The sequence below is a fragment of the Streptomyces sp. NBC_01198 genome (assembly GCF_036010485.1).
Taxonomy (GTDB): domain Bacteria; phylum Actinomycetota; class Actinomycetes; order Streptomycetales; family Streptomycetaceae; genus Actinacidiphila.
This window is the reverse complement of the sequence record NZ_CP108568.1, coordinates 2245344-2360686: the sequence shown is the minus strand read 5'-3', so window position 1 is coordinate 2360686 and position 115343 is coordinate 2245344. Positions and strand designations below refer to the sequence as shown.

At 72.5% G+C, this 115343-nt stretch carries 96 protein-coding genes, 3 tRNA genes and 2 riboswitches (2 of these 101 cut by a window edge); of the genes, 69 read left to right on the top strand and 30 right to left on the bottom strand.

Annotated elements, in window-relative coordinates; genetic code table 11:
* From OG702_RS10470 to gcvT, 4 genes are all read right to left on the bottom strand, one after another.
* A protein-coding gene (locus tag OG702_RS10470) for an L-serine ammonia-lyase (RefSeq protein ID WP_327288582.1) crosses the window boundary here: on the bottom strand, positions 1-1354 show its 5' portion. It extends 14 nt beyond the left edge of the window; only the first 1354 of its 1368 coding nucleotides appear in the window; the start codon lies at positions 1352-1354; its stop codon lies beyond the left edge, outside the window.
* Between the two features lie 99 nt (positions 1355-1453).
* The gene (gene glyA, locus OG702_RS10465; RefSeq protein ID WP_327288580.1) at positions 1454-2719 is read right to left on the bottom strand and encodes a serine hydroxymethyltransferase; all 1266 of its coding nucleotides are present in this window, start codon (positions 2717-2719) and stop codon (positions 1454-1456) included.
* Between the two features lie 35 nt (positions 2720-2754).
* Entirely contained in the window at positions 2755-3135 is a 381-nt protein-coding gene (gene gcvH / locus OG702_RS10460) for a glycine cleavage system protein GcvH (RefSeq protein WP_327288579.1), read from the bottom strand.
* An 89-nt stretch (positions 3136-3224) separates the two neighbouring features.
* The gene (gene gcvT / locus OG702_RS10455) at positions 3225-4379 is read right to left on the bottom strand and encodes a glycine cleavage system aminomethyltransferase GcvT (protein WP_327288578.1); all 1155 of its coding nucleotides are present in this window, start codon (positions 4377-4379) and stop codon (positions 3225-3227) included.
* 60 nt (positions 4380-4439) lie between these two features.
* Positions 4440-4555, bottom strand: a riboswitch (glycine riboswitch).
* Positions 4556-4658: riboswitch (glycine riboswitch) on the bottom strand. It abuts the riboswitch before it with no gap.
* 131 nt (positions 4659-4789) lie between these two features.
* On the opposite strand from gcvT, the gene OG702_RS10450 reads away from it, so the two are divergent.
* Together OG702_RS10450 and OG702_RS10445 are read left to right on the top strand one after the other, a co-directional pair.
* Positions 4790-5539, top strand: coding sequence for an enhanced serine sensitivity protein SseB (locus OG702_RS10450; RefSeq protein ID WP_327288577.1), 750 nt, complete (start codon positions 4790-4792; stop codon positions 5537-5539).
* 124 nt (positions 5540-5663) lie between these two features.
* A complete protein-coding gene (locus OG702_RS10445) occupies positions 5664-6476 on the top strand; it encodes an enhanced serine sensitivity protein SseB C-terminal domain-containing protein (RefSeq protein ID WP_442814368.1) in 813 nt (270 codons plus the stop codon).
* Between the two features lie 31 nt (positions 6477-6507).
* Here the strand turns inward: OG702_RS10445 and OG702_RS10440 are convergent, their stop codons facing one another.
* The 3 genes from OG702_RS10440 to OG702_RS10430 form a co-directional block, all read right to left on the bottom strand.
* A complete protein-coding gene (locus OG702_RS10440; protein WP_327288576.1) occupies positions 6508-8019 on the bottom strand; it encodes a DUF885 family protein in 1512 nt (503 codons plus the stop codon).
* 64 nt (positions 8020-8083) lie between these two features.
* Positions 8084-9250 carry a cysteine desulfurase family protein gene (locus OG702_RS10435; protein WP_327288575.1) on the bottom strand — a complete coding sequence of 389 codons (1167 nt, stop codon included), beginning with the start codon at positions 9248-9250 and terminating at the stop codon, positions 8084-8086.
* Between the two features lie 618 nt (positions 9251-9868).
* Complete coding sequence (locus OG702_RS10430; protein ID WP_327288574.1) at positions 9869-10729, bottom strand: thioesterase family protein; 861 nt, start codon at positions 10727-10729, stop codon at positions 9869-9871.
* 157 nt (positions 10730-10886) lie between these two features.
* On the opposite strand from OG702_RS10430, the gene mnmA reads away from it, so the two are divergent.
* From mnmA to OG702_RS10365, 13 genes are all read left to right on the top strand, one after another.
* Positions 10887-12044: a tRNA 2-thiouridine(34) synthase MnmA gene (gene mnmA, locus OG702_RS10425; RefSeq protein ID WP_327288573.1), complete on the top strand. Its 1158-nt coding sequence runs from the start codon at positions 10887-10889 to the stop codon at positions 12042-12044.
* The gene (locus OG702_RS10420; RefSeq protein WP_327288572.1) at positions 12041-12571 is read left to right on the top strand and encodes a TIGR00730 family Rossman fold protein; all 531 of its coding nucleotides are present in this window, start codon (positions 12041-12043) and stop codon (positions 12569-12571) included. Before mnmA ends, OG702_RS10420 begins: the two co-directional genes overlap by 4 nt.
* The gene (locus tag OG702_RS10415; protein ID WP_327288571.1) at positions 12568-13266 is read left to right on the top strand and encodes an SDR family oxidoreductase; all 699 of its coding nucleotides are present in this window, start codon (positions 12568-12570) and stop codon (positions 13264-13266) included. Before OG702_RS10420 ends, OG702_RS10415 begins: the two co-directional genes overlap by 4 nt.
* Positions 13267-13338: 72 nt before the next feature.
* Complete coding sequence (locus tag OG702_RS10410; protein ID WP_327288570.1) at positions 13339-14343, top strand: methionine synthase; 1005 nt, start codon at positions 13339-13341, stop codon at positions 14341-14343.
* Between the two features lie 17 nt (positions 14344-14360).
* A complete protein-coding gene (ligA, locus tag OG702_RS10405) occupies positions 14361-16598 on the top strand; it encodes an NAD-dependent DNA ligase LigA (RefSeq protein WP_327288569.1) in 2238 nt (745 codons plus the stop codon).
* Between the two features lie 219 nt (positions 16599-16817).
* The gene (locus tag OG702_RS10400; protein WP_327288568.1) at positions 16818-19049 is read left to right on the top strand and encodes a putative bifunctional diguanylate cyclase/phosphodiesterase; all 2232 of its coding nucleotides are present in this window, start codon (positions 16818-16820) and stop codon (positions 19047-19049) included.
* Between the two features lie 449 nt (positions 19050-19498).
* Positions 19499-19795, top strand: coding sequence for an Asp-tRNA(Asn)/Glu-tRNA(Gln) amidotransferase subunit GatC (gene gatC, locus OG702_RS10395; RefSeq protein ID WP_205043478.1), 297 nt, complete (start codon positions 19499-19501; stop codon positions 19793-19795).
* Between the two features lie 5 nt (positions 19796-19800).
* Positions 19801-21294, top strand: a complete 1494-nt coding sequence (gatA, locus tag OG702_RS10390) for an Asp-tRNA(Asn)/Glu-tRNA(Gln) amidotransferase subunit GatA (RefSeq protein WP_327288567.1) — start codon at positions 19801-19803, stop codon at positions 21292-21294.
* A complete protein-coding gene (locus OG702_RS10385; protein WP_327288566.1) occupies positions 21291-21542 on the top strand; it encodes a hypothetical protein in 252 nt (83 codons plus the stop codon). Before gatA ends, OG702_RS10385 begins: the two co-directional genes overlap by 4 nt.
* A gap of 22 nt (positions 21543-21564) precedes the next feature.
* Positions 21565-23073 carry an Asp-tRNA(Asn)/Glu-tRNA(Gln) amidotransferase subunit GatB gene (gatB, locus tag OG702_RS10380; RefSeq protein ID WP_327288565.1) on the top strand — a complete coding sequence of 503 codons (1509 nt, stop codon included), beginning with the start codon at positions 21565-21567 and terminating at the stop codon, positions 23071-23073.
* 170 nt (positions 23074-23243) lie between these two features.
* Positions 23244-25511 (top strand): MMPL family transporter, encoded by a 2268-nt coding sequence (locus tag OG702_RS10375; RefSeq protein WP_327288563.1) that lies wholly within the window; start codon positions 23244-23246, stop codon positions 25509-25511.
* A 241-nt stretch (positions 25512-25752) separates the two neighbouring features.
* Positions 25753-25968, top strand: a complete 216-nt coding sequence (locus OG702_RS10370; protein WP_327288562.1) for a hypothetical protein — start codon at positions 25753-25755, stop codon at positions 25966-25968.
* A 92-nt stretch (positions 25969-26060) separates the two neighbouring features.
* The gene (locus OG702_RS10365; RefSeq protein WP_442814366.1) at positions 26061-29105 is read left to right on the top strand and encodes a helix-turn-helix transcriptional regulator; all 3045 of its coding nucleotides are present in this window, start codon (positions 26061-26063) and stop codon (positions 29103-29105) included.
* A gap of 170 nt (positions 29106-29275) precedes the next feature.
* On the opposite strand, the gene OG702_RS10360 is transcribed toward OG702_RS10365, so the two are convergent.
* Both OG702_RS10360 and OG702_RS10355 read right to left on the bottom strand, forming a co-directional pair.
* Positions 29276-30481 carry a PQQ-dependent sugar dehydrogenase gene (locus tag OG702_RS10360; protein ID WP_327288560.1) on the bottom strand — a complete coding sequence of 402 codons (1206 nt, stop codon included), beginning with the start codon at positions 30479-30481 and terminating at the stop codon, positions 29276-29278.
* A gap of 128 nt (positions 30482-30609) precedes the next feature.
* Entirely contained in the window at positions 30610-31602 is a 993-nt protein-coding gene (locus OG702_RS10355; RefSeq protein ID WP_327293169.1) for an aldo/keto reductase, read from the bottom strand.
* A 56-nt stretch (positions 31603-31658) separates the two neighbouring features.
* Here OG702_RS10355 and OG702_RS10350 point away from each other — a divergent pair, with 56 nt between their 5' ends.
* The 6 genes from OG702_RS10350 to serA all read left to right on the top strand — a co-directional run bounded on the left by OG702_RS10350 (position 31659) and on the right by serA (position 41765).
* Positions 31659-32618 carry a 2-hydroxyacid dehydrogenase gene (locus OG702_RS10350; protein WP_327293168.1) on the top strand — a complete coding sequence of 320 codons (960 nt, stop codon included), beginning with the start codon at positions 31659-31661 and terminating at the stop codon, positions 32616-32618.
* A 349-nt stretch (positions 32619-32967) separates the two neighbouring features.
* A complete protein-coding gene (locus OG702_RS10345; RefSeq protein ID WP_327288559.1) occupies positions 32968-35817 on the top strand; it encodes a putative bifunctional diguanylate cyclase/phosphodiesterase in 2850 nt (949 codons plus the stop codon).
* 229 nt (positions 35818-36046) lie between these two features.
* Complete coding sequence (locus tag OG702_RS10340) at positions 36047-37918, top strand: acetolactate synthase large subunit (protein WP_327288558.1); 1872 nt, start codon at positions 36047-36049, stop codon at positions 37916-37918.
* 36 nt (positions 37919-37954) lie between these two features.
* On the top strand, positions 37955-38482 hold the full coding sequence (gene ilvN / locus OG702_RS10335) for an acetolactate synthase small subunit (RefSeq protein ID WP_327288557.1): 528 nt from the start codon (positions 37955-37957) through the stop codon (positions 38480-38482).
* Positions 38483-38619: 137 nt separating this feature from the next.
* Complete coding sequence (ilvC, locus tag OG702_RS10330; protein ID WP_327288556.1) at positions 38620-39618, top strand: ketol-acid reductoisomerase; 999 nt, start codon at positions 38620-38622, stop codon at positions 39616-39618.
* A 554-nt stretch (positions 39619-40172) separates the two neighbouring features.
* The gene (serA, locus tag OG702_RS10325; protein ID WP_327288555.1) at positions 40173-41765 is read left to right on the top strand and encodes a phosphoglycerate dehydrogenase; all 1593 of its coding nucleotides are present in this window, start codon (positions 40173-40175) and stop codon (positions 41763-41765) included.
* A gap of 61 nt (positions 41766-41826) precedes the next feature.
* Here the strand turns inward: serA and OG702_RS10320 are convergent, their stop codons facing one another.
* Positions 41827-43011, bottom strand: coding sequence for a PucR family transcriptional regulator (locus tag OG702_RS10320; RefSeq protein WP_327288554.1), 1185 nt, complete (start codon positions 43009-43011; stop codon positions 41827-41829).
* 141 nt (positions 43012-43152) lie between these two features.
* Here OG702_RS10320 and OG702_RS10315 point away from each other — a divergent pair, with 141 nt between their 5' ends.
* From OG702_RS10315 to OG702_RS10290, 6 genes are all read left to right on the top strand, one after another.
* Positions 43153-44085 (top strand): proline dehydrogenase family protein, encoded by a 933-nt coding sequence (locus OG702_RS10315; RefSeq protein ID WP_327288553.1) that lies wholly within the window; start codon positions 43153-43155, stop codon positions 44083-44085.
* Positions 44086-44117: 32 nt separating this feature from the next.
* Complete coding sequence (pruA, locus tag OG702_RS10310; protein ID WP_327288552.1) at positions 44118-45749, top strand: L-glutamate gamma-semialdehyde dehydrogenase; 1632 nt, start codon at positions 44118-44120, stop codon at positions 45747-45749.
* A 519-nt stretch (positions 45750-46268) separates the two neighbouring features.
* On the top strand, positions 46269-47312 hold the full coding sequence (locus tag OG702_RS10305) for a 3-isopropylmalate dehydrogenase (RefSeq protein WP_327288551.1): 1044 nt from the start codon (positions 46269-46271) through the stop codon (positions 47310-47312).
* Positions 47313-47452: 140 nt separating this feature from the next.
* The gene (locus tag OG702_RS10300) at positions 47453-48538 is read left to right on the top strand and encodes a branched-chain amino acid aminotransferase (protein WP_327288550.1); all 1086 of its coding nucleotides are present in this window, start codon (positions 47453-47455) and stop codon (positions 48536-48538) included.
* 345 nt (positions 48539-48883) lie between these two features.
* Positions 48884-50482 carry a citramalate synthase gene (gene cimA / locus OG702_RS10295; protein ID WP_327288549.1) on the top strand — a complete coding sequence of 533 codons (1599 nt, stop codon included), beginning with the start codon at positions 48884-48886 and terminating at the stop codon, positions 50480-50482.
* A gap of 167 nt (positions 50483-50649) precedes the next feature.
* Entirely contained in the window at positions 50650-51153 is a 504-nt protein-coding gene (locus OG702_RS10290; RefSeq protein ID WP_327293167.1) for a hypothetical protein, read from the top strand.
* Here the strand turns inward: OG702_RS10290 and OG702_RS10285 are convergent.
* The 3 genes from OG702_RS10285 to OG702_RS10275 all read right to left on the bottom strand — a co-directional run bounded on the left by OG702_RS10285 (position 51135) and on the right by OG702_RS10275 (position 53940).
* Positions 51135-53042: an ABC transporter ATP-binding protein gene (locus tag OG702_RS10285; protein WP_327288548.1), complete on the bottom strand. Its 1908-nt coding sequence runs from the start codon at positions 53040-53042 to the stop codon at positions 51135-51137. The genes OG702_RS10290 and OG702_RS10285 overlap by 19 nt on opposite strands.
* Positions 53035-53583, bottom strand: a complete 549-nt coding sequence (locus OG702_RS10280) for a TlpA family protein disulfide reductase (protein ID WP_327288547.1) — start codon at positions 53581-53583, stop codon at positions 53035-53037. Before OG702_RS10280 ends, OG702_RS10285 begins: the two co-directional genes overlap by 8 nt.
* Before the next feature lie 141 nt (positions 53584-53724).
* Positions 53725-53940 carry a hypothetical protein gene (locus OG702_RS10275; protein ID WP_327288546.1) on the bottom strand — a complete coding sequence of 72 codons (216 nt, stop codon included), beginning with the start codon at positions 53938-53940 and terminating at the stop codon, positions 53725-53727.
* 303 nt (positions 53941-54243) lie between these two features.
* On the opposite strand from OG702_RS10275, the gene OG702_RS10270 reads away from it, so the two are divergent.
* The 7 genes from OG702_RS10270 (at position 54244) to OG702_RS10240 (ending at position 62926) form a co-directional block, all read left to right on the top strand.
* Positions 54244-57066, top strand: coding sequence for an FtsX-like permease family protein (locus OG702_RS10270; protein ID WP_327288545.1), 2823 nt, complete (start codon positions 54244-54246; stop codon positions 57064-57066).
* A gap of 406 nt (positions 57067-57472) precedes the next feature.
* Positions 57473-58399 carry a hypothetical protein gene (locus OG702_RS10265; RefSeq protein WP_327288544.1) on the top strand — a complete coding sequence of 309 codons (927 nt, stop codon included), beginning with the start codon at positions 57473-57475 and terminating at the stop codon, positions 58397-58399.
* A 71-nt stretch (positions 58400-58470) separates the two neighbouring features.
* A complete protein-coding gene (locus OG702_RS10260) occupies positions 58471-58953 on the top strand; it encodes a GNAT family N-acetyltransferase (protein ID WP_327288543.1) in 483 nt (160 codons plus the stop codon).
* A gap of 64 nt (positions 58954-59017) precedes the next feature.
* A complete protein-coding gene (locus tag OG702_RS10255; protein WP_327288542.1) occupies positions 59018-60088 on the top strand; it encodes an HpcH/HpaI aldolase/citrate lyase family protein in 1071 nt (356 codons plus the stop codon).
* Positions 60085-60954, top strand: a complete 870-nt coding sequence (locus OG702_RS10250; RefSeq protein ID WP_327288541.1) for an HpcH/HpaI aldolase/citrate lyase family protein — start codon at positions 60085-60087, stop codon at positions 60952-60954. Before OG702_RS10255 ends, OG702_RS10250 begins: the two co-directional genes overlap by 4 nt.
* A 170-nt stretch (positions 60955-61124) precedes the next feature.
* Positions 61125-62708, top strand: a complete 1584-nt coding sequence (locus tag OG702_RS10245) for an acyl-CoA carboxylase subunit beta (protein ID WP_327288540.1) — start codon at positions 61125-61127, stop codon at positions 62706-62708.
* A 14-nt stretch (positions 62709-62722) separates the two neighbouring features.
* Complete coding sequence (locus tag OG702_RS10240; protein ID WP_327288539.1) at positions 62723-62926, top strand: acyl-CoA carboxylase subunit epsilon; 204 nt, start codon at positions 62723-62725, stop codon at positions 62924-62926.
* An 89-nt stretch (positions 62927-63015) separates the two neighbouring features.
* Here the strand turns inward: OG702_RS10240 and OG702_RS10235 are convergent, their stop codons facing one another.
* From OG702_RS10235 to OG702_RS10200, 8 genes are all read right to left on the bottom strand, one after another.
* A complete protein-coding gene (locus OG702_RS10235) occupies positions 63016-63594 on the bottom strand; it encodes a GTP-binding protein (protein ID WP_251485546.1) in 579 nt (192 codons plus the stop codon).
* Positions 63575-64219, bottom strand: coding sequence for a DUF742 domain-containing protein (locus OG702_RS10230; protein ID WP_442814365.1), 645 nt, complete (start codon positions 64217-64219; stop codon positions 63575-63577). Before OG702_RS10230 ends, OG702_RS10235 begins: the two co-directional genes overlap by 20 nt.
* Before the next feature lie 27 nt (positions 64220-64246).
* Entirely contained in the window at positions 64247-64660 is a 414-nt protein-coding gene (locus tag OG702_RS10225) for a roadblock/LC7 domain-containing protein (protein ID WP_033173109.1), read from the bottom strand.
* Positions 64661-64670: 10 nt separating this feature from the next.
* Positions 64671-67913, bottom strand: coding sequence for a sensor histidine kinase (locus OG702_RS10220; protein ID WP_327288537.1), 3243 nt, complete (start codon positions 67911-67913; stop codon positions 64671-64673).
* Positions 67914-68235: 322 nt separating this feature from the next.
* The gene (locus OG702_RS10215; RefSeq protein WP_327288536.1) at positions 68236-68841 is read right to left on the bottom strand and encodes a GTP-binding protein; all 606 of its coding nucleotides are present in this window, start codon (positions 68839-68841) and stop codon (positions 68236-68238) included.
* Positions 68822-69235, bottom strand: a complete 414-nt coding sequence (locus OG702_RS10210; protein ID WP_073503129.1) for a DUF742 domain-containing protein — start codon at positions 69233-69235, stop codon at positions 68822-68824. Before OG702_RS10210 ends, OG702_RS10215 begins: the two co-directional genes overlap by 20 nt.
* Before the next feature lie 85 nt (positions 69236-69320).
* Positions 69321-69734 (bottom strand): roadblock/LC7 domain-containing protein, encoded by a 414-nt coding sequence (locus OG702_RS10205; protein WP_205043647.1) that lies wholly within the window; start codon positions 69732-69734, stop codon positions 69321-69323.
* A 9-nt stretch (positions 69735-69743) separates the two neighbouring features.
* Positions 69744-73883 (bottom strand): nitrate- and nitrite sensing domain-containing protein, encoded by a 4140-nt coding sequence (locus OG702_RS10200; RefSeq protein ID WP_442814364.1) that lies wholly within the window; start codon positions 73881-73883, stop codon positions 69744-69746.
* A 586-nt stretch (positions 73884-74469) separates the two neighbouring features.
* Between OG702_RS10200 and OG702_RS10195 the strand changes: the two genes are divergently transcribed.
* The 7 genes from OG702_RS10195 to OG702_RS10165 all read left to right on the top strand — a co-directional run bounded on the left by OG702_RS10195 (position 74470) and on the right by OG702_RS10165 (position 78173).
* Positions 74470-74670, top strand: coding sequence for a hypothetical protein (locus OG702_RS10195; protein WP_327288534.1), 201 nt, complete (start codon positions 74470-74472; stop codon positions 74668-74670).
* Between the two features lie 75 nt (positions 74671-74745).
* Entirely contained in the window at positions 74746-75555 is an 810-nt protein-coding gene (locus OG702_RS10190; RefSeq protein WP_327288533.1) for a fumarylacetoacetate hydrolase family protein, read from the top strand.
* Positions 75548-77032, top strand: coding sequence for a glutamate--tRNA ligase (gltX, locus tag OG702_RS10185; RefSeq protein WP_327288532.1), 1485 nt, complete (start codon positions 75548-75550; stop codon positions 77030-77032). The genes OG702_RS10190 and gltX overlap by 8 nt, the downstream gene beginning before the upstream one ends.
* A gap of 39 nt (positions 77033-77071) precedes the next feature.
* The gene (locus OG702_RS10180; RefSeq protein WP_327288531.1) at positions 77072-77791 is read left to right on the top strand and encodes an HAD family hydrolase; all 720 of its coding nucleotides are present in this window, start codon (positions 77072-77074) and stop codon (positions 77789-77791) included.
* A gap of 82 nt (positions 77792-77873) precedes the next feature.
* Positions 77874-77945 (top strand) — tRNA-Gln (locus tag OG702_RS10175).
* A gap of 15 nt (positions 77946-77960) precedes the next feature.
* Positions 77961-78033, top strand: a tRNA-Glu gene (locus OG702_RS10170).
* Positions 78034-78100: 67 nt separating this feature from the next.
* Positions 78101-78173: transfer RNA gene (locus OG702_RS10165), tRNA-Glu, on the top strand.
* Between the two features lie 132 nt (positions 78174-78305).
* On the opposite strand, the gene ndgR is transcribed toward OG702_RS10165, so the two are convergent.
* Positions 78306-79022 (bottom strand): IclR family transcriptional regulator NdgR, encoded by a 717-nt coding sequence (gene ndgR / locus OG702_RS10160; RefSeq protein ID WP_327288530.1) that lies wholly within the window; start codon positions 79020-79022, stop codon positions 78306-78308.
* Positions 79023-79154: 132 nt separating this feature from the next.
* On the opposite strand from ndgR, the gene leuC reads away from it, so the two are divergent.
* From leuC to OG702_RS10140, 4 genes are all read left to right on the top strand, one after another.
* Positions 79155-80579 (top strand): 3-isopropylmalate dehydratase large subunit, encoded by a 1425-nt coding sequence (gene leuC / locus OG702_RS10155; protein ID WP_327288529.1) that lies wholly within the window; start codon positions 79155-79157, stop codon positions 80577-80579.
* 5 nt (positions 80580-80584) lie between these two features.
* Positions 80585-81178 carry a 3-isopropylmalate dehydratase small subunit gene (gene leuD, locus OG702_RS10150; RefSeq protein ID WP_327288528.1) on the top strand — a complete coding sequence of 198 codons (594 nt, stop codon included), beginning with the start codon at positions 80585-80587 and terminating at the stop codon, positions 81176-81178.
* Positions 81179-81377: 199 nt separating this feature from the next.
* Positions 81378-81602: a hypothetical protein gene (locus tag OG702_RS10145; protein ID WP_327288527.1), complete on the top strand. Its 225-nt coding sequence runs from the start codon at positions 81378-81380 to the stop codon at positions 81600-81602.
* Positions 81603-81734: 132 nt separating this feature from the next.
* Positions 81735-82337: an HU family DNA-binding protein gene (locus tag OG702_RS10140; RefSeq protein ID WP_327288526.1), complete on the top strand. Its 603-nt coding sequence runs from the start codon at positions 81735-81737 to the stop codon at positions 82335-82337.
* A gap of 173 nt (positions 82338-82510) precedes the next feature.
* Here OG702_RS10140 and OG702_RS10135 read toward each other — a convergent pair whose 3' ends face one another.
* Both OG702_RS10135 and cofC read right to left on the bottom strand, forming a co-directional pair.
* Positions 82511-82729 carry a hypothetical protein gene (locus tag OG702_RS10135; protein WP_327288525.1) on the bottom strand — a complete coding sequence of 73 codons (219 nt, stop codon included), beginning with the start codon at positions 82727-82729 and terminating at the stop codon, positions 82511-82513.
* Between the two features lie 83 nt (positions 82730-82812).
* Positions 82813-83439 (bottom strand): 2-phospho-L-lactate guanylyltransferase, encoded by a 627-nt coding sequence (cofC, locus tag OG702_RS10130; RefSeq protein WP_327293166.1) that lies wholly within the window; start codon positions 83437-83439, stop codon positions 82813-82815.
* Positions 83440-83567: 128 nt separating this feature from the next.
* Between cofC and OG702_RS10125 the strand changes: the two genes are divergently transcribed.
* The 3 genes from OG702_RS10125 to OG702_RS10115 are packed head-to-tail and all read left to right on the top strand — an operon-like array spanning position 83568 to position 86488.
* Positions 83568-84290, top strand: a complete 723-nt coding sequence (locus tag OG702_RS10125; protein ID WP_327288524.1) for a lysophospholipid acyltransferase family protein — start codon at positions 83568-83570, stop codon at positions 84288-84290.
* The gene (locus OG702_RS10120; protein WP_327288523.1) at positions 84287-85288 is read left to right on the top strand and encodes an NAD(P)H-dependent glycerol-3-phosphate dehydrogenase; all 1002 of its coding nucleotides are present in this window, start codon (positions 84287-84289) and stop codon (positions 85286-85288) included. Before OG702_RS10125 ends, OG702_RS10120 begins: the two co-directional genes overlap by 4 nt.
* Positions 85289-85300: 12 nt before the next feature.
* Positions 85301-86488 carry a D-alanine--D-alanine ligase family protein gene (locus tag OG702_RS10115; RefSeq protein ID WP_327288522.1) on the top strand — a complete coding sequence of 396 codons (1188 nt, stop codon included), beginning with the start codon at positions 85301-85303 and terminating at the stop codon, positions 86486-86488.
* Positions 86489-86534: 46 nt separating this feature from the next.
* On the opposite strand, the gene OG702_RS10110 is transcribed toward OG702_RS10115, so the two are convergent.
* Both OG702_RS10110 and OG702_RS10105 read right to left on the bottom strand, forming a co-directional pair.
* Positions 86535-87017 (bottom strand): DUF3515 domain-containing protein, encoded by a 483-nt coding sequence (locus OG702_RS10110; protein ID WP_327288521.1) that lies wholly within the window; start codon positions 87015-87017, stop codon positions 86535-86537.
* A gap of 19 nt (positions 87018-87036) precedes the next feature.
* The gene (locus tag OG702_RS10105) at positions 87037-87270 is read right to left on the bottom strand and encodes an Lrp/AsnC family transcriptional regulator (protein WP_033173093.1); all 234 of its coding nucleotides are present in this window, start codon (positions 87268-87270) and stop codon (positions 87037-87039) included.
* 158 nt (positions 87271-87428) lie between these two features.
* Between OG702_RS10105 and OG702_RS10100 the strand changes: the two genes are divergently transcribed.
* On the top strand, positions 87429-88394 hold the full coding sequence (locus OG702_RS10100) for a thiamine-phosphate kinase (protein ID WP_327288520.1): 966 nt from the start codon (positions 87429-87431) through the stop codon (positions 88392-88394).
* Positions 88391-89206 carry a bifunctional hydroxymethylpyrimidine kinase/phosphomethylpyrimidine kinase gene (thiD, locus tag OG702_RS10095; protein WP_327288519.1) on the top strand — a complete coding sequence of 272 codons (816 nt, stop codon included), beginning with the start codon at positions 88391-88393 and terminating at the stop codon, positions 89204-89206. Before OG702_RS10100 ends, thiD begins: the two co-directional genes overlap by 4 nt.
* A gap of 120 nt (positions 89207-89326) precedes the next feature.
* Here the strand turns inward: thiD and rpmB are convergent, their stop codons facing one another.
* Positions 89327-89512, bottom strand: coding sequence for a 50S ribosomal protein L28 (gene rpmB / locus OG702_RS10090; protein WP_033173090.1), 186 nt, complete (start codon positions 89510-89512; stop codon positions 89327-89329).
* A gap of 378 nt (positions 89513-89890) precedes the next feature.
* On the opposite strand from rpmB, the gene OG702_RS10085 reads away from it, so the two are divergent.
* From OG702_RS10085 to mutM, 9 genes are all read left to right on the top strand, one after another.
* The gene (locus OG702_RS10085) at positions 89891-91654 is read left to right on the top strand and encodes a DAK2 domain-containing protein (RefSeq protein ID WP_327288518.1); all 1764 of its coding nucleotides are present in this window, start codon (positions 89891-89893) and stop codon (positions 91652-91654) included.
* Positions 91655-91763: 109 nt separating this feature from the next.
* Positions 91764-93965, top strand: a complete 2202-nt coding sequence (gene recG, locus OG702_RS10080) for an ATP-dependent DNA helicase RecG (RefSeq protein ID WP_327288516.1) — start codon at positions 91764-91766, stop codon at positions 93963-93965.
* 69 nt (positions 93966-94034) lie between these two features.
* Positions 94035-94616: a 16S rRNA (guanine(966)-N(2))-methyltransferase RsmD gene (rsmD, locus tag OG702_RS10075; RefSeq protein ID WP_327288515.1), complete on the top strand. Its 582-nt coding sequence runs from the start codon at positions 94035-94037 to the stop codon at positions 94614-94616.
* Positions 94617-94699: 83 nt separating this feature from the next.
* A complete protein-coding gene (gene coaD, locus OG702_RS10070) occupies positions 94700-95179 on the top strand; it encodes a pantetheine-phosphate adenylyltransferase (RefSeq protein ID WP_327288514.1) in 480 nt (159 codons plus the stop codon).
* 10 nt (positions 95180-95189) lie between these two features.
* A complete protein-coding gene (locus tag OG702_RS10065; protein ID WP_327288513.1) occupies positions 95190-96365 on the top strand; it encodes an ATP synthase F0 subunit B in 1176 nt (391 codons plus the stop codon).
* 150 nt (positions 96366-96515) lie between these two features.
* Positions 96516-97139, top strand: a complete 624-nt coding sequence (locus tag OG702_RS10060; protein ID WP_327293165.1) for a YceD family protein — start codon at positions 96516-96518, stop codon at positions 97137-97139.
* Between the two features lie 2 nt (positions 97140-97141).
* The gene (gene rpmF / locus OG702_RS10055; RefSeq protein WP_073500419.1) at positions 97142-97315 is read left to right on the top strand and encodes a 50S ribosomal protein L32; all 174 of its coding nucleotides are present in this window, start codon (positions 97142-97144) and stop codon (positions 97313-97315) included.
* 19 nt (positions 97316-97334) lie between these two features.
* On the top strand, positions 97335-98084 hold the full coding sequence (rnc, locus tag OG702_RS10050) for a ribonuclease III (protein ID WP_327288512.1): 750 nt from the start codon (positions 97335-97337) through the stop codon (positions 98082-98084).
* A 281-nt stretch (positions 98085-98365) separates the two neighbouring features.
* Positions 98366-99232, top strand: coding sequence for a bifunctional DNA-formamidopyrimidine glycosylase/DNA-(apurinic or apyrimidinic site) lyase (gene mutM, locus OG702_RS10045; protein WP_327288511.1), 867 nt, complete (start codon positions 98366-98368; stop codon positions 99230-99232).
* Here the strand turns inward: mutM and OG702_RS10040 are convergent.
* Together OG702_RS10040 and OG702_RS10035 are read right to left on the bottom strand one after the other, a co-directional pair.
* Entirely contained in the window at positions 99205-99594 is a 390-nt protein-coding gene (locus tag OG702_RS10040) for a winged helix-turn-helix transcriptional regulator (RefSeq protein WP_327288510.1), read from the bottom strand. The two genes, mutM and OG702_RS10040, sit on opposite strands and share 28 nt — an antisense overlap.
* Positions 99595-99655: 61 nt before the next feature.
* Positions 99656-100525: a CAP domain-containing protein gene (locus OG702_RS10035; protein ID WP_327288509.1), complete on the bottom strand. Its 870-nt coding sequence runs from the start codon at positions 100523-100525 to the stop codon at positions 99656-99658.
* A gap of 137 nt (positions 100526-100662) precedes the next feature.
* Between OG702_RS10035 and OG702_RS10030 the strand changes: the two genes are divergently transcribed.
* The 5 genes from OG702_RS10030 (at position 100663) to ftsY (ending at position 108116) form a co-directional block, all read left to right on the top strand.
* Positions 100663-100944 (top strand): acylphosphatase, encoded by a 282-nt coding sequence (locus tag OG702_RS10030; protein WP_327288508.1) that lies wholly within the window; start codon positions 100663-100665, stop codon positions 100942-100944.
* A gap of 367 nt (positions 100945-101311) precedes the next feature.
* Positions 101312-101512 carry a hypothetical protein gene (locus OG702_RS10025; RefSeq protein ID WP_073500413.1) on the top strand — a complete coding sequence of 67 codons (201 nt, stop codon included), beginning with the start codon at positions 101312-101314 and terminating at the stop codon, positions 101510-101512.
* Between the two features lie 219 nt (positions 101513-101731).
* Positions 101732-105325: a chromosome segregation protein SMC gene (gene smc / locus OG702_RS10020; RefSeq protein WP_327288507.1), complete on the top strand. Its 3594-nt coding sequence runs from the start codon at positions 101732-101734 to the stop codon at positions 105323-105325.
* Between the two features lie 94 nt (positions 105326-105419).
* Complete coding sequence (locus OG702_RS10015) at positions 105420-106835, top strand: sugar porter family MFS transporter (protein ID WP_327288506.1); 1416 nt, start codon at positions 105420-105422, stop codon at positions 106833-106835.
* 69 nt (positions 106836-106904) lie between these two features.
* Positions 106905-108116: a signal recognition particle-docking protein FtsY gene (gene ftsY / locus OG702_RS10010; RefSeq protein WP_327288505.1), complete on the top strand. Its 1212-nt coding sequence runs from the start codon at positions 106905-106907 to the stop codon at positions 108114-108116.
* Between the two features lie 127 nt (positions 108117-108243).
* Here the strand turns inward: ftsY and OG702_RS10005 are convergent, their stop codons facing one another.
* Positions 108244-108966, bottom strand: coding sequence for a bifunctional DNA primase/polymerase (locus OG702_RS10005; protein WP_327288504.1), 723 nt, complete (start codon positions 108964-108966; stop codon positions 108244-108246).
* Between the two features lie 345 nt (positions 108967-109311).
* Between OG702_RS10005 and nsdA the strand changes: the two genes are divergently transcribed.
* The 5 genes from nsdA to ffh form a co-directional block, all read left to right on the top strand.
* Complete coding sequence (nsdA, locus tag OG702_RS10000) at positions 109312-110772, top strand: transcriptional repressor NsdA (RefSeq protein ID WP_442814360.1); 1461 nt, start codon at positions 109312-109314, stop codon at positions 110770-110772.
* 236 nt (positions 110773-111008) lie between these two features.
* Positions 111009-112340, top strand: coding sequence for an ammonium transporter (locus OG702_RS09995; protein WP_327288502.1), 1332 nt, complete (start codon positions 111009-111011; stop codon positions 112338-112340).
* Positions 112337-112675: a P-II family nitrogen regulator gene (locus OG702_RS09990; RefSeq protein ID WP_259441229.1), complete on the top strand. Its 339-nt coding sequence runs from the start codon at positions 112337-112339 to the stop codon at positions 112673-112675. Before OG702_RS09995 ends, OG702_RS09990 begins: the two co-directional genes overlap by 4 nt.
* 26 nt (positions 112676-112701) lie before the next feature.
* Positions 112702-115131, top strand: a complete 2430-nt coding sequence (locus tag OG702_RS09985; RefSeq protein ID WP_327288501.1) for a [protein-PII] uridylyltransferase — start codon at positions 112702-112704, stop codon at positions 115129-115131.
* 119 nt (positions 115132-115250) lie between these two features.
* Positions 115251-115343 carry the 5' end (the start) of a signal recognition particle protein gene (gene ffh / locus OG702_RS09980; RefSeq protein ID WP_327288500.1) on the top strand. 1473 nt of this gene lie beyond the right edge of the window, so the window shows 93 of its 1566 coding nt (coding positions 1-93); it begins with the start codon at positions 115251-115253; the stop codon falls past the right edge of the window.

Below are 115343 nucleotides of genomic sequence, written 5' to 3'. Positions count from 1 at the left end.
CGTTCACCGCGAGGCCGCCGCGGGCGGTTTCCTTGTATTTGACCTTCATGTCGGCGCCGGTCTCCTTCATGGTCTTGATGACCTTGTCCAGGGACACGTGGTGGCGGCCGTCGCCGCGCATCGCCATCCGGGCGGCGGTGACCGCCTTCACCGCGGCCATGCCGTTGCGCTCGATGCAGGGGATCTGGACCAGGCCGCCGACCGGGTCGCAGGTCAGGCCGAGGTTGTGCTCCATGCCGATCTCCGCGGCGTTCTCGACCTGTTCCGGGGTGCCGCCGAGGATCTCGGCGAGGCCGCCGGCGGCCATCGAGCAGGCGGAGCCGACCTCGCCCTGGCAGCCGACCTCGGCACCGGAGATCGAGGCGTTCTCCTTGAAGAGCATGCCGATCGCGCCGGCCGCGAGGAGGAAGCGGACGACGCTGTCGTCGTCGGCGCCGGGCACGAACTCCCGGTAGTAGTGCAGGACGGCGGGGATGATGCCCGCCGCGCCGTTGGTGGGGGCGGTGACGACCCGGCCGCCGGCGGCGTTCTCCTCGTTCACCGCCATCGCGTAGAGGGTGATCCACTCCATCGCGCGTGCCGCCGCGTCGCCTTCCGCGCGCAGCTGGCGGGCTGTCGTGGCGGCCCTGCGGCGGACCTTGAGGCCGCCGGGCAGGATGCCCTCGCGGGAGATGCCGCGCTGCACGCACTCCTGCATCACCTGCCAGATCTCCAGCAGGCCCGTGCGGATCTCGTCCTCGGTGCGCCAGGCCTTCTCGTTCTCCAGCATCAGCGCGGAGATCGACAGGCCGGTCTCCCGGGACAGCCGCAGCAGTTCGTCGCCGGTGCGGAAGGGGTAGCGCAGCACCGTGTCGTCGAGCTTGATCCGGTCGGCGCCGACCGCGTCCTCGTCCACGACGAAGCCGCCGCCCACGCTGTAGTAGGTCTTCGCCAGCAGCACCTCGCCGGCCGCGTCGAGCGCCGACAGCGTCATGCCGTTGGCGTGGTAGGGCAGCGAGCGGCGGCGGTGCAGTACCAGGTCGGTGGCCGGGTCGAAGTCCACCTCGTGCGCGCCGAGCAGGGCCAGCCGCTTGTCGGCGTGGACGGCGGCGATCTCGGCGTCCACCGCCTCGATGTCCACGGTGCGCGGCGAGTGACCGGCCAGGCCGAGCAGCACCGCCTTCGGCGTGCCGTGGCCGTGGCCGGTGGCGCCCAGCGACCCGAACAGCTCGGCCCTGGCCGCCGCGGTGCGGGTGAGCAGGTCCTCGGTCTTCAACCGCTGCGCGAACATCCGGGCCGCCCGCATCGGACCCACGGTGTGGGAACTGGAGGGGCCTATGCCGATGGAGAAGAGGTCGAATACGGAGATTGCCATGCGTTCACTGCTTCCGGTTGACCGCGGACGCCGTTGTCCACGGGGTGGTGCGGGGGTGCTCCGCGGTGTGCGGCGGGGGACCGCACACCGCGGAGCGGTTCATGACGCGAGCGTCGGATACAGCGGGTGCCGGTCGGCGAGCGCGGTGACCCGCGCGCGGAGCGCGTCCGCGTCGAAGGCCGGCTGCAGCGCCGCCGCGATGATGTCGGCGACCTCCCGGAAGGCCTCCGCCCCGAAGCCCCTGGTGGCCAGCGCCGGGGTGCCGATGCGCAGTCCCGAGGTCACCATCGGCGGCCGCGGGTCGTCCGGGATCGCGTTGCGGTTCACGGTGATGCCGATGCCGTGCAGCCGGTCCTCCGCCTGCTGGCCGTCCAGCGCCGAGGCGCGCAGGTCGACCAGCACCAGGTGGACGTCGGTGCCGCCGGTCAGTACCGCGACACCGGCGGCGGCGAGGTCGTCCCGGGTGAGCCGTTCCGCCAGGATCTTCGCGCCTTCCAGGGTGCGGGCCTGCCGGTCCCGGAAGTCGTCGGTGGCTGCGGCCTTGAAGGCCACGGCCTTGCCGGCGATGACATGCTCCAGCGGGCCGCCCTGCTGGCCGGGGAAGACCGCGGTGTTGATCTTCTTGGCCAGGTCGGCGGTGGACAGGATGACCCCGCCGCGCGGGCCGCCGAGCGTCTTGTGCGTCGTGGTGGTGACCACATGCGCGTGCGGGACGGGCGAGGGGTGCAGCCCGGCCGCCACCAGCCCGGCGAAATGAGCCATGTCGACCATCAGATACGCGCCCACGCCGTCCGCGATCTCCCGGAACGCCGGGAAGTCGAGCTGCCGCGGATACGCCGACCAGCCGGCGATGATCAGCTTCGGCCGGTGCTCCTTGGCCAGCCGCTCGACCTCGGCCATGTCGACCAGGCCGGTGTCGGCGTCCACGTGGTAGGCGGCCACCTTGTAGAGCTTGCCGGAGAAGTTGATCTTCATGCCGTGGGTCAGGTGACCGCCGTGCGCCAGGTCCAGCCCGAGGATGGTGTCACCCGGCTTGAGCAGGGCGAACATCGCGGCCGCGTTGGCCTGCGCGCCCGAGTGCGGCTGCACGTTGGCGGCCTCGGCGCCGAAGAGCGCCTTCACCCGGTCGATGGCCAGCTGCTCGATGACGTCGACGTGCTCGCAGCCGCCGTAGTAACGGCGCCCGGGGTAACCCTCGGCGTACTTGTTGGTCAGCACCGAGCCCTGGGCCTCCAGGACGGCGACCGGGGCGAAATTCTCCGACGCGATCATCTCCAGCGTGGACTGCTGGCGGCGCAGCTCGGCATCGACCTCGGCGGCGACCTCGGGGTCGAAGTCGTGCAGGGACTGATTCAGGAGCGACATGGGATCTTTCTGGTGTGGCGGGGCGGGGTGAGGGCTCAGACCGCGATGAAGGCGTCGTACTCGGCCGCGGTCAGCAGGTCCGCGTCCTCGCCGGAGACCCGCACCTTGAACAGCCAGCCGCCCTCGAACGGTCCGGAGTTCACCAGCGACGGGTCGTCCACGACGTCCTGGTTGACCTCGGTGACCTCGCCGGACACCGGGGAGTACAGCTCGCTGACGGACTTGGTGGACTCCAGCTCGCCGCAGCTCTCGCCCGCCGCGACCGTCGCGCCGACCTCGGGGAGCTGGACGTAGACCACGTCACCGAGCGCGTCGGCGGCGTGCGAGGTGATGCCGACGGTCGAGACGCCGTCCTCGGAGGCGGTGAGCCACTCGTGCTCCTTGCTGTAACGCAGCTGCTCAGGATTGATGCTCATGACGGAATTCTCCCGGATGCGAAGAGGTGATGGCGGGGTAGACGCGGCCGCCTGTGGACAACCCGGTGTCTGTGGAAAACCTCGGGGGCTCAGCGCTCGCGCTGGTAGAAGGGCAGGGCCACCACACGGTACGGCTCCCGGCTGCCCCGGATGTCGACCGCGACCCCCTCCGTGCCCGGCGCGGCGTGCGCGGTGTCCACGTAGGCCATGGCGATCGGCACGCCGAGGGTGGGCGAGGGCGCGCCCGAGGTGACCTCGCCGATCACCGCGCCGGACGCGTCGGTGACGGGGAAGCCGGCGCGCGGCACCCGGCGGCCCTCGGCGACCAGCCCGACCAGCTTGCGCGGCGGGACGTCCGCGGCCCTGGCCGCGGCAGCCGTCAGCGCCTCCCGGCCGACGAAGTCACCGGGCTTGTCGAACTTGACCACCCGCCCGAGCCCCGCGTCGAAGGGCGTGACCTTCGCGGTCAGCTCGTGGCCGTACAGCGGCATCCCGGCCTCCAGGCGCAGGGTGTCGCGGCAGGACAGCCCGCACGGTACGAGCCCGTCGCCGGCGCCCGCCGCCAGCAGTTCCTGCCACAGCTGCTCGGCGTCGGCCGGGTCCACGAACAGCTCGAAGCCGTCCTCGCCCGTGTAGCCCGTCCTGGCGATCAGCGCGGAGACCCCCGCGACGGTCCCCGGCAGCCCCGCGTAGTAGCGCAGCCCGTCGAGGTCGGCGTCCGTGAGCGCCTTGAGGATGCCGGGCGCCGCCGGGCCCTGGACGGCCAGCAGGGCGTACGCGTCCCGGTCGTCGGTCACCTGCGCGTCGAAGTCCACCGCACGCAGGGAGACGGTGTCGAGCACCGTCTGCGCGTTGGAGGCGTTCGCGACGATCAGATAGTGCTCCTCGGCCAGCCGGTAGACGATCAGGTCGTCCAGGATGCCGCCGTCCGGTGCGCAGATCATCGTGTAGCGGGCCTTGCCGACCGCGAGCGCCGACAGATGGCCGACCAGCGCGTGGTCCAGCGCCTGCCCGGCCTGCGGACCGGTCACGCTGATCTCGCCCATGTGCGACAGGTCGAAGAGCCCGGCCCTGGTGCGTACGGCCTGGTGCTCGTCGCGCTCGCTGCCGTAGCGCAGCGGCATGTCCCAGCCGGCGAAGTCGGTCATGGTCGCACCCAGGGCGCGGTGCACCGCGTCCAGGGCGGTACGGCGGGGCGACGCGGCGGGCGGTGCGCTTAGCGGCTGGTTCGACGTTTCGCTCATCGAAAGGGCTCCCAAAGGCGGCGGACGGGGACACGTACGGCGGCCGGGGCACTGACCCCGGCCTCCCCATCTGTCATCGGAACCTGAGAGGTTCACCGTGACCCCTGGGGGCCGCGGTTTGCACCTTGGGTGGGGCGGGGGCCGGTGACGGCGGCCCGCCCGCTTTTCAGATCTGCCTCGCCCGCGCGGTATCTGTGCCTGAGAGATTCAAGGGAGGACTTGCTCCTTCGGCGCCCCGCCCCCTCACCGAGGGGGCCGGAACTCTCCCGCGCGGCCTCCAACGGCCGGTATGCAGTTTGTCGAGTTGCCCCGCCATCATTGCATGCCGGGGCGTCCAGGACGCTCAGCCGCTACTGTTTCCCGGCAGGACACGGCCGCCGGCAGTGGCACAAGCGCGGACAAGGGTGGACATGGAGAATCCGGCACCGTACATATGGCCGGCGAACGAGCTGGAGGAAGTGCTCTCGGCGAGCCTCGGCAATCCCTCGGCGACCCCCCGGCTGCTGGAGGTCCTCGGCCGCTCCCATGTCTGGGTACCGCTGCCCAACGGCGGCCCGCCCGGCCCCGAAGGCCTCGACCTGCCCACCGTCGACCTGGGCGGCGCGCCCTATGTGCCGGTCTTCAGCTCCGAGCAGCAGTTCCGGCAGGCCGCCGACGGCATGTCCTGCACGGTGGCGCCGGTACGCGAGTTCGCCCGCGGGCTGCCCCCGCTGGTCGGCATCGCCGTCAACCCCGGCGGCGCCGTCGGGGTGCCGCTACCGCCCGCCGCCGTCGCTGAGCTGTGCCGCACGGAGCGGACCGGCGCGTACGGAGAGCAGGTCCCCAGCGGCGCCCGGGTGCGGCTCTGGGAGCCCGCCCCCGACGAGGAGCCCGTCGACTTCCTGGCCGTCGCCGCCGCCGAATACGCCGTCACCCCGGTGGTGCTCAGCGCCCGCCGCGCCATGGCCTCGGTGGAGGAGGAGCCGCCCGCGCTCTTCGTCGGCGTGGAACTCGACCGCTGGCAGGACCAGGACCGGGCCGCCGCCATGGACGCGCTCGGCCGCGCCCTGGGCGCTGCCCCGCTGCCCTGGCCGGTCCACCTGATCCTGCTCGACATCGCCCAGGACCCGGTCGGGGACTGGATGCTGGAGGTCGTGCGGCCGTTCTACAGCCGGGACTGACACCGCGCCGCGGCCCAACTCGCCCACCGGGCGGGACGCTTGCGTATACCCGGCGTATAGGTGCCATTTAACCGGCGCCGGTTGAGTCGGTCAGCATTCCACCGGGAACAGTCGACCTGGTTTGATGGCGGGACACCGAACGACGGGAAAGGGGCGGTCCGACGTGATCGCGGGCGCGCAAGGCGGCGCGGCGGCCGGCCATGTGGAGCAGATGCTGCTCCAGGTGGCGCCCGGCCGCTTCGACGCATACGAGAACCTGCTCGGGTCGCTCGCCGACGGCCAGGTATGGATGCTGCTCTGGCAGGGCGCACCCGGAGCGCCCGACGCCCAGTACGCGTCCATGGAGGTCGGCGGGCAGCGCTACGCGCCGTGCTGCACCTCGCCCAGGGAACTGGCCGCCAGCGGCTGGAACCGCGACCACGAGATCGTCTCGGGGCGGGACATCGCGCTGACCCTCTTCCCCGACCACTGCGGGCTCTGGCTCAACCCGCACGCGAACGGCGGCGGCGTCGGCATCCCCTGGCCCGACCTGCGCCGGGTCGCCGGCGGCCTGGACCTGCTGCCCGCCGGCCCGCTGCAGATCGGCGAACCCTCGCTGCAGATCCCGCAGTTCTACGCCCTGCTCGCCAAGGCCGCGCACCGCACGCAGGCGGTGCGCGCGCTGCGCCAGGCGTGGGTCCAGCCGGCCCTGGGCGAGCCCTACCTGGCGATCGGCGTCGAGGTCTACGACTCCTCGCCGCAGGCCGTCGAGTCGGTCCGGCTGATGATGCAGCAGGCGGTGGCCGGTGTGCCCGAGGGGCTCCCGGTCTCGACCGTCGCGATGGCCGACGCCTACGACCCGGTCGCGATGTGGCTGCGGGCCAACGCTCAGCCGTTCTTCGACCGCGAGGCCTTCTCCGGGCCTGCCGGTTGGGGCCCGCCGCCGCGCACCTACTGACGCTCGGGGCCGCCGGGCGGTGCGGGGCCGCTCAGGCGGCGACGGCGGCGTCCAGCAGGCCGAGGGGCGGGGCGCCCAGCGCCAGCAGGCGGGCGTGGAAGTCCGGGACCGTGAAGGACGGGTCGCGCTCCGCGCGGGCACGGGTCCGCTGGATCTCCAGCTTGCCCCATGTGTAGCGGCCGTAGCCGGCGTCGAAAGTGCCGCGCCTGGCCTCGGACGCCGCCCCGGCCGGGGCCAGGTGGGCGTGCCGCATGAAGAGCCTGGCGGCCTCGGCGACATCCATTGCGCCGGTGTGCATCCCGATCGCGCAGGTCAGCCGGGTCACCCTGACCAGCGCCTCGAGGGCGACGCCGATGGCGAACCGCGGGTCGCGGGCACGGAAGCCCTCGTCCATGCAGACCTCCTCCACGTAGTGCGCCCACCCCTCGCAGAAGGACAGGCTGTGCAGGACCCGTCGCACCGGGCTGGTCGCGTGCCGCAGGGCGCGCCCGTGGGCGAAGTGGCCGGGGGCGACCTCGTGCACGGTGATCGATGGCAGGCTCGTCCGGCTGAAGACCGTCAGCCACTCCTCCCGCTCCTGCGCGGGCCAGTCCGGCTCCGGCGGGGTCACGTGGTACCAGGACGGCGACTCCGGCTCTCCTGGCCCCGCCCAGGTCATCATCGCCATCGCCCAGCGGCGGGACGGCGGAGCCGGCCCGACCAGGCACTCGCCGTCCAGATACGGCGCCAGCCTGCGCTGGCGGGTGAAGGCGATGACCTCCTCGGTGAGCCGGGCCGCGGCCGGGATGACGTCGTCGGCGCCGGGGTGGTCGGCGAGCAGTTCGGGGATCAGCTCGTCGACCGACCGGTTCCGGTCCAGCGCCCGGCAGGAGTCGGCCAGCAGCTGGCCCAGCCGTACGCGTTCCTTGTCCGCGGCCTCGGACAGCGCCGTGAGGTCGACCCGCAGGCCCTCGGGCGCGCCCATCAGCGCGGCCAGGGCGGTGCCGCCGAGCCGCGGGTCGGGGTCGCCGTCCAGGGCCGCGCGCTCAAGATGGGCGATCAGCCGGCCGTGCGCGGCCAGCGCCGCGGCTTCGGTGGCGCCCTGGTCGGAGTCGAGCCCGGCGGCCAGCCCGTGAGCCGAGCCGAGCAGGGCGGTGGCGACCGGCGCGCTCACCCGGTCGAGTGAGGCCAGCGCCGCGTCCACCGCGTCGGGCCACTGCGCCAGATGTTCACGGCGGGCGGCGGCACGTACCTTACGGGAGGCGTACTCCCGGTCGTAACAGGCGAGTTCGAGATTCGACAGATGCGGGTACGGGTCGCGCCTGTGCAGTTCGAGGTCCCCGTACTGCACCCGCAGGGAGTCCTCGAAGACCGCCAGGTGCGCCTCGTCGTGCGGATCGTCGAGCGGCGCGGAGGCGTGCTTCGCGCTGTCGACCGCGCCCAGGGCGCGGCGTATCCCGTCGGGGGAGAGGTCCTGCACGCGCCCGTCGTACTCGTGCAGCCCGGCCATCTCGCGGACGGTGGGCATCATCAGGTCGCACACCGCGCGAAGCCGATCATCCATCCCCCGACCGTAGCGTCGAGTCCGCCGTCCGTCTGCCCGGGGCGGTAGCCGAGTCGCCGGGCGGTCAGGTCTGGCCCGCGGTCCTCGCCCGGGTGACGGCCGGGCCGATCGCCCTGATGACCTGCGCGACCTCATCGGCGGTCGTGGTGTGGCCGAGCGAGAACCGCAGCGTGGCCCGCGCGTCGGTGGCCGGCCGGCCCATCGCCAGCAGGACGTGGCTGGGCTGCGCCACACCTGCGGTACACGCAGAGCCGGTCGAGCAGGCGATGCCCTGGGCGTCCAGCAGCAGCAGGAGGGCGTCGCCCTCGCAGCCGGGGAAGGTGAAGTGCGCGTTGGCCGCGAGCCGGCCCTCGGGGCCCGGGTCGCCGTTCAGGACGACGTCCGGCACCGCGGCCCGTACGCCGCGCACCAGCTCGTCACGCAGCGCGCCGACCTGCGCGGTGTACGGCTCCCGCCTCTCCGCGGCGAGCGCGCCGGCCGTCGCGAAGGCCGCGATCGCGGGCACGTCGAGGGTGCCCGACCTGCTGCGCTCCTGGTCGCCGCCGTGCAGCAGCGGCACCGGGGTGTCGTCCCTGCGCAGCACCAGCGCGCCGATCCCGTACGGTCCGCCGACCTTGTGCGCGGTCACCGTCATCGCGTCCAGCCCGCTGGCCGCGAAGTCGACGGGGGTCTGCCCGAACGCCTGCACCGCGTCGGAGTGCATCGGCACGCCGAACTCGGCGCAGACCTCCGCCAGGGTGGCGACCGGAAGGATCGTGCCGACCTCGTTGTTGGCCCACATCACGGTGACCAGGGCCACGTCCTCGGGCCCGGCGGCCAGGGCGGCACGCAGCGTCTCCGGCTGCACCCTGCCGTACGCGTCCACCGGCAGCCACTCCACGACGGCGCCCTCGTGCTCGGCAAGCCAGTGGACGGCGTCCAGCACCGCGTGGTGCTCCACCGGGCTGGCCAGCACGCGGACCCTGCGCGGATCCGCCGCCCGGCGCGCCCAGAACAGCCCCTTGACGGCCAGGTTGTCCGACTCGGTGCCACCGCCGGTGAACACGATCTCGCTCGGGCGCGCGCCCAGCGCCGCCGCCAGGGCCTCCCGCGACTCCTCGACGGTCCGCCGGGCGCGGCGGCCCGCCGCATGCAGTGCGGACGCGTTCCCCGTCACCGTGAGGTGCGCGGTCATCGCCTCGACCGCCTCCGGGAGCATGGGCGTCGTGGCGGCGTGATCGAAGTAGGCCATGATCCCCCGATTCTACGTTCCACTGGGGTCACCTCTGTCCCCCAGCGCGACCCCCCGCACCCTCGGCCACTCGCCGCAAGCGACGCCCTATCGCCCGCGCCCCGCCAGGCGTTGGCCACGCAGTTCCCCACACCCCTGGGCGATTGCCCCCAACCAGGCCACGGCAAGTGAAGCTGTCCGAGGGCCGCGGGCAACTGCGCGCTCAGCCACGACGTGGCGAAGGTCAGCGGGCCACGGCAAGGGGCAGCCCCCCAGGGGCGCGGGGAACTGCGCGCGTAACCACGAAGGGTGGGAGAGCCAGCGGGCCACGGCAAGGGGCAGCCCCCAGGGGCGCGAGGAACTGCACGCGTAACCACGAAGGTGGGAGAGCCAGCGGGCCACCGCGAGGGGCAGCCCCCAGGGGCGCGAGGAACTGCGCGCGAAATCACGACGTGGCGAAGGTCAGCAGGCCACCGCGAGGGGCAGCCCCCAGGGGTGCGAGGAACTGCGCGCGCAACCACGAAGGTGGGAGAGTCAGCGGGCCACCGCGAGGGGCAGCCCCCAGGGGCGCGGGGATCTGCGCGCGCAACCATGACAGCGGGAAGGTCCCGGCACGCGGGACAGGGGGCACCCCTGGGGTCATGGCCGCGGGGCGCGAGCCAATTGGCGGGACTGGGCCACGAGCCGATCCGCCGAGTCCCAGACCTCCGCGTCCTCCTCCAGCAGACCGCCCGCCAGGTTCCGGGTCGTCAGGGTGACCCGCAGCGGCCCGGGGGCCGGCTGGCTGCGCACGTGAACGGTGAGCTCGACCGTCGGCACCCACCCGGTGAGCCCCAGGTCGAAGGCCGTGGGCGGCAGCGCGTCGACCGCGAGCAGCAGCGACACCGCGTCGTGGTCGCGCCCGTCGGCGAGGCCGAGCCAGCCGCGCATGTCGCCGGCACCGGACGGCGCGCCGACGGCCCAGCCCGCGGTGGCGGGGTCCAGCCGCAGGTCGAGCCGGTCGAGGATCGCGGTGGAGCCGGGGACGGGCCCGCCGTCCGGCGCCTCGGACGAGCTGACGCAGTCCTCGTAGGACGGCATCGCCGTCGGCGTCGCCGTGGTGCGGACGTCGTCCGGGAGGGCGGCGAGGTCGCTGTACGCGGCGATGACCCGGATCCGCTCCACCTCGCGCCCCTGCTCGTCGCGCTGGAAGAGCGAGGCCTGCCCGGTGGACATGGTGCGGCCGGCGCGTACGGTCTCGGTCCTGATCACCGCGGGACCCGGCTGCGAGGCGGTCAGATAGTGCGCCGTGACGCTGATCGGGTCGGGGTGCGGCAGGGCGTCACGCAGGGCGCGGGCGACGACGGCGAGCAGGTAGCCGCCGTTGACCGCCCGGATGATCGTCCAGCCCGCGGACAGCTCACTGTCGTACGTGCCGGGCTCGTCCGTCCTGGCCACCACCGCCGTGTCGCGGTCGAACTCGCTGTCCCCGATGGCCGCGCGGGCCGCTGCATATGCCATGAGTCGATGTTACCCATCGGTAGTCGCCGGTTGTCCAGCCCTCCCGGGCTCGATTCAGAACAACGCTGAGCGCCCGCTCGTCTCTTCCGCCCGCCCCGCTCGTCCCCCCTGTGGATAACCTGGCGGCCCGCTGACCCCGGGCCGTTACCCTGGACAGGTGAACGACTTCCCCCATCCCCCCGAGCGCGGGCGGCTGCGCGTGCTCGCCGCCATGAGTGGCGGCGTCGACTCCGCGGTGGCCGCCGCCCGCGCCGCGGAGGCCGGGCACGACGTGACCGGGGTCCACCTGGCGCTGTCGGCGAATCCGCAGAGCTTCAGGACGGGCGCCCGCGGCTGCTGCACGGTGGAGGACTCCCGGGACGCCCGGCGCGCGGCCGACGTCATCGGCATCCCCTTCTACGTGTGGGACCTGGCCGAGCGCTTCCGCGAGGACGTGGTCGCCGACTTCGTCGCCGAGTACGCGGCGGGCCGCACCCCGAATCCGTGCCTGCGGTGCAACGAGAAGATCAAGTTCGCGGCCCTGCTCGACAAGGCCCTGGCGCTGGGCTTCGACGCGGTGTGCACCGGGCACTACGCGACGGTCGTCACTCGCGAGGACGGCTCCCGCGAGCTGCACCGGGCCAGCGACGCGGCGAAGGACCAGTCCTACGTCCTCGGCGTGCTCGACGAGCGGCAGTTGGCGCACGCGATGTTCCCGCTCGGCGACACCCTCACCACCAAGGACGAGATCCGCGCCGAGGCCGCCCGCCGCGGCCTTGCGGTGGCGAAGAAGCCCGACAGCCACGACATCTGCTTCATCGCCGACGGCGACACCCAGGGCTTCCTGGCCAAGCGCCTCGGCAGCGCCGAGGGCGCCATCGTGGACGAGAGCGGCGGCCAGGTCGGCACCCACGAGGGGGCGTTCGGCTTCACCATCGGGCAGCGCAAGGGCCTGCGGCTCGGCGTCCCCGCCGACGACGGCAAGCCCCGCTATGTGCTGGACATCTCACCGGTCGACAACACGGTCACCGTCGGCCCCGCGGAAGCGCTCGACGTCACCGCGCTCACCGCGATCCGCCCCCGCTGGTGCGGCGCCCCGCCGGCCGGCGCGGCGGCGTACACGGCGCAGCTGCGCGCACACGGCGAGGATGTGCCGGTGACCGCCGAGGTCGTCGGCGACGAGCTGCACGTACGCTTCACCGCCCCGGTGCGCGGCATCGCGCCCGGGCAGGCCGTGGTGCTCTACGACGGCACGCGCGTCGTCGGCTCCGCGACCATCGCCACCACCGACCGGGCCACCGCCCGCAGCCAGGAGAAGCCCCCGGTGACCGTATGAACATCGGCGTCTTCCTGTCCTCCGCCGACCTCGGCGAGCAGTACACCCAGCCGGCCCGCGAGTTCGGCAGGCTGATCGGCGAGGGCGGCCACACCCTGGTGTGGGGCGGCTCCGAGTCGGGCCTGATGAAGGTCGTCGCGGACAGCGTCCAGAAGGCCGGCGGGCGGCTGGTCGGCGTCTCGGTGGTCTTCCTCCGCGACTCGGCGCGCGCCGACGCCGACGAGATGGTCATCGCCCCCGACCTCGCCCAGCGCAAGGCCGAGCTGCTGCGGCGCTCCGACGCCGTCGTGGTGATGGTCGGCGGCGCCGGCACCCTGGACGAGGCCACCGAGATCCTGGAGCTCAAGAAGCACGGGCTGCACGCCAAACCGGTGGTCCTGCTGAACAGCGCGGGTTTCTACGACGGTCTGGAACTGCAACTGCGCAGGATGGACGCCGAGGGCTTCCTGCCGCTGCCGCTGTCCGAGCTGGTGTACTTCGCCACCGACGGCGCCGACGCCCTGGCATACATCCGGGAGCACCTGTGAGCAGTCCGCGCATCCACCTGGTCACCGGCGCCGGGTCCGGCATCGGCAGTGCCGTCGCGCAGCGCCTGCTGGAGCGCGGCGACGAGCTGTGGCTGCTGGCCAGGGACGCCGGGCGGGCCAAGGAGCTGGCGAAGCGTCACCCCGGCGCCCGTACGCTGGTCGGCGATCTGGCCGAACCGGCGCGGCTGTCCTGGGCGCTGGGCCACCAGGCGCCGCCCGACCGCCTGGACTCGCTGCTGCACATCGCCGGCGTGGTCGAACTGGGCGTGATCGGCGACCTCACCCCGAAGGTCTGGCAGGAGACGCTGGCGGTCAACCTGATGGGCCCGGCCGAGCTGACCCGGCTGCTGCTGCCGCAACTGCGGCTGTCCCGGGGCCATGTGGTCTTCGTCAACTCCACCTCGGGCCTGAGCGTCAGCGCCGACTGGGGCGCGTACGGCGCGAGCAAGTTCGGCCTGCGCGCGCTGGCCGACGCGCTGCGCGCCGAGGAGCACGCCGCCGGCGTCCGGGTCACCTCGGTCTACCCGAGCCGCACCGCGACCCCGATGCAGCAGAAGGTCCACCAGCAGGAGGGCAAGCCCTACGACCCGGCCCGCTGGATCCACCCGGACTCGGTGGCCACCACCGTCGTCACCGCGCTCGACCTCCCCCGGGACGCCGAGCTCACCGACCTGACCGTCCGCCCCGGCGGATAGCGGGCGACCAGGGGCGACCGGGGGATCCCGCGGCCACCGGAGCGGCCCGCGCGGAGGGCTTACCCTTCGGGCGTGAGCAACGATCTGCACCTCCCCGAGGCCACCGCCACCGGCGTGGGCTCCCTGCCGGGCGGCGACGCCCGGGAGGCGGCCCGCGTCGCGACCGAGGCGACCGCGGGCATGGCCTTCCTCCCCGAACTGCCCGCCCGCGGACCCGGCGCGGACATGATCGGCCGCAGCCTCGGGCTGCTGGCCGAGATGTACGCCCGGGTCGAACCCAGCGGCTGGCGGTTCGGCGACCGGCCGGGCCGCGACAGCAAGCGGGCCAGGTCGTGGCTGCGCGAGGACCTGGACGCCCTGGAGGAGTTCACCCAGGGCTACCAGGGTCTGCTGAAGGTCCAGGCGGTCGGCCCCTGGACCCTGGCGGCGTCGGTGGAGACCCGGCACGGCGAGGCCGCGCTGCGCGATCCCGGCGCCTGCCGCGACCTGGCCGCGTCGCTCACCGAAGGCCTCACCGACCACCTCGCCGACGTCCGCCGCCGGGTGCCGGGGGCGGACGTGGTGCTGCAACTGGACGAGCCGTCGCTGACGGCGGTGCTGCGCGGCCAGATCAGGACGGCCAGCGGCTACCGCACCTATCGCGCGGTCGACCGGGCCGTGATCGAGTCGGCGCTGCGCGAGCTGATCACGGCGGCGGGCGTGCCGGTCGTCGTGCACTCCTGCGCGCCGGACGTCCCCTTCCCGCTGCTGCGCCGGGCGGGCGCGGCCGGCATCTCCTTCGACCTGGACCTGCTCACCGAGAGTGACTGGGACGACTTCGGTGAGGCGGCGGAGGCGGGCACCGCTCTCTTCGCCGGTGTCGTGCCCGGCAGCGACGCCCCATTGTCAGACCCTGCCGGTAGCGTGAGGGGTGTTCGGGCGTTGTGGCGCAGGCTGGGGCTGGCACCGGGGGCGTTGGGGTCCTCCGTCGCCGTCACCCCGTCCTGCGGTCTGGCAGGGGCCTCACCGGCCTACGCCCGTGCTGCTCTCGTGCACTGTACGAAGGCGGCACGCTCGCTCGTCGACAACCCTGAGTAGTGAGGAAGGACGGGGTCGTGGAGGACACGGAGATTCCCGCGGAGGCACGCGAGGAGCACGCTCGCGTCGCCGAGCAGGTCGAGGAGCACCGCTTCCGTTACTACGTCAAGGACGCGCCGGTCGTCAGCGACGCCGAGTTCGACAAGCTGCTGCGCGGTCTTGAGGCCCTGGAGGAGCGGTATCCGGGCCTGCGCACCCCGGATTCGCCCACCCAGAAGGTGGCCGGTGCCTACGAGACGGAGTTCGTCTCCGTGCAGCACCGCGAGCGGCTGCTGTCACTGGACAACGCCTTCACCGACGAGGAGCTGACCACCTGGGCCGACCGGGTCGCGGCCGAACTGGGAGCGCCGGACAACGAGCGCAGCCCGTACCACTTCCTGTGCGAGCTCAAGGTCGACGGCCTGGCGGTCAACCTGACCTACGAGCGCGGCCGGCTCACCCGCGCGGCGACCCGCGGCGACGGCCGGACCGGCGAGGACATCACGCCCAACGTGCGGACGATCGCCGGCATCCCCGAGCGGCTGGCCGGCGACCGGGTGCCGCAGCTGGTGGAGATCCGCGGCGAGGTCTACTTCCCCGGCGAGAAGTTCGAGGAGCTGAACGCCCGGCTGGTCGAGCAGGGTGACAAGCCGTTCGCCAACCCGCGCAATGCGGCGGCCGGTTCGCTGCGCCAGAAGGACCCGCGGATCACCGCCTCCCGCCCGCTGCGGATGGTGGTGCACGGCCTCGGCGCCCGCGAGGGCTTCGACATCGACTGCCAGTCGCACGGCTACGAGCTGCTGCACGAATGGGGCCTGCCCACCGCCCGTTACAACAAGGTGGTCGACTCGCTCGCCGAGGTGCGGGAGTTCATCGCCTACTACGGCGAGCACCGGCACGACGTCGAGCACGAGATCGACGGGGTGGTCGTCAAGGTCGACGAGATCCGGCTGCAGGGCCGCCTGGGCTCGACCTCCCGTGCCCCGCGCTGGGCCATCGCCTGGAAGTACGCCCCGGAGGAGGTCAACACCAAGCTGGTGGAGATCCGGGTCGGCGTCGGTCGCACCGGCCGGGTCACGCCGTACGCGGTGGTGGAGCCGGTGACGGTGGCCGGGTCCGAGGTGGAGTTCGCGACGCTGCACAACCAGGAGGTCGTCAAGAAGAAGGGCGTCCTGATCGGCGACACCGTGGTGCTGCGCAAGGCCGGTGACGTCATCCCGGAGATCCTGGGCCCGGTGGTGGACCTGCGGGACGGCAGCGAGCGGGAGTTCGTGATGCCCGGCGAGTGCCCGGACTGCGGCACCGCCCTGCAGCCCATGAAGGAAGGGGACATCGATCTGCGGTGCCCCAACGCTCGCTACTGCCCCGCCCAGTTGCGGGAGCGGATCTTCTACCTCGCGGGCCGCCGCAGCCTGGACATCGAAGGGCTCGGCTACGTCGCGGCCACCGCGCTGACCCAGCCGCTGGAGCCGCACGAGCCGCCGGTGAAGAACGAGGGCGACCTGTTCGGCCTCACCATCGAGCAGCTGCTGCCGATCCGCTCGCACGTCCTGGACCAGGACACCGGCCTGCCCAAGCGGGACCCGGCGACCGGCGAGCCGAAGATCGTCACCTTCTTCGCCAACCAGAAGGGCGAGCCGAAGAAGAACGCGATGGCGATGCTGGAGAACATCGCGGCGGCGAAAGACCGCCCGCTGGCCAGGATCATCACCGGCCTGTCCATCCGCCATGTCGGTCCGGTCGCCGCCGCCGCGCTGGCCCGCGAGTTCCGCGACCTGGACCGGATCAAGGACGCCGCCGAGGAGGAGCTGGCCGCCGTCGACGGGGTGGGCGGCACCATCGCCGCCTCCGTCAAGCAGTGGTTCGCCGAGGACTGGCACCTGGAGATCATCCAGAAGTGGCGGGACGCCGGCGTCGTCTTCACCGAGGAGGGCTCGGACGAAGGGCCGAGGCCACTCGAAGGACTGACCGTGGTGGTGACCGGAACGCTGTCGACATATACCCGGGATGGCGCAAAAGAGGCGTTGGGCAGCCGAGGTGCGAAAGTCACCGGATCGGTGTCCAAGAAAACGGACTTCGTCGTGGTCGGCGACAACCCCGGCTCCAAGTTCGACAAAGCCGTACAGCTGAAAGTGCCTGTTCTGGACGAGGAGGGCTTCGCGGTACTGCTCGCGGACGGCCCGGAGGCCGCCCGGCTCAATACGGTGAATCCCGTGGAAACGGACACCTCCGCCGCGGCCCCGACAGACGCCGGGACGGACGGTGAATCCGGCTGAATGGCCCGAGGATGTCACCCGATCGGCCTATATCAGAATACGTCGATGTGCCTGGTCGCATTCGGGCAACCACGGTCGATCGGTGCCCGTGACGGCACAAGGCGGCCTAGTGTTGAGACGCGCGCCCGCCGGGGATGAACGTTCCGGCACATGCGGAACTCGTCCGCGGGCAGGGCGCGGTGGACCTGCTTGCCACACCGGGCTGTGAGAGGGACGGGCATGCGACCGACGGAGAGTGCCGAAGCGGCTGCGCCGCCGCGCAGCGCGCCCGCGGTCACGGTCGCGCCGCCCCCGGTCCTCGCCCCGTCGCTGTCCAGGTCCCTGGTGCGCAACGCGGCGCCGCCGGCCGCCGCCGTCTGCCTCGTGGTCGGCGTCCTCCGGGCGGTCGGCAAAGGCCACGCGCTGTTCCCCAACGGCAGCGCGGGCTGGGGCTTCGCGATCCTCACCGGCATCATCGTCGGCCACCTGGTGGCGATGGGCCGGGACCGCTGGTGGGGCGGCACCGGTTCCGGCGCCGCCCTCACGCTGGCCATGCTGCTCGTCCATGGCTGGGTGCCCGCCGTCCTGGTCAGCCTGGCCGTGGTGACGCTGGTCGGCGCCGCCCGCAGACACCGCTGGCGGCAGGCCGCCCTCTACGGCTCCATCGACATCCTCGGTATCGGCGCCGGCGCGCTGATGCTGGCCCTGTGCGGCGCCCACCCCACCGTCGAGCACCCGTGGGACCCCCACGGCTGGACGGTGACCGCCGTGCCGATCGTCGTCCTGGTCGCGCTGACCTACCTGGCGGCCACCCGCGCGCTGCTGTGGTGCGCCTTCGCACCCCGCACCGGCGGACTGCCCACCATCGCCCGGTCCGCGCTCATCCGGCAGGGCATGTTCGGCGGCGCGCTGCTCGGCATCTCCCCGCTGATCCTGGTCGTCGCCTGCGACAAGCCGGCGCTGCTGCCGCTGTTCTGCGTACCGCTGATCGCGCTGGACTCCACGCTGTGGATCGCGCACGCCCGCGCCGAGGAGCAGTTGCGCGACCCGCTCACCGGGCTGCCCAACCGCCAGTGGCTGCTGGAGCGGGCCTGGGGCGCGCTGGACGACGCCCAGGAGGACTACGAGCGGGCCGAGCCGGGCTTCGTGGCCGCGACCGGCGGCACCGGCAGCCATCCACCGGACGGCTGCGGGCGGGTCGGGCTGATCCTGATCGACCTGGACAAGTTCCGTTCCGTCAACGACACCCTCGGCCACCTGGCCGGTGACCGGCTGCTGCTCCAGGTCGCCGACCGGCTCCGGCTGGCCCTGCCGCGGGGCGCCGAGGTGGCCAGGCTCGGCGGCGACGAATTCGCCGTGCTGCTGCCCGGCTGCGACTCGGCGACCCGCGCCCAGCGGATCGCCAGGACGCTGGTCGCCGCGCTCGGCTCGCCGCTCAGCCTCGACGGGCTGTCCCTGGTGCTTGAGGCCAGCGCGGGCGTCGCCGTCTTCCCGGACCACGCGCTGGACGCCGAAGGGCTGCTGCGGCGGGCGGACGTGGCGATGTATCAGGCCAAGCGCGACCGCAGCGGCGTCGAGGTCTACGAGGCGACCAGGGACGGCAACACCCCCGACCGGCTCGGCCTGCTCGGCGACCTGCGCAGGGCGCTCGACGCCGGTGACGTCGAGCTGCACTACCAGCCGAAGGTCCGCTTCGACGGCCGGGTGGCCGGCCTTGAGGCCCTGGTCCGCTGGGAGCACCCGGAGCGGGGGCGGGTCAGCCCGGACGAGTTCATCACCATGGCGGAGACGTCCGGCCTGATGCCGCGCCTCACCGAATACGTGCTGGACACCGCGCTGGCCCAGGTCGCCCACTGGCGCCGGATGGGCCTCGACGTGCCCGTCGCCGTCAACGTCTCGCCGCGCGACGTCCACAGCCCCGGTTTCGCCGGTACGGTCGCCGCCCGGCTGGCCAGGCACCAGGTGCCGCCGGGGTCGCTGCAGCTGGAGATCACCGAGCACGTCCTGCTTGAGGACCCGCAGCGCGCCGCGGACACGCTCAACGGGTTGACCGGGCACGGCGTCAAGATGTCGCTGGACGACTTCGGGACCGGCTACTCCTCGCTGGTCCACCTGCGGCGGCTGCCGGTCAGCGAACTGAAGATCGACCGGTCCTTCGTGGCCAGGCTGGTGGTCGACACCGAGGACGCCGAGATCGTGCGCTGCACGATCGACCTCGCGCATTCGCTCGGGCTGATGGTCGTGGCCGAGGGCGTCGAGGACGACGAGACGTGGGAGCGGCTGCGGGACCTGCGGTGCGATGCGGTGCAGGGGTGGCTGGTCGCCGCCGCGATGCCGCCGGACGAGGCGACGAAGTGGCTGCTCGCCCGAGGCGAACGCGGCGCCCTGCCGGCCGCCGCGGCCCGCACCCTGCCCGCACTCCCGCCCGTGACGCCCCCGCCGGCGCCGGCGCGGACCATCGAACGGGCCTAGCCCCTCCGGGGCGGGTCGCCTGTACGCGGCCCAGCCCCCACCCACCGTTCCGTGGCGACAGGCCGCCACCCGGGGATCCCCCCGCGGCGGGGCCGACCCCCTAGGGGCGCGAGGAACTGCGCGCTCAGCCCCCACCCACCGTCGTGTGTCGACGACCGCCACCCCCCCCCAGGGGCGCGGGGAACTGCGCGATCAGCCCACCACCGGCCGGTGGTCCGTCGCCGACAGCAACTGCCCCTTCGGGCCGGTGACGGCCCGCGCCCCCGGTGGGGGCTGGTCGCGCCGTTCCCCGCGCCCCTATGGGGCACCCCCCTGCGTAAGGGGAGCCCGGCACCCCGTGCCCGGGGGAGGGCGGGGGCTGCTGAGAGGGAACGGTTTCGCGGTCCGGGGGCGGGGGCCCATAGGATTGGGGTCCATCGTCATCTCACCCCGCAGAGGATCGAAACCGCATGCCTGGCATCACGCGCGAGGAGGTCGCTCACCTCGGCCGGCTGGCACGTCTGGAACTGTCCGGTGACGAGCTGGACCACTTCGCCGGACAGCTCGACGACATCATCGGCGCGGTCGCCCGCGTCTCCGAGGTGGCCGGCGAGGACGTACCGCCGACCTCGCACCCGCTGCCGCTGACCAATGTGATGCGGCCGGACACCGTCCGCCCGTCGCTGACCCCGCAGCAGGCCCTCTCGGGCGCTCCCGCGCAGGAGCAGCAGCGCTTCAAGGTGCCGCAGATCCTGGGGGAGGACTGATCACGATGCCGGACATCATCAGGCTGACCGCCGCACAGACGGCGGAGAAGATCGCGTCGGGCGAGCTGACCGCGGTCGAGGTCACCGAGGCGCACCTGGCCAGGATCGAGGCCGTGGACGAGAAGGTGCACGCCTTCCTGCACATCGACCGGGAGGGCGCCCTGGCGCAGGCCCGCGCGGTGGACGCCAAGCGCGCGGCGGGCGAGCCGCTGGGCCCGCTGGCCGGGGTACCGCTGGCGATGAAGGACATCTTCACCACCGAGGGCGTGCCCACCACCGTCGGGTCGAAGATCCTGGAGGGCTGGCTGCCGCCGTACGACTCGACGGTGACCAAGCGGCTGAAGGCCGCCGACGTGGTGATCCTGGGCAAGACCAACATGGACGAGTTCGCCATGGGGTCGTCCACCGAGAACAGCGCGTACGGCCCGACGGGCAACCCGTGGGACCTGACGCGTATCCCGGGCGGTTCCGGCGGCGGCAGCGCCGCGGCGCTCGCGTCGTATCAGGCGCCGCTGGCGCTGGGCACCGACACCGGCGGTTCGATCCGGCAGCCGGCCGCGGTCACCGGCACGGTCGGGGTGAAGCCCACCTACGGCGGGGTGTCCCGCTACGGCATGGTGGCCTTCTCCTCCTCGCTCGACCAGGGCGGCCCGTGCGCCCGTACGGTGCTGGACGCGGCGCTGCTGCACGAGGCGATCGGCGGCCACGACCCGCTTGACTCCACCTCGATCGACGCGCCGGTGCCGCCGGTGGTCGAGGCGGCCCGCAGCGGTGACGTGCGCGGCATGCGGGTCGGCGTGGTCAAGGAGCTGGGCGGCGAGGGCTACCAGGCCGGCGTGGTGCAGCGCTTCAACGAGTCGGTCGAGGTGCTGCGCGAGCTGGGCGCGGAGGTCGTGGAGATCTCCTGCCCGTCGTTCGTGTACGCGCTGGCCGCGTACTACCTGATCGCGCCGTCGGAGTGCTCAAGCAACCTGGCCCGCTTCGACGCGATGCGCTACGGCATGCGGGTCGGCGACGACGGTACGAGGTCCGCCGAGGAGGTCACCGCGCTGACCCGCGAGGCCGGCTTCGGCGCCGAGGTCAAGCGCCGGATCATCCTGGGCACGTACGCGCTCAGCTCGGGCTACTACGACGCCTACTACGGCTCGGCCCAGAAGGTCCGCACTCTGATCACCCGCGATTTCGAAAAGGCCTTCGAGTCGGTCGACGTGCTGGTCTCGCCGACCACCCCGACCACCGCCTTCCCGCTCGGCGAGCGGGTCGACGACCCGCTGGCCATGTATCTGGTCGACCTGTGCACCATCCCGGTCAACCTGGCGGGCAACGCGGCGATGTCGCTGCCCTGCGGCCTCGCGCCGGAGGACGGTCTACCGGTGGGCCTGCAGATCATTGCCCCCGCGCTCAAGGACGACCGGCTCTACCGGGTCGGCGCCGCCGTCGAGGCCGCCTTCGTGAAGAAGTGGGGCCACCCGCTGCTTGAGGAGGCACCCCAGCTGTGAGCACCAAGGACAAGAACACCAAGGACACCAAGAGCTCGAAGAAGAAGGGCAAGGCCGGTACGTACCTGGCGATCGGCAGCACGCTCTTCGCCGCGTTCAGCAACGTCAAGAAGGTGCGTGCCGCACGCGGTGAGGAAGACACCCTCCTGTTGATCGACGGCCTGATCCGGGTGGCCGCGGTGGCCACCGGAGTGGCGCTGCTGGTCCGCGAGCTGCGCCAGCACGACAACGACGTCCTGACGGACTGACAGGACAGGAGGAAGAACAACTGTGACCGTCACGGATCTGCTGTCCTACGAGGACGCGCTCGCGTCCTACGACCCGGTGATGGGCCTTGAGGTCCATGTCGAGCTGGGCACGAGGACGAAGATGTTCTGCGGCTGCTCCACCGAGCTGGGCGCCGAGCCCAACTCGCAGACCTGCCCCACCTGTCTCGGCCTGCCCGGCTCGCTGCCGGTGGTCAACGAGATCGGCGTGGAGTCCGCGATCAAGATCGGCCTCGCGCTGAACTGCGAGATCGCGCAGTGGTGCCGCTTCGCGCGGAAGAACTACTTCTACCCGGACATGCCGAAGAACTTCCAGACCTCGCAGTACGACGAGCCGATCGCCTCCAACGGCTATCTGGACGTCCAGCTGGAGGACGGCGAGGTCTTCCGGGTGCAGATCGAGCGTGCCCACATGGAGGAGGACACCGGCAAGTCCACCCACGTCGGCGGCGCGACCGGCCGGATCCACGGCGCCTCGCACTCGCTGCTCGACTACAACCGGGCCGGCATCCCGCTGATCGAGATCGTCACCAAGCCGATCGAGGGCGCCGGCGAGCGGGCCCCCGAGGTCGCCAGGGCCTACGTCGCCGAGCTGCGCGAGCTGATCAAGGCGCTGGGGGTGTCCGAGGCCCGGATGGAGATGGGCCAGATGCGCTGCGACGTCAACCTGTCGCTGCGCCCGCCCGGCCGGGCGGCGTTCGGCACCCGCAGCGAGACCAAGAACGTCAACTCGCTGCGCAGCGTGGAGCGGGCGGCCAGGTTCGAGATCCAGCGGCACGCCGCGGTGCTCTCCTCCGGCGGCACCATCGTGCAGGAGACCCGGCACTTCCACGAGGAGGACGGCTCGACCACCTCAGGGCGTATCAAGGAGGAGGCGGAGGACTACCGCTACTTCCCCGAGCCCGACCTGGTGCCGGTCGCCCCGTCCCGCGACTGGGTCGAGGAGCTGCGCGCCGGGCTGCCCGAGCTGCCGCGGCTGCGCCGCAAGCGGCTGCAGGAGGACTGGGGCATCGCCGACCACGAGATGCAGTCGGTGCTCAACGCCGGGGCGCTCGACCTGATCCTGGCCACCATGGCGGAGGGCGCGGACGCCGCGTCGGCCCGCAAGTGGTGGATGGGCGAACTGGCCAGGCACGCCAACGAGACCGGCAGCGAGCTTGCCGCGGTGCCGATCACCCCGGCGCAGGTCGCCCGGGTCTCGGCGCTGGTCGCGGCCGGCGACCTGAACGACAAGCTGGCCCGGCAGGTCATCGAGGGCGTGCTGGCCGGTGAGGGCGACCCCGACCAGGTGGTCGACAAGCGCGGCCTGAAGGTCGTCTCCGACGACGGCGCCCTCGGCGCGGCAGTGGACGACGCCATCGCGTCGAACCCGGCGATCGCCGACAGGATCCGCGGCGGCAACCTGGCCGCGGCCGGTGCGCTGATCGGCGCGGTGATGAAGGCGACCCGCGGGCAGGCGGACGCCAAGCGGGTGCGCGAGCTGGTCCTGGAGAAGCTGGGCGTCCAGGGCTGAGGCCCGGGCCGACCAGCCGTCCGCTGTAGGGAAGTTGTGAGGACGGCACCCCGCCGGGGTGCCGTCCTTATCTGCTATTTACCCCCTTGTGAGGAAGGGCACGAAAGTCCCAAAGGATCAATTTCTCCTGGGATAGTGGGGCGAACGTCAAGCACAGGAGCAGCTGATCCATGGCCGCACTCGCACGGTGGTGTCTGCACCACCGCATCACCGCCGTGCTCCTGTGGATCGCCCTCCTGGCCGGCCTCACCGCCGCCGCGGGCGCCGTGGGCTCCGCCTACTCGCGGCACTACGAGGCCGGCGGCACCGAGTCCGGCCACGCCAGCGCCTTGCTGCGGGAGTCCTTCCCCGACCAGGCCGGCGACGACGAGACCATCGTCTGGCACACCGACCACGGCACCGTCCGCGCCGCGGCCGTCGAGCGCACCATGACCACGGTGCTCGACCAGGCCCGCCACCTGCCCGGTGTCGTCTCCGTCGACAGCCCGTACATTCCCGCCGGCGCGGTGCAGATCAGCGCCGACGGGCACACCGCGTACGCCACGGTCGGCTACGCCCAGGACGCCGACAGCATCTCCGTCGCGCAGGCCAGGGAGCTGGTGAGCACCGCCAAGGCGGCGCAGAGCGACGACCTCCAGGTGGAACTGGGCGGACAGGCCGTCGGCAGCACCGAGAGCGCCGGCGCCCACCTCAGCGAGGTCGTCGGCGTGGCGGTGGCCGCGGTCGTCCTGCTCGTCGCCTTCGGCTCCTTCGCCGCCATGCTGCTGCCCATCGCGACGGCACTGGTCGGCTGCGGGACGGCGTACATGGCGATCGTGCTGCTCGGCCACGCCATGACCGTCGCCGACTTCGCCCCCATGCTGGGGATGCTCATCGGGCTCGGCGTCGGCATCGACTACGCCCTCTTCATCGTCAGCCGCCACCGCAGAGGGCTCAAACGCGGCCTGAGCGTGACCGAGGCGGCGCAGGAGGCGCTGGCCACCACCGGACGGGCGGTGGTCTTCGCCGGGGGCACGGTCTGCGTGGCACTGCTGGGCATGCTGATCCTGCGACTGAGCTTCCTCAACGGCGTCGCGGTCGCCGCCGCGCTGACCGTCCTGCTCACGGTGGCCGCCTCCGTCACATTGCTGCCCGCGCTGCTCGGGCTCATCGGCCCGCGCGCGCTCAGCCGCCGCGAGCGCCGGGCGCTGGCCGAGCACGGCCCGCGGCCCGAGCCGACCGCCGGGCTCGCCGCCCGCTGGTCGGCCTTCGTCGAACGCCATCCCAAGGTGCTCGGGGTGCTGGCCGCGGTGGTGATGATCCTGCTGGCGCTGCCCACCTTCACCCTGCACCTGGGCACCTCCGACCAGGGCAACGGGCCCGCGAAGGCCACCACCCGGCAGGCCTACGACCTGCTCGCCGACGGTTTCGGGCCCGGCACCAACGGCCCGCTCACCCTGGTCGCAACCACCGACGGCGCCCAGTCACGGCTGGCGCTCGACCACCTGCCGGGGATCCTGCGGAACACCCCCGGCGTGGCCGCGGTCAGCCCGGTCGAGCTGTCCGACGGCGCCGGGGTGATCACCGTCGTCCCGGACAGCGCCCCGCAGTCCCGCGACACCTCCCGGCTGGTCGACCGGCTGCGCCACGAGGTGCTGCCCGCCGCGGAGAAGGGCGGCGCGCTGAAGGTCTACGTCGGCGGCCCCACCGCCAGCTACGACGACTTCGCCGCGGTCGTCATCGGCAAGCTGCCGCTCTTCGTCGGCAGCGTCGTCGGCCTCGGCTGCGTCCTGCTGCTGGTCGCCTTCCGCTCGATCGGCATCCCGCTCAAGGCCGCGGCCATGAACGTCGCGGCGGTGGCCTCGTCGTTCGGGGTGGTCACCACGATCTTCCAGTGGGGCTGGGGCAGCGAATGGCTCGGCCTGGGCCGGGCAGGCCCGATCGAGCCCTTCCTGCCGGTGATCATGGTCTCGGTGCTCTTCGGGCTGTCCATGGACTACCAGGTCTTCCTGGTCAGCCGGATGTACGAGGAATGGCGCGAGACGCACGACAACTGCCGGGCGGTACGGGTCGGCCTCGCCGAGACCAGCCGGGTGATCAGCTCGGCCGCGGTGATCATGATCGCGGTCTTCCTGGCCTTCGTGCTCAGCGGCGACCGGGTGATCGCGATGTTCGGCATCGGCCTGGCCGCCGCCGTCGCCCTGGACGCCTTCGTGCTGCGTACGCTGCTGGTGCCGGCGCTGATGCACGTCCTGGGCGACGCCAACTGGTGGCTCCCCGGCTGGCTCGACCGCCGCCTGCCCCGCATCAGCATCGAGGCCCCGGCCGCCCCCCGCCCGCTCCCGGCCCCGCCACCCACCCCGGCGGCCGTGGGGGGACCCACCTCCGCGGAGGGTGAACGGTCCTCAGGGGCACGGGGAACCGCGGGCGCGACCGTGACGCTGCGCGCGCGACCTTGACGCCGGGATGGCCGCAGCGCCCCAGCGCGCGGCCCGCACCTTAGGCGCGCGGGGAACGGCGCGACCAGCCACGACGCGCCGGGTCGGGCGGGGTGTCCGCGCCTGAGCACCCCGCCTAAGGCACCGTGTGCGTGCGCCTAAGCATCCGGCGGGGCGAAGTTCGGGCAGCTGCCCGATGTGGCGGGGCCACCTGGGAGACGAGGCTAAGGGCATCGCAAAAACCGCCACCAGGGAGACAACGATGTTCGGCTACGAACTCCAGCAGGCCCGCAGGGACGAACTCCAGCGCACGGCCGACGAATGGCGGCTGGCCCAGCAGGCCAAGGCAGCCCGCGCCGAGCAGCGCGCGGCCGCCCGCCGCTCCGCCGCCAGATCGGCGGTACGCACCGACGCGGAGGCCGCGGAAAGTCCCGCCCGCGGCAGGCGCCACTCGCTGCGCCCGCACAGTGCGGCATGACCGCGGAGGCGGTGGCGGCCCCGCCCGGGGCCGCCACCCCGCAGGGCGCCGGGCGCGGAGTAACCGGTGTCGCATCCGGGGCCCGGCGTGAAATGCTCACCAGCGTGCAGACCCAGTCGCTCAGCCCCGTGTTCATCGGCCGAGGCGCCGAGCTTGCACGGCTTGCCTCGGTGCTTGCCGACGCGGACGCGGGCGAGTCCCAGGCGGTGCTCATCGGCGGCGAGGCGGGCGTCGGCAAGACCCGGCTGACCGAGGAGTTCCTGGCCGCGGCCCGCGCGGCGGGCGCGGTGACCGCCGTCGGCGGCTGCGTGGAGATCGGTGCGGACGGCCTCCCCTTCGCACCGGTCTCCGCCGCGCTGCGCGACCTCTATCGCACCCTCGGCCCCGAGCTGATCGCCGCCGCGGCCGGCCAGCAGGCCGAACTGGCCCGGCTGCTGCCCGAGTTGGCCCGCACGGACGGCGCCCGCAAGGAGCCGCACGACGAGGACGGCCGGGTCCGGCTGTTCGAGCTGACCGCCCGGCTGCTGGAAAGGCTCGGCGCCGACCGTACGATCGTGGTGGTCGTCGAGGACCTGCACTGGGCCGACCGCTCCACCCGCGAGCTGCTCGCCTACCTCTTCCGCTCCCTCCAGCGCTGCCGCGTGCTGGTCGCGGCGACCTACCGGGCCGACGACATCCACCGCAGGCATCCGCTGCGGCCCTTTCTCGCCGAGACCGACCGGCTGCGCCGGGTGGAGCGGTTCGAGCTGTCGCGGTTCAGCCGCGCCGAGGTCCGCAGCCAGCTGTCCTCGATCATGGCCGACGAGCCGGACGACACGGTGGTCGACCAGGTCTTCGCACGCTCCGACGGCAACCCGTTCTTCGTCGAGGAGCTGGCCTGCAGCCTGCACCGCGGGTGCTCAACCGGCCTCAGCGACTCGCTGCGCGACCTGCTGCTCGTCCGGGTCGAGGCGCTGTCCGAGGACGCCCAGCGGGTGGCGAAGTTCGTCGCCGAGGGCGGCAGCACCGTCGAGTACCGCCTGCTGGCGGCCATCACGGGGCTGTCGGAGGACGACCTGCTCGCGGCGCTGCGTGTCGCGGTCGGCGCCAGCATCCTGCGGCCGACCGACAGCGGCGAGGGCTACCGCTTCCGGCACTCGCTGGTCCGCGAGGCGGTCGGCGACGATCTGCTGCCGGGCGAGCGCAGCCGTATCAACCGGCGTTACGCGCAGGCGGTCGAGGCCGACCCCTCGCTGGTCCCCGCGGATGAGCGGGCCGCCCGGCTGGCCAGCTACTGGTACGCCGCGCACGACCCGGCCCGGGCGCTGCCCGCCGTGCTGAGCGCCGCCGTCGAGGCCAGGCACCGGCATGCCCACGCCGAGCAGTACCGGCTGCTGGAACGCGCGGTGGAACTGTGGGACGACGCCCCCGAGGACATCCGCGCCGGGCTGCGGCCCGCCGACTACACCGAGGCGTATCCGCCCTGCGACTGCCCCGAGGGCACTCCGCTGGACTTCGTCGACCTGCTGGCCGAACTCACCGTCGCCGCCCGGCTCAGCGGCGAGCGGGAACGCGCCTACGCCATGGCCAAGCGGGCGCTGCGGCAGATGGAGCGCAGCGGCAGCCATGACCCGCTGCGTGCCGCGTGGTTCTGGACGCAGCGCTCCAAGGTCATGGAGGTGCTGGGCCGCGGTGACGGCTGGGAGGAACTGGCCAGGGCCCGCGAGCTGGTCCGCGGCCTGCCGCCGTCCGCCACCCACGCCGAGGTCCTGGCGATGATCGCCGGCTGGATCATGGTCCACAAATCCGGTGCGGAGGGCATCGCCATCGCCGGGCAGGCGGTGGAGCTCGCCAGGACCGCGCAGGCGCGCGACACCGAACTGCACGCCCGCGTCACCCTGGGCCTGCTCCAGGCGGACAGCGGCGACCTCGACGGCGGCATCGCCGGGGTCGAGGAAGTACGGCGGCTGGTCAGCGACCAGCGCGCGCCGCTGATCGTCTCGCGCACCTACGGCAACCTGTCCTCGGTCCTGGAGGGCGCGGGCCGCTCCGAGGAGGCGGTACGGGTCAGCCGCGAGGGCCTGGACCTGGTCGGCGACCAGGTGGCCAACGCCACCCGGGCGTGGCTGCTCGCCAACGAGGGCGAGTCGCTGCTCATGCTCGGCCGCTACGAGGAGGCCGCGACCGAACTGGCCGCCGCCCGCCGGGCGGTGGAGGGGCCGCTGCTGTGCGCGGGCGTGGAGATGTACCAGGGCTTCCTGGCACTCGCCCTCGGCGACACCGAAGCCGCGGTCCAACTCCACGCCTCAGCCGCGGCCGGCTTCCGCCACGACACCCAGCCGCAGCACCAGATCCCCCTCCTCGGGCTGGGCCTGCGCGTCTCCGTCGCCCAGGGCCGCTACGACGAGGCCCGGCGCATCCTGCTGGCCGGGATCGACGCCGGATTCCCCAACGGCACCGCGCGCTACGCCTGGCCGCTGGTCGCCTGGGGCGCCGCCGCGGAAGCCGACGGGCCATGGCCGGTCACCGGCGATCCCGCCCGCGGCCAGGTGCTCGACCGGATCAGGACCGCCGCCCGTGAACTGGCCCGCCCCACACGGCTCTACGAGGCCTACGCGCTGCTCGTCGAGGCCGAGCTGGCCAGGGCGGCCGGCCGGCACGAACCCGAGCTGTGGGCCGCCGCTGAGGCGTCCTTCGCCAAGGAGGAGCGGCCCGTGGAGCTCGCCACCGCGCGCTACCGGCACGCCGAGGCGCTGCTCGCCCGCGGCCCCGACACCCGCGAGCAGGCGGGCTGCCTGCTCGTCCAGGCCCACGACGTGGTGGCGGCGGCCGGTGCGAAGCCGCTCGCCGCGGAGATCGCGGCGCTGGCCCAGCGCGCCCGGCTGCCGCTCGACGCGCCCCTCGGCCCGGCCGCGGCCGCGGGCCCCGCCGACCCGGTCGACCCGGCCGACTCCCTCGGCCTCACCGCCCGCGAACGCGACGTGCTGCGCCTGGTCGCGGACGGCCGCACGAACCGCCAGATCGCGCAGGAGCTTTTCATCTCACCGAAGACGGCGAGCGTCCACGTCTCCAACATCCTGGCCAAGCTCACCGTCTCCACCCGCGGCGAAGCCGCCGCGCTGGCCCACCGCCTCCACCTCTTCACCACCGCCCCCTGAACCCCCGCACCCCTGGAGCGCGGGGGGCCCCAGGGGTGCGGGAACGACCAGGACGGCGCTGCGGCTGACCGGCCGGCGCAAGGGTGCGGGCAGCGGCGCGCCCGGTCACGACGGTGCGGCAGGCGAACCGCCACCGCAGGCGGCACCCCCGTCGGCGCGCCCAGGAGGCGCTAACTCACGCTGATCCGGAGGATCTTGTCGTCCCCCGGCTTCGGCGTCCCGCGGCCGTCCGTGTTGCTGGTGGTCAGCAGGATCGTGTGGTCGTCGACCGCCACCACTGTGCGGAGCCGCCCGTAGGTCCTGGTGAAGAACGCCTGCGGCGGCGCCGCCGCTCTGGTGCCGTCGAGCGGGATGCGCCAGAGGCGCTCGCCCTTGAGGGAGGCCATCCAGATGGAACCCGCCGCGTAGGCGATACCGCTGGGGGAGGCGTCGTCGGTGTGCCACTGGACGACCGGGTCGACGTAACCGGCCCGGTGCGCGATGCCCTCCACCACCGGCCAGCCGTAGTTCTTGCCCGGCTCGATGAGATTCAGCTCGTCCCAGGTGTCCTGCCCGAACTCCGAGGCCCACAGCCGGCCCTGCGCGTCCCAGGCCAGGCCCTGCACGTTGCGGTGGCCGGGGGAGTAGACCAGGGAGCCGGAAACGGGGTTGTCCTTCGGCACCTGCCCGTCCGGCGTCATACGCAGGATCTTGCCGCCGAGCGAGGACATGTCCTGGGCGAGCCCGCGCTGGGCGGTCTCGCCGGTCCCGGCGTAGAGCATGCCGTCGGGGCCGAAGGCGATCCGCCCGCCGTTGTGGATCGAGCCGGTCGGGATGCCCCGCAGGATCGTGTCCGGCGCCCCCAGTTGGTCACCGGAGGCGCGGGTCGGGTCGAAGACCATCCGGGCGATGCGGTTGTCGGACGCGGTGCTGAAGTACGCGTAGAGCAGGTGGTCGGTGCCGAAGTCCGGTGACAGGGCGAGACCGAGCAGGCCCGCCTCGCCGCCCTGGCTGTGGGCCACGCCGGGGATCGTGCCGATCACGGTGGACGTCTTCCTGGCCGGGTCGACCCGGATGATCTTCCCGGTGTCGCGCGAGGCGACCAGCAGCGTGCCGTCGGCGAGCCGCACCAGGCCCCAGGGCGCGGCGAGCTTGGTGGCGAGGGTGCCGGTGACCTTCGCGGTGCCCTTGGCCGGGGCCGCGGAGGGGGTCGGCGTGGCGGAGGTGGTCGAGGCCGGGGGCGCCGCCGGGGCGCCCGAGGTGTGCGAGGGCTTGGTGAACGGGGGCGCCCCCGTCGACGAGCCGCTGCTGCATCCCGCGACCAGCGCGGCGGCGACGGCGGTCGCGGCCGCGCCTCCCAGTACGCGACGGGCTGTGCCCGGCCCTCCTGTGCTCACCGTCAGACCTCGCAACGTCGACGCCAGTCCTCTTCCCGCCCCAGCACATCACACCCTCGCCCGGCGGCGCAGCCGAGCGGACCCGGTCGTCCCGGCCGCCCGTACCGTCGGCGGCCCCGGGAGCAGGGCTAGTCCCAGGAGCCGCGGGCCGGGGGGAGCGAGGCGATCTCGGTGAGGTCGTGCGCGGTCAGGGCCAGGTTGGCCGCCCCGGCGTTCTCGGCGGGCCGTTGCGCCGAGCGGGTGCCGGGGATCGGGATGACGCCAGGGCCCTGGGCCAGCGCCCAGGCGAGGGCGACCTGCGCCGGGGTCGCACCATGGCGGCGGGCCACTCGCCGCAGCCCCGCCACGATCGGCTGGTTCGCCGCCATCATGTCCGCGGTGAAGCGCGGATGCCTGGCCCGCAGGTCGTCCGGCTCGAAGCCCTCGCCGGGTATGAGCGTCCCGGCGAGGAAGCCGTTGCCCAGCGGCATGGCGGCCAGGAAGCCGACGCCGTGCGCGGTGCACCACGGCAGCAGGTCGTCCAGCGCTTCCGCGGCCCACACCGACAGCTCGGCCTGGACGGAGCTGACCGGGAAGACCTGCTGGGCGCGCACCAGCTGGCGCAGCGTCTCGTCGTGCAGCGCGGCACCGGCGCGGCGGTGGCCGCGGGCGCCGACCGCGCACAGGCCGAGCGCGCGGACCTTGCCCGCGGTGACGAGTCCGGCCATCGCGCCCCAGGTCTCCTCGACGGGGACCTCGGGGTCGACGCGGTGCAGCTGGTAGAGGTCGATCGTGTCGGTCTGCAGCCGCCGCAGCGACGCGTCGCAGGCCCGTCTGACGTATGCCGGGCGGCCGTTGGCCACGATGTGCTGCTCGCCGGCCAGCAGCCCGCACTTGGTGGCGACGAAAGCCTCCCGCCGCCGCTCCTTCAGCACCCGCCCGAGCAGCAGCTCGTTGGTGAACGGGCCGTACATGTCCGCGGTGTCCAGCAGCGTGCTGCCGTGGTCGAGGGCGCTGTGCACGGCCCGCAGCGACTCCTCGCCGTCCTGCCGGGACGTGGCGTACGCCCAGCTCATCGGCATGCAGCCGAGGCCGACCGCCCCCACCGACAGTGCTGCCGCGCCGACCGCCCTGCGCTCCACCGTGCCGCCCTCCCTGAGACGCAACACTGTGCCATAGCCTCCTGACCATGACCGACATGACCCAGGACCCCGCAGCGGGCGGCCGCCCGCAGGTGTGGCTGTCCGTACCGCGCGAGGGGATCGACGGACTGCCCGACGCGTTCGACTACGTGTACTGGGACGGCACCGGAGACTTCCCCGCCGATCCCGCGGCTGCCGCCTTCTACGTCGTGCCCTATATGAAGGGGCCGTCCGCCGGCGCACTCCCGCTGCCGCACATGACCGGTGTGCGGGTCATCCAGACGCTGAGCGCCGGGGTGGACCACATCGCACCGCACCTCCACCACTGCGCGCCCGGCGTGCGCCTGTGCAACGCCCGCGGGGTGCACGAGGCGAGCACCGCCGAGCTCACCGTCGGGCTCATCCTCGCCTCGCTGCGCGGCATTCCGCGCTTCGTGCGCGGCCAGGACGCCGAGAGGTGGTACTCCGGTTTCTACCCGGCGCTGGCCGACCGCCGGGTGCTGATCGTCGGCTACGGCTCGATAGGAGCCGCCGTCGAGGACCGGCTGGCGGCCTTCGAGTGCGAGGTGGACCGGGTGGCGCGCACCGCGCGGGACACCCCGCGCGGGCCGGTGCACGCGCTGGCGGACCTGCCGTCGCTGCTGCCGGCCGCCGACGTCGTGGTGCTCACCACCCCGCTGACCGAGCAGACCAGGGGCCTGGCGGGACCGGCCTTCCTGGCCACGATGAAGGACGGCGCCCTGCTGGTGAACGTCGCACGCGGCGCCGTGGTGGACACCAAGGCGCTGCTGGTGGAGGCCGAGTCGGGACGGCTGACCGCGGCACTGGATGTCACCGACCCCGAACCGCTGCCCGCCGGGCACCCGTTGTGGCATGCGCCCGGCGTGCTCATCAGCCCGCACGTGGGGGGCAGTACCTCCGCATTTCTGCCGCGGGCAAAGCGTTTGATCCGGTCCCAGCTGGTCAGGTTCGCACATGGTGAGGAGTTGGCCAACGTCGTCCAGGTGACCGGTTGACCGCGGCGGCCGGCCGCCGCCCGGAGCTGACTGGCCACCGACAGGCACCGGGTGACTCCGTGCGGTGTCCGGCGACCCCCATACGGTTACGCTCAGTAGAGGGCACCTATCCCTGAGTGACGGATCTGGTGTATCGTCCCGAATCGGGGGCGCGCCGCGATGCCGAAGACGACGGCTGCGGCGAGTGAACGACGAGCGAACAAGGGGGGCGACGGGCGATGCACGGACCGAGGCGATTTCCTGGCAGGCGCACCCAGCGCACCGCACGACCCGACCGGTCGGCGACCGGGCGGCGGCAGCGTGCCGCGCAGCGGCCGCACCGGCCGGTCCCGCCGCACAGGACAGCGCGGTGACCTCCACGGGGGCGGTGCTCGGCGGGCCGCGGTCGCGCGAGGGCGCCTCGGGCCTGCTGCCGCAGCTGGTGCTCGCGCTGCTGTGCGGCGGCTACACCACGGGCGCGGTGCTGGGCTGGGGCGCGGCCGATGTCGCGGACTTCATGGGGGACTTCGGCCTGTCGCTGGCCGCGGCGGCCGCCGCGGTCTCGATGCTGCTCTACGCGCGCAGGGCCGCCGCGGGCCACCGGGCCGCCTGGCTGCTCTTCGCGGCGTCCTCCACGATGGTCGCGCTCGGCAACGGCGTCTGGGGCTGGTACGAAGTCGTGCTGCACCGCCCGGTGCCGCAGACCTCGCCCGCCGACTTCTGCTTCCTGCTCTTCGCGCCGCCGGCCGTGATCGGCCTGCTGGTGCTGGCCAAGAGACCGGTGACCAAGGCGGGCTGGGTCTGTCTCGGCCTGGACACCTGGCTGATCGGCGGATCGCTGCTGACCTTGTCGTGGAGCCTGGCGCTGGCCCGCACCGCCCGCTTCGACGGCCCGAGCACCGCCAGGGTCGCGCTGTCGCTGGCCTATCCGCTGCTGGACATCGTGCTGGTCAGCATGGTGCTCGCGCTGCACTTCCGCCGCTCGCCGGCCAACCGCTCGGCGGTCAACACCGCGCTGGCCGCACTGGCGTTGACCGTGCTGTGCGACGCGCTGTTCACCTCGCCGCTGCTGCGCGAGCACTACCGCTCCGGCCAGATCCTCGACGCCGGCTGGTTCGCCGGGAGCATGCTGATGGCGTACGCCCCCTGGGTCGGCCGCCGCGAGCAGCCACTGCTGCGGCCCGGCACCACCACCCGCAGGGTCACCGGGTCGCTGTCCGCGCTGGCGCCGTATCTGGCCGCCGCGGTCTGCACCCTGGGCATCCTCTACGACGTGACCACCGGCGAGAAGTGCGACAAGGTCGTCCTGCTCACCGGCAGCACCGTGGTGCTCGCGCTGGTCATCCGGCAGGGCATCATGCTGCTCGACAACATCGCCCTGACCCAGGAACTGACCCAGAAGGAGAACCACTTCCGCTCCCTGGTGCAGGGGTCGAGCGACGTCATCATGATCGCCGCCCCCACCGGGGTGCTGCGGTACGTCAGCCCCGCCTCCGTCGGCGTCTACGGACGCGACCCGGAGGAGCTGATCGGCACCGAACTGTCCGCGCACATCCACCCCGAGGACCTCGGCCGGGTCGTGCACGAGGTGCGCCGCTTCCTCGCGGCGCCGCCCGGCGAGGAGCCGGCCACCAGGATCGAGTGCCGCATCAGGTCGGGGCGGCGCGGCGGCCCGCACGGCCAGGACGGCTGGCTCAACGTGGAGTCCAGCGTCAACCGCTACCAGGGCGGGCTGATCTTCAACAGCCGCGACGTGACGGAAAGGGTCCGCCTGCAGGCCCAGTTGCAGCACAACGCCTCGCACGACCCGCTCACCGACCTGCCCAACCGGCTGCTCTTCCTCGACCGGGTCGACCGGGCACTGGGCGGCCGCCGGGCCGGCGACGGGCGGGCGGCGGTGCTCTACGTCGACCTCGACGGCTTCAAGGCGGTCAACGACTCCATCGGCCACCAGGCGGGCGACCATCTGCTCACCCAGGCCGCCCGCCGGCTGCAGGACGCCCTGCGGGCCGGCGACACCGCGGCCAGGCTCGGCGGCGACGAGTTCGCCGTCCTGGTCTGCGGGGCCCTGGAGCACCAGATCAGGGAGATCGCCGAGAGGCTGCGGGCCGCGCTGTGCGAGCCGTACCGCGTCGACGGCGGCGAGGTGCGGGTCGGGGCCAGTATCGGCATCGCCTTCGCCGAGCCCGGCAGCACGGCGGGCGAGCTGATGCGCAACGCGGACCTGGCGATGTATCGCGCCAAGCAGGCCGGCAAGGGCCGGGTCGAGCTGTACGCCCCGCAGTTGCAGGCCGACGTCGTCCGGCGGACGGAACTGGCCACCCGGCTGCGCCGGGCCCTGCACGACGGCGAGTTCACCCTGCTGCACCAGCCGGTGGTCGAGCTGGCCGGCGGCAGGATCGCCGGCGTCGAGGCGCAGGCCCGCTGGCGGTCCGCGCAGGGCATCCTCTTCACCCCGGCCGAGTTCCTGCGCGCGGCCGAGGACATCGACCGCACCTCGGAGCTCGGCAGCTGGCAGCTGGAGCAGGCGGTCGCGCAGGCGGCGCTGCGCTACGGGGCGGGGCACCCGGTGCCGGTCACCGTGAAGCTCTCGGTGCAGCGGCTGCTGCACCGCGACCTGCCGGCCGGCGCGGTGGAGGGCCTGCTGGAGCGGCACGACCTGCCGCCCGGCGGCCTGGTGGTCGAGCTGACCGGCAGCGACCCGCGGATCTCGCTGGACGAGCTGGAGCGCCGGCTGACCGAGCTGCGCCGGGCCGGGGTGCGGATCTCGCTCGGCGGTTTCGGCTCCGGGCACGCGGCCCTCAGCGCCCTGCGCAGCCTGCCGGTGGACGCTGTCAAGCTTGACAGGGGCTTCGTGGAGGGCGTGGTCGAGTCCGCCCGGCTGCGCAAGGTCACCAGCGGGCTGCTGGGGATCGCCGCCGACCTCGGGGTGCGGACGGTCGCCGACGGGGTGGACCGGCCCGAGCAGGTGCAGGCGCTGCGCGAGATGGGCTGCGGCCAGGGCCAGGGCATGGCCTTCTCCGGGCTGCTGGACGAGCACCGGCTGCGCGGCTCGCTGACCCGCGGCGGGTACCCCGTACCAGGGGATCCCGGCCGCTTCGGGAAGCCGGACGGCGGCCGGTCCGTCCCGCAGGAGACAGCCTGTGAGCAGGTCGGACCGCGGACCGTGCCGCTGCCGTCCCGTCGCTCACATACTGAGACGCGTGTCCCACCCGCTTGACACCCGAAGGGGACCCGGAGGAAGGTCGACGCCATGCGCACCCGAATTCTCGTACTTGGAAAGCGCGTCGGCTGACCGAGGCCGCTCCACCGCCTCGCACACGCACCGGCGCGCTCCCCTCGCTTGCCTCACGGCACGAGGGGTTTTTTGTTGCCCGGCACCTGTCCGGCACCGCCCGGCAACCGGGCGAAATCCTCACCACCCTCATCTTCGAGAGAAGAGAACGCAGATGACCGAGCAGGCCACCGGGTCCCACCATCCGCAACCGCGGACCCGCAACGCCCTCCCCGCCGCCACCGCCGAGCGCATGACGGGCGCGCAGGCGCTCATCCGCTCGCTGGAGGCCGTGGGCGCCGACACCGTGTTCGGCATCCCGGGCGGTGCGATCCTGCCGGCGTACGACCCGCTGATGGACTCGTCCAAGGTCCGGCACGTGCTGGTCAGGCACGAACAGGGTGCGGGGCACGCGGCCACCGGTTACGCGCAGGCCACCGGACGGGTCGGGGTGTGCATGGCGACCTCGGGGCCCGGCGCGACCAACCTGGTCACCCCGATCGCCGACGCCCACATGGACTCGGTGCCGATCGTCGCCATCACCGGCCAGGTGGCGTCGAAGTCCATCGGCACCGACGCCTTCCAGGAGGCGGACATCTGCGGCATCACCATGCCGATCACCAAGCACAACTTCCTGGTCAGGGAGGCCGCCGACATCCCGCGCACCATCGCGGAGGCCTTCCACATCGCGGCCACCGGCCGGCCGGGACCGGTGCTGGTCGACATCGCCAAGGACGCGCTGCAGAACCAGATGACCTTCTCCTGGCCGCCGCAGCAGGACCTGCCCGGCTACCGCCCGGTGACCAAGCCGCACGCCAAGCAGATCCGCGAGGCCGCCCGGCTGATCAACGAGGCCCGCCGCCCGGTGCTCTACGTCGGCGGCGGCGTCGTCAAGGCCCGCGCCACCGCGGAGCTGCGGATCCTCGCCGAGCTGACCGGCGCCCCGGTGACCACGACGCTGATGGCGCTCGGCGCCTTCCCCGACAGCCACCCGCAGCACGTCGGCATGCCCGGCATGCACGGCGACGTCTCCGCGGTCACCGCGCTGCAGAAGTCCGACCTGATCATCGCGCTCGGCGCCCGTTTCGACGACCGGGTCACCGGCCGGCTGGACACCTTCGCGCCGAACGCCAAGGTCGTGCACGCCGACATCGACCCGGCCGAGATCTCCAAGAACCGCGTCGCGGACGTGCCGATCGTCGGCGACGCCCGCGAGGTGCTCGCCGACCTGATCGTCGCGGTCCAGGCCGACCACGACGCCGGCCGCAAGGGCGACTACTCGGAGTGGTGGAACCACCTGAACTTCTGGCGGAACACCTACCCGCTCGGCTACGACGTCCCCGAGGACGGCAGCCTGTCCCCGCAGCAGGTCATCGAGCGGATCGGCCGGCTCGCCCCGGACGGCACGCTGTTCGCCGCGGGCGTCGGCCAGCACCAGATGTGGGCGGCGCAGTTCATCAAGTACGAGCGGCCCGGCACCTGGTTCAACTCCGGCGGCGCCGGCACCATGGGCTACGCGGTGCCCGCCGCGATGGGCGCCAAGGCCGGTGTGCCGGACGCCACCGTCTGGGCGATCGACGGCGACGGCTGCTTCCAGATGACCAACCAGGAACTGGTCACCTGCGCGCTGAACAACATCCCGATCAAGGTCGCCATCATCAACAACGGCGCCCTGGGCATGGTCCGCCAGTGGCAGAACCTCTTCTACGGCGAGCGGTTCTCCAACACCGTGCTGCACTCGGGCGCCGAGCACCGCCCCGGCTCCACCCGGGGCGTCGGCTCGATCCAGAACCGCGGCACCCGCGTCCCGGACTTCGTGAAGCTGTCCGAGGCCATGGGCTGCGTCGGCCTGCGCTGCGAGTCCGCCGACGAGCTGGACAAGGTCATCGCCGAGGCCAACGGCATCAACGACCGGCCGGTCGTCGTGGACTTCATCGTCCACGAGGACGCGATGGTCTGGCCGATGGTCGCGGCAGGCACCTCCAACGACGAGATCATGGCCGCCCGGGACGTCCGCCCCGACTTCAGCGACGACCTGGACGACTGACGGACGCCGGAAGAGCGAGAGAAGGAAACACCGAACATGTCCAAGCACACGCTCTCCGTCCTGGTGGAGAACAAGCCCGGCGTCCTGGCCAGGATCACCGCACTGTTCTCCCGCCGTGGCTTCAACATCGACTCGCTCGCGGTGGGCACCACCGAGCACGCGGAGATCTCCCGGATCACCATCGTGGTCAACGTCATCGACGAACTGCCTCTCGAACAGGTGACCAAGCAGCTCAACAAGCTCGTCAACGTGCTGAAGATCGTCGAACTCGACCCGGTGGCGGCCGTCGCGCGTGAACTCGTCCTGGTGAAGGTGCGCGCCGACAACGAGTCGCGCTCGCAGATCGTGGAGATCGTCCAGCTCTTCCGGGCCAAGACGGTGGACGTCTCCCCGGAGGCCGTCACCATCGAGGCCACCGGCGCGGCCGACAAGCTGGAGGCCATGCTCAAGATGCTGGAGCCGTTCGGCATCAAGGAGCTGGTCCAGTCCGGCACCATCGCCATCGGCCGCGGTGCCCGTTCCATCACCGACCGCTCGCTGCGCGCGCTGGACCGCTCGGCGTAGCGCCGGCCGCTCCGCGCGCCACCCGGGGCGGCGCACTACCACCCCGCTCGCCCGATCCGTATGGCGAGACCCCGAATCCCGTATCCGCCCACCCGTCGTACGGTGGGCCGCACAACCCGATCCAAGGAGAACCCGAAGTGGCCGAGCTGTTCTACGACGACGACGCCGACCTGTCCATCATCCAGGGCCGCAAGGTCGCGGTCATCGGTTACGGCAGCCAGGGCCACGCCCACGCGCTGTCGCTGCGCGACTCGGGCGTGGACGTGCGGGTCGGCCTGCACGAGGGCTCCAAGTCCAAGACGGTGGCCGAGGAGCAGGGCCTGCGGGTACTGCCAGTCGCCGAGGCCGCCGCCGAGGCCGACGTCATCATGATCCTGGTCCCCGACCCGATCCAGGCCCGCGTCTACGAGGAGTCCGTCAAGGACAACCTCAAGGACGGCGACGCCATCTTCTTCGGCCACGGCCTGAACATCCGCTTCGGCTTCATCAAGCCGCCGGCCGGTGTCGACGTCTGCATGGTCGCCCCCAAGGGCCCGGGCCACCTGGTCCGCCGCCAGTACGAGGAGGGCCGCGGCGTGCCGTGCATCGCGGCCGTCGAGCAGGACGCCACCGGCAAGGGCTTCGCACTGGCGCTGTCCTACGCCAAGGGCATCGGCGGCACCCGCGCCGGCGTCATCAAGACCACCTTCACCGAGGAGACCGAGACCGACCTCTTCGGCGAGCAGGCGGTCCTCTGCGGCGGTACGTCCGCGCTGGTGAAGGCCGGCTTCGAGACCCTGGTCGAGGCGGGCTACCAGCCGGAGATCGCGTACTTCGAGTGCCTGCACGAGCTCAAGCTCATCGTGGACCTGATGTACGAGGGCGGCCTGGAGAAGATGCGCTGGTCGGTCTCCGAGACCGCCGAGTGGGGCGACTACGTCTCCGGCCCGCGGATCATCAACGACAACACCAAGGCCGAGATGAAGAAGATCCTCGGCGAGATCCAGGACGGCACCTTCGCCAACGCCTGGATCGCGGAGTACAACGCGGGCCTGCCGAAGTACAACGAGTACAAGAAGGCCGACGAGAACCACCTGCTGGAGACCACGGGCCGCAAGCTCCGCAAGCTGATGAGCTGGGTCGACGAGGAGGCGTAAGCCCCCGCGGACCCGCGCCGCCCCTTGCGGGTCGCGTCGCTTCGTGCACGGCTTCCTACCGGGGCCTGACCGGCATCTGGTACGCAGTTTGTACGAAGCGACGCAACCCCTCCGGGTGATCCTTCCATTTCGGCGAAGGCGCGGAATCCCCCCGTCGATACACTTCCTCAACAAGCGCGTTCAGGCTCACAGCGTCGTGCGTCTCCCACGCGGCATGCCACCCTCGACGGGCGGTCTTCCTGTTCACCCGCTTCGCGGACGGCCTCGTTCCTCGGCCGGCCACTGCGCGGGCTCAGGCGTCAGCCCGTCGCCCCCGACGGGCGGTCTTCCTGTTCACCCGCTTCGCGGACGGCCTCGTTCCTCGGCCGGCCACTGCGCGGGCTCAGGCGTCAGGCCGTCGCCCCCGACGGGCGGTCTTCCTGTTCACCCGCTTCGCGGACGGCCTCGTTCCTCGGCCGGCCACTGCGCGGGCTCAGGCGTCAGGCCGCCATTCCCGCCTCCCCTGGAGCGGTCGAACGGGACCCGGCCGCCCATGAAGGACAAGTGAGGACCACGTGAGCCAGAAGCCTGTCGTACTCATCGCAGAAGAGCTGTCGCCCGCCACGGTGGACGCGCTCGGGCCGGACTTCGAGATCCGGCACTGCAACGGTGCGGACCGAGCCGAACTGCTGTCCGCGATCACCGATGTCGACGCCATTCTGATCCGCAGCGCCACCAAGGTCGACGCCGAGGCAGTGGCCGCCGCCCGGAAACTGCGGGTCGTGGCCCGCGCCGGTGTCGGCCTGGACAACGTCGACGTCGCCGCCGCCACCAAGGCAGGCGTGATGGTCGTCAACGCGCCGACCTCCAACATCGTCACCGCGGCCGAGCTGGCCTGCGGTCTGCTGATCGCCACCGCCCGCAACATCGCGCCGGCCAACTCCGCGCTGAAGAACGGCGAGTGGAAGCGCAACAAGTACACCGGCGTCGAGCTGAGCGAGAAGACCCTCGGCGTGGTGGGCCTGGGCCGGATCGGCATCCTGGTGGCCCAGCGGATGTCCGCCTTCGGGATGAACATCGTGGCCTACGACCCCTACGTGCAGCCCGCGCGGGCCGCCCAGATGGGCGTCAAGCTGCTGACGCTGGACGAGCTGCTCGAACAGTCCGACTTCATCACCGTGCACCTGCCCAAGACCCCCGAGACGCTGGGCCTGATCGGCGACGAGGCACTGCACAAGGTCAAGCCCTCGGTGCGGATCGTCAACGCCGCGCGCGGCGGGATCGTGGACGAGGAGGCGCTGGCCTCGGCGCTCAAGGAGGGCCGGGTGGGCGGCGCGGGCCTGGACGTCTACGCCAAGGAGCCCTGCACCGACTCGCCGCTCTTCCAGTTCGACAACGTGGTGGCGACCCCGCACCTGGGCGCGTCCACCGACGAGGCGCAGGAGAAGGCCGGTATCGCGGTCGCCAGGTCGGTCCGCCTGGCGCTGGCCGGCGAGCTCGTCCCGGACGCGGTCAACGTCCAGGGCGGTGTCATCGCCGAGGACGTCAAGCCCGCGCTGCCGCTGGCCGAGAAGCTCGGCCGGATCTTCACCGCGCTGGCCGGCGAGGTGGCCGCCCGCCTCGACGTCGAGGTCTGCGGCGAGGTCACCCAGCACGACGTGAAGATCCTCGAACTGAGCGCGCTCAAGGGCGTCTTCGAGGACATCGTGGACGAGACGGTGTCGTACGTGAACGCGCCGCTGTTCGCCCAGGAGCGCGGTGTCGAGGTCCGGCTGACCACCAGCTCGGAGTCGCCCAACCACCGCAACGTGGTGACCGTGCGCGGCACCCTCGCCGACGGCACCGAGGTCTCGGTCTCGGGCACGCTGGCCGGGCCCAAGCACATCCAGAAGGTCGTCGCCGTCGGCGAGGAGGACGTCGACCTGGTGCTGGCCGACCACATGGCCTTCCTGCGCTACACCGACCGCCCCGGCGTCGTCGGCACGATCGGCCGGATCCTCGGCGAGGTCGACGTCAACATCGCCGGCATGCAGGTCGCCCGGGCCGCCGCGGGCGGTGACGCGCTGGTCGCGCTCACCGTGGACTCCAGCATCCCGGCGGGCGTGCTCACCGACATCGCCGACGAGATCGGCGCCACCTCGGCCCGCGCGGTCGACCTGACCGACTGACCCGGTCCGACGACGCGCGCACCGGCGCCGCCCCCCGCGAGGGGGGCGGCGCCGGTCGCCGTCAGAGCCTGGCCGCCTTGAGCGCCATGTGGAGCAGCAGCCGGGACTCGCCGTCCGCCAGGTCGAGGCCGGTCAGCTGCTCGATCCTGGACAGCCGGTAGTAGAGCGTCTGCCGGTGGATGGCCAGCGCGGTGGCGGTGCGCCCCGCCTGGCCCGCGTGGTCCAGGAAGACCTCCGCGGTGTGCGCCAGCTCCTCGTGGGCGGCGGTGAGCAGCGGGGCGACCGCCGGGTCGGGCGGTACGCCGGCGGGCAGTGCGGTCAGCAGCCGGTAGGGGCCGAGGTTGGACCACTTCGCGATCGGGCCCAGCATCGGCTGGGCGTGGGCGGCCCTGGCCGCCGAGGTCGCCTCCCGCCAGGCTCCGGGCAGCTCGGCCAGCGTGCCGCGGGACGCGCTGAGCCCGGCGACCGTGCCCTCGGCGCCGACCGCGTCCAGCAGCCGGGCCGCCGCGGTGCGGGCCGGGGCCAGCACCTGGCGGGACCGCAGCCGTACCAGCAGCGCGACCACCTCGCCGCGGCGCCGCTCGGGCACGCGGGCCAGCGCGGCGGCGGACGGGATGGTGCGCAGGCCCGGCAGCGGTCCCGCCGCCGCGTGCTCCGGCGCGCGGACGCACACCAGCGCGTGCGGCTCGTCGGCGTCCCGGTCCAGACCCAGCCGCAACACGTCCTCGGCGCTGTCCCGGTCGGTCCTGGTGGTCGCGGTGAGCAGGGCCCGCAGCGCCCGGCCGGTCTCGGCGCCGGCCCGGGACATCGCCGCCAGCTGCTCGCCGATCCTGGCGGCGACCGCCATGGCCGCGGACAGTTGCGCGGCGGAGTGCTCGGCCTCGTCCAGCAGCCATACGTAGCCGTAGACGAACCCGGCGTGCCGCACCGGCAGGCACAGCCGGCCGCGCACCACGCCCGCGTCGGGCGCGGCGGGGATACGGACCGGGCCGGTGGCGCGGGCGATGCCGAAGCGCTCGAACCAGGCGCGCACCTCGGCGGTGGACTGCCGGGTCAGGATGGAGCGGGTACGGACCGGGTCCATGGCCGCGTCGTCGTCGCTGTCGTGCACCCCGAAGGCGATCAGCCGGAAGTCCCGGTCCTCCAGCGTCGCAGGGGCGCCCAGCAGGGCCGACACCTCGTCGACCAGGTCCTGGAAGTCTCCGTAGTCCCCGTACTCAGCACGCACCCGGCCATTGTCCCTCATACATCTGTATGAGGGACGACGGGTCGATGCGTGACAGGTGTCGATGGTCCAGCGGGTAGGCGACACCTACATTCGCGGTGTCGGAGCTGTGCGCCGGCCCCGATCCGAGAGATCCGCTGTGCCCGCCCTGGAGGACGCCCCGTGTTCGGTCCCGTGTTGCTCGCCGCCTCGCGCAGCGACCGTATGCGCCGTGTCGTCGCCGGCGCGCCCGTCACCCGTCCGGTGGTCGACCGCTTCGTCGCCGGCGACGCGCTGCACCCGGCGCTGGACACCGTCCGCGCGCTCACCGCGAGCGGCCTGGACGTCACCTTGGACCACCTCGGCGAGGACGTCACCGACCGGGCCACCGCCCGGGCGACCAGGGACGCGTATCTGCGGCTGCTGGAGACACTGGGCGACGAACTGCTCGGCACCCGAGCCGAGGTCTCCGTCAAGCTGTCGGCCTTCGGCCAGGCGCTCCCCGACGGCGGCCACGACATAGCGCTGGCCAACGTGACCGAGGTGGCGGAGCTGGCCTCCGGCATCGGCACCACGGTGACCCTCGACATGGAGGACCACACCACCGTCGACTCCACGCTCGCGGTGCTCGCCGCCCTGCGCAAGGAGCACCCGCAGACCGGCGCGGTCCTGCAGTCGTACCTCTTCCGCACCGAGGACGACGCCCGCGCGCTGGCCGTGGCCGGCTCCCGGGTCCGGCTGGTCAAGGGCGCCTACAACGAGCCGGCCGGGGTCGCCTTCCAGAACAGGCGGGACGTGGACAAGGCCTACGTCCGCGCCCTGCGCACCCTCTTCGCCGGCGACGGCTACCCGATGGTCGGTTCGCACGACCCGCGGATCATCGCCATCGCCCAGGAGCTGGCCGCCCGCAACCACCGCCCGGCCGGCAGCTACGAGTTCCAGATGCTCTACGGCATCCGCACCGCCGAGCAGCGGCGGCTCGCGGACGAGGGCGAGCGCATGCGGATCTACGTCCCCTACGGCGCCGACTGGTACGGCTATTTCATGCGGCGCCTCGCGGAGCGCCCGGCCAACCTCGCCTTCTTCCTGCGCTCCTTCGTACCCGCGGGCCGCTGACGCCCCCGACTCTCAACCAGGAGACACGCCCCATGGACGCCGTGACCCAGGTCCCCGCTCCGGTCAACGAGCCGGTGCACACGTACGCCCCCGGCAGCCCCGAGCGCGCCAGGCTCGAAGCCAAGCTCAAGGAGCTGGCCGGCACCCCCGCCGACCTGCCGATGTTCATCGGCGGCGAGGAGCGGATGGGCGGCGGCGAGCGCTTCGACGTCGTGCAGCCGCACAACCACGGCGCCGCGCTCGGCACGTACGCCAACGCCACCGCGAAGGACGCCAGGGACGCCGTCGACGCGGCGCTGGCCGCCGCCCCCGCCTGGCGCGCGACGTCCTTCGACGACCGCGCCGCGATCATCCTGCGCGCCGCGGAACTGCTCGCGGGCCCCTGGCGCGAGACGCTGGTCGCCTCGACCATGCTCGGCCAGTCCAAGACTGTGCAGCAGGCCGAGATCGACAGCCCCTGCGAGCTGGTCGACTTCTGGCGTTTCAACGTCCACTTCGCCCGGCAGATCCTCGCCGAGCAGCCGGTCGCCAACGCCCCCGGCGTGTGGAACCGGCTCGACCACCGCCCGCTCGAAGGCTTCGTCTACGCGATCACGCCCTTCAACTTCACCGCCATCGCGGGCAACCTGCCGACCGCGCCCGCCCTGATGGGCAACGTGGTGGTGTGGAAGCCGTCGCCGACCCAGACGCACTCCGCCGTGCTGCTGATGCGGCTGCTGCGCGAGGCCGGGCTGCCCGACGGCGTGATCAACCTGGTCACCGGCGACGGCATCGCCGTCTCCGAGGTCGCGCTGCCGCACCGGGAGCTGGCCGGCATCCACTTCACCGGCTCCACCAGGACCTTCCAGCACCTGTGGCGCACGGTCGGCGAGAACATCGAGGGCTACCGCTCCTACCCGCGGATCGTCGGCGAGACCGGCGGCAAGGACTTCGTCGTCGCCCACCCCTCGGCCGACCCGGCGGTGCTGAAGACGGCGCTGACCCGCGGCTCCTTCGAGTACCAGGGCCAGAAGTGCTCGGCCTCCTCGCGCGCCTACATCCCGCGCTCGATCTGGGAGAACGGCTTCAAGGAGGAGTTCGCCGCCGAGGTCGACGGCATCACCATGGGCGATGTCACCGACCTGTCCAACTTCCTCGGCGCCCTGATCGACGAGCGGGCCTTCGCCAAGAACAAGGCGGCCATCGACCGCGCCAAGGCCGACCCGAGCGTCGAGGTCGTCGCGGGCGGCACGTACGACGACTCGGTCGGCTGGTTCGTCCGCCCGACCGTGCTGGTCTCCACCGACCCGGACAACGAGATCTTCCGGGAGGAGTACTTCGGCCCGGTGCTCGGCATCCACGTCTACGAGGACGCCGACTTCGAGGCGATGCTCACCCAGATGGAGTCGGTCGCGGACTACGCGCTGACCGGTTCCGTCATCGCGCGGGACCGGGTGGCCGCGGCCCAGGTGATGGAGCGGCTGCGGGACGCCGCGGGCAACTTCTACATCAACGACAAGTCCACCGGCGCGGTCGTCGGCCAGCAGCCCTTCGGCGGCGGCCGGGCCTCCGGCACCAACGACAAGGCCGGCGCCGCGCAGAACCTGCTGCGCTGGACCTCCACCCGGTCGATCAAGGAGACCCTGGTGCCGCCCACCGACTACCGCTACCCGCACCAGGGCTGAACCGGCGGGCCCCGCTGACCTGGGGCGACCCGGCAGGACCTGAGGAGATCACCCGTTCATGGCCGGCAGCGGCCGCGAACGGGTGATCGTCTGTCTCAGATAGTAGGAAGTCCGAGTAACTGTGGAGACAGGACGGGCGGACTGTCCTAGCTTTGTAGGGAGCCGAACGTCTCGCCTCATCCGGCGAGCGGCGGACGCGCGTCCTGAGCAGTTGCCGAGCGGGTCACCCCCGCCGCCAGGACCCCCGCCCCGTTCTGCGGCAGCACCCTCTCCGCCCGCTCCCGCGGCTTCCGCCTGCCTTTCCCCAGGAGTTGATCCCCATGGCCGACACCGCCCGCATGGACGACACCGCCCGCCAGAACGCGCAGCGAGCCCTGCAGCGCAGCCTCGACCGCCGCGACAACGGCGGCAGCACCGGCCACGAGGCCCACTGACCCCACAGCCCCGTCCCCCGGGACGTCGTGTCCGGCATGCGGACATGCGATGTCACCCGCTGGGATGGGGAGTACGGTGCCGGACATGTCTCGAAGCCTCAGCCTCGCAGTGATCCCCGGTGACGGAATCGGCCAGGAAGTCGTCGCGGAAGGGCTCAAGGTCCTCTCCGCCGTGCTCCCGCCGGACGTCAAGCTGGAGACCCGGGAGTTCGACTTCGGCGCCAAGCGCTACCACGCCACCGGGCAGACCCTCACCGACGAGGACCTGGACCGGCTCAAGGAGCACGACGCGATCCTGCTGGGCGCCATCGGCGACCCCTCGGTGCCGTCCGGCGTGCTGGAGCGCGGCTTCCTGCTCAAGCTCCGGTTCGCCTTCGACCACCATGTGAACCTGCGTCCCAGCAAGCTCTACCCCGGCGTCGGCACCCCGCTCGCGGGCAGCCCGGAGATCGACTTCGTCGTGGTCCGCGAGGGCACGGAAGGCCCCTACACCGGCAACGGCGGCTCCATCAGGACCGGCACCCCGCAGGAGGTCGCCACCGAGGTGAGCCTCAACACCGCGTTCGGCATCGAGCGGGTGGTGCGCGACGCGTACGCCCGCGCGCAGGCCAGGCCGCGCAGGAAGCTCACCCTGGTGCACAAGAACAACGTCCTGGTGCACGCCGGCCACCTGTGGACCCGGGTCTTCGAAGCGGTCGGCCGGGAGTTCCCCGAGGTCACCACGGACTACCTGCACGTGGACGCGGCGACCATCTTCCTGGTCACTCAGCCCGAGCGCTTCGACGTGATCGTCACCGACAACCTCTTCGGCGACATCATCACCGACCTCGCCGCTGCCGTCTCCGGCGGTATCGGCGTCGCGGCCAGCGGCAACATCAACCCCGGCCGCGAATTCCCCTCGATGTTCGAGCCGGTCCACGGCTCCGCCCCGGACATCGCCGGCCAGTCCAAGGCCGACCCGACCGCGACCGTGCTGTCGGTGGCACTGCTGCTGCGCCACCTGGGCTACCAGGCCGAGGCCGACCGGATCGACAGCGCCGTGCAGGCCGACCTGGCCGAGCGCGCGGACCAGGCCGTACGGTCCACCGTGGAGATCGGCGACGCGCTGGCCGCCCGGGTCTCCGGCTGACCGGAGACCACAGGTAGGTACCGGGCCCCGCCACTGCGATAATCACAGAGGCGGGGCCTTATGGCGGCGGAAAGCTTGGACGTCCTAGGAAGAGGGCACAAGCCCGCAGCGAGAGACGAGACACGGTGAAGGACACAGACATGACGACGCCCACGATCGAGCTGAAGCCGTCCGCGCACCCGCTGTCCGCCGCCGAGCGGGACGCGATCCTGGCCGCCCCGGGCTTCGGCCGGCACTTCACCGACCACATGGTGACCATCAAGTGGACCGAGGGTCGCGGCTGGCACGACGCCCAGCTCGTCCCGTACGCGCCGCTGTCCCTCGACCCGGCCAACATGACGCTGCACTACGCCCAGACGATCTTCGAGGGCCTGAAGGCCTACCGGCAGCCCGACGGCAGCGTCGCCTCCTTCCGCCCGAAGGCCAACGCCGAGCGCTTCCGGGCTTCCGCGCGGCGGCTGGCGATGCCCGAGGTGCCCGTCGAGACCTTCGTCGAGGCCTGCGACGTGCTGGTGCGCCAGGACAAGGACTGGGTGCCGAACGAGGGCGAGGCATCCCTCTACCTGCGGCCCTTCATGATCGCCACCGAGGTCGGCCTCGGGGTGCGCCCGGCCAACGAGTACCTCTTCCTGGTGATCGCCTCCCCGGCGGGCGCCTACTTCTCCGGCGGCGTCAAGCCCGTCTCGGTCTGGCTGTCCGAGGAGTACGTCCGCGCGGCGCCCGGCGGCACCGGCGCGGCGAAGACCGGCGGCAACTACGCCGCCTCTCTGGTCGCCCAGGCCCAGGCCATCGAGCACGGCTGCGACCAGGTCGTCTGGCTGGACGCGATCGAGCGCCGCTACATCGAGGAGATGGGCGGCATGAATCTGTACTTCGTGTACGGCGACCGGATCGTCACTCCCGAGCTGACCGGCTCCCTGCTGCCCGGCATCACCCGGGACTCGCTGCTGTCCATCGCCGCCGACCTCGGCTACCAGGTGGGCGAGGGCCGGATCACCGTCGAGGACTGGCGCCGCGGGCACGAGGACGGCACCCTCACCGAGGTCTTCGCCTGCGGCACCGCCGCGGTGATCACCCCGGTCGGCTCGGTGAAGTCCACCCGGGCCAGCTGGCCGGTGGCCGGTGCCCCCGGCGAGGTGACGATGCGGCTGCGTGCCGCCCTCCTCGACATCCAGACGGGCCACGCCCCCGACCCGCACGGCTGGATGCACCCGCTGGGTTCCTAGCGTCCGCACCGCACGGGATGAGGGGCCCGGGTCCGCCCGGATGATGAGACTGCTTACCTGGTGGGCCCACCCGTGTGCCAGACTGCCCCTGTGCACCTGTACGCCCGCATTATTGGCAGCAGGCACGCCGGTCCGCAGTGACGCACCCCTGACCCCAGTGGAACGTCACCGTGTCCCAGACCCGCGTGCAGACCTCTCGCATCCGCGAGAGGTTTTTTCGTTTCCCGGACCACCCGAGCCGGAGGCGGAACCGCACGAGGGATGATGGGGGCAAGTGGAGCTGGACCCTCCGGATGTCCGCGCATCCGGCGGCAACCCACTCACCCGACAGGAGTTACGACAGCCATGACCGCCGAACCGGACGACAGCTTCCATGTCTTCGACACCACGCTGCGCGACGGCGCCCAGCGTGAGGGGATCAACCTCACCGTCGCCGACAAGCTGACGATCGCCCGGCACCTGGACGACTTCGGGGTGGGATTCATCGAGGGCGGCTGGCCGGGAGCCAACCCCCGCGACACCGAGTTCTTCACCCGCGCCGCCATGGAGCTGGACCTCAAGCACGCCACGCTGGTGGCCTTCGGTGCGACCCGCAGGCCTGGTGCCAGAGCTGCCGAAGACCCGCAGGTCAAGGCGCTGCTCGATGCGGACGCGCCGGTGATCACACTGGTCGCCAAGTCGCACGACCGCCATGTCGAGCTGGCGCTGCGCACCACGCTGGAGGAGAACCTGGCGATGGTCCGCGACACCGTGTCGTACCTGGTCGCCCAGGGCCGCCGGGTGTTCGTGGACTGCGAGCACTTCTTCGACGGCTACCAGGCCAACGCCGCCTATGCCACCGAGGTGGTGCGGGCCGCGCACGAGGCGGGCGCCTCCGTGGTGGTGCTGTGCGACACCAACGGCGGGATGCTGCCCGCCCAGGTGCAGGCGGTGACCGGCCTGGTGCTGGCCGACACCGGGGCCAGGCTCGGCATCCACGCCCAGGACGACACCGGCTGCGCGGTCGCCAACACGCTGGCCGCGGTGGACGCCGGCGCGACCCATGTGCAGTGCACCGCCAACGGCTACGGCGAGCGCGTCGGCAACTCCAACCTCTTCCCGGTGGTCGCCGCGCTGGAGCTCAAGCACGGCCGCCGGGTGCTGCCGGAGGGCGCGCTGGGCGAGATGACCCGGATCTCGCACGCCATCGCCGAGGTCGTCAACCTGCCGCCCTCCACGCATCAGCCGTACGTGGGGGTTTCCGCCTTCGCGCACAAGGCGGGCCTGCACGCGTCGGCGATCAAGGTGGACCCCGACCTCTACCAGCACATCGACCCCGAACTGGTCGGCAACACCATGCGGATGCTCGTCTCCGACATGGCGGGCCGCGCCTCGATCGAGCTCAAGGGCCGGGAGCTGGGCATCGACCTCGGCGAGGACCGCGAGCTGGTCGGCCGGGTGGTGTCCCGGGTCAAGGAGCGCGAGCTCAAGGGGTACACCTACGAGGCCGCCGACGCGTCCTTCGCGCTGCTGCTGCGGGCCGAGATCAACGGCAGGCCGCAGCGCTTCTTCCGTACCGAGTCCTGGCGGGTCATCACCGAGGACCGCCCGGACGGCACGCACGCCAACGAGGCGACGGTGAAGATGTGGGCGAAGGGCGAGCGGATCGTCGCCACCGCCGAGGGCAACGGCCCGGTCAACGCGCTGGACCGGGCACTGCTCAGCGCGCTGGAGCGGATCTACCCGCAGCTGGCGGCGTTCGCCCTGGTCGACTACAAGGTCCGCATCCTGGAGGGCACCTCGGGCACCGACTCGACGACCCGGGTGCTGATCACCACCACCGACGGCGAGGCCGAATGGTCCACCGTCGGGGTCGCGGACAACGTGATCGCCGCGTCCTGGCAGGCACTTGACGACGCCTACGCCTACGGGCTGCTGCGGGCGGGCCTCGACCCGGTGGAGTGACCTGGGCGCGCACACCGGTCGCCCGGCGGGAACCCTCCCGCCGGGCGACCGGTGTGTCATGTTCATTGGCAAACTACTGGCGACGCGCGTAGACCTCGGGCACACTCCTCCTGCGCCACCTGCACCACGTCCACCCCAGCGGAATCAGCAGGAGGAAACGTATGCGCATGCGCGTCCGTACCGTGATGAGCACCCTCACCCTCGTCGGCACCGCGCTCTTCGCCCCCGGCGTCGGACTGGCCGCCTCCACCGACGCCTTCGCGGTCACCAAACTCACCCACGCCCAGGCCACCGCCATGTTCAGCGCGGCCGGCATCACCTGGTCGTCGTCCGGCGGCTGCTCCAACCGCAACGTGTCGACCTGCACGTCCTTCGACCAGCTCAACCAGGCCACCGCGCAGGGCGCGGTCACCCTCAAGCACGCCAGCGGCTGCGCCGTCAACATCACCGGCGGCACCGAGACCGGCCACGCCAGCGGCACGTACTCGCACTGGAACGGCTACAAGCTCGACTACGGCAAGAACACCTGCCTGACCAACTACGTGCACAACTCCTTCAGCTACATCGGCCTGCGCGGCGACGGGTACCCGCAGTGGCAGGCCGCGTCGGGCAACATCTACGCCGACGAGGGCACCCACTGGGACGCCCTGTACTACAGCTGCGGCTGCTGACCCGCTGTGACCGGCGGGGCCGCGCTCTTCCGCGGCCCCGCTCCCGTCGGCGCCGCGGTCCGGTAGCCGTCGGCCTGCAGCCGGAAGAGCCGGGCATAGGTGCCGTCAGCCGCGAGCAGCGCGTCGTGGTCACCCGATTCGGTGATCCTGCCGCCGTCCAGCACGACGATCCGGTCGGCGTCCCTGACCGTGCCGAGCCGGTGGCTGATCAGCAGGCTGGTCCGGCCCGACCGCAGCTCGCGCAGCCGGTGGTGGATCTCCGCCTCCGCCTCGGCGTCCAGCCCCGACGAGGGCTCGTCCAGGACCAGCACATCGGCGTCCGACCGCAGCAGCGCCCTGGCGAGCGCCACCCGCTGCCACTGGCCGCCCGACAGCGACACCCCGCCCAGCCGGCCCGCGGCCGGTACGCCCTTGGGGGTGCGGGAGTCCTGGAAGACCAGGCTGAGCATGGTGTCGTAACCGGCGGGCAGCGCTTCGAGTTCGCGGTGCACCCCGGCCCGGGTCGCGGCGCGTACCACCGCGCCCCGGTCGGTGCCCGCGCGGTCCAGCGCGCCCAGCGCGATGTTGTCGTAGGCGCTGAGGTCGTAGCACATGAAGTCCTGGAAGACCGCGCCGATCCTGGCCCGCAGCAGGTCCGGGTCGAGGGTGCGGATGTCCACGCCGTCCCAGGTGATGCGGCCGCGGGTCGGCTCGTACAGCCGGCACAGCAGCTTGACCAGGGTGGACTTGCCGGCGCCGTTCAGCCCCACCAGCGCGAGGGAGCGGCCGGCCTCGACGGTCAGGTCGATGTCCTGCAGCACCCAGTCGCCGGCGGGGGAGTAGCGGAACCACACGTGGTCGAAGCGGATGCCCTGCCGCAGGCCCGGCGGCGGCGCGGCCGAACCGGTCAGGTCGGCGGGCGCGTCCAGGATCGCGGTGTAGTGCGTGAAGACGGTGAAGACCTGTCCGGCCCCGGAGATCTGGCCGAGTATGCCGGCCAGCGCGCCCTGCAGCCCGGCCAGCGCGGCGACCAGCACCGCGAGATCGCCCGCGCTGCCGTGGCCGTGCGCGATCCGCAGCGCGACGCTGTACAGCGCGCCCGCCGCGATCGCGGTGGTGAGCAGGGACAGGGCGCCGTCGGTGAGCAGGGTGGCCCGGTCCACCCGCGACTCGCCGCGCTGCGCGGTACGCAGCTCGGTCAGCATCCGGCCGCGGAAGTAGCCGCCCAGGCCGTACAGCCGGATCTCCTTGGCGGCCCGCAGGTCCATCAGCAGCAGCGTGTAGAAGGTCTGGCGGCGCAGGTTCGGCGCGGTGTCCAGGGCCATGGCACCGCGCTTGCGGGCCAGGGTGAGCTGGGCGGCGAGCGCGGGGGCGGTGGACGCCAGCACCAGCACCGTCACCAGCGGGGACAGCGTCAGCAGGCTCGCGGTGAAGCCGCCGACGGTCAGCAGCGCCTGGACCACGCCGAGGGCGGCGTCGGTGAGCGCCGCCGGGCCGGTGCCGCTGACCTGCTGGGCCAGCCGCAGCCGGTCGTGGAAGCCCGGGTCCTCCAGCCGGGCCAGGCCGCGCTGCCGGCTCACCGCCGCGAACAGCCGCTCCTGGGCGGCCAGCGACACCCGGCGGCCGATCTCCCGCTCGACGAAGGAGGTGACCAGGCCGGTCAGCGCCATCGCGCCGCCGACCCCGGCGAGCAGCAGCGCGAGGGTGCCGACCCGGCCGGTGCGGTGGCCGGTGAGGTCGTCGATCAGGGCCGCGGTCAGCCAGGCGGTGGCGACCGGCGCGAGCCCGCTGACCAGCACGATCACCGCCCGCAGTGCCGCCAGCAGCGGTGCGGCCCGCACGTAGAGGGCGAAGGCCGCGGCCAGCGTCCGCACCCCGCGGACCGCCCCGGCGGCCCTGCCGCTAGCCACGCCCGGCCGCTGCCGGGGCGGGCGCCGGCGCCGGCGGGTACTGTCCCTTGCTCTCCACGGTGCCGTCGGCGGCGACCAGGAAGAAGGCGGGGGTGGCGGCGACCTCGAAGGCGCTCAGCACCTGGCCGGGCATGTCCTCGACCACCAGGTGGTCCACCGGGTCCAGCGCGGCGGCCAGCGGCCCGGCGTCGTCGCCCGGGCGCCGGTCGAGCACGGTGACCACGGTCAGCCCCTGCTCGCGCAACTCCGCGGCCCGCGCGGCGAAACCGGGCGCCTCGCGGCTGCAGGCGGTGCAGGAGGTGGCGAAGAAGGCGACCAGGGTGCGCCGGCCGGCCGCGCCGACCTCGACGTCGCGGCCGTCGGCCGTGCGTGCGGTCAGGGTGGGGGCGGGGGCGCCGATGGCCGGGCCGCCGGCGTCGTACGCCTGGGCGGGAGCGGCCAGCGCCTGCTCGCGCAGCCGGCGGACCAGGCCCGCCGTGACGGTCAGGTTGAAAAGGACGACCACGGCGAGGACACACACCGCGGCGGTGAGTACGACCACGAAGCTATCCGTTCGTGAATGGGCCGGCGGAATTCGGTATTCCGTCAGGACCAAGGGGAATTCGGCACTCCGAATGTGGGACGATCGCGGTGGCGCGTGGGGCGACTACGACTCGCCCCACGCACCGTTCGTACCGCCGGTTCAGCTGAGGCAGTAACCGTTCCAGCTGGTCGTGGTGTAGGTGTGGAAGTCGGCGAAGCAGCCCTTCGCACCGGTGCACGTGTTGTGCAGGTTGTAGTAGGTCACGTAGCTGAGGACCCCTTCGAGGGTCTTGGTGGTGCCGCAGGCGGCGGCCGGAGCCTCGGGGACGACGGCTCGCAGGACGCGGTCGCCGATGCGCTCGATGACACTCATCATGTGGGTCAGCCTTTCTTTGAGCTGCTCATTCCGTGCACGAACCTTGCAGTTCGTTGTCGGACATCGACTTGCGACGGCAAGACTTGTACACGATCGCGAAAGTGTCCAGGGGAAAGACGAAAATAATTGCGGAGGCCGATCCAGAGCCGTCTGTGAGGCCTTGCGACGCTATGCCGCCGGTACTACCTGGTGGCAAAACCCGAATGATTGACGGCAAGGTTTCGACTGTGTCAGCCTGCGATGGCGCGGGGGAGTGTCGGCTACCGCGCGGGACACCTCGGGGAAGTGGCCATGCTGGGATTCGTGCTCGCACAGCTTCGGTACCGCAAGGGCAGGGCGCTGGCGCTGGTGGGGGCGCTGCTGGTGGCGGTGACGTCCTTCTCGGTGCTCACCGGTGCCGCCCGCACCCAGCGGCTCTCCGTGGTCGGCACGGTCACCGCCAACGCCCGGGGCGGCTACGACATCCTGGTCCGCCCGGCCGGCGCGCGCTCGGCGCTCGAGGACCGCGACGGCCTGGTCGCCTCCACCGCGCTGGCCAACCTCAACGGCGGTATCACCACCGCCCAGTGGCAGCAGATCGCCAGGATCCCCGACGTGGACGTCGCCGCGCCCGTCGCCGTCGTCGGGTACGTCCTGACCAGGATGGACGCGCCGGTGGACCTGCCGGTGACGGCGGGCGGCGGGCGGCAGCTCTACCGGGCCACCATGACCCAGGTCTCGGAACGCGGACTGACCCGGATACCCGCGGGCGAGTCCTACACCTACGTCACCGACCGGCCGCTGCGCGGTGTCACCGACAGCGCGCACAGCGGCCAGGACCCCTACGAGGTGGACAGCGCGGGCGCCGCGCACCCGGTGTGCGTCGCCCCGACGGCCCGCACCGCTGCGACCGGCCCGCAGGTCGTGCTCAACTGCGGCACGACCAACCCCCAGGACACCTACAACAGCCCCGGCCCCGGCAACCCGCACGCCTCGGGCACCGCCGAGCCGGCCGCGACCACCACCACCGCATGGCCGGTGCCGCTGCTGATCGAAGCCGTCGACCCGGCGTCCGAAGCCCGGCTCGCCGGCCTCGACAAGGCGGTGACCTGGGGCAGTTACCTCGGCTCCGGCGGCGGGCCGACCACCGGCACCAGGGACTACGCCGACCTGACCGGCGACCCGAGCGTGACCGGCAAGGTCGGCGTCACCCAGATCCCGGTGCTGATGGCCGACCGGCCCGCGGCCGACGAGCAGTTGCAGGTCGCCGTCAGCCGGCTGCCGTCGTCGGCCGCCGACCGGGTCGCCGCGGGCACCGACAAGACCACCCTCGGGGCCGGCCTGCCCGGCACCCGGGGCACACCGGTGACCACGAAGACCGTCGACGTCCAGCAGGCCTACCGCACGCTGCTGGAGGGCCTGCGGTCCGGCGACGTCCGGGAGAGCTACCGCAGCGGCAACGGCGGCACCGTCTGGGTCGGCGCCTACGCCACCGCGCAGCCCGTGCGCTACGGCAGCGCCCGCGACGGCCTCACCGCGGAACCGCGGCAGCCCGACCCCAACCTGCGGCTGGACTACGAGCAGACCGACGGCTCCTACCCCCGCGACCTCGACGACACCGCCGTGCGCAAGGCCGTGGTGCACCCCGCCGGCGGCCCCTGGGACGGTATGGCGCACGACGTGCACCTGAAGATGGTGGGGGAGTTCGACAGCTCCAAGCTGTCGGTCAGCTCCGCCGGGCTCGGCGCGGTGCCGATGGAGACGTACTTCCCCGCGCAGGCCACCGGCGCGGATCCCGCGTCGGTACGGGCGCTCGGCGGCAGGTCGCTGCTGCCCAACGGCAACATCGCGGGCCTGCTGTCCGTACCGCCCTCCATCGTGACCAGCCTGTCCGGCCTCAAGGCCATGGACGACGCCCGCTACTTCACCAACACCGGGGCGGGCAAGGGCGTCAACGCCGCCGCGCCGATCAGCGTGGTCCGCGTCAGGCTCACCGGCGCGCTCGGCCTCGACCCGCTCTCCCGCGAGCGGGTCAGGCTCACCGCCCAGCGCATCCACGACCTGACCGGCCTCGACGTCGACATCACCAGCGGCTCCTCACCCACCCCGGTGGCGGTCGGCGACCCTGCCGGCACGCACGGCCGACCTGCGCTGACGCTGCACGAGATGTGGTCCAAGAAGGGGGTCGCCGCCACGGTGGTCGCGGCCGTCGACCGCAAGTCGCTCATCATGTTCGTGCTGGTCCTCGTCGTCTGCGCGCTGTTCGTCACCAGCGCCACCGGGGCCGCGGTCCGGGCCCGCCGCACCGAACTGGCCGTGCTGGCCTGTGTCGGCTGGCCGCCGCGCAAGCTCTTCGCGCTGGTGGTCGGCGAGGTGGCCGGGCTCGGCGCGGTCGCCGGGGTGCTGGGCGCGGGCCTGGCGATACCGCTCGGCCGGCTGTCCGGGCTGCACGTCGGCCCGGCCCGGGCGCTGCTCGCCGTCCCCGCCGCGCTGCTGCTCGCGGTGCTCGCCGCCGGCTGGCCCGCACTCCAGGCGTCCAGGTCCCACCCCGGCGCCGCGGTGCTCCCCGCGGTCACCGCGCCCCGCCGCCCGGTGCGCGGCGCCGGCATCACCCGGCTGGCACTGGCCAACCTGCGCCGCGTCCCCGGCCGCGCCCTGCTCGGCACGCTGGCGCTGGCCATCGGCGTCGCGGCGCTGGTCGGCCTGTCCGCGATCAGCACGGCCTTCGACGGTACGGTCACCGGCACGCTGCTGGGCGACGCCGTCTCCGTCCAGGTCCGCGGCTCCGACTACGCGGCCGCGGCCATCGCCGCGCTGCTCGGTGCGGCGACCGTCGCCGACGTCCTCTACCTCAACATCCGCGACCGCGCCGCGGAGTACGCCCTGCTCTACGCCACCGGCTGGCCCGACCGGGCGGTGACCCGGCTGGTCCTCACCGAGGCGGCCGCGATGGCCGTGGCCGGCTCCCTCCTCGGCGCCGCGGCCGGCCTCGCGGCATACGCCGCCTTCGCCGGCCACCTCACCCTGGCCGCGCTCCTGCCGACCGCGGCCACGGTGGCCGGCGCCCTCGCCACGACGCTCCTGAGCGCCACGCTCCCCACCCACGCCCTCCGCCGCCTCCCCCTGACCCGCCTCCTGGCCGAATAGCCGGCTGCCCCTTGCGCTGGCTGGTCGCCTTTCCCACGGCGCTGGCTGGTCGCACAGTTCCCCGCCCCCCTGGGGGGCTTCCCACTGCGCGGAGGGTGAGCGTTTTCCAGGGGCGCGGGGAACTGCGCGACAAGCCCCCGCGCACGGGAGGGTGCGAGCGCGACCGCAAGGGGCAGCCCTCAGGGGCGCGAGGAACTGCGCGCGCAACCCCCGCCGTGGGAAAGGCGACCGGCCACCGCAAGTGGCAGCCCCCCGGGCAGGGGACTGGGCGCGCAGTCCGCACGCAGCGGCGACCGGGGACAGCCTCCCGCAGGGCACCCGGGAGAGATGAGTACGGATGCTCAGGCGCCCCCCGCCCACCCCCGCATAGCCTCGGCGCAGCCGAGGTCGCAGGGGGTCCGGAATCATGATCGTTTCGGCGGTGATGCTGCTCGGCCGAGCAGCCGGTCTGCCTGCCGCGCGCCGCGCGAAGCGGCTCGCGGCGGGGGCGGCCGACCGCGGCTTCCCCGGCCGGCTGGCGGTGATCTCGGCGCGGCCTTGCTTCCCCGCTTCCGGCGGCGCCGAGATCCTCTTCCGGGTGCGGGACGACCCCGACGCGGTCGTCCGCCTGCGGGTGGACCGCGCGGCACCCTCGCAGGCGCGGTTGGCCGAGGCGGTCGAGGAGGGCCTGGCCGCGGCAAGGAGGTGGCGGGCGCTGGCCGCCGCCCTGCACGCGGGCGGCCACCAGGTGCACGCCCTGGGACGTATCGTCGCCGACCCGTGGATCGCGGCGGCGCCGACCAACGACACGGTGGCGGATCTGCTGGCCGGCCTGCGGGACTGCCTCGCCGCCGGGCCGGAAGCACCGCCGACCGCGGTCATGGTCGCCGACCCCGTGGTCGTCCGCTCGCTGCCACGCGAGCGCGACCCGTCGCTGCCGACCCTGCTGCGGCTCAACGCGAACCGCAGGCTGGCCGCGCTGAGCGGCCGGAGGCCCTACTACCGGGCCTCCTTCGACGCCGCGGGCGCCCCCGAACTGAGCCTCGTGCACCCCTTCACGGACTGGCCGCGGTACGAGGCCGCGGTCACGGCGAGCGCGGCCGGCTGGCTGGCGCGGACCGGTTCCGGCGCGGGCGTGGCCGCGGTGATGAGCCACACCCGGCTGGTGCCCGGCCGGGTGGACCGGCTGCGGGTCCATGTGGTCCTACATGACGGGCCCCGGCAGGGCCGGGCGGCGCTCGGCGACCACGTGCTGACCGCCACCACCGACCTCGACGGCGCCTTCGCCGGCGAGCCGACGGTCCTCCGCGACGTCCGCGACGGCACCGGCCCGCTGCGCCTGCCGCCGCTGTGAGCGCGAGGGAACCCACGGCGCTCCGGTAAAACCGCTGTCGCCGGGCGGGCCGCGAGGCCTAGGGTGCCGCGGTGACTTCCATCAGCGTCCGCCCGGCCGTGCGCGCGGACGCCGCCGCCGTGGCGCATGTCCACATCGCCTCCCGCGAGGCGACGATGCCCTACCTGCCGCCTCGGCGCCGTACCGACGCCGAGGTCGAGGCGTGGGTGCGTGACGTGGTCATGGCGGCCGCCGCGGTCTGGGTGGCCGTGGACGGCGACGGCCGGATCGTCGGATACGCGGCCGTCGCGGGCGACGAGCTGGACGCCCTCTACCTGCTGGCCGGCGTCCGCCGGCAGGGCGTCGGCAGCGCCCTGCTCGGCGCGGCGAAGGCGCACCGCCCCGGCGGTCTGACGCTCGCGGTCTTCCAGCGCAATACGGGAGCCAGGGCTTTCTACGCGCGCCACGGCTTCGAAGTGGTCGACACCGACGACGGATCCCGCAACATGGAGAACGAACCGGACCTGACGATGCGCTGGCAGCCGGTGACCAACAGCACACGTACTGGCGGGTAATCTCCGCGGCCCGGCGGTCATAGGGTGAGCGGCGAACCCTCGACCCGACCCACCGGGAGATCGCATGCGCTCGGCGAAGGACTTCTTCCGCCCGCTTGCCGTGGGGGCCCCCGAGCCCCTGCGCGAGGTGCCGTTCCGGCCCTCGCGAATGATCCACTTCTTCGATCCGGGCAACGAGAAGATGGCAGCCAAGATCCCCGCCCTGGCACCGCAGGTGGACGTGCTGCTTGGCAACCTGGAGGACGCGGTCGCCGCGGACCGCAAGGAGGCCGCCCGTGCGGGGCTGGTCGCCGTCGCCAGGTCCACCGACTTCGGCGGCACCCAGCTGTGGACCCGGATCAACAGCCTGGACTCGCCCTGGGCGCTGGACGACCTGGTCACCCTGGTGTCCGAGATCGGTGACCGGCTGGACGTCGTGATGGTGCCCAAGGTGGAGGGCGCGCACGACATCCACTATGTGGACCGGCTGCTGGCCCAGCTGGAGGCCAGGGCGGGCCTGACCCGGCCGATCCTGGTGCACGCGATCCTGGAGACCGCGGCCGGCGTGGCCGGCGTCGAGGAGATCGCCGCGGCCAGCCCCCGGATGCAGGGCATCTCCCTGGGCCCCGCCGACCTGGCCGCCAGCCGGCGGATGAAGACCACCAGGGTAGGCGGCGGCCACCCCGGCTACCTGGTCAGGCAGGATCCGCCGCAGACCCCCGGCGACACGCCCCGGCTGACGTACCAGCAGGACCTGTGGCACTACACGATCGCCCGGATGGTCGACGCCTGCGCGGCGCACGGGATCCTGCCGTACTACGGCCCCTTCGGCGACATCCAGGACGTCACCGCGTGCGAGGACCAGTTCCGCAACGCCTTCCTGCTCGGCTGCGTCGGCGCCTGGACGCTGCACCCGGTGCAGATCGCCATCGCCCGGCGGGTGTTCTCGCCCGCCCCGCAGGACGTGGCGTGGGCGCGGCAGGTGATCGAGGCGATGGGCGACGGCACCGGTGCGGTGATGATCGACGGCAAGATGCAGGACGACGCCACCTACAAGCAGTGCCAGGTGGTCGTCGGCCTCGCGGACGCCCTGGCCGCCCGCGACCCGGAACTGGCCGAGGCGTACGCCACGGCGGACAAGGCGGCCCGGCGATGACCGGCACCCCGCGCTCTCGCCGCTCCGTCCTCTACATGCCCGGCGCGAACGAGCGCGCCCTGGAGAAGGCCCGCACCCTCCCCACCGACGCCCTCATCCTCGACCTGGAGGACTCGGTCGCCCCCGACGCCAAGAAGGAGGCAAGGGACCGGGTCGCCGCGGCCGCCGCGAGCGGGGCGTACGGCCACCGCGAGGTGACCGTACGGGTCAACGCGCCCGGCACCTCCTGGCACGCCGACGACCTGCGGGCGGCCGCGGAGGCGGGACCGGACGCGGTCGTGGTGCCCAAGGTGGACGACCCCGGGACCGTCGCCGCGGTGGTGGCCGCGCTGGAGGCGGCCGGCGCACCGGACCGTACGGCCGTCTGGGCGATGATCGAGACGCCCGCCGCGATGTTCGACGCCCGGCGGATCGCGGCGGCCTCCGAACGGCTGACCGTGCTGGTCATGGGCACCAACGACCTGGCCAAGGAACTGCACGCCGAGCACGTCCCTGGCCGGGCTCCGCTGCTGACCGCACTGTCCATGGCGCTGCTCGCGGCCCGGGCCACCGGAAAGGTCATCTTGGACGGTGTCTACAACGACGTCCAGGATGTGTCCGGCTTCGAAGCGGAAACCCTCCAAGCGCGGCAGTTCGGCTTCGACGGCAAGACACTCATCCATCCCCGCCAACTGGAGCCCTGCAACCGCATCTTCGCCCCCGCCGCCGCGGAGGTCGAACGCGCCCGGCGGATCATCGAGGCCTTCGATCAGGCCACGTCACAGGGCCGCGGGGTGGTCACCGTGGACGGCCGGATGATCGAGAACCTGCACGTCGAGGAGGCCAGGCGAGTGCTGGCACTGGCGGCCGCCGTCGAGGGCCGCTGAGGGCGGCACGCGCCCGCCGCCCGGCGGCGGCAGATGAACGGCGGGGTGCCGTGGCCGTAAAGCGGAACCCCGCCGTTGTGCGTTTCTGTCGGGATCCGCCATGAAGCGGCGACGGACACTGTACGAAGTCGATGGCCCGTTTTCCGGTCCACGGCTCGTACTGTCGATGCATGACCACATCGCAAGAGGTGCCCGCCGAGGTGAACGACGCCCGCGGGCGGGTGGCCGAACTCCACGCCATCCGCGCGGAGGTCGTCCGCGGACCGAGCGAGAAGGCCACCGAGGCACAGCATGCCAAGGGCAAGCTCACCGCCCGGGAGCGGATCGACCTGCTGCTCGACGAGGGCACCTTCCGCGAGGTGGAGCCGCTGCGGCGGCACCGGGCGACCGGTTTCGGCCTGGAGGGCAAGCGGCCCTACACCGACGGTGTGATCACCGGCTGGGGCACCGTCCACGACCGCACGGTCTTCGTCTACGCCCATGACTTCCGGATCTTCGGCGGCGCGCTGGGCGAGGCGCACGCCACCAAGATCCACAAGATCATGGACATGGCCATCTCGGCCGGCGCCCCGCTGGTGTCGCTCAACGACGGCGCCGGCGCCCGGATCCAGGAGGGCGTCTCGGCGCTCGCCGGCTACGGCGGCATCTTCCAGCGCAACACCCGCGCCTCCGGCGTCATCCCGCAGATCAGCGTGATGCTCGGCCCGTGCGCGGGCGGCGCCGCCTACTCACCGGCGCTCACCGACTTCGTCTTCATGGTCCGCGAGACCTCGCAGATGTTCATCACGGGACCCGATGTGGTCCAGGCCGTCACCGGCGAGCAGATCACCCAGAACGGTCTGGGCGGCGCCGACGTCCACTCCTCGGTCTCCGGCGTCTCGCACTTCGCCTACGACGACGAGCAGACCTGCCTCGAAGAGGTCCGCTACCTGCTCTCGCTGCTGCCGCAGAACAACCGGGAGAACCCGCCCGCCGTCGAGTGCCACGACCCGGCCGACCGGCGCGGCGACATACTGCTCGACCTGGTGCCGGCCGACGGCAACCGCGGCTACGACATGCACAAGGTCATCGAGGAGGTCGTCGACGACGGCGAGTACCTGGAGATCCACGAGCGCTGGGCGACCAACATCATCTGCGCGCTGTCCCGGCTGGACGGCCAGGTCGTCGGCATCGTCGCCAACCAGCCCGCCTCGCTCGCCGGCGTGCTGGACATCGAGGCGTCGGAGAAGGCGGCCCGCTTCGTGCAGATGTGCGACGCCTTCAACATCCCGATCATCACCCTGTTGGACGTCCCCGGCTTCCTCCCGGGCGTCGCACAGGAGCACGGTGGAATCATCAGGCACGGTGCGAAACTGCTCTACGCCTACTGCAACGCCACCGTCCCGAGGATCTCGCTGATCCTGCGCAAGGCCTATGGCGGCGCGTACATCGTGATGGACAGCCAGTCCATCGGCGCCGACCTCACCTACGCGTGGCCGACCAACGAGATCGCGGTGATGGGCGCGGAAGGCGCGGCCAACGTCATCTTCCGTCGGCAGATCGCCGACGCGGACGACCCCGAGGCGATGCGTGCACGCATGGTCAAGGAGTACAAGGCCGAACTGATGCATCCCTACTACGCCGCGGAACGCGGCCTGGTGGACGACGTCATCGACCCGGCGGAGACCCGCGAGGTACTGATCAGCTCGCTGTCCATGCTCCGCACCAAGCACGCGGATCTACCGTCGCGTAAGCACGGCAACCCTCCCCAGTAGCCATGGAGACCACAGTGAGCACTCCCACCGATTCCCTCGTGCGGGTCGAGAAGGGCCACGCGGCCCCGGAGGAGCTGGCCGCGATCACCGCGATCCTGCTCGCCAGGGCCGCCGCCGGCGGCGACAGCGCCCCCGAGAGCCCGATCAGGTCCACCGCCAAGTGGCGGCGCCTGGAGCGCACCCCGGGCTTCCGCGCCCCGCACTCCTGGCAGGGCTGACCGACCCGCGGCCCCGGCCGCCGCACGTTCCACACGCTAAGGCCCCGCACCTGCCCGGTGCGGGGCCTTAGCGCGTGGCAGGGGGCCGGCTAGCGCAGCCGGGCCATCAGGGCGTGCTCCACCAGGGTGATCAGCGCGCTCTTCGCCTCGCCGCGGTGGCGGGCGTCGGTCACGATGATGGGTGCCTCGGGCCCGATCTGCAGGGCCTCGCGCACCTCCTCGGGGCCGTAGGGCTGGTGGCCGTCGAAGCCGTTGAGCGCGATCACGAACGGCAGGCCGCTGTTCTCGAAGTAGTCGACGGCCGGGAAGCAGTCGGCCAGCCGCCGGGTGTCGACCAGCACGATCGCACCGATCGCGCCGCGTACCAGGTCGTCCCACATGAACCAGAAGCGGTCCTGGCCGGGGGTGCCGAACAGGTAGAGGATCAGGTCCTGGTCCAGGGTGATCCGGCCGAAGTCCATGGCCACCGTGGTGGTGGTCTTGTCGGGCGCGTGCGTCAGGTCGTCGATGCCGGCCGACGCGGAGGTCATCACGGCTTCGGTACGCAGCGGGTTGATCTCCGACACGGCACCGACGAACGTGGTCTTGCCCACGCCGAATCCACCCGCCACCACGATTTTCGCGGAAGTAGTGGCGCGCGCCGGGCCGCTAGAGCTTCCGAAGTCCACTGAGAACCCTCTCAAGCAATGTCACATCTGGCTGTCCGCCCGCGGACTCGTCGCCGCCGGGCTGGTGAATCGTGACCAGGCCGGCCTCGGCCAGGTCCGCCACCAGGATCCGCACCACGCCGAGCGGGATGGTCAGCAGCGCGGAGATCTCCGCGATCGACTTGACCTCCCGGCACAGCAGGCAGATCCGCTGGTGCTCCGGCAGCTGCCCACGCAGCCGCTCGGGTTCCGCGGTGGTACTGACCAGCGCCTCGATGGCGAGCTGGTAGCGCGGCCTGGTTCGGCCGCCGGTCATGGCGTATGGGCGTACGAACCCGCTCGGTGTCTGGGAGCGCCGGCCGCGGTTCCCGCCGCCCTGCCCGCCGCCGGCCGCACCCTGGCCGCCGCCGCGCGGGGCCTGCTGGGGTGGGGCCTGCGGTGGCTGGTACGGCTGGATGCGCGGTTGCCTCGGCGGCCGGTACGGCTCGGGCTCCGGGGCCGGCGCCGACGGGTAGTACGGGTTCACAGGCGGTTGGTGCGGGCTGCCATACGGCTCTGCGCCGGGAGACGTGCTCACGAGTCCTCCTCCTGATACGGCTGCGACGCTCCGCCCGGACCTCTGGGAGAGGCCAGGGCGCGTCCGCACGCCCGTTCGCTGGTTGAGCTAGTTGAGCTAGTTGAGCAGGCTGCCCTGCAGTTCGGCCCTGAGGTCGGGGGTGAGTACGGTTCCTGCGCGGTCGACGAGCAGGGCCATTTCGTAGCCGACGAGGCCGATGTCGCACTCGGGGTGGGCGAGTACGGCCAGGGATGAGCCGTCGGAGACGGACATGATGAAGAGGAATCCGCGTTCCATCTCCACGACGGTCTGGTTGACGCTGCCGCCTTCGAAGATGCGGGAGGCTCCGGCGGTGAGCGAGGTCAGGCCGGAGGCGACAGCGGCGAGCTGGTCGGCGCGGTCGCGGGGGAATCCGTCGGACATCGCGAGCAGCAGGCCGTCGGCGGAGACCACCACGGTGTGGGACACCCCGGGGGTGTTGTCCACGAAGTTGGTGATCAACCAGTTCAGGTTCTGTGCCGCCTGGCTCATCGGACTCAACTTAGCGCTCCTGGTTCTGGGGGCCGCCGAAGGTGCTGTCGGGGGCCTGTCCGTTCGTGTCAGTTCCAGCAGTGCGCCCTTGCTGGACGCCACGGCGCAGGTTACTCAACCTGCCCCGGACGTCCTCGGGTGCGCGGGAGACCTGTGGGCCGCCCTGCGGGGTCTGCGTCGCGGTACCCGGGACCAGGTTGGCCTTGGGCACTCGCCGTGGCAGGCCGGACGGGGTGACCCCGCCTGCCTTCGGCTCGCGGACCGCCTCGGCCCGCTGCCAGTTCTCGTCGTTGTTCGACCGCCACCCGGACGTGTCCGGCTGCGGCTGGTTCTGAGGCTCGGGCGACTCCTGAGCAGCCTGTTCCTGAGGTGAATCCTGGGATGAATCGTGGGGCTTCCGGTCCCGGCGCGGCAGTCCGGAGTCCGTCAGTGAGGGGGAGCCTACGCTTTCGGACGGCTGCTCGGGGAGCCCGTTGAAGTCCCCGGAACCGAAGTTACGGTCGTAACCGGGGTCGTAGACCATCTCGGACTGATCGTCCTGGGGTCCGTAGGCCTGCGCGAAGAATCCGTTCTGCTCGTAGGGGACGCCCGCCGGCTGCTGCGCCGGATACCCCTGCTGCGCGTAGCCGCCCTGGAAGCCCTGCTCGTACGTCTGCTGCTGGTAACCGGCGTCGAAGCTCTGGTCGTACGAACCTGCGGGTTCGTAGCCGCTGTGGGGCTCGTAGGGGCCTTCCTGGGCCTGCTGCGGCTGACCGGCCGGGTCCATCGGATCCTGCTGCTGCGCGAACTGCCCCTGTGGGGGCTGGAGTTCGAACGGCGAGGGCTGCTGCTGGCCGTACTGCCCGGCTTCGTACGGGGACGGCGGCTGCGGCTCGTCGGCGCGGTCGGCGGACACCGCCGCCTCCAGCTGGGCCCGGCGGCCGCCGCGGCGCAGCGAACGGCCCACCGGGTCGAGCGCGGGGGCGCCCTCGGCGCCCAGCGCCGCGGGCTGCTCGTAGCGCGAGTCGTCGAAGCCGAGCTCCGCGGCGGTGCGCCGGCTCAGCTCCGCGGCCTCGAACGGCCCGTCGAGCGCGGGCTGGTCGGGCGCCTCGGGCACCATCCGCGACACGGTGAAGTCGCTCTCGCCGTCGCCCAGTTCCTCCTCGCCGCCACCGCCGTGGGTGATCGGCTCGGGCAGCATCACCAGCGAGGTGGTGCCGGCCTGCTCGCCGGAGGGCCGCAGCTGCACCCGGATGCCGTGCCGGTCGGCCAGCCGGCCGACCACGAACAGGCCCATCCGCTTGGCGACCTCCACGTCCACCGTGGGCGGCTCGGCCAGCTTGTGGTTGATGTCAGCGAAGTCCTCCGCGGTCAGCCCGATGCCCTTGTCGTGGATCTCGATCATCACCCGGCCGTCCGGCAGCCGGGTCGCGGTGACCCGCACCTTGGTCTGCGGCGAGGAGAAGGTGGTGGCGTTCTCCAGCAACTCGGCCAGCAGGTGCACCAGGTCGCTGACCGCGCTGCCGTGGATGTCGCTGTCCGGGATGCCGACCAGCTCGATGCGGTCGTAGGCCTCCACCTCGGAGGCCGCCGCCCGCAGCACGTCCACCAGCGGCACCGCCTGGTTCCACTGCCTGGCCGGCTCCTCGCCGGCCAGCACCAGCAGGTTCTCGCCGTTGCGGCGCATGCGGGTGGCGAGGTGGTCCATCTTGAACAGGCTGTCCAGCTGATCCGGGTCCGCCTCGTTGTTCTCCAGCTCGGTGATCAGCGTGAGCTGGCGCTGGATGAGGCCCTGGTTGCGCAGCGAGAGGTTGGTGAAGATCGCGTTGACGTTGCCCCGCAGCAGCGCCTGCTCGGCGGCCAGCCTGACCGCCTCGCGGTGCACCTGGTCGAAGGCCCTGGCGACCTCGCCGATCTCGTCCTGGGTGTTGATCGGGATGGGCGCCACCGAGGTGTCCACCCGGCCCGGGTCGGTGCGCGACAGCTGGTCGACCAGGCCGGGCAGCCGGTTCTCGGCGATGTCGAAGGCCGCCCCGCGCAGCCGCCGCATGCTGCGGCTCATGGTGCGGGCCATCATGCCGGCCACGATGAAGGCGATGATCAGCGCGAACACCACGATCGCGGAGTTCAGCAGCGCGTCGCGCTTGGCGTTGGAGGCGATCTTCGCCGCGTCGCCCGCCGCCTGGTCGGCGAGCCGCACCTCGACGGTGCGGTAGGCGTCGAAGGACAGCGTCGAGGCGGCGAAGTACGTCTCCGGGGTGATGCCCTCGGCCTGCAGCTGGGCGACGGTACGGCCCGGGGTGGCGATCTCGGTGACCATCTTGGGCAGGTCGGGCGGCACCACGAACTTCCGACCCTCGGCGACCGCCCGGTCCCGCGCGGCCGCGGTCTGGTCGCGGCCCTTCTGCAGGGCGGCGTTCTGGGCGTCCTTCAGGTGCTGGACGTCGGCCGCGGTGCCGCCGCCGTTGTACTCCTCGAGGGCGATGCCCTCCATGTAGTGGTACGAGCCGAGCGAGGTCTTCTGCAGCGCCAGCTCGGTCTTGGAGGGGCTGTCCTCCACCAGGATGTGCATGCCGATCGACCGGGTCAGCGACTCGGCGGCCTTCGACAGCGAGGCGGCGTAGAGCGTACGGCCGTAGGCGGTGATGTTGCTGGTGCCGTAACCCAGCTCGTTGGCCAGCTCCATCAGCGGGTGCTGGATCTTGACGTACCACTCCTCGGTCTGCACACCGGAGAGCTGGCGGGTGTAGGCGGCCTTGCGGAGGTTGGCCAACTCCGGTTCCACGCTGCGGAAGTTGGCCATCCGGCGTGCCAGGGCGGCGTCGTGCGGCATCTTCAGCGCGGCGTCGTCGAAGGCCTGGGCGGCGGTGTCGGTGGCGGCCCGTGAGCTGGTCACCGCCGGGTCGGTGCGCTTGCCCGCGAGCAGCGGAACCACCGTGAGGTCCCGCTCGTTGATCAGTGCGTTGCTGTAGGTCGCCGCGGCCCTCACCAGGTTGGCGGTGCGCACGGCGTCGTCGGCCTGGTTCCAGGTGTCCACCGAGCTCTTGACCCGGAAGCCGCCGAAGACCAGTGCGACGAGCACGGGTATCAGGAGGATCGCGTTCAGCCGGGTGGCCACCCGCCAGTTGCGCACGCTGAAACGGCCGCCCGGATCCGGCAGTGCCGCAGGCTCGGCCGTCCGGTCCGCGGGTATCCCCCCGGGACGCTGGGGCGGCGTGAAATTTCCCCGCGGGCCGTGCTGGGCACCCGCCTCGGCTCGCCTCGTGTTCCTCACTGGACCAACAACCTCTCGGCGACGGCGCAACGAAGGCCGTTCCTACGCTCGGGTTCTGCGAATTCCAGCACGCCTTGGGGGCACTGGCCAAACGTCGGGCACCAGCACGCGCTCACGTGTCCGGTGACAAGCGGAACGTACGAATGGTGCAAAGCTGGGCGTACGCGCCCAATGGTGTACGCGCTGCGGCACCGGCTGAGCGCGAGCGGTATTCACAGCCGGTGGAAACTCTGTCGAAATGTTATGAAGACGGGCCGGCCGTGTCCGACGACACGACCGGCCCCCATGGTCCTCAACGTTGGCGCGGTGCCAGCGGCACGACTTATTTGAGCCGTGCCAGCAGCGCATGCTCGACCAGCGTGATCAGCGCGCTCTTCGCCTCGCCGCGGTGGCGGGCGTCGGTGGTGATGATCGGTGCCTCAGGACCGATCTGCAGGGCCTCGCGCACCTCCTCGGGACGGTACGGCTGGTGGCCGTCGAAGCCGTTGAGCGCGATCACGAACGGCAGGCCGCTGTTCTCGAAGTAGTCGACGGCAGGGAAGCAGTCCGCCAGCCGCCGGGTGTCGACCAGCACCACGGCGCCGATCGCGCCGCGCACCAGGTCGTCCCACATGAACCAGAAGCGGTCCTGGCCCGGCGTACCGAACAGGTACAGGATCAGGTCGTCGTCGAGCGTGATCCGGCCGAAGTCCATGGCGACCGTGGTGGTGGTCTTGTCCTGGACGTGGCTGAGGTCGTCGATCCCGGCCGACGCCGAGGTCATCACCGCTTCGGTGCGCAGCGGGTTGATCTCGGAGACGGCACCGACAAAGGTGGTCTTGCCCACGCCGAACCCGCCCGCGACCACGATCTTCGCGGAGGTCGTCGAGCGCGCCGGCTGCGCACCGTACGCAGGCTGCGGCTGCGCCCTAGAGCTTCCGAAGTCCACTGAGCACCCTCTCAAGCAGTGTCACATCAGGCTGGCCGCCGGCCTCGCCGCTGCCCGGCTGGTGGATGGCGACCATGCCGGCCTCGGCGAGGTCGGCCACGAGAATCCGGGCCACACCCAGCGGGATGGCCAGCAGCGCCGAGATCTCGGCCACCGACTTGATCTCCCGGGTCAGGTGGCAGATCCGCTGGTGCTCGGGCAGCAGTCCCGCATACTGCGCCGGGTCGGCTGTCGTGCTGACCAGCGCCTCTATCGCAAGCTGATAGCGCGGCCTGGTCCGGCCACCGGTCATGGCGTACGGCCGCACCAGCGGCTGATCACCTTCCACTCCGTACGGCGCGTGGTGGGACGCGCCGTACGGGCCTTGGCCCGGCGAGGCGGGTGGCGGGGTCATGAGGGTCCTCCGTGTCCGGGCAGTGCGTGTCGCGGTGCGGAAAAACGGGAACGAGCGGGCGGATGGGATGGATGGACCGGGTGACTCAGTGCATCAGGCTGCCCTGCAGTTCGGCCCTGAGGTCGGGGGTGAGTACGGTTCCTGCGCGGTCGACGAGCAGGGCCATTTCGTAGCCGACGAGGCCGATGTCGCACTCGGGGTGGGCGAGTACGGCCAGGGATGAGCCGTCGGAGACGGACATGATGAAGAGGAATCCGCGTTCCATCTCCACGACGGTCTGGTTGACGCTGCCGCCTTCGAAGATGCGGGAGGCTCCGGCGGTGAGCGAGGTCAGGCCGGAGGCGACAGCGGCGAGCTGGTCGGCGCGGTCGCGGGGGAATCCGTCGGACATCGCGAGCAGCAGGCCGTCGGCGGAGACCACCACGGTGTGGGACACCCCGGGGGTGTTGTCCACGAAGTTGGTGATCAACCAGTTCAGGTTCTGTGCCGCCTGGCTCATCGCACTCAACTAACGCTCCTGATGATTCGTACCGAAACCGCGGCCATCGGTCGTGCCGCCGGCCTCCCGGCCCTGCTGAATACCCCGTCGGAGATTGGTCAGCCGCCCGCGCACGTCGTCGGGCGAACGGGAGACCTGCGGGCCGCCCTGCTGAGGCTGCGGCTGCGCCGCACCGCCGGCGACGAGATTCGCCCGCGGCACCCGGCGCGGCAGCCCGGAGGGGGTGACCCCGCCGGCCGACGGCTCGCGGACCGCCTCGGCCCGCTGGCGCAGCGCGTCGTTGGGCGAGGTCCGCCAGTTCGGCGTCTCGCGCGGCAACGGCTGCGCCGCAGGTGCCGGCGGTGCCCCGGCCGGAGCGGTGGGCGGCGCGGCGGCCGGCGCCGGCGCCGGCGCGGGCTGCGGCGCCTGCTGCTGCGGTGCGCTGGTGCCGGGCCGCTGCGGGCCTGCCGGGCTCGGGCGTTCGGTACGCGGGCGCTGCGGCGGTGCGGTGCGACCCACCGGGCGGGGCGACGCCGGGGCCTGGAGGCCGCGCGCGCTCTGCTCGACGTGGATCTGCTGCATCCGCTCCGCCTGGCCGGTGCGGAACCAGTCGGACTCGATCGCCGAGAAGATCGGCGTCGGCTCGTCGCCCCTGGTCTGGGCCGGCGGCAGCGCCATCGGCTCCGCGGGCTGCTGCGGCTGCGGCGGCTGCTGTCCGGGCCGCTGCTGGAACGGCCCGATCGGGCCCTGGCCGCCGGGGCCGCCCTGCATACCAGGCGGCGGTGCCATCGGGTGCTGCCCGGTGACGTCGCTGCGCTCCTGGCCGGGCATCTGCTGCCGGCCGGAGTTGTCGTACGGCTGCTGCGGTACGCCGCCGTCGCGGTAAGGCGGTCCGCCCTGCGGCCGGCCGCCCGCAGGCGGTCCGTACTGCCCGCTGCCGCCGCCGAAGGTGTCGTCGGACCGGATCGCGGGGAACTGCGCGGTCTCACCGGGACCGCCCTGCCCGGGCTGCTGCTGCACCGGGAACTGCCCGGTGTTGCCAGGGCCGCCCTGGACGGGGAACTGTCCGGTGCCGTCGTTGCGTTGCTGGCCGTGGCGGGGGAACTGTCCGGTGTCGCCGGGGCCGCCCTGGACGGGGAACTGTCCGGTGCCGTCGTTGCGTTGCTGGCCGTGGCGGGGGAACTGTCCGGTGTCGCCGGGGCCGCCCTGGACCGGGAACTGCCCCGTGCCGTCGTTCCGCTCCTGGCCGGGGCCGCCCTGGACGGGGAACTGTCCGGTGCCGTCGTTGCGTTGCTGGCCGTGGCGGGGGAACTGTCCGGTGTCGCCAGGACCGCCCTGGACCGGGAACTGCCCGGTGCCGTACGTCTCCTGCGGAGTGCGCGGCGGCCGGCCGAAGTCCTGGCCGTCGTTGCCGCGCTGGGCCGGGAACTGCCCGGTGCCGCCCTGCTGGAAGTCGTCGCGGGCCGCGGGGACCGGCGGGAACTGTGCCGTGTCGCCAGGACCGCCCTGCGGGCGCTGCTGCTGCTCGCCGCCCTGCCGCGGACCGGAACGGCCGCCGAAGACGTCGGAGCGGAAGCCGCTCGGCCCGGTGCCCTGCTGCTGCGGCGGCGGGAACTGCCCGCGGCCGCCCTGCTGTCCGCCGTACGGGGCGTCGGTGCCGCCCTGCCGGAAGTCGGCCCGGGCGCCGGTGTCCTGGCCCTGGCCTTGTCCCGGGCCCTGCCCCGGACCGCTGCCGTCGAAGGCGTCGAAGGCGGGAGCCGCCTCGACGTCCTCGTGGCCGCGCGGGGTGTCCTGCAGCCCGCGGTCGTCGGCGGGGAAGCCCTGCGAACCGTCCTGCGCCGCCCAGCGGGGCGTACCCGGCTGCTGCGGTGCGCCGCCGCCGGGCCGTCCGGCGCCGGGGGCCAGCGCCGGGCGCTGCGCGCCGCCGCCGACCTGCCCGCGCTGCGGGGGCCTGGTGACCTGCGGGGAGTTCGGCGTGTTGCCGAACGCGCCGGCCACACCGCCGCCGGCCGCGGCCGGGGGAGTGGCCCCGGGCCGCCCCCCGCCCATCGCGTTGCCCTTGGCGTTGGCGCCGCCCTGCGTCACGTCGACCGGCAGCATGACCAGTGCGGTCGTACCGCCGGAGTCGGAGGGGCGGAGCTGGATGCGGATGCCGTGTCGCAGGGACAGCCGGCCGACCACGAACAGGCCCATCCGGCGGGACACCGCGACATCGACGGTCGGCGGGTTGGCGAGCCGCTCGTTGATGTCGGCCAGGTCCTCGGGCGACAGGCCGATACCGGTGTCGTGGATCTCGATCAGCACCCGGCCGTCCGGCAGCGCGTGACCGGTGACCCGCACCTTGGTCTGCGGGGAGGAGAACGACGTGGCGTTCTCCAGCAGCTCGGCGAGCAGGTGGACGAGGTCGTTGACGATACGGCCGGTGACCTCGGCCGACGGCACCGAGGTCAGCTCGATGCGTTCGTACTGCTCCACCTCGGAGGCCGCGGCGCGCAGCACGTCGACCAGCGGGACCGGGCGGGTCCACCGGCGCCCCGGCTCCTCACCGGCGAGGACCAGCAGGTTCTCACCGTTGCGGCGCATACGGGTGGCGAGGTGGTCCAGCTTGAACAGCGAGGACAGCTGGTCCGGGTCGGCCTCGCGGGACTCCAGTTCGGAGATCAGCGACAGCTGGCGCTGGATGAGGCCCTGGCTGCGGCGGGAGAGGTTGGTGAACATCGCGTTGACGTTGCCTCGCAGCAGCGCCTGCTCGGCGGCCAGCCGGACCGCCTCGCTGTAGACCTCGTCGAAGGCGCGGGCCACCTGGCCGATCTCGTCGCGGCTGTTGATGCCGATCGACTCGACCGAGGTGTCGACGTCCTGCGGGTCGGTCTCGGACAGCTGCTTGACCAGCTCGGGCAGCCGCTTCTGGGCGACGTCCTGTGCGGTCTGCTGCAGCCGGCGCAGCGAGCGGATCATCGAGCGGGCCACGACGAACGCGCCGACGACGGCGATACCGAGTACCAGCAGGATGATCGCGCCGGAGATCAGCGCGTCCTCCTTGGCCGTGCTCTGCAGTTCCAGCGACTTCTGCCGCATCTCGTTCAGCAGCGACCGCTCGATGCGGTTCATCGCGTCGATCTTCGCCTTGGCGGCGTCGTCCCAGTCCAGGTAGGAGATGTGGATGTCCTGGATCTGGTCCTGGCTCTTGGCGATCCGCTCGCGCATCACGTCGTGCGCGGTGATCGTGTCGTTGCCGCCCTCGATCGGCGCGAGGAGCGCGGCGCTCTTGTCGCCGTAGAGGGTCGCGAACCGGGTGAGGTTGATGTCCTCGTTGTCCGCGGCCGAGTTGACCGTCTGGTAGTCGTTCGCGTCCAGCCGGCTGCCCTTGGCCAGCGCGGCGCTGATCACCGCGCGCTGGATCGACTCGTACTCCTTGGCGGACGAGAAGGCCGCCAGCGCACGGGTGTTGGTCACCATCTCGGAGTTCTGCGTGGCCTGCGCCATGTCGACCGACAGGCTCAGCAGCGACTGGATCAGGCCGTCGTAGGAGGAGACGGTCTGGGCGATCGAGGACTGGGAGGTGAAGGCACCGTCCCGCAGCTGGTTGAGCCCCGTCAGCTGGGTGTCGATCGCGATCAGGCTGGAACGCACGCCGCTGAAGAGCGAGTCGCCCGCGGTGATCTCGTCCTTGGCGTCGCGGTAGAGCTTCTCTTCGCGGTCGGTTGCCTGCCGGGACGCGGCCACCGCGTCGGTGGGGCTGCCCGCGGTGATCGGACCCGCCGAGCTGTCGCGTTCCTCGGCCAGGGCGTCTGCCAGGTCGGTCGCGTGCTCGGCGATGTCGGTCAGCGCGTTCAGCCGCTGCAGCTGGTGGATGTTCTGAATCGAGTTGTGGACGCGCAGGCCGCCGAGCGCACCCGCGGTGACCACCGGCAGCGCCAGCAGCGACACCAGACGCGTGCTGATGCGCCAGTTGCGCAGCATTATTCGGGAGCCTGGCTTGGTGTCCAGACCGGTGATCCGGCCCGCCTCGATACCGCTGGGCGTGCTTGTACGTCCGGTGGCCGCAGCTGTTCCCGGCGTGGCGCCTCCGGAGTCGCCCGCCGCCTGGGCAGGACCGTTGCCGGTCCCGCCGGGCTGCTGCTCCGGGTCGCCCGCCGTGCCGCTGTCCCTCTTGAAACGTCCCTGCACTAGCGTCGCAACCTCTGGACCAGGCGTCCCCCGCGATGAAGCGGACAGGACGGTGTCGAGTTCATGGGGGCCGGGACCGCCCCGGATTGCGAGGAGGCCGTTGAAGCCCTTCACCGCCGCTCGGTGGTCGTACGCGCCCCCTGCGCGCCGGCTCGATGTGATGCGGCGGTCCGGGGAATTCCAGCACAGTGCTGGATCTCCCAACAAGGCCCGTAGCCGACCTGTTGGATTCCGTGACTGACTGTTCAGCGGGACGCACGTTCTGTCGACCTACGATTCCCCGAAACCGGTGCATTCCGGACCTTGGGGTCAACGTTGCGCAGGTCGTGTGTGCTCACTGTGAACGACCTCTGGTGGGCGTTTCCTGGTGTTCGGGGCCCGATGTCCGAATCGGGTGCCGGGGTCGGCTGTCCGTAATGACGGAATTGCCACTCACTTGGTGAGCAAAATCACAACCCGTCAGATGTTGGGAGCACCCGGCGAGGGGAATGGCCGCGGCTAGCGTGGTGGTTTACACGAAGCGCACTTCTGTCAACCACGGGCCGCCCCCGCGCGGCCCACCGAGCACCCGAGGTCCCGACGGCCGATGAAGACCACCCTGATGTTCCGGCAGATGATCGCCAACCCCCGGCGTACCACTCTCGCCCATCTCAAGGACGCGACGGAACTCGGGGTCGCCCCGGCCGAGCCGGCCGCCGAGGCCGCCGCCCGTGAGCTGCCGCAGCACACCGCGAACCCCCGGCGCACGGTGCTCAACGAGCTGCCGAAGGCCCCCGTCACCCGCTGAGCTCCCGCCCGCAGCGGGCTGACCTGCGGCGACGCGGCGGCGGGCGGAGCGGTGCCGGACTACTAAGCTGAGCCCATGCGCATCGCCAGGTTCTCCATCGACGGGAATGTCGCCTTCGGCGCGGTCGAGGGCGACCCGACCGGCACCAGCGGCCCCAGCGGTTACGACGGGCTCGTCCTCGACATCATCAAGGGCGTCCCCTTCGCCGACTTCGAACTGTCCGGTACGAAGGTGCCGCTGGACAAGGTCCGCCTGCTGCCGCCGGTCCTGCCCAACAAGGTCGTCGCCATCGGCCGCAACTACGCCGCCCACGCGGCGGAACTGGGCAACGAGGTGCCGGCCGCGCCCTGGGCGTTCTTCAAGCCGTCCACCTCGGTGATCGGCCCCGGCGACAACATCGTCTACCCGACGTTCTCGCAGGAGGTCCACCACGAGGCGGAGCTGGCGGTCGTCATCAGCCGGCTGTGCCGGGAGGTGCCGCGCGAGCGGGTCAAGGACGTGATCCTCGGCTACACCTGCGCCAACGACGTCACCGCACGCGACACCCAGCGGACCGAGAAGCAGTGGGCCAGGGCCAAGGGCTTCGACTCCTCCTGCCCGCTCGGCCCCTGGATCGAGACCGGCATCGACCTGGCGGGCGCCGCCGACCTGGCGATCACCGCGACCGTCAACGGCGAACTGCGGCAGGCCGGCCGCACCGGACAGATGATCCACTCCATCGAGGACCTGATCGTCAACATCACCGAGGCGATGACCCTGCTGCCCGGCGACGTGATCCTCACCGGCACCCCGGCCGGGGTCGGCCCGCTGCACCCCGGCGACGAGGTCGCCGTCACCATCGAAGGCATCGGCACTCTCACCAACAAGGTGATCTCGCGTGGCTAGCGCACCCTCTACGGACGTACGCGTCCGCTTCTGCCCCTCGCCGACCGGCAACCCCCACGTGGGCCTGGTCCGCACCGCCCTGTTCAACTGGGCCTTCGCCCGCCACCACCAGGGCACCCTGGTGCTGCGGATCGAGGACACCGACGCGGCCCGCGACTCCGAGGAGTCCTACCTGCAGCTGCTGGACTCGCTGCGCTGGCTCGGCCTGGAATGGGACGAGGGCCCCGAGGTCGGCGGCCCGCACGCGCCCTACCGCCAGTCCCAGCGGATGGACGTCTACGCCGACGTGGCCCGCCGGCTGAAGGAGGCCGGGCACGCCTACGACTGCTACTGCACCGCCGAGGAGCTGGAGGCCCGCCGCGAGGCGGCACGCGCCGCCGGCCGCCCCTCCGGCTACGACGGCCACTGCCGCGACCTCACCGCCGAGCAGACCGCCGCCTACCTGGCCGAGGGCCGCAGCGCGATCGTGCGGTTCCGCATGCCGGACAAGGCGATCACCTTCACCGACCTGGTGCGCGGCGAGCTGACCTTCACCCCGGAGAACGTGCCGGACTACGGCATCGTCCGGGCCAGCGGCGCCCCGCTCTACACCCTGGTCAACCCGGTGGACGACGCCCTGATGGGCATCACGCACGTGCTGCGCGGCGAGGACCTGCTGTCCTCCACCCCGCGGCAGATCGCCCTCTACGAGGCCCTGATCGGCCTCGGGGTCGCCAAGCAGATCCCGGAGTTCGGGCACCTGCCGTACGTGATGGGCGAGGGCAACAAGAAGCTGTCCAAGCGCGACCCCGAGTCCTCGCTCAACCTCTACCGGGAGCGCGGCTTCCTGCCCGAGGGGCTGCTGAACTACCTCTCGCTGCTCGGCTGGTCCTACTCCGCCGACCGGGACGTCTTCACGCCCGCCGAGATGGTCGCCAAGTTCGACATCGGCGACGTCAACGCCAATCCGGCGCGCTTCGACCTCAAGAAGGCCGAGGCGATCAACGCCGACCACATCCGGCTGCTCACTCCCGCGGCCTTCGCGCAGGCCTGCACCCCGTGGCTGCGGCCCCCGCACGCGCCCTGGGCCCCGGAGGACTTCGACGAGGCCGCCTGGCAGGCCATCGCGCCCTACGCGCAGACCCGGCTCACCGTGCTGTCCGACATCACCGCCAACGTCGACTTCCTCTTCCTGCCCGAGCCGGTCCGCGACGACGCGTCCTGGGCCAAGGCCATGAAGGACGGCTCGGACGCGCTGCTGCGCACCGCGCGGGAGAAGCTGGCCGGCGCGGACTGGTCGAGCCCGGAGGCGCTCAAGGAGGCGGTGCTGGCCGCGGGCGAGGCGCACGGCCTCAAGCTGGGCAAGGCCCAGGCCCCGCTACGCGTCGCGGTCACCGGCCGCACGGTCGGCCTGCCGCTCTTCGAGTCGCTGCAGGTACTCGGCCGCGACCGGACCCTGGCCAGGATCGACGCGGCACTGGCCCGGCTGGCCGGCTGAGCCACCGGCCGGAGCGGCGGCTCCGGCTAGATTGGCCGTATGGCGATCCGTGCGGTGCTCTGGGACATCGACGACACGATCTTCGACTACGACGGTGCCGAGCGCACCGGCATGCGGCGGCATCTGGACCACGAGGGCCTGCCCGACGGCTGCGAGAGCGTCGAGTGGGCCCTCGACCACTGGCGGGACCTGACCCTGGAGCACTGGCGGCGGTTCGCCGCCGGCGAGTGCGACTTCGAGGGCCAGCGCAGGAACCGGGTGCGCGACTTCCTCGGGCGGCCGCTGTCCGACGACGAGGCCGAGGAGTGGTTCGGCCGGCACAAGGTGCACTACGAGGCCGCCTGGGCGCTCTTCCCCGACGCCGTGCCCGCGCTTGACGGGCTCGCCGCCGGATACCGGCACGCGGTGCTGTCCAACTCCGCCTTCGCCCACCAGGACCGCAAACTGCGGGTGCTCGGCGTCAGGGACCGCTTCGAGGTGCTGCTGTGCGCGGCCGAGCTGGGCGTCTCCAAGCCCGCTGCGGCGGCCTTCCACGCAGCCTGCCGCGCGCTGGAGCTGGCGCCCGAGGAGGTCGCCTACGTCGGCAACGAGCCGGACATCGACGCCCGCGGCGCGGCCGAGGCGGGGCTGCTCGGCATCTGGCTGGACCGGCGCGGGATCGGCGGGCGGCCGGACCTGGCGCGGATCACCGGTCTCGACGAGCTTCCTGGGCTGCTGCGGGCCGATACCCGTTTTGGAGCGGTGTCCCTGATCGGGTAATGTTCTTCCTGCGCCGCCGAGAGGGCCGAAAGGCCCGGCCGGGAGCGCAAGCCGAACAAAGCCCGCAGGGGTTGCGTTCTGGTGGGGTATGGTGTAATTGGCAACACGGCTGATTCTGGTTCAGTTGTTCTAGGTTCGAGTCCTGGTACCCCAGCGCATGTGTATGCAAGCCCCCGTTGTGTAGCGGCCTAGCACGCTGCCCTCTCACGGCAGTAGCGCCGGTTCGAATCCGGTCGGGGGTACAGATCCTTTCATTCCGTTCCCTCCGGGTCGCTCCCGGACGTGACGACGCGAGGATCGCCAAAGCTAGCCCCCGTTGTGTAGCGGCCTAGCACGCCGCCCTCTCAAGGCGGTAGCGCCGGTTCGAATCCGGTCGGGGGTACGCAGCACAGGACCAGGCGAAGCCCGTCGCGGACGCGACGGGCTTCCGGTTTTCCCGGGTCCCTGTGCGTTCCCCTGGTACCCGCGCCCCGGCCCGCGGGGACGGCGCGGACCGGGACGGCGGGCGGGTCCGTCAGCCCGAGCGGCGCAGGGCCTCGGAGAGCCGGCCCGCGGCGTCCACCACGGCCTGGGCGTGCATCCGGCCCGGATGCCGGGTCAGCCGCTCGATGGGCCCGGACACCGACACCGCGGCCACCACCCGGTTCGAGGGACCGCGTACCGGCGCCGACACCGACGCCACGCCCGGCTCGCGCTCGCCGATCGACTGCGACCAGCCCCTGCGGCGTACTCCCGACAGCGCGGTGGCGGTGAACCGCGCGCCCTGCAGGCCGCGGTGCAGCCGCTCCGGCTCCTCCCAGGCCATCAGCACCTGCGCGGCCGAGCCGGCCTTCATCGGCAGCGTGGAGCCCACCGGCACGGTGTCCCGCAGTCCGGACAGCCGTTCCGCGGCGGCCACGCAGATCCGCATGTCGCCCTGCCTGCGGTAGAGCTGGGCACTCTCGCCGGTCACGTCCCGCAGGTGCGTGAGCACCGGTCCTGCCGTGGCCAGCAGCCGGTCCTCGCCCGCGGCGGCGGCCAGTTCGGACAGCCGCGGCCCGAGGATGAAGCGGCCCTGCATGTCGCGGGCCACCATGCGATGGTGTTCGAGCGCGACCGCCAGCCGGTGCGCGGTGGGGCGGGCGAGGCCCGTGGCGCCGACAAGCCCGGCCAGGGTGGCCGGTCCTGACTCGAGTGCGCTGAGCACCAGAGCAGCCTTGTCGAGAACGCCGACGCCGCTAGAGTTGTCCATGCAACGATATTCGCGTCTCACACTGTGAAACGCAAGTTCAATTTTCCCCGGCAGCCGTCAGGCTGGGAGCACAGCGCAGAACACACACCGAGTTGGCCTGGGGCGAAGACGGCCGGGGCCGGAGGGACAGCGATGGGTAGGACACTCGCGGAAAAAGTCTGGGACGACCATGTCGTCCGCCGCGCCGAAGGCGAGCCCGATCTGCTCTTCATCGATCTTCACCTGCTCCATGAGGTGACCAGCCCCCAGGCGTTCGACGGGCTGCGGATGAACGGCCGGCAGGTACGCCGTACCGACCTCACCATCGCCACCGAGGACCACAACACCCCGACCCTCGACATCGACAAGCCGATCGCCGACCCGGTCTCGCGCACCCAGCTGGAGACGCTGCGCAAGAACTGCGCCGAGTTCGGGGTGCGGCTGCACCCGCTGGGCGACGTCGAGCAGGGCGTCGTGCACGTGGTGGGACCGCAGCTGGGCCTGACCCAGCCGGGCACCACCGTGGTCTGCGGCGACAGCCACACCTCCACCCACGGCGCCTTCGGCGCGCTGGCGTTCGGCATCGGCACCTCGCAGGTCGAACACGTGCTGGCCACCCAGACGCTGCCGCTGGCCCCGTTCAGGACCATGGCCGTCACCGTCGACGGCGAACTGCCCGACGGCGTCACCGCCAAGGACCTGATCCTGGCCGTGATCACCCAGATCGGCACCGGCGGCGGCCAGGGCTATGTCATCGAGTACCGCGGCTCGGCCATCGAGAAGCTGTCGATGGAATCCCGGATGACCGTCTGCAACATGTCGATCGAGGCGGGCGCGCGGGCCGGCATGATCGCCCCCGACCAGACCACCTTCGACTACCTCGAAGGGCGCGACCACGCCCCCAAGGGCGAGGACTGGGACGCGGCGCTGGCGTACTGGAAGACGCTGCGCACCGACGAGGACGCGGTCTTCGACCACGAGGTGCGGATCGACGCGGCCACGCTGGCGCCGTTCGTCACCTGGGGCACCAACCCCGGCCAGGGTGCGCCGCTGAGCGCCTCGGTGCCCGACCCGGCGTCCTTCGCCGACCCCGGCGACCGGCTGTCGGCCGAGAAGGCGCTGGAGTACATGGGCCTGAGCGCCGGGCAGCCGCTGCGCGAGGTCGCCGTGGACACCGTCTTCGTCGGCTCCTGCACCAACGGCCGGATCGAGGACCTGCGCGCCGCCGCCTCCGTCGTGCAGGGCCGCAAGGTCGCCGACGGTGTCCGCATGCTGGTCGTTCCGGGTTCGGTACGGGTCGCGCTGCAGGCCGTGCACGAGGGCCTGGACAAGGTGTTCACCGAGGCCGGCGCCGAATGGCGGCACGCGGGTTGCTCGATGTGCCTGGGTATGAACCCCGACCAACTGGCGCCCGGCGAGCGTTCCGCGTCCACCTCCAACCGCAACTTCGAAGGACGGCAGGGCAAGGGCGGCCGTACGCATCTGGTCTCGCCGCAGGTGGCCGCGGCCACCGCGGTGCTCGGCCACCTCGCCTCGCCCGCCGACCTGTCCGACGACCATGTCCTGACGGAGGTCTGAGCCCGATGGAAGCCTTCACCACCCACACCGGCAGGGCCGTGCCGCTGCGCCGCGGCAATGTCGACACCGACCAGATCATCCCGGCCCACTGGCTCAAGAAGGTCACCCGCAACGGCTTCGAGGACGGGCTGTTCGAGGCCTGGCGCAAGGACGAGTCCTTCGTCCTCAACGCCCCCGAGCGCGAGGGCGCCACCGTCCTGGTCACCGGCCCCGACTTCGGCACCGGCTCCTCCCGCGAGCACGCCGTGTGGGCGCTGCAGAACTACGGCTTCAAAACCGTGCTCTCGTCCCGCTTCGCGGACATCTTCCGCGGCAACTCGCTCAAGAACGGCCTGCTCACGGTCGTGCTGCCGCAGGAGACCATCGAGAAGCTGTGGCAGCTGACCGAGGCCGACCCGACCGCCGAGATCACCGTGGACCTGGTGGCCCGCGAGGTCCGCGCCGAGGGGATCACCGCGCCGTTCGAGCTGGACGACAACGCCCGCTGGCGGCTGCTCGAAGGGCTCGACGACATCAGCCTGACGCTGGCCGACGAGCCGGACATCGCCGCCTTCGAAAGCCGCCGGCCGTCCTTCAAGCCCAGCACCGCCAGGGTCTGACCCTCCCGCCCGGCCGGAAAAGCGCCTCCCGCGAACCCGCGGGGGGCGCTTTTCCGTGTCCGCGTGGCGGTACAGGCGGTGGTGCGCGCGGTGGCCGGAAAGGCCGTCCAGGTCGTCCAAAAGCCCGGTCGAAGGACCCCGGAACACCCGGTTGGCCCTGTCGCCGCCGACAACTCGCCGCAGATGGCACAATCGACGCATGGAACGCGACGGCCAACTCCAGCTCTACGGGGTTCTCGCCACGCGTCTGAAGCAGGCGCACGCCCGGGTGGCCAATCCCGAAGTCCCTGATGAGACCAGGCGGGAGTTGACCCGCAGGCTGCTCGCGGTGACCGCCGCGGCGAAGCACGATCTCGCCGACGCGGCACGGCGTCTGGACGTGTTGACGGCTGAGTTGGACGACCTCGGAATCCCCGATCGGTGATCACGCAGGCCCCCGAGTTCGTTGCGGCACAAGGGTGATTCGCCCGTTTCGTATTTGATTTGCGGTATATATCCGCCTAGCGTGCGAAAAGGCCCGCACTCATTCGCCGGGCAAGTTTCCGAAGGGGAAGACGTGAACAAGGCGCAGCTCGTAGAAGCGATTGCCGACAAGGTAGGCGGCCGGATGGCCGCCGCGGACGCGGTTGACGCGGTTCTCGACGCGATCGTCCGCGCGGTGGTCTCCGGAGACCGGGTCTCGGTCACCGGCTTCGGTTCGTTCGAGAAGGTCGAACGGCCGGCCCGCTACGCTCGCAACCCCCAGACCGGGGAGCGGGTCAGGGTGAAGAAGACCTCCGTGCCGCGGTTCCGCGCGGGGCAGGGCTTCAAGGACCTGGTCAGCGGGGCGAAGAAGCTCCCGCGCGGCGGCGAGGTCTCGGTCAAGAAGGCTCCCAAGGGAAGCCTGAGCGGTGGTGCTTCCAGCACCACGAGGACCGCCACCAAGAAGGCCGCGGCCAAGGCCACCACGGCCCGCAAGAGTGCGGCGAAGAAGACCAGCGCGGCCAAGAAGACCACCGCGAAGAAGACCACCGCGGCCAAGAAGACCGCGACCAAGAAGTCGGCGGCGAAGAAGACCGCCGCCAAGAAGGCCCCGGCCAAGAAGGCCACCGCCAAGAAGACCCCGGGCAAGAAGACCGCGTCGCGCAAGACCGCCGCCAGGCGGACCGCCGCGAGGTAGACCTCCGGCGCCGCCGGACGACCGCGACGGGCCGGGCACCCCGCAAGGGTGGCCCGGCCCGCGCCGTTCTCCCGCCGCCCGCCCGGACCTGCCCGCGCGCCACGCGCCCGCCCGGACCTGCCGGGGGCCGCGCGCCCTATGCGCCCGCCGGGACCTGCCGGGGTCCGTGCGCCCTATGCGCCCGGGTCCGGATACGTCTGCAGCGTCACGAAGACCACCCGCCGCGCGTCCCCGTCGCCCTCGGTGCGTATCCGCACCCGCTGGCCGGGCCGCAGCAGCCGCAGTCCCCCCGCGTCGAAGGCCGCCGTGTCGAACGGCACCGGCGTCCCGTCGTCCAGCAGCACGCTGCCCGCCCGGGTGCCGGGGTCAAAGGTGAACGCCGTCGCTTGCATGGCACCAGCCTAGGCCGTGCCCGGCCCGCACCGCCGTCCCCCCGGCACCGGGTGCCAGGGGCGGCGGCCACCGGAGCCGGACGTCACGCGGTGCGGGCCGGGAAGAGCAGCGAGGTCCGCGGGCCGAGGCCCAGCGCGCGGGCCGCTTCGAGATCCGCCGCGGTGTCCACGTCCTGCCGCACCGACGGCACCCCTGGCAGGGTGATCTCGCGCGCGCCGGAGGCGAGGTGGCGCGCCCGGGAGGCGCCGCCGAAACCGGGGGAGAGCGCGATCCCCGGCGACGCGGTGAGCAAGGTTGTCCCCGGACCCGCCGTATCGGCCAGGAACGCCCGTCCCGGCAGCCTCGCGGCCTCCCTGAGCACCTCTGCCAGTTCGGCGGGCCGCAAGGCCGGGAGATCGCCGTTCAGCGCCGCGACCCCCGCCCCCGGGCGCCGCTGCCGTATCAGAGCGGCGCCGTGCCGCAGCGCCGCGTTCAGCCCGGCCGCCGGCACGTCGGCCGCCACGAACGCGCCGAGCCCGGCGACTTCCGCGCCCGCGACCGGGTCGTCGGTGACCACCGTGACGTCCGCCACCTCCGCGCACTCCAGCACCGCGCCGACCGTGTCGAGCACGAAAGCCAGTGCCAGCGCAGGGCGTACCGCGCCCGCCGCCCCCGCCAGCCTGCTCTTGGCCACGGCCAGCGGCTTGAGCGGCACCACGAGCGACCACATCCCCGTCAGATCCACCCCACCATTGTCACCGAGTGTCAGAGGTGCCCCGCGGCGCCCTGAGACCTGGCGTTAGTCTCTGGTAGCCGCGATGCTGAGCGGCAGCGTCATCGCAACGAAGAGGAGTCCGGGTGTCCCGCCGCAGAATCGGTTTCTGGTACCGCCTGGCGGCTGTCATCGCGAAACCGCCGCTCATTGTGCTGTTCAAGCGGGATTGGCGAGGAATGGAGCACATTCCCGCCGACGAAGGATTCATCACGGCGGTGAACCACAACTCCTACCTCGACCCGCTGTCGTACGCGCATTTCCAGTACAACACCGGCCGGGTGCCGCGCTTCCTCGCCAAGGCCGCGCTCTTCAAGCCGGCCTTCGTCGGCACGATGCTGCGCGGCACCGGCCAGATCCCGGTCTTCCGCGAGACGACCGACGCCGCCAACGCCTTCCGCGCCGCGGTCGCCGCGATCGAGTCCGGCGAGTGCGTGGCCTTCTACCCGGAAGGCACCCTCACCCGCGATCCCGAGTTGTGGCCGATGGTCTCCAAGACCGGCGTCGCCCGGGTCGCCCTGCTGACCAAGGCCCCCGTCATCCCGGTCGCCCAGTGGGGCGCCAACGAGGCCATGCCGCCGTACGCCAAGGAGAAGAAGTTCCGCTTCTTCCCGCGCAAGACGCTGCGCGTGCTGGCCGGACCGCCGGTCGACCTCGACGCCTTCTACGGCCTGGAACCCACCGCCGAGACGCTGCGCGCGGTCACCGAGACCATCATGCGCAGCGTGACGGAACTGCTCGCAGAACTGCGCGGCGAACCCGCCCCCGACGGGCTGTACGACCCGCGCAAGGCACGGGAGGGCAAGTGACGCCGCGCTGCGCGGTCTACGGCACCGGTTCGTGGGGCACCGCCTTCGCCATGGTGCTCGCCGACGCCGGATGCCAGGTGTCGCTGTGGGGCCGCAGGCCGGCCCTGGTCGACGCGATCAACGCCACCCGGCACAACCCGGAGTACTTCCCCGAACTCGAACTGCCCGCCGCGGTCACCGCCACCGCCGACCCGGCCGAGGCGGCGCGGGAGGCGGAGTTGGTCTTCCTCACCGTCCCCTCGCAGACCCTCCGCGGCAACCTCGCCGAGTGGGCGCCGCTGCTGCGCGGCGACGCGGTGCTGGTCAGCCTGATGAAGGGCGTCGAGCTCGGCACCGCCAAGCGGATGAGCGAGGTGATCGAGGAGGTCGCCAAGACCGGGCCCGACCGGGTCGCCGTGCTGTCCGGGCCCAACCTGGCGCCCGAGATCGCCGACCGGCAGCCCGCCGCCTCCGTGGTCGCCTGCCGGGACGACGCCGTCGCCCGCCGCATCCAGGCCGCCTGCCACACCAGCTACTTCCGCCCGTACACCAACACCGACGTCGTCGGCTGCGAACTGGGCGGCGCTGTCAAGAACGTGATCGGGCTCGCCGTCGGCATCGCCGACGGCATGGGCCTCGGCGACAACACCAAGGCGTCGCTGATCACCCGCGGCCTGGCCGAGACCACCAGGCTGGGCCTGGCGATGGGTGCCGACGCGCACACCTTCGCGGGCCTGGCGGGCATGGGCGACCTGGTCGCCACCTGTTCCTCGCCGCTGTCACGCAACCACACCTTCGGCACCAACCTCGGCCGCGGCATGAGCCTCGCCGAGACGATCGCGGTGACCCGGCGGACCGCCGAGGGCGTCAAGTCCTGCGAGTCGGTCGCCGATCTCGCCCGCCGCCACGGCGTGGACATGCCGATCACGGAGACCGTGGTCGATATCGTGCACAACGGAAAACCGCCGGTCGTGGCCGTGCGGGAGTTGATGTCACGCTCCGCGAAGTCCGAAAGGTAAGGTCAACGCTTCATGAGCAACCTGCCTTCTCCCCAGAGTCCGGGACCTGACGAGCCCGCCGCCCGCCCGGCGCCGTCAGGTTACGCACGCAAGCCGCGGGTCGCCGTCGTCTTCGGTGGCCGCAGCTCCGAGCACGGTGTCTCGGTGGTGACCGCGGCAAGCCTGCTGCGGGCCATCGACCGCACCAAATACGACGTCCTGCCGATCGGCATCACCACCGGGGGCCGCTGGGCGCTGACCGCCGACGCGCCCGACCGGATGGGCATCAGCGACCGCACCATGCCCACCGTGGAGCAGGTCACCGACCAGGAGGGCGCGGTCGTCCTGCCGATCGACCCGGCCAACCGCGAGGTCGTCTACACCGAGACCGGCGCCGTGCCCAAGGCACTCGGCGAGGTCGACGTCGTCTTCCCGCTGCTGCACGGCCCCTACGGCGAGGACGGCACCCTGCAGGGCCTGCTCGAACTGTCCGGTGTCCCGTACGTCGGCGCGGGCGTGCTCGCCTCCGCCGTCGGCATGGACAAGGAGTACATGAAGCGGATCTTCACCTCCTTCGGCCTGGCCGTCGGCCCCTACACCGTGGTCCGCCCGCGGGAGTGGGAGCAGGACCGGGCCGCGGTCCGCGACCGGCTGCTCGGCTTCGCCGACGACCACGGCTGGCCGCTGTTCGTGAAGCCCGCCCGCGGCGGGTCCTCCTTCGGCATCAGCAAGGTCGACGGACCCGAGGGACTGGACGCGGCCATCGCCGAGGCCCGCAGGCACGACCCGAAGCTCGTCGTGGAGGCGCTGCTGCGCGGCCGCGAGATCGAGTGCGGGGTGCTGGAGTTCGAGGACGGCCCGCGCGCCTCGGTGCCCGCCGAGATCCCGCCGGTCACCACGCACGCCTTCTACGACTTCGAGGCGAAGTACATCGACTCGGCCGAGGGCATCGTGCCCGCGCCGCTCACCCCAGATCAGACCGCCGAGGTGCGGCGGCTGGCCGTCGCCGCCTTCGAGGCCGCGTCCTGCGAGGGCCTGGTGCGGGCGGACTTCTTCCTGCTGGACAGCGGCGAGTTCGTCATCAACGAGATCAACACCATGCCGGGCTTCACCCCGATCTCGATGTACCCGCGGATGTGGCAGGAGAGCGGCGTCGACTACCCCGAACTGGTCGACCGCCTCATCCAGGCGGCGCTGCGCCGCTCCACCGGACTGCGCTGAAACGTTCCCGCCGGCCGCGCGCCGGCGGGAACCACCGCACCGCACGTCACAGCGCGGGGATCGTGCCCTTCACGGCGCCGGCCAGATCGGTCAGCGGACCGACGTCGCCCGCGTACCTCTTCGGCAGCGTCACCTCGACGTACGCCTGGCGCAGCGTCGTGGTGAGCCGCATCGTCCCGCCGGAGGCGCGCTCGATGGACCAGCCCACGCCGTCCACGTCGACGCCGTCCGCCTCGGGATTGTCGTCCACCGCCGGTCGCGGCACCCCGCAGCGCAGTACGATCGCGGGGTTCCCCCACCCGGCGATCAGCTCCGAGCGCGGCTTGAGATCATGCCGGGAGAGCCCCGCCACCTGCTGCGGCAACGCGCCCTGCAACGCACGGCAGTAACCGGCGGTACGGGCGTCAGGAACCGGTACGGCGACGGCGTCGTCACCGCTTCCTGACACCGCGAAACCGTAGGCCGCCGCCGCGGCAAGGCACGCGACGGCGGACACGTTGATGAGAACGACCCGGTGATACAGCGCCACCGGGCGAGCATATCGGGGGCTATATATGGACGACGGGACAGGTGAGGGTTCGGGTGATGCCGTCCACCTGCTGGACCTTGGCGACCACCATGCGGCCGAGCTCGTCGACCGTGTCCGCCTGGGCTCTGACGATCACGTCATAGGGTCCCGTGACGTCCTCGGCCTGAATGACGCCGTCGATCTTGGAGATCACCTCCGCTACTGCCGAGGCCTTGCCGACCTCGGTCTGGATCAGGATGTAGGCCTGTACCACGGAACCTCCAGGGCGGCTACGAGGATCATGTGGGAAGGGGGACGCCACGTTATCGCGTCGTCGCGCACAGCGGGGAGACCCGCGCGGTACCTGACCCCCGTATTGACGGGAAACACACAGCAGAACCGGCGAACGCCGAGACCTAAGGGGACGATGAGATGAAGGGGACTGTGGGAGAGTTGGGGGAGTTCGGGCTCATCAGAGAGCTGACCTCCCGCCTCACCTCGACCCCGGCCGTGAAAATCGGCCCCGGTGACGACGCGGCCGTCGTCACCGCGCCCGACCGGCGGGTGGTGGCCACCACCGACATCCTGCTGGAGGGCCGGCACTTCCGGCGCGACTGGTCCACCGCCTACGACGTCGGCCGCAAGGCCGCCGCCCAGAACCTCGCGGACATCGCCGCCATGGGCGCCGTCCCCACCGCCGTGCTGCTCGGCCTGGTCGTGCCCACCGAACTCCCCGCCACCTGGCCCGTCGAGCTGATGGACGGCATCCGCGACGAGTGCCAGGTCGCCGGCGCGGCCGTGGTCGGCGGCGACGTCGTACGCGGCGACACCATCACCGTCGCCATCACCGCTCTGGGCGACCTGCGCAACCGCGCCGCCGTCACTCGATCGGGTGCACGTCCCGGCGACGTCATCGCCGTCACCGGCTGGCTCGGCTGGTCGGCCGCCGGACTCGCCGTGCTCTCCCGCGGCTTCCGCTCCCCGCGGGCCTTCGTCGAGGCCCACCGCCGCCCGGAACCGCCCTACCACGCGGGCCCGGCGGCAGCCGAGCTCGGCGCCACCGCCATGACCGACGTCAGCGACGGCCTGGTCGCCGACCTCGGCCACATCGCCACCGCCAGCGGCACCGACATCGACCTGCGGTCCGCCGACATCGACGTACCCGCGCAGATGACCGACATCGGCCAGGCCGTCGGGGTCGACCCGCTGCACTGGGTGCTCACCGGCGGCGAGGACCACGCCATCGTCGCCGCCTTCCCGCCGGAGGTGAAGCTGCCCGCCCGCTGGCGGCTCATCGGCACGGTCGCCGCGCCGGCCGGCCGCGCCCCGCAGGTCACCGTGGACGGCGCCCCCTGGGAGAAGGCCGGCGGCTGGGACCACTTCGGCGACGACGCGTGAGCGTCCCGCCCGCAGCGCCCGCCCGGGTGCTCACCGTCGCCGGCTCCGACTCCGGCGGCGGTGCCGGCATCCAGGCCGACCTCAAGACGATGTCCGCCCTCGGCGTCCACGGCATGAGCGTGATCACCGCGGTGACCGCGCAGAACTCGCTGGGCGTGCAGGGCACCTGGGACCTGCCGTGGGAGGCGGTACGCGCGCAGTTCAGGTCCGTCGTGGACGACATCGGCGTCCAGGCGGTCAAGACCGGCATGCTCTCCTCGGCCGAACTGGCCGGCACCGTCGCCGACCTGCTCGGCGGGCTCGACGTCCCCGTCGTCGTCGACCCGGTCGGCGTCTCCAAGCACGGTGACGCCCTGCTGCGCGGCGACGCGCCCGACGTCGTACGCGACCGGCTGCTGCCGCTGGCCACCGTCGCCACCCCCAACCTGGACGAGGTCACCCGGCTCACCGGGATCGTCGTCACCGCGGAGCAGGACATGCGGGCCGCCGCCGACGCGGTGCTGGCCTGCGGCCCGCGCTGGGTCCTGATCAAGGGCGGCCACCTGCCCGCCGCCCGCGGCGAGTGCGCCGACCTGCTCTCCGACGGCCGCACCGAGCGGTGGTTCCGCGCCCCGCGGCACCCCAACCACCACACCCACGGCACCGGCTGCACCCTGGCCAGCGCGCTGGCCTCGGCCCTCGCCCTCGGCCACGACGTCCCCGCCGCGGTCGGCCTGGCGAAGTCCTACGTCACCGGCGCGATCGCGGCCGGCTTCCCGCTGGGCGCCGGCATCGGCCCGGTCGACCACGCCTGGCGCACCAGGGCACGCTGAAAAGCCGGCCCACCCGAAGGTGGACCGGCTTTCCGGAGCCGGAAGGCTGCGCCGCTGCGAGATGACGCGTCAGCGCGGACCGGGTCCCTTCCGCCCTCGCGGGCGGAGGGGGGCCACTCGCTAGCGCGAGACCTTTCCGGCCTTGATGCACGAGGTGCAGACATTGAGCCGCTTCGGCGTCTTCCCCACGACCGCGCGCACCCGCTGGATGTTGGGGTTCCAACGACGCGGGGTACGGCGGTGCGAGTGGGAAATGCTGTTGCCGAAGCCCGGCCCCTTGCCGCAGACGTCGCAGTTGGCAGCCACGGGACACTCCAAAGACTTCAGATGCATTTACGAGGAAAAGCCCGGGGGACCCCCAGGCAACCGGAGCAGCATACAACGACTGCCCCCATGCCACGAAACTACCACGCCCCGCCCCCCACCCCGCCCCCCCGCAGACCCGCGAGCAGCGCCCCAGGCCGCCCCCCACCACAACGGCCACCCCCTGAGGGGCGCGGGGAACTGCGCGCCCAGCCACGACGTCGGCGCAGCCAAGAGCCCACCGCAAGTGGCACCCCCTCAGGGCCGCGAGGAACCGCGCGACAAGCCACGACGCCGGCCGGGCCGGCACAGCGGGCGGACGGGCGGAGCCCGTCGTGCGGCTAGGCTCGGCCCGAGACAAAGCTCTCCGCAGGAGGATTCGTGCCGCCCTCGCTCGACGCACCCACGGTGCGCACTTGGTGCCGGCTCACCCTCGCCGCCCTGGGCCGCGCCCGGGAAGAGATCGACGCGATCAACGTCTATCCCGTCGCCGACGGCGACACCGGCACGAACCTCTACCTGACCGTCGAGTCCGCCGCGCAAAGCGTGGAAGCCGTCTTCGACGCCTACCCGGCAGCGGACCCGGCAGCGGACCCCGGCGTGGACCCGGCCGCAGGCCCGACGCTGCCCGAGGCGTTCCGGGCGATGTCCCACGGCGCCCTCATCGGTGCCCGAGGCAACTCCGGCACGATCCTCGCCCAGCTGCTGCGCGGCATGAACGAACCGCTCGCCGACGCCCCCGGCGGCCCGGACGCCGCCGCGCTGCGTCGCGCGCTGCGGGCCGCGGCCGACTCGGCGTACGAGGCGGTCGCCCACCCGACCGAGGGCACGATGCTCACCGTGGCGAGGGCCGCGGCAAGCGCGGCGCAGGCCGCGGACGGCGGCCTGGCCGAGGTGGTGCGCGCCGCCCACAGCGGCGCCCGGGCGGCGCTGGCCGCGACCCCGGGCCAGCTCGGCGTCCTGCGCAGCGCCGGCGTGGTCGACGCCGGCGGCCTCGGCCTGGTCGCGGTGCTCGGCGCGCTGTCGGACGCGGTGACCGGCGACGCCCCGACGCGTACCGACACCGCGACGGGCGCGGGCACCTCCTTCCGCACCGGCCCGCCGGGCGACGAGGCCTTGTCGGCGCCGGGAGCAGGCGTCACGTTCGGCGCCGCCACGCCGGACGCGCCGGCCGGCGCGGGCCCCGCTCGCAGCGAAGAGGCCGAGACAGCAGGGGCGACCTGCGAGGCGGCAGCGGGCGGCGGGCCCGCGTTCGAGGTGATCTACCTGCTGGAGGCGCCGCCCGCCGCGGTCCCGCCGCTGCGGGCCCGGCTCGACGGGCTCGGCGACTCCCTCGTCGTGGTCGGCGGCGACGGGCTGTGGAACGTCCACGTGCACGTCGACGACGTGGGCGCCGCCATCGAGGCCGGCATCGAAGCCGGCCGCCCGCACCGCATCCGCGTCACGCACTTCGGCGAGCAGGTGCGCCGCACGGCGGGCCGGCACGAGCGGGCGGTCGTGGCGCTGGTGCGCGGCGACGGGATGGCCGAGCTGTGCGCGCAGGCCGGCGCCACCGTGGTGGCCGTGCGCCCCGGCGAGCAGCCCGCGAGCGGGGAGATCGCCGCCGCGATCCGCCAGGCGCACGCGCGCGAGGTGATACTCCTGCCGAACGACACCGAACTGCGGCACGCGGCCGGCGCCGCGGTGGCGCAGGCCCGCGCCGACGGCGTACGTGTCGCCCTGATCCCCACCCGCTCCGTGGTCCAGGGCATCGCGGCGCTGGCCGTGCACGAGCCGTCGCGCCGCTTCGACGAGGACGTCGTCGCGATGACGTCGGCGGCCGGGGCCACGCGTTACGCGGAGGTCGCCGTCGCCGAGCGCGAGTCGTGGACGATGGCGGGCGTCTGCCAGGCCGGCGACGTCCTCGGCCTGATCGACGGCGACGTCGCCGTGATCGGCGCCGACGTCATGGACACCGCCGTCCACGTACTGGACAGGATGCTCGCGGCCGGCGGCGAGATGGTCACCCTCGTGCTGGGCGCCGCAGCGCCGCCCGGGCTCGCCGCCCGCCTGGAGTCGCACGTCCGCGACACCCACCTGGCGGTGGACACCGTGACCTACGACGGCGGCCAGGCGGTGTGCCCGCTGCTGATCGGCGTCGAGTAGCACCCGGCACCGCGGCCGGACGCCGGACGGCGCGGGCGGTGCCCGACCCGCCCCGGCCGGCGCGGGGGAGCCGCCGGTTTGTCAGGGGGGTGCGCCAAGATGGAGGGCGATGACTGGCAATCCGTTGGACGAACCGCTGCGCAAGCTCGTCGGCGACCGCACCGCCAAGGTGCTCGGCGAGCATCTCGACCTGCACACCACAGGGGACCTGCTGCACCACTACCCGCGGCGCTACGCCGAGCGCGGGGAGCTGACGCGGCTCGCCGAGCTGCCGGTGGACGAGTACGTGACGGTGGTGGCGCAGATCTCCAAGGCCGACAAGCGGACGTACGGCGGCGGCTCCGGCGTACGCCTCGAAGTCGTGGTCAGCGACGGCAGCGGGACGCTGACCCTGGTGTTCTTCAGCCGGGCGGCCCACGCGCACGCGCACCGGCTGATCCCGGGGCGGCGCGGGATGTTCTCCGGGAAGGTGTCGGTCTTCAACCGCACCCGGCAGCTCGCGCACCCCGACTACCAGCTGCTGGACGCCGACGACGAGGGCGAGGCGGCGGTCGACGCCTTCGCCAACCGGCTGATCCCGCTGTATCCGGCGTGCAAGCAGATCACCTCCTGGAAGATCGCGCAGGCCGTCGAGACCGCGCTCAACTCGCTCCAGGGCACCGGCTGGGCGGGCGTCGGCGAGCCGCTGCCCCGGGAGCTGCGGCAGACGCGCGGTCTCGCCCCGCTGCCCGAGGCGCTGGAGAAGGTGCACCGGCCGCGGACGAAGGCCGACATCGCGACGGCCAAGGACCGGCTGCGCTGGGACGAGGCCTTCGTGCTGCAGGTCGCGCTGGCGCGGCGGCGGGCCGCCGAGTCGGCGCTGGCCGCGGTGCCCCGCCGCCCGCCGGCGGACGGCCTTCTCGCGGCCTTCGACGCCAGGCTGCCGTTCACCCTCACCGAGGGCCAGCGCACTGTATCCACCGAGGTCTTCGCCGACCTGGCCACCGACCACCCGATGCACCGCCTGCTGCAGGGCGAGGTCGGCTCGGGCAAGACGCTGGTGGCGCTGCGGGCGATGCTCGGGGTGGTCGACGCGGGCGGCCAGGCCGCGATGCTGGCGCCGACCGAGGTGCTCGCCCAGCAGCACCACCGGTCGATCACCGAGATGATGGGCGAGCTGGCGGAGTCCGCGAGCATGCTCGGCGGCTCCGAGCTGGGCACCAAGGTGGTGCTGCTGACCGGCTCGATGGGCACCGCCGCCCGCCGGCAGGCGCTGCTCGACCTGGTGACCGGCGAGGCGGGGATCGTGGTGGGCACCCACGCCCTGATCGAGGACAAGGTCAAATTCCACGACCTGGGGCTGGTCGTGGTGGACGAGCAGCACCGCTTCGGGGTCGAGCAGCGCGACGCGCTGCGGGCGAAGGCGCCGCAGCCGCCGCACCTGCTGGTGATGACGGCGACCCCGATCCCGCGGACCGTCGCGATGACGGTCTTCGGCGACCTGGAGACCTCGGTGCTCGACCAGCTGCCCGCCGGCCGCTCACCGATCGCCACCCATGTCGTACCGGCGGCGGAGAAGCCGCACTTCCTCAGCCGGGCCTGGGAGCGGGTGCGCGAGGAGGTCGAGGGCGGGCACCAGGCGTATGTGGTGTGCCCGCGGATCGGCGACGACGAGGACGGCAAGGCCGCGGCCAAGAAGGCCGACGACGCCGAGCGCAGGCCGCCGCTCGCCGTGCTCGACGTCGCCGAGCAGATCGCCGCAGGACCGCTGCGCGGGCTGCGGGTCGAGGTGCTGCACGGGCGGATGGCGCCGGACGCCAAGGACGACGTGATGCGCCGCTTCGCGGCCGGCGAGGTGGACGTGCTGGTGGCGACCACGGTGATCGAGGTCGGGGTCAACGTGCCCAACGCCACCGCCATGGTGATCATGGACGCGGACCGCTTCGGCGTCTCGCAGCTGCACCAGCTGCGCGGCCGGGTCGGCCGCGGCTCCGCCCCCGGCCTGTGCCTGCTGGTCTCCGAGGCGCCCGAGGCGGGTCCGGCACGCGGCAGGCTGGACGCGGTGGCCGCCACCCTGGACGGCTTCGAGCTGTCCGAGATCGACCTCCAGCAGCGCCGCGAGGGCGACGTGCTGGGCCAGGCGCAGTCCGGCAGCCGGTCGTCGCTGCGGATGCTCACGGTGATGGACGACCGGGAGATCATCGAGCAGGCCCGGCTGGAGGCCGTCGCCGTGGTCGCCGCCGATCCCGAGCTGACCGGCCACCCGGACCTGCGCAGCGCACTGGAGAGCCTGCTTGACGAGGACCGCGAGCAGTATCTGGACAAGGGCTGAGCCGCGGGCCGGGGCCGGGCGGCCGCCGCCGGATAGGGTGCGAAGGATGAGGCGAAGGGTGGGCAGCACATGACGCGCGTGATCGCCGGGGCGGCCGGCGGCCGGCGGCTTGCCGTGCCGCCGGGCACCGCCACCCGGCCGACCTCGGACCGGGCCAAGGAGGGCCTGTTCTCGACCTGGCAGTCGCTGCGCGGCACCCTGGAGGGCGCCAGGGTGATGGACCTCTACGGGGGTTCCGGCGCGGTCGGGCTCGAAGCGCTGTCACGGGGCGCCGCCCACGTGCTGCTGGCCGAGGCCGACCCGCGGGCGGCCGGGACGATCCGGGAGAACGCCGCGGCGATCGGCCTGCCGGGCGCCGAGGTGCGGGCAGGGAAGGCCGAGAAGGTGGTCGCGGGACCGCCGCCGGCCGAGCCGTACGACGTGGTCTTCCTCGACCCGCCCTACGACGTCGCGGACGAGGCGCTGCGGGAGATCCTGCTCACACTCCTGGCCGGCGGCTGGCTCGCGCCCGACACACTGGTCACCGTGGAACGCAGGACCCGGGGCGGTGACTTCGGCTGGCCGGCCGGCTTCGAGGGGCTGCGCTCCCGCCGCTACGGCGAGGCGACTCTTTGGTACGGTCGCGCCGCCCAGGTTACCGCCGGGTCATGAACCCGCGGAGCAGCCGACGGCCCGCCGCGGGCCCCGGTACCCGTCCCACCGGTAACGCCCGTTCGCAGAGCGAGGAGCCAGTCATGCGCCGCGCAGTCTGTCCCGGGTCCTTCGACCCGGTCACCAACGGACACCTCGACATCATCGCCCGCGCCTCCCGGCTGTACGACGTGGTGCACGTCGCGGTGATGATCAACCAGTCCAAGCAGGGCCTGTTCGGCATCGACGAGCGGATCGCGCTCATCGAGGAGGTCACCGCCGACCTGGGGAACGTGCAGGTCGAGTCCTTCCACGGCCTGCTGGTGGACTTCTGCAAGCAGCGCGACATCCCGGCCATCGTCAAGGGCCTGCGGGCGGTCAGCGACTTCGACTACGAGCTGCAGATGGCGCAGATGAACATCGGTCTCTCCGGTGTGGAGACGCTGTTCGTGCCCACCAACCCGGCCTACAGCTTCCTGTCCTCCTCACTGGTGAAGGAAGTCGCCCAATGGGGCGGTGACATCTCCCACTTGGTGCCCGCTGCGGTTCTCGAGGCGCTGAACACCAAGCTGCGGCAGCGCTAGAGTCTTCGGCGTGGACGTCCAGAAGAAGCTCGATGAGATCGCGGCCACCGTGGCGAACGCCCGGTCGATGCCGATGTCGGCCTCCTGCGTGGTGAACCGGGCCGAGCTGCTTGCCATGCTCGACGAGGTGTCCGCCGCGCTGCCCGACTCCCTCGCCCAGGCCGAGGACCTGCTCGGCGACCGCGAGCAGATGGTCGAACAGGCCAGGGCGGAGGCCCGGCGGATCATCGACTCGGCCCACGCCGAGCGCGGCTCGCTGGTGTCCGACACCCATGTCGCCCGGCAGTCCAAGGACGAGGCCGAGCGGATCGTCGCCGAGGCCCGCCGCGAGGCCGACGAGATCCGCGCCGAGGCCGACGACTACGTCGACAGCAAGCTCGCCAACTTCGAGGTGGTCCTCACCAAGACCATCGGCTCGGTCGACCGCGGCCGCGAGAAGCTGCTCGGCCGCCACCCCGAGTTCGACGAGCAGGGCTTCCCGCTCGAGGACGACCCGGACGCCCCCGAGCGCAGCGCCGACCCCGAGACGCTGCGCCGCCGCGCCGACGAGTACGTCGACACCAAGCTCGGCGCCTTCGAGGCGGTGCTCAGCAAGACCCTAGAGGCGGTCGGCCGCGGCCGGCTCAAGCTCACCGGGCACAACCCGATCGACGACCTCGCCGCCCAGATCGCCGCGGCGGACGGCGCCGACGCCGACCCCCAGCACCACCACCGGCAGTCCGATGCCGACTACCTGGCGGGCCTGGCCGCTCCCGCGCCGGAGCAGGCCGACCTGGCGCAGTACGGCTACGACCCGCAGCCGAAGGCCGCCGAGCCCCAGCAGCAGCCGCAGCAGGACCCCGGCTACGGCTACCCGCCGCAGCCGGAGGCGTACCCGCAGCAGGGCTACGTCCAGGAGACCGGCGACGGCTACCAGCAGGAGTACGCCCAGCAGGCCGGCTACGCCGACCCGTACGCCCCGCAGCCGGGCTACGGCCAGGACCAGGGCTACGACTACAGCCAGCAGCAGGGCTACGAGCAGCAGCCCGGTTACGACCAGCAGCAGTATCCGCCGCAGATCCCGTACCAGCAGCAGGGCCAGCCCCAGGGGTACGCGCAGCCGCCGGCCGCGCTGGACGAGACCAGCTTCTTCGACACCGGGATGATCGACCTCAACCGGCTGCGGGAGCTGGAACAGGGCCGCTGACCGGTCCGGGCCAGTAGGGCCTGGAGTGCTCCGTTTGGGCGGGGGCGGCGCGTCCAGTATCCTGTCACTTCCAGCCGTGTGAATCGCCGGCGCTTCTGCCTGCCCGCCCGCAAGGGACGCGGCAGGCTGTGACCGAGGAAAGCAGGAGCCCTGAACACCCGCCTTGACCACCGCAACCCGCTCGTGTTCGACACACACGAGCTGGGCAGGCGTCCGGGCGCGATGAAGAAGGTCGCCCGCTCGGTGCCGGCCCCCGACGACCTCGGTATCGCCGATGTCATCGGGGTGCCCAAGGGCGCCACCGTCGAGCTGGACCTCCGCCTGGAGTCGGTCATGGAGGGTGTGCTCGTCACCGGCACCGCCCATGCACCGGTCACGGGGGAGTGCGTAAGGTGTCTGGAGCCCGTCGAGCGCGAGCTGGACGCGGAATTCCAGGAGATGTTCTCCTACCCCGACGCCGACACCCGGACCGCCCGCAGGGACGAAGCCGGTGACGACGCCGAGGACGAGGACACGCTTGTACTAGAGGACGACCTGTTCGACCTCGAACCTGTGCTGCGAGACGCGGTGGTGCTCGCACTGCCGATGCAGCCGGTGTGCCGGGAGGACTGCGCGGGCCTGTGCTCCACCTGTGGAGCGCGGCTCGCCGACGACCCGGACCACCACCACGCGGTCACCGACATCCGGTGGGCGGCGCTGAAGGATCTCACCGTGGATCCGACGACCCAGCAGAACGGTGCCGGAAACGGCTCCGACGACGATCAGGAGAAGTAGCCGTGGCTGTTCCCAAGCGGAAGATGTCGCGCAGCAACACGCGCCACCGCCGTTCGCAGTGGAAGGCTGCGCCCGTGAGCCTGGTGGCGTGCGAGCGCTGCCACGAGCCGAAGCTGCAGCACATCGCGTGCCCCAACTGCGGCACCTACAACCGCCGTCAGGTCCTCGACGTCTGATCGGCAGGTGACAGGCTCCATGTCAGACGCCTCAGCGCCGAAGCAGGCCGCGACGGACGCCGCGACGGAAACAGCCTCGTCCCACCCGCTTCTGGAAGGGCGGCTCGGGTATCACCTCGAGCCCGCCCTTCTGGTACGTGCGCTCACCCACCGCTCGTACGCGTACGAGAACGGCGGGCTGCCCACCAACGAGCGGCTGGAGTTCCTCGGGGACTCCGTGCTCGGCCTGGTGGTCACCGACACCCTCTACCGCACCCACCCCGACCTGCCCGAGGGCCAACTGGCCAAGCTGCGGGCCGCGGTGGTCAACTCGCGAGCGCTCGCGGGCGTGAGCCGGGGTCTCGACCTCGGCGCGTTCATCCGCCTGGGCCGCGGTGAAGAGGGCACCGGCGGGCGGGACAAGGCCTCGATCCTCGCGGACACCCTCGAAGCGGTGATCGGCGCCGTCTATCTCGACCAGGGCCTCGACGCGGCCTCCGAGCTGGTGCACCGGCTCTTCGACCCGCTCATCGAGGAGTCCTCCAACCTGGGCGCGGGCCTGGACTGGAAGACCAGCCTCCAGGAGCTCACCGCGAGCGAGAGCCTGGGCGTACCCGAATACGTCGTCTCCGAGTCGGGCCCCGACCACGAGAAGACCTTCACGGCTGCCGCCCGCGTCGGTGGTGTCGAGTACGGCACCGGCACCGGCCGCAGCAAGAAGGAAGCCGAGCAGCAGGCGGCCGAGGCCGCCTGGCGCTCCATCCGCAAGACCTCGGCCACCGCGAGCTGACCGCGCACCCCTCCTCGGGGGGCGCCCCCGGCCGCGGTGGTCCGCGGTCCCTTTACGCGAGGCGGCGCCTTCCAGGGGCGCGGGGAACTGCGCGACCCGCCCCCACCGGGGGCGCGGGTCGTCACCGGCCCGAAGGGGCTGTTCGGTCCGTGCCGGACCACCCGCCTGTGGTGGGCTGAGCGCGCAGTTCCCCGCGCCCCCCTGGAGCACCCCTGCCGTAGGGGGAACCGCAGAATCCCCCACCCCCCCGGGAGGGGCGTGGCACCGTGTGGAGGTAAGGCATGCCGGAGCTGCCGGAAGTGGAAGTGGTGCGGCGGGGGCTGGAGCGCTGGGCGGCGGGGCGGACCGTCGCGACGGTGAGCGTCCTGCACCCGCGCGCCGTCCGCCGGCACGCCGCAGGCCCCGCCGACTTCGCGGCCCGGCTGCGCGGCACCGAGCTGGGCGTACCGCACCGCAGGGGCAAGTACCTGTGGCTGCCGGTCACGCAGGAGGAGTCCCTGCTCGCCCACCTGGGCATGAGCGGCCAGTTCCTCATCCGCCCCACCACGGCCCCGCCGGAACCGCACCTGCGGGTCCGCTTCACCTTCGCCGACAGCGACGACACCGACCTGCGCTTCGTGGACCAGCGCACCTTCGGCGGCCTGTCGCTGCAGGAGACGGTCCCCGGCGACCCCGAGAACCTGCCGCAGGCGCTGGCGCACATCGCGCGCGACCCGCTGGACCCGGAATTCGACGAGGACGCCTTCCACGCGGCCCTGCGCCGCAAGCGCACCACCGTCAAGCGGGCGCTGCTCGACCAGAGCCTGATCAGCGGGGTCGGCAACATCTACGCCGACGAGGCGCTGTGGCGCAGCAAGCTGCACTACGAGCGCCCCACCGCCGGCCTGACCCGCCCCCGTACCGCGGAGCTGGTCCGGCACATCCGCGAGGTGATGGGCGACGCGCTGGCCGCCGGCGGCACCAGCTTCGACAGCATGTACGTCAACGTGAACGGCGAGTCCGGCTACTTCGACCGCTCACTGGACGCCTACGGCCGCGAGGGCCTGCCCTGCCGCCGCTGCGGTACGCCGATCCGGCGCCGGGCGTGGATGAACAGGTCGAGCTACTTCTGCCCGCACTGTCAGCCGGTGCCGCGCCTCGCGTCGTAGGCCCGCTGGGCGGCCAGCACTTCCGGCATCCGCTCCTCGACCAGGCCGATCAGGGCGAGCACCCGGTCCGCGGTGTCCGCGCCGAGCTCGGTGAGCCGGTATTCGACATGCGGCGGATTCGTCGGCCGGGCGTCCCTGACGACCAGCCCGTCCCGCTCCAGCGCGTGCAGCGTCTGCGAGAGCATCTTCTCGCTGACCCCGTCGACCCGCCGCCGCAACTCGTTGAACCGCAGCGTGCCGTCCCGCAGCGCCCCCAGCGTCAGGCTTCCCCAGCGCCCGGTCACATCCCCCAGCATGAACCGCGACGGGCACCCCCGCGCGAAGACATCGAACCCGCCCTCCCCGCCGCCCGCCTCACCCATCCCGCGAGCGTACCCCGCCACAGCGCCACCCAGCAGGCAGCGCCTTCCTTCCGCCAGCGCGTCAGAAGCCGAAGTCCTGCGTCCACCACGGGCCGCCGGTGCCGAAGTGGATGCCGACGCCGAGGGTGGTGTAGTCGCAGTTGAGGATGTTCGCCCGGTGCCCGGGGCTGTTCATCCAGGCGGTCATCACCGCCTGGGCGTCGGCCTGGCCGCGGGCGATGTTCTCGCCGCCCAGGTTGGTGATGCCGCGGGCCTTGGCGCGGTCCCAGGGGGTGTGACCGTCCGGGTCGGTGTGGTCGAAGAAGCCGCGGGCCGCCATGTCGTCGCTGAACGCCTGGGCCAGCCCGTCGAGGGAGGAGCTGGCGGTCAGCGGCTTGCAGCCGGCGGTCGCCCGCTCGTTGTTCACCAGGGTGAGGATGGCCGCCCTGGTGGCGGTCAGCGTGTCACTGCTCGGCTTCGTGGCCGGCGCCTTGGTGGCCGGCGTCCGCACCGGGGTGGTCGGCGCGGTGGCCGTACGGGTCGGCGTCGCGTGGGTACTCGCGGGCGGCGTGGTGGTGGCCGGCGTGGCGGACCCGGGGCGGGCGGACGGCGCGGTCGCGGACGGGGAGGGCGTACCGGGGGCCGAGGGGACGTTGGAGCCGGGTATGGGGGCGTCGGTGTCGCCCAGCGGTGACGGGTTGTCACTGCCGTCCTGTGCGAGGCCGCTGGGACCGTCGGCCTGGGTGTTGCCGTTGCCGCCGCCGTTGTAGGTCAGCTCGCCCGTCACTCCGGACAGCAGCCCGGACGACGCGGCGACCGCGCCGACCGCCATCACCGCGGATGTGGCCAGCAGCCCGGTGCGCACCGGGTGGTGCTTGCGGCGGCCGCGGTGGCCGCGCGGCGGGCCGGGCTGCGGCGCGGCAGGCTGCGCCTGACGGCTGTGTCGGCCCATCGAGTGCGCTCCTCAATGCTCACGGTGCCTCACCCGTTCGAGTGAAGTCCTGCTGCGGGGCGACTGTAGCGAATCACGCCCGCCGGTGCGGTGATCCGGTCGCAACCGGTGGCCGCCCGACCGGATAACCTCCCCGCATGAACGAAAATGTCCGGCTCACCGCCTGGGTGCGGGGCCGGGTGCAGGGGGTCGGCTTCCGGTGGTGGACCAGGGCGACCGCCCTGGAGATCGGCGGCCTGTCCGGCTACGCGGGCAACTTGGGCGACGGCCGGGTCCAGGTCGTCGCCGAGGGGGCCCGTGAGCGGTGCCAGCGGCTGCTGGACTGGCTGCAAGACGGCGACACGCCCGGCCGCGCCGACGGCGTCACCGAGATCTGGTCCGAGCCACGCGGCGGTTACGACGGATTCGAGATCCGCTGACGCCGTGTCGGGCCCTCGCGGCCGCCGCCGGGACGCGTCACCCGGGCGGCCGAGGTTTTGCGATCCGATGGGGATGACCGGTTGCCATACGACGGATGTCGTGTCAGGCTGCCCGCAGCGAGAATGATCTCGACGCCACGCGGGCAGCCCGCGGCGCCTTTGCGCCGTGTTTTCTGAGGCGCACCCGACGGCTGGGCTGTGATCGTGTTGACCGTCCCCATATTTGGTGAGACGCTGGAAGCCCCGCGCATCGTGGCTCCAAAGAATGTTCAGCGGCGGTCACGGCATACACCCTGCGCGGGCGTGTACCCCTCACCCACGACCCAAACCGCTTCGGTCGGTCACTCAGCGTGGAGGACCATCCATCATGGCAAAGGCGCTTCTCGGTTACGTCGGCGGTCCCGACCCGCGACTCCTCGCCGAGATGCGAAGGCTGCAGCAGCGTGTTCAGGACCTGGAATCCGAGCTCATCCGGATGCAGGCCCAGAACGACGCGCTGACTGTCGCGTCGCATGAAGAGTCGCTGCTCGGCATCGACGTCGCTCACGCGGAGCCCGTCCTGGCCTGATCCGGCGACCCCCGCCGGATCCGGTGTCCAGGACACCTGGGGCTGTGCAGCAGCTCACAGGCTGACACCGCAGAAACCGCAGTAACCGCAAGGGACGCTTCGGCGTCCCTTCGTCGTGGCACCCTCCCCCTCAAGACCGGCCCCTCGCCGCTCCTTACCGTCTGATGTGCCCTGCACATTCCCTGGTGAAACCGGAGGCGGCTAGTAGAGTCGGCGGGCGTGCATCTCAAGAGCCTCACGCTGCGCGGCTTCAAGTCCTTCGCCTCGGCGACGACGCTGCGCTTCGAACCCGGAATCACCTGCGTCGTCGGCCCCAACGGGTCCGGCAAGTCCAACGTGGTCGACGCGCTGTCCTGGGTGATGGGCGAGCAGGGGGCCAAGTCGCTGCGCGGCGGCAAGATGGAGGACGTCATCTTCGCCGGCACCACCGGGCGGCCCCCGCTGGGCCGCGCCGAGGTGTCGCTGACCATCGACAACAGCGACGGCGTCCTGCCGATCGAGTACGCCGAGGTCACCATCACGCGGATCATGTTCCGCAACGGCGGCAGCGAGTATCAGATCAACGGCGACACCTGCCGGCTGCTGGACATCCAGGAGTTGCTGTCCGACTCCGGCATCGGCCGCGAGATGCACGTCATCGTCGGCCAGGGCCAGCTGGACTCGGTGCTGCACGCCGACCCGATGGGCCGCCGTGCCTTCATCGAGGAGGCGGCCGGCGTCCTCAAGCACCGCAAGCGCAAGGAGAAGGCGCTGCGGAAGCTGGACGCGATGCAGGCCAACCTCGCCCGGGTCACCGACCTCACCGGCGAGCTGCGCCGCCAGCTCAAACCGCTCGGCCGGCAGGCCCAGGTCGCTCGCAGGGCCGCTGTCATCCAGGCCGACCTGCGCGACGCCCGGCTGCGGCTGCTGGCCGACGACCTGGTCACCCTGCGCGAGGCGCTGCGCGCCGAAGTCGCCGACGAGGCCGCGCTGAAGGAGCGCAAGGAGGCCGTCGAGGCGCAGCTCGCCGACGCCGTCCGGGGCGAGGCCCGGCTGGAGGAGCAGGTCCGCGAGCTGACCCCGCGGCTCAACGAGGCGCAGGCCACCTGGTACGCGCTGTCGCAGCTGACCGAGCGGGTCCGCGGCACCGTCGGCCTGGCCGAGCAGCGGCACCGGCACGCCACGAGCCAGCCCGCCGACGAGCGGCGCGGCCGCGACCCGGAGGACATGGAGCGCGAGGCCGCCCGTATCCGCGAGCAGGAGGCCGAACTGACCGAGGCTCTGGACGCGGCGCAGCGGGCCCTGGACGACACCGTCGGCCACCGCGCCGAGCTGGAACGGCGGCTGGCCGAGGAGGAGGGCCGGCTGCGTACCGCCGCCCGGGCCATCGCCGACCGCCGCGAAGGGCTGGCCAGGCTCAGCGGCCAGGTCAACGCGGCCCGCTCCCGGGCCACCTCCGCGGAGGCCGAGATCGGCCGGCTCACCGCGGCCCGGGACGAGGCCCGCGACCGGGCGGAGTCCGCGCAGGCCGAATACGAGGAACTGCGCGCCCAGGTCGAAGGGCTCGACGCCGACGACTCCGCGCTCGAAGAGCGCTTCGAGGCGGCCCGCGCCGAGCAGGCCGCCGCCGACGAGGACTTCACCGCCGCCCGGGAGGCGGCCACGGCCGCCGAGCGCCGCCGCGCCGCGGTCGCCGCCCGCCGCGACGCGCTGGCCCCGGCGCTGCGCCGCAAGGACGGCAGCGGCGCGCTGCTGGCCGGCGGCGCCGACGGGTCCGCGGGACCGCTCTCCGGGGTGCTCGGCTCGGCCGCCGCCCTGCTGCGGGTCGCCCCCGGCTACGAGGTCCCGGTCGCCGCCGCGCTCGGCGCCGCCGCCGACGCGGTCGCGGTCAGCGGCCTGTCCGCCGCGGCCGAGGCGCTGCGGCTGCTGCGCAAGGAGGACGCGGGCCGCGCCGCCCTGCTGCTCGGCGGAGCGCCGGACGAGGACCGAACCGTGGCCGCGCCGCCGGCCGGTGGGCGCTTCGCCGTGGACCTGGTGAGCGCCACCGGCGAACTGATGGCCGCGGTCAGGGTGCTGCTGCGGTCCGTCGTGGTCGTGGACTCGCTGGAGGACGCCGAGGCCGTCGTCGCCGCCCGCCCCGACCTGACCGCCGTCACCGCCGAGGGCGACCTGCTGGCCGCGCACACCGCGGTCGGCGGCAGTGCCAAGGCGCCGAGCCTGCTCGAAGTCCAGGCGCAGGTGGACGAGGCGACCGCTGAGCTGGCCCGGCTCGAAGAGCAGTGCGCACAGCTGGCGGACCGCCAGCAGCAGGCCAAGGAGCGGCGCTCGGCCGCCGCGGGGACGGTCGACGAGCTGGGGCGGCGGCGCCGGGAGGCGGAGAAGGCCAAGTCCTCGGTCGCCCAGCAGCTGGGCCGGCTCGGCGGCCAGGCCCGTGCCGCCGCGGGCGAGGCGGACCGGGCGGCGAGCGCGGTCGGCCGCAGCGAGGAGTCGCTCGCCGCGGCCCGGGAGGAGTTCGAGGAGCTGTCCTACCGGCTGAGCGAGGCTCAGGAGGAGCCGGGCGAGGAGGAGCCCGACACCTCCGTACGCGACCGGCTCGCCGCGGACGGCGCCAACGCCCGGCAGACCGAGATGGAGGCGCGGCTCCAGCTGCGTACGCACGAGGAGCGCGTCAAGGGCCTGGCGGGCCGGGCGGACGGCCTGGACCGGGCCGCCCGCGCCGAGCGGGAGACCAGGGCCAGGGCCGAACGCCGCCGGCTCCGGCTGGCCTACGAGGCGTCGGTGGCCGCCGCAGTACGCGACGGGGCCCGCGGCCTGCTGGACTGCGTCCAGGTGTCGCTGGCCCGGGCAGAGGCGGAACGCGCGGCCGCCGAGCAGGCCAGGGCCGAGCGCGAGGCGGAGCTGGGCCAGGAGCGCCGCCGCGGCCGGGAGCTGAAGGGCGAGCTCGACCGGCTGACCGGCGACGTCCACAAGGGTGAGGTGCTGGGCGCGGAGAAGCGGCTGCGGATCGAGCAGCTGGAGGGCAGGGCCCTGGAGGAGCACGGCATGGAGCCGGCCGGGCTGGTCGCCGAGTACGGCCCGGACCAGCCGGTGCCGCCCTCGCTGCCGGCCGAGGGCGAGATCCTGCCCGAGGACCCGCAGGACCCGCGCAACCTGCCGCGGCCCTACGTCCGCCCCGAGCAGGAGAAGCGGCTCAAGGCGGCGGAGAAGGCGTACGCGCAGCTCGGCAAGGTCAACCCGCTGGCCCTGGAGGAGTTCGCGGCCCTGGAGGAGCGGCACAAGTTCCTCACCGAGCAGCTGGAGGACCTGCGCAAGACGCGGGCCGACCTGCTCCAGGTGGTCAAGGACGTCGACGAGCGGGTCGAGCAGGTCTTCACCGCCGCCTTCCACGACACCGCCCGGCAGTTCGAGGGCGTCTTCTCGCGCCTTTTCCCTGGTGGCGAGGGGCGGCTGCTGCTCACCGACCCGGACAACATGCTCACTACAGGAGTCGAGGTTGAGGCCAGGCCGCCCGGGAAGAAGGTCAAGCGGTTGTCGCTGCTGTCGGGTGGTGAGCGCTCGCTGACCGCGGTGGCGATGCTGGTGTCGATCTTCAAGGCACGGCCGAGTCCGTTCTACGTGATGGACGAGGTCGAGGCCGCGCTGGACGACACCAATCTGCAGCGGCTGATCCGGATCATGGAGGAGCTTCAGGAGAGCTCCCAGCTCATCGTCATCACCCATCAGAAGCGGACGATGGAGGTGGCTGACGCCCTGTACGGCGTTTCGATGCAGGGCGACGGTGTGTCCAAGGTGATCAGCCAGCGGCTGCGGAACGGAAAACAACGCACCGCCTGACGGCGCACTTCATGTGGTGACCGGCACCGTGCCGGCCGGCACGTGAAGGTCCGGTCTTCGTGGGAGGGCCGGCCGCCGGGCACGAGGAGCCGAAGTGACCAGCACCGCACAAGCGTCCGGGACCGATGATCGCGCACCGGCCCCGGTCCACTTGGGCCATATCATCTTCATCGCCGCGGCCGCCGCCATGGGCGGCTTCCTGTTCGGCTACGACAGTTCCGTCATCAACGGCGCCGTCGAAGCCATCCGTGACAAGTACGGCATCGGGTCGGGCACCCTCGCCCAGGTCGTGGCCATCGCGCTGATCGGCTCGGCCATCGGCGCCGCCACGGCCGGCCGGATCGCCGACCGCATCGGACGTATCCGCTGCATGCAGATCGCCTCGGTGCTCTTCACCATCAGCGCGGTCGGCTCCGCGCTGCCCTTCGCCCTGTGGGAGCTGGCCTTCTGGCGGATCGTCGGCGGCTTCGCCATCGGCATGGCGTCGGTCATCGGCCCCGCGTACATCGCCGAGGTCTCGCCGCCCGCGATACGAGGCCGGCTCGCCTCGTTCCAGCAGGCCGCGATCGTGCTCGGCATCGCGGTGTCGCAGCTGGTGAACTACGGCATCCTGCAGGGCGCGAACGGCGACCAGCGCGGCAAGATCATCGGTCTTGAGGCCTGGCAGCTCATGCTCGGTGTGATGGTCGTCCCCGCGGTGGTCTACGGGCTGCTGTCCTTCGCCATCCCCGAGTCGCCGCGCTTCCTGCTCGCGGTCGGCCGCACCGCCGACGCCAAGGCGGTGCTCGCAGACGTCGAGGGCAAGGACATCGACCTGGACGCGCGCGTCACCGAGATCCAGACCGCGATGCACCGCGAGCACAAGTCGAAGTTCACCGACCTGCTCCGCACCCGCTTCAGCTTCCTGTCCATCGTCTGGATCGGCATCGGCCTGTCGGTCTTCCAGCAGCTGGTCGGCATCAACGTGGCCTTCTACTACTCCGCGACGCTGTGGCAGTCCGTCGGCATCGACCCGAGCAGCTCCTTCCTCTACTCCTTCACCACTTCCATCGTGAACATCATCGGCACCGCGATCGCGATGGTCTTCGTGGACCGGATCGGCCGCCGCCCGCTCGCCCTGATCGGCTCCAGCGGCATGGCCGTCGCGCTCGCCCTCGAAGCGTGGGCCTTCTCCTCCAAGCACGGCTCCACGCTGCCCAGCGCCCAGGGCACGGTCGCCCTGGTCGCCGCGCACGTCTTCGTGCTCTTCTTCGCACTGTCCTGGGGCGTCGTGGTGTGGGTCTTCCTCGGCGAGATGTTCCCGAACCGGATCCGCGCCGCCGCCCTCGGCGTGGCCGCGTCCGCCCAGTGGATCGCCAACTGGGCGATCACCGCGAGCTTCCCGACCCTCGCGGACTGGAACCTGTCGGGCACCTACGTCATCTACACCTGCTTCGCGGTGCTCTCCATCCCCTTCGTGCTGATCTTCGTCAAGGAGACCAAGGGCAAGACACTGGAGGAGATGGGATAGGGACAGGGCACGGGCCCGCCCGGGTATCGGGCGGGCCCGGCGGCCCGCGTACCCGATACTGGGGAGGTTATGGAAACCGTCATCCTTGTCGTAGTCATCGCCCTGGTCGTGATCCTGGCGGCCGGCGGCCTGGTGGTGGGCAGCCGCCGCAAGAACAAGCAGCTGCCGCCGGCCGCGCCGCCGAGCCCCCCGAAGATCACCACGCCCCCCGCGGAACCGCATGTCGGGGAGGAGGCCGAGGCCCCGCAGGAGGAATCCCGCAGGACCGTCGAAGAGGTCCCCCTGCCCGGGGCGACCGCCGCGCCCGAGGCCCTGGAGGAGGTGCAGGTCCCGCCGGCGCCGGTCATCGAGCAGCCGGATCCCACCGCCGGCCGGCTGGTCCGGCTGCGCTCCCGGCTGTCCCGCTCCCAGAACACCCTGGGCAAGGGCCTGCTGACGCTGCTGTCCAGGGAGCGCCTGGACGACGAGACCTGGGAGGAGGTCGAGGACACCCTCATCACCGCCGACGTCGGCGTCGCCCCGACCCAGGAACTCGTCGAGCGGCTGCGCACCCGGGTGCGGGTGCACGGCACCAGGACCCCCGCCGAGCTGCGCGCCCTGCTGCGGGAGGAACTGCTCACGCTGGTCGACCCGGCCCTCGACCGTGTCCTGCACACCGAGAGCCACGAGGAGTCCCCGGCGGTCGTGCTGGTCGTCGGGGTCAACGGCACCGGCAAGACCACCACCACGGGCAAGCTCGCCCGGGTGCTGGTCGCCGACGGCCGCAGCGTCGTGCTCGGCGCCGCGGACACCTTCCGTGCCGCCGCCGCCGACCAGCTGCAGACCTGGGGCGAGCGGGTCGGCGCGCGGACGGTACGCGGTCCCGAGGGCGGCGACCCGGCCTCGATCGCCTTCGACGCCGTCAAGGAGGGCATCGCCGAGGGCGCCGACACCGTCCTGATCGACACCGCGGGCCGGCTGCACACCAAGACCGGCCTGATGGACGAGCTCGGCAAGGTCAAGCGGGTGGTCGAGAAGCACGGCCCGGTCGACGAGGTGCTGCTCGTGCTGGACGCCACCACCGGTCAGAACGGCCTGGTGCAGGCGCGGGTCTTCGCCGAGGTGGTGGACATCACCGGCATCGTGCTGACCAAGCTCGACGGCACCGCCAAGGGCGGCATCGTGATCGCCGTCCAGCGCGAGCTGGGCGTCCCGGTCAAGCTGGTCGGCCTGGGCGAGGGCGCCGACGACCTGGCCCCCTTCGAGCCCGAGGCCTTCGTGGACGCGCTGATCGGCGACTAGGCCGCCGCCGGCTGGCCGGCGAGCCGGACAGCCGTGAGCCGGACATGCGTAAGGGGCACCCACCAGGGCGGGTGCCCCTTACGCATGGTCGAACGGCCGCCAGGGCGCGAGCCACGGGGCGCGCCGGTCAGGCGCAGGCCCGGTCCCGGTGGCAGACGAAGGCGAGCGTGCCGAGCAGCAGCCTGGCCTCGGGGGGCTGCGCGGCGGCCTCCGGCAGCGGCTCGCGCAGCCAGCGGACCGGGCCGAGGCCGCCGAGGTCCGACGGGGGAGCGGTGACATGGCCGCCGGGGCCCAGGCAGCGCAGGTCCAGCTCCGCGTCGTCCCAGCCCATCCGGTACAGCAGATGCGGCAGTTCCGCGGCGGCGCCCGGCGCGACGAAGAACTGCGCACGCCCCGCGGGAGTCAGCAGGACGGGCCCGAGCCGCAGCCCCATCCGCTCCAGCCGCACCAGTGCCCGCCGGCCCGGCGCCTCGGCCACCTCGATCACGTCGAAGGACCGCCCGGTCGGCAGCAGCACCGCCGCGCCCGGCACCCGCGCCCACGCCTCCGCGGCGCCGGCCGGCGCCGCGCCGGCCGGGATCTCGTCGGCGAAGGGCAGCGGATGCGCGCCGGGCAGCCCGCACCCGGCGTCCCCGCACGAGCAGGGCCCGCCGCCGCGGGCGACCCGCGCCCCCGGCACCACCGCCCAGCCGCAGCGCCCGGCGTACTCGCCGACCGTGGTGCACACCCCCGCGTGCGTCCGCCGGCGCACTCCGGTACGCACCGCGGGTCGTGCCCCTGCACCGGGGACCTCCCGTACGCCGTTCCGCTGCTGCCGCGACTCCCGCATGCTGCCGATCGTGAACACCATGACACCTCCAACGGATCGCCGCCGCGATGGTTACGCACCCGCCCGACCGCGTGCGACCGGCATGTGTCAAGTGAATCGTGCGGAGTCGCAACCGAGTTCATTCGAAGGGGTGGCGAATGGTGGCGTTTCCCCACACCTGGTCGCCGGACGAGTGAGGGTGGGACTACTTTCAGTTCGTGAGGTCATGGCAGTGAACCGCTCGCGGCCTGTGCATGTGCCACAGGCACGTCCATGCGGTCCATGGCCACCGGCCCGGCCGCCGACACTTTCGGCAACCGGCGGACAGGACCCGGCGGACCCTGGTAATCACTGGGTCGACGGGTCGAGCGAGACCGGGATGGGGGCTTGACCGTGGGCGGCACAGCAGACAAGCAGCCCAATGCGCAGCTGAGTTCGTGGTTCGTGCGCAGCGGCTGGTCCAAGGGGGAGCTGGCTCGCCAGGTCAACCGCAGGGCGCGCCAGCTGGGCGCCCACCACGTCAGCACCGACACCTCCCGGGTGCGCCGCTGGCTGGACGGCGAGCAGCCGCGCGAGCCGATACCGCGCATCCTGTCCGAGCTGTTCTCCGAGCGGTTCGGCAGCGTCGTCCCCGTCGAGGACCTGGGCCTGCGCTCGGCCCACCAGCCGCAGGCCGGCGGGGACGTGGACCTGCCCTGGACCGGCCCGCAGACCGTCGAGCTGATCAGCGAGTTCTCCCGCAGCGACCTGATGCTCGGCCGCCGCGGCTTCCTCGGCGCCTCGCTGGCGCTCTCCGCCGGACCCGCGCTCGTCGAGCCCATGCAGCGCTGGCTGGCGCCGGCCTCCCAGACCGGCCCCGCGGCACCGCCGGCCGCCCTGCGCGACGGCGGCCGGCCGTCCCGGCTGTCCGAGCAGGAGCTGCAGCTGCTGGAGTCCACCGCCGAGATGTTCCGCGTCTGGGACAACCAGTGCGGCGGCGGCCTGCGCCGCAAGGCCGTGGTCGGCCAGCTGCACGAGGTCACCGACCTGCTCCAGGAGTCGCACACCGAGGCCGTCGGCCGCCGCCTCTACCGCGTCACCGCCGACCTCGCCGCGCTGGCCGGCTGGATGAGCTACGACGTGGGGCTGCAGCCCACCGCCCAGAAGTATCTGGTGCTCGCGCTGCACGCGGCCAAGGAGGCGGGCGACCGCCCGCTCGGCGCCTTCGTGCTGTCCTCGATGAGCCGCCAGATGATCCACCTGGACCGCCCCGACGACGCCCTGGAGCTCATCCACCTCGCGCAGTACGGCAGCCGCGACTCCGCGAGCGCCACCACCCAGGCCATGCTGCACGCCCTCGAAGCCCGGGCGTACGCCAACATGGGCCAGGTCAACAAGTGCCACCGCGCGGTCCGCGCCGCCGAGGACACCTTCACCGAGTCCCGCCCGACCGAGGACCCGAGCTGGATCAGCTTCTTCAACGAGTCAGAGCTGCACGCGGAGAACGCGCACTCCTACCGCGACCTGGCCTATGTCGCGGGCCGCAGCCCCGCTTACGCCTCGCTCGCCCACCCGGTGATGGAGAAGGCCGTCGAGGGCTTCAGCAACGACACCATCCACCAGCGGGCCTATGCCCTCAACCTGATCGGGCTGGCCAGCGTCCACCTGCTGCAACAGGAACCCGAGCAGGCCGCGCATTTCACCGAGCAGGCCATGACAGTCGCCAAAAGGGTCAGGTCGGAACGGGTCAACACCCGAATCCGCAAAACCACCGACACCGCCGTCCGGCACTTCGGCGACGTCCCCGCGGTCGTACAGCTGTCCGACCGGCTCGCGGTCGAACTGCCCGAGGTGGCGGAGACCGCCTAGCGCACGGCCGCCGGGCACCGCGGCCCCAGGCCACCCGGCGATCTCTGTCCCCACCCGTATACATCTTTCACCGAACCGGGGGACGGTTCATCTCCACGTAACACACGCGACTTCTTCGTCACGACGGTGAAACACCTTGCGGCATCGGCGGAAACCCGGCTCAGCCAATCTCAAGGCGAAAACCGGCCCACCACTGCACCGCCCGCTCGGGCCGTTCGGATGACGAGGAGACGCCGATGGCACCAGCCATCTTCACACTGGCCGCAGATGCGCCCAAGCTCGACTCCGGCAATACCGCATTTCTGCTGCTGAGCTCCGCGCTGGTGATGCTGATGACACCGGGGCTGGCGTTCTTCTACGGCGGTATGGTCCGGGTCAAGAGCGCCCTGAACATGCTGATGATGAGCTTCATCAGCCTGGGGATCATCACTCTGCTGTGGACCGGCTACGGATTCAGCTTCGCCTTCGACAGCGATCACGGCGGATTCATCGGCGGCACCACCTGGCTCGGCCTGCGCGACATCGCTCCCGATGACCTGTGGGGGGCCACCGGTACGCCGATATTCGCCTTCGCCGCCTTCCAGCTGATGTTCGCGATCATCACTCCGGCGCTGATCAGCGGCGCGCTCGCCGACCGCGTCAAGTTCGTCGCCTGGGCGGTCTTCATCGCCCTGTGGGCGACGCTGGTCTACTTCCCCGTCGCCCACTGGGTGTGGGGCGGCGGCTGGCTGATGAAGAAGGGCGTCATCGACTTCGCCGGTGGCACCGCGGTCCACATCAACGCCGGTGCGGCCGCGCTGGGCGTGATCCTGGTGATCGGCAAGCGGGTCGGCTTCAAGCGCGACCCGATGCGCCCGCACAGCATGCCGTGGGTCATGCTCGGTGCCGGTCTGCTGTGGTTCGGCTGGTTCGGCTTCAACGCCGGCTCCGAGATCACCGCCGACGGCGTCGCGTCCACGGTCTTCATCAACACCCAGATCGCCACCGCGGCCGCCATGATCGGCTGGCTGCTCTACGAGCGGGTCAGGCACGGCTCCTTCACCACCCTGGGCGCCGCGTCCGGTGCCGTCGCCGGTCTCGTCGCGATCACCCCGTCCTGCGCCTCGGTCAGCCCGCTGGGCGCCATCGCGGTCGGTGTCGTCGCCGGTGTGATCTGCGCCGCCGCGGTGGGCCTGAAGTACCGCTTCAACTACGACGACTCGCTCGACGTGGTCGGCGTCCACATGGTCGGCGGTATCGTCGGCTCGCTGCTGATCGGCCTGCTGGCCACCGGCGGTGTCGGCCAGGACGTCAAGGGCGTCTTCTACGGCGGCGGGTGGCACCAGTTCGGCATCCAGGCCATCGGTGTCTTCTCCGTCCTCGGTTACTCCCTGGTCGCCTCCGCGATCCTCGCCAAGGCCATCGACATGGTGATGGGCTTCCGGGTTCCCGAGGAGATCGAGATCAGCGGCATCGACCAGGCCGAGCACGCGGAGACCGCGTACGACTTCGCCGGCATCGGCAGCACAGGACACGCGGCGGCGCCCGCAGGCGTCGGGCCCGCGTCGAGCAAGAAGGTGGACGCGTGAAGCTCATCACCGCGGTCGTGAAGCCGCACCGCCTGGACGAGATCAAGGAAGCCCTGCAGGCCTTCGGGGTCCACGGCCTGACCGTGACCGAGGCCAGCGGGTACGGCAGACAGCGCGGCCACACCGAGGTCTACCGCGGCGCCGAGTACACCGTCGACCTGGTGCCGAAGATCCGCATAGAGGTCCTCGTCGAGGACTCCGACGCCGACCAGCTCATCGAGGTCGTGGTGAAAGCGGCCAGAACAGGCAAAATCGGAGACGGCAAGGTGTGGAGCCTCCCGGTCGACACGGCCGTCCGGGTCCGTACCGGCGAGCGCGGACCCGACGCGCTCTGATCCCCCGAACCCAGCGTGGAGAACGAGTGACCGACAGCGTCGAAGCGCAGGACGACAGTTACGCGGCGGCCCGGCTGCGCCTCCTCACCGAGGAGGCGCGGTCCGGGCCGCCGCGCCGCGCGGCCCTGGCCGCACTCACCGACCGCTGGCTCGGCGGACTCGCGACCGACGCCGCCGCGGCCACCGGCACCGGCGGCTGGGCCCTGCTCGCCGTCGGCGGCTACGGCCGCGGCGAGCTGTCGCCGCGCAGCGACCTGGACCTGGTGCTGCTGCACGACTCGGAGAAATCCGTCGGCGCCCTCGCCGACCGGCTCTGGTATCCGGTGTGGGACCTGGGCCTGGCCCTCGACCACTCGGTGCGCACCCCCGACGAGGCCCGCAAGGCCGCGGCCGACGACCTCAAGGTCCAGCTCGGCCTGCTCGACGCCCGCCACCTCGCCGGCGACACCGCGCTCAGCTCCGCCCTGCGCACCTCGGTGCTCGCCGACTGGCGCAACCAGGCGCCCAAGCGGCTGCCCGCGCTGCTCGAGCTGTGCCAGGAGCGGGCGGAACGCCAGGGCGAGCTGTCCTACCTGCTCGAACCCGACCTCAAGGAGGCCCGCGGCGGCCTGCGCGACGCCACCGCGCTGCGGGCCGTCGCCGCCTCCTGGCTGGCTGACGCGCCGCGCGAGGGCCTGGAGGAGGCCCGTACCCGGCTGCTGGACGCCCGCGACGCCCTGCACCTGGTCACCGGGCGGGCCACCGACCGGCTCGCCCTCCAGGAGCAGGACCAGGTCGCCGCCGCGCTCGGCCTGCTCGACGCCGACACCCTGCTGCGCGAGGTCTACGAGGCCGCCCGGCGGATCGCCTACGCCTCCGACGTCACCTGGCGGGAGGTCGGCCGGGTGCTGCGGGCCCGCGACGCCCGGCCCCGCCGCCGGCTGCTCGGCCGCAGCAGGAGCGTCCCTGCGGGCAACGCACCCGAGCGCGTACCGCTGGCCGAAGGAGTCGTGGAGCAGGAGGGCGAGGCGGTGCTCGCGCTCGCCGCGAAGCCCGACCGCGACCCCGTCCTGCCGCTGCGCGCCGCCGCTGCCGCCGCCCAGGCCGGCCTGCCGCTGTCGCTGCACGCGGTGCGGCGGCTGGCCGCGGCGGCCCGGCCGCTGCCCGTGCCGTGGCCGGCGGAGGCCCGCGAGCAGCTGCTGACGCTGCTCGGCGCGGGCGAGTCCACCGTGCAGGTGTGGGAGGCGCTGGAGGCCGAGGGCCTGATCACCCGGCTGCTGCCGGACTGGGAGCGGGTCCGCTGCCGCCCGCAGCGCAACGCGGTGCACCGCTTCACCGTCGACCGGCACCTGGTCGAGACCGCCGTGCAGGCCGCCGGCCTGACCCGCCGGGTCGGCCGCCCCGACCTGCTGCTGACCGCGGCCCTGCTGCACGACATCGGCAAGGGCTGGCCCGGCGACCACAGCGAGGCCGGCGAGGTCATCGCCCGCGACGTCGCGACCAGGATCGGCTTCGGTACCGCCGACGCCGACACCCTGGCGCTGCTCGTACGCCACCACCTGCTGCTGATCGACACCGCGACCCGGCGCGACCTGGACGACCCGGAGACCGTTCGCGCGGTCGCCGGCACCGTACGGGACACCTCCACGCTGGAGCTGCTGGCCGCGCTCACCGAGGCCGACGCGCTGGCCACCGGTCCCGCCGCCTGGAGCACCTGGCGGGCCTCGCTGCTGGCCGAGCTGGTGGAGCGGGTCGCGGCGGCGCTGGACACCGGCGACGTGCCGGAGGCCGCGGACCGCGACTCCACCGCGGAGGAGGAACGCCTCGCCATCGAGGCCGCCCGCACCGGCGGCCCGGTGCTCGCCCTGCACGCCCACGCCGAGCCCGACGGCGAGGGCGAGGCCCTGGACGAGGGGCTGGGCGTGGAGCTGCTGCTCGCCGCCCCCGACCGGCCCGGGCTGCTCGCCCAGGCCGCCGGCGTCCTGGCGCTGCACCGGCTCGGCGTCAGGGCCGCCGACCTGCGGGCGGTCGACCCGGTGGGGGAGGGCCAGGTCGCGCTGCTCAGCTGGCGGGTCTCGGCCGAATACGGCGCCCTGCCGGAGACCGCCAGGCTGCGGGCCGACCTGGCGCGCGCCTTCGAAGGCACCCTGGACATCGAGGCCAGGCTCGCCGAGCGGGAGGCTGCCTACCCCCGGCGGCGCGGCATCACCCCGCCGCCACCCCGGGTCAGCGTCGCGCCCGGCCACACCTCGCAGACCGCCACGGTGATCGAGGTGCGCGCCCACGACGCCCCCGGCCTGCTGCACCGCATCGGCCTGGCGCTGACCGCGACCGGGGTCACCGTCCGCTCGGCGCGTATCTCCACGCTGGGGGCCAACGCGGTCGACGCCTTCTACGTCGTCGGCAAGGACGGCAGCCCGCTGTCCCCGCCACGGGCGGCGGACGTGGCCCGCCAGGTGGAGGCGGCGCTGCGCTGAGCCCGGCCGAGAGTCCTACCCGGCGGCTGCTTGCGCCGGGCAGGACCGGCTCGGTCCCCGGGCCGGATACCCTGGAAGGCGATCGTCTCCGCCCCCGACCCCGAGGATCTGCGACCACCGTGTTCGACACTCTGTCTGATCGCCTCGCGAATACCTTCAAGACCCTCCGGGGGCGCGGCCGTCTGTCCGAGGCGGACATCGACGCCACCGCG

Excerpts from the sequence above, each read along its gene's own strand:
- glyA (WP_327288580.1), bottom strand. The coding sequence starts at position 2,719 with ATGTCGCTCCTGAATCAGTCCCTGCACGACTTCGACCCCGAGGTCGCC.
- gcvH (WP_327288579.1), bottom strand. The coding sequence starts at position 3,135 with ATGAGCATCAATCCTGAGCAGCTGCGTTACAGCAAGGAGCACGAGTGG.
- gcvT (WP_327288578.1), bottom strand. The coding sequence starts at position 4,379 with ATGAGCGAAACGTCGAACCAGCCGCTAAGCGCACCGCCCGCCGCGTCG.
- OG702_RS10450 (WP_327288577.1), top strand. The coding sequence starts at position 4,790 with ATGGAGAATCCGGCACCGTACATATGGCCGGCGAACGAGCTGGAGGAA.
- OG702_RS10445 (WP_442814368.1), top strand. The coding sequence starts at position 5,664 with ATGGCGGGACACCGAACGACGGGAAAGGGGCGGTCCGACGTGATCGCG.
- OG702_RS10440 (WP_327288576.1), bottom strand. The coding sequence starts at position 8,019 with ATGGATGATCGGCTTCGCGCGGTGTGCGACCTGATGATGCCCACCGTC.
- OG702_RS10435 (WP_327288575.1), bottom strand. The coding sequence starts at position 9,250 with ATGGCCTACTTCGATCACGCCGCCACGACGCCCATGCTCCCGGAGGCG.
- OG702_RS10430 (WP_327288574.1), bottom strand. The coding sequence starts at position 10,729 with ATGGCATATGCAGCGGCCCGCGCGGCCATCGGGGACAGCGAGTTCGAC.
- OG702_RS10420 (WP_327288572.1), top strand. The coding sequence starts at position 12,041 with ATGAACATCGGCGTCTTCCTGTCCTCCGCCGACCTCGGCGAGCAGTAC.
- OG702_RS10400 (WP_327288568.1), top strand. The coding sequence starts at position 16,818 with ATGCGACCGACGGAGAGTGCCGAAGCGGCTGCGCCGCCGCGCAGCGCG.
- gatC (WP_205043478.1), top strand. The coding sequence starts at position 19,499 with ATGCCTGGCATCACGCGCGAGGAGGTCGCTCACCTCGGCCGGCTGGCA.
- gatA (WP_327288567.1), top strand. The coding sequence starts at position 19,801 with ATGCCGGACATCATCAGGCTGACCGCCGCACAGACGGCGGAGAAGATC.
- OG702_RS10375 (WP_327288563.1), top strand. The coding sequence starts at position 23,244 with ATGGCCGCACTCGCACGGTGGTGTCTGCACCACCGCATCACCGCCGTG.
- OG702_RS10370 (WP_327288562.1), top strand. The coding sequence starts at position 25,753 with ATGTTCGGCTACGAACTCCAGCAGGCCCGCAGGGACGAACTCCAGCGC.
- OG702_RS10365 (WP_442814366.1), top strand. The coding sequence starts at position 26,061 with ATGCTCACCAGCGTGCAGACCCAGTCGCTCAGCCCCGTGTTCATCGGC.
- OG702_RS10350 (WP_327293168.1), top strand. The coding sequence starts at position 31,659 with ATGACCCAGGACCCCGCAGCGGGCGGCCGCCCGCAGGTGTGGCTGTCC.
- OG702_RS10340 (WP_327288558.1), top strand. The coding sequence starts at position 36,047 with ATGACCGAGCAGGCCACCGGGTCCCACCATCCGCAACCGCGGACCCGC.
- ilvN (WP_327288557.1), top strand. The coding sequence starts at position 37,955 with ATGTCCAAGCACACGCTCTCCGTCCTGGTGGAGAACAAGCCCGGCGTC.
- OG702_RS10320 (WP_327288554.1), bottom strand. The coding sequence starts at position 43,011 with ATGAGGGACAATGGCCGGGTGCGTGCTGAGTACGGGGACTACGGAGAC.
- pruA (WP_327288552.1), top strand. The coding sequence starts at position 44,118 with ATGGACGCCGTGACCCAGGTCCCCGCTCCGGTCAACGAGCCGGTGCAC.
- OG702_RS10305 (WP_327288551.1), top strand. The coding sequence starts at position 46,269 with ATGTCTCGAAGCCTCAGCCTCGCAGTGATCCCCGGTGACGGAATCGGC.
- OG702_RS10300 (WP_327288550.1), top strand. The coding sequence starts at position 47,453 with ATGACGACGCCCACGATCGAGCTGAAGCCGTCCGCGCACCCGCTGTCC.
- cimA (WP_327288549.1), top strand. The coding sequence starts at position 48,884 with ATGACCGCCGAACCGGACGACAGCTTCCATGTCTTCGACACCACGCTG.
- OG702_RS10290 (WP_327293167.1), top strand. The coding sequence starts at position 50,650 with ATGCGCGTCCGTACCGTGATGAGCACCCTCACCCTCGTCGGCACCGCG.
- OG702_RS10275 (WP_327288546.1), bottom strand. The coding sequence starts at position 53,940 with ATGATGAGTGTCATCGAGCGCATCGGCGACCGCGTCCTGCGAGCCGTC.
- OG702_RS10265 (WP_327288544.1), top strand. The coding sequence starts at position 57,473 with ATGATCGTTTCGGCGGTGATGCTGCTCGGCCGAGCAGCCGGTCTGCCT.
- OG702_RS10255 (WP_327288542.1), top strand. The coding sequence starts at position 59,018 with ATGCGCTCGGCGAAGGACTTCTTCCGCCCGCTTGCCGTGGGGGCCCCC.
- OG702_RS10250 (WP_327288541.1), top strand. The coding sequence starts at position 60,085 with ATGACCGGCACCCCGCGCTCTCGCCGCTCCGTCCTCTACATGCCCGGC.
- OG702_RS10245 (WP_327288540.1), top strand. The coding sequence starts at position 61,125 with ATGACCACATCGCAAGAGGTGCCCGCCGAGGTGAACGACGCCCGCGGG.
- OG702_RS10225 (WP_033173109.1), bottom strand. The coding sequence starts at position 64,660 with ATGAGCCAGGCGGCACAGAACCTGAACTGGTTGATCACCAACTTCGTG.
- OG702_RS10210 (WP_073503129.1), bottom strand. The coding sequence starts at position 69,235 with ATGACCCCGCCACCCGCCTCGCCGGGCCAAGGCCCGTACGGCGCGTCC.
- OG702_RS10205 (WP_205043647.1), bottom strand. The coding sequence starts at position 69,734 with ATGAGCCAGGCGGCACAGAACCTGAACTGGTTGATCACCAACTTCGTG.
- OG702_RS10195 (WP_327288534.1), top strand. The coding sequence starts at position 74,470 with ATGAAGACCACCCTGATGTTCCGGCAGATGATCGCCAACCCCCGGCGT.
- OG702_RS10190 (WP_327288533.1), top strand. The coding sequence starts at position 74,746 with ATGCGCATCGCCAGGTTCTCCATCGACGGGAATGTCGCCTTCGGCGCG.
- OG702_RS10180 (WP_327288531.1), top strand. The coding sequence starts at position 77,072 with ATGGCGATCCGTGCGGTGCTCTGGGACATCGACGACACGATCTTCGAC.
- ndgR (WP_327288530.1), bottom strand. The coding sequence starts at position 79,022 with ATGGACAACTCTAGCGGCGTCGGCGTTCTCGACAAGGCTGCTCTGGTG.
- leuC (WP_327288529.1), top strand. The coding sequence starts at position 79,155 with ATGGGTAGGACACTCGCGGAAAAAGTCTGGGACGACCATGTCGTCCGC.
- leuD (WP_327288528.1), top strand. The coding sequence starts at position 80,585 with ATGGAAGCCTTCACCACCCACACCGGCAGGGCCGTGCCGCTGCGCCGC.
- OG702_RS10145 (WP_327288527.1), top strand. The coding sequence starts at position 81,378 with ATGGAACGCGACGGCCAACTCCAGCTCTACGGGGTTCTCGCCACGCGT.
- OG702_RS10135 (WP_327288525.1), bottom strand. The coding sequence starts at position 82,729 with ATGCAAGCGACGGCGTTCACCTTTGACCCCGGCACCCGGGCGGGCAGC.
- cofC (WP_327293166.1), bottom strand. The coding sequence starts at position 83,439 with ATGTGGTCGCTCGTGGTGCCGCTCAAGCCGCTGGCCGTGGCCAAGAGC.
- OG702_RS10115 (WP_327288522.1), top strand. The coding sequence starts at position 85,301 with ATGAGCAACCTGCCTTCTCCCCAGAGTCCGGGACCTGACGAGCCCGCC.
- OG702_RS10100 (WP_327288520.1), top strand. The coding sequence starts at position 87,429 with ATGAAGGGGACTGTGGGAGAGTTGGGGGAGTTCGGGCTCATCAGAGAG.
- recG (WP_327288516.1), top strand. The coding sequence starts at position 91,764 with ATGACTGGCAATCCGTTGGACGAACCGCTGCGCAAGCTCGTCGGCGAC.
- rsmD (WP_327288515.1), top strand. The coding sequence starts at position 94,035 with ATGACGCGCGTGATCGCCGGGGCGGCCGGCGGCCGGCGGCTTGCCGTG.
- coaD (WP_327288514.1), top strand. The coding sequence starts at position 94,700 with ATGCGCCGCGCAGTCTGTCCCGGGTCCTTCGACCCGGTCACCAACGGA.
- rnc (WP_327288512.1), top strand. The coding sequence starts at position 97,335 with ATGTCAGACGCCTCAGCGCCGAAGCAGGCCGCGACGGACGCCGCGACG.
- mutM (WP_327288511.1), top strand. The coding sequence starts at position 98,366 with ATGCCGGAGCTGCCGGAAGTGGAAGTGGTGCGGCGGGGGCTGGAGCGC.
- OG702_RS10040 (WP_327288510.1), bottom strand. The coding sequence starts at position 99,594 with ATGGGTGAGGCGGGCGGCGGGGAGGGCGGGTTCGATGTCTTCGCGCGG.
- OG702_RS10035 (WP_327288509.1), bottom strand. The coding sequence starts at position 100,525 with ATGGGCCGACACAGCCGTCAGGCGCAGCCTGCCGCGCCGCAGCCCGGC.
- OG702_RS10030 (WP_327288508.1), top strand. The coding sequence starts at position 100,663 with ATGAACGAAAATGTCCGGCTCACCGCCTGGGTGCGGGGCCGGGTGCAG.
- OG702_RS10025 (WP_073500413.1), top strand. The coding sequence starts at position 101,312 with ATGGCAAAGGCGCTTCTCGGTTACGTCGGCGGTCCCGACCCGCGACTC.
- ftsY (WP_327288505.1), top strand. The coding sequence starts at position 106,905 with ATGGAAACCGTCATCCTTGTCGTAGTCATCGCCCTGGTCGTGATCCTG.
- OG702_RS10005 (WP_327288504.1), bottom strand. The coding sequence starts at position 108,966 with ATGGTGTTCACGATCGGCAGCATGCGGGAGTCGCGGCAGCAGCGGAAC.
- OG702_RS09995 (WP_327288502.1), top strand. The coding sequence starts at position 111,009 with ATGGCACCAGCCATCTTCACACTGGCCGCAGATGCGCCCAAGCTCGAC.